The 115,343-nt window shown below is 47.0% G+C and carries 109 protein-coding genes, 10 tRNA genes and 1 pseudogene (2 of these 120 running past the window's edge); 38 read left to right on the top strand and 82 right to left on the bottom strand.

What is annotated here, in order from left to right; translation table 11 throughout:
• From JAO78_RS02310 to rpsB, 6 genes are all read right to left on the bottom strand, one after another.
• Window positions 1–138, bottom strand: partial view of a phosphatidate cytidylyltransferase gene (locus JAO78_RS02310; protein ID WP_226749733.1) — the start only. It extends 723 nt beyond the left edge of the window; only the first 138 of its 861 coding nucleotides appear in the window; its start codon is at window positions 136–138; the stop codon falls past the left edge of the window.
• A 5-nt stretch (window positions 139–143) separates the two neighbouring features.
• Complete coding sequence (gene uppS, locus JAO78_RS02305) at window positions 144–908, bottom strand: polyprenyl diphosphate synthase (protein WP_226749732.1); 765 nt, start codon at window positions 906–908, stop codon at window positions 144–146.
• Between the two features lie 155 nt (window positions 909–1,063).
• A complete protein-coding gene (gene frr / locus JAO78_RS02300) occupies window positions 1,064–1,621 on the bottom strand; it encodes a ribosome recycling factor (protein WP_226749731.1) in 558 nt (185 codons plus the stop codon).
• 48 nt (window positions 1,622–1,669) lie between these two features.
• A complete protein-coding gene (gene pyrH / locus JAO78_RS02295) occupies window positions 1,670–2,410 on the bottom strand; it encodes a UMP kinase (RefSeq protein ID WP_226749730.1) in 741 nt (246 codons plus the stop codon).
• 99 nt (window positions 2,411–2,509) lie between these two features.
• Complete coding sequence (gene tsf / locus JAO78_RS02290; protein ID WP_226749729.1) at window positions 2,510–3,382, bottom strand: translation elongation factor Ts; 873 nt, start codon at window positions 3,380–3,382, stop codon at window positions 2,510–2,512.
• 108 nt (window positions 3,383–3,490) lie between these two features.
• On the bottom strand, window positions 3,491–4,219 hold the full coding sequence (rpsB, locus tag JAO78_RS02285) for a 30S ribosomal protein S2 (RefSeq protein ID WP_226749728.1): 729 nt from the start codon (window positions 4,217–4,219) through the stop codon (window positions 3,491–3,493).
• Between the two features lie 311 nt (window positions 4,220–4,530).
• Between rpsB and map the strand changes: the two genes are divergently transcribed.
• The 3 genes from map to dapD are packed head-to-tail and all read left to right on the top strand — an operon-like array spanning window position 4,531 to window position 8,799.
• Window positions 4,531–5,319, top strand: coding sequence for a type I methionyl aminopeptidase (map, locus tag JAO78_RS02280; RefSeq protein ID WP_226749727.1), 789 nt, complete (start codon window positions 4,531–4,533; stop codon window positions 5,317–5,319).
• 20 nt (window positions 5,320–5,339) lie between these two features.
• Window positions 5,340–7,964 carry a [protein-PII] uridylyltransferase gene (glnD, locus tag JAO78_RS02275; protein ID WP_226749726.1) on the top strand — a complete coding sequence of 875 codons (2,625 nt, stop codon included), beginning with the start codon at window positions 5,340–5,342 and terminating at the stop codon, window positions 7,962–7,964.
• Window positions 7,965–7,971: 7 nt separating this feature from the next.
• Entirely contained in the window at window positions 7,972–8,799 is an 828-nt protein-coding gene (gene dapD, locus JAO78_RS02270; protein WP_226749725.1) for a 2,3,4,5-tetrahydropyridine-2,6-dicarboxylate N-succinyltransferase, read from the top strand.
• 59 nt (window positions 8,800–8,858) lie between these two features.
• Here dapD and JAO78_RS02265 read toward each other — a convergent pair whose 3' ends face one another.
• Window positions 8,859–9,068 (bottom strand): hypothetical protein, encoded by a 210-nt coding sequence (locus JAO78_RS02265; RefSeq protein WP_226749724.1) that lies wholly within the window; start codon window positions 9,066–9,068, stop codon window positions 8,859–8,861.
• 199 nt (window positions 9,069–9,267) lie between these two features.
• Between JAO78_RS02265 and cysZ the strand changes: the two genes are divergently transcribed.
• Window positions 9,268–10,032, top strand: a complete 765-nt coding sequence (gene cysZ / locus JAO78_RS02260) for a sulfate transporter CysZ (protein WP_255654345.1) — start codon at window positions 9,268–9,270, stop codon at window positions 10,030–10,032.
• Here the strand turns inward: cysZ and JAO78_RS02255 are convergent.
• From JAO78_RS02255 to JAO78_RS02245, 3 genes are read right to left on the bottom strand one after another with little or no spacing between them, the layout of a single operon-like run.
• Entirely contained in the window at window positions 10,029–10,466 is a 438-nt protein-coding gene (locus tag JAO78_RS02255; protein ID WP_226749722.1) for a flavodoxin, read from the bottom strand. The two genes, cysZ and JAO78_RS02255, sit on opposite strands and share 4 nt — an antisense overlap.
• The gene (truC, locus tag JAO78_RS02250; protein ID WP_226749721.1) at window positions 10,448–11,281 is read right to left on the bottom strand and encodes a tRNA pseudouridine(65) synthase TruC; all 834 of its coding nucleotides are present in this window, start codon (window positions 11,279–11,281) and stop codon (window positions 10,448–10,450) included. The genes JAO78_RS02255 and truC overlap by 19 nt, the downstream gene beginning before the upstream one ends.
• Complete coding sequence (locus JAO78_RS02245) at window positions 11,263–11,580, bottom strand: YqcC family protein (protein WP_226749720.1); 318 nt, start codon at window positions 11,578–11,580, stop codon at window positions 11,263–11,265. Before JAO78_RS02245 ends, truC begins: the two co-directional genes overlap by 19 nt.
• Before the next feature lie 108 nt (window positions 11,581–11,688).
• On the opposite strand from JAO78_RS02245, the gene JAO78_RS02240 reads away from it, so the two are divergent.
• Window positions 11,689–11,985, top strand: a complete 297-nt coding sequence (locus JAO78_RS02240; RefSeq protein ID WP_226749719.1) for a DUF3301 domain-containing protein — start codon at window positions 11,689–11,691, stop codon at window positions 11,983–11,985.
• On the opposite strand, the gene JAO78_RS02235 is transcribed toward JAO78_RS02240, so the two are convergent.
• Window positions 11,982–12,320, bottom strand: coding sequence for an Mpo1-like protein (locus JAO78_RS02235; protein ID WP_226749718.1), 339 nt, complete (start codon window positions 12,318–12,320; stop codon window positions 11,982–11,984). The two genes, JAO78_RS02240 and JAO78_RS02235, sit on opposite strands and share 4 nt — an antisense overlap.
• Window positions 12,321–12,325: 5 nt before the next feature.
• Window positions 12,326–12,976, bottom strand: coding sequence for a GNAT family N-acetyltransferase (locus JAO78_RS02230; protein ID WP_226749717.1), 651 nt, complete (start codon window positions 12,974–12,976; stop codon window positions 12,326–12,328).
• A gap of 157 nt (window positions 12,977–13,133) precedes the next feature.
• On the opposite strand from JAO78_RS02230, the gene JAO78_RS02225 reads away from it, so the two are divergent.
• Window positions 13,134–13,376 carry a DUF2789 domain-containing protein gene (locus JAO78_RS02225; protein ID WP_226749716.1) on the top strand — a complete coding sequence of 81 codons (243 nt, stop codon included), beginning with the start codon at window positions 13,134–13,136 and terminating at the stop codon, window positions 13,374–13,376.
• Window positions 13,377–13,383: 7 nt separating this feature from the next.
• Here the strand turns inward: JAO78_RS02225 and JAO78_RS02220 are convergent, their stop codons facing one another.
• Window positions 13,384–13,761 carry a DUF3192 domain-containing protein gene (locus tag JAO78_RS02220; RefSeq protein ID WP_226749715.1) on the bottom strand — a complete coding sequence of 126 codons (378 nt, stop codon included), beginning with the start codon at window positions 13,759–13,761 and terminating at the stop codon, window positions 13,384–13,386.
• Between the two features lie 183 nt (window positions 13,762–13,944).
• Between JAO78_RS02220 and JAO78_RS02215 the strand changes: the two genes are divergently transcribed.
• Both JAO78_RS02215 and JAO78_RS02210 read left to right on the top strand, forming a co-directional pair.
• The gene (locus JAO78_RS02215; RefSeq protein WP_226749714.1) at window positions 13,945–14,247 is read left to right on the top strand and encodes a hypothetical protein; all 303 of its coding nucleotides are present in this window, start codon (window positions 13,945–13,947) and stop codon (window positions 14,245–14,247) included.
• On the top strand, window positions 14,234–15,016 hold the full coding sequence (locus JAO78_RS02210; protein ID WP_226749713.1) for a DUF2310 family Zn-ribbon-containing protein: 783 nt from the start codon (window positions 14,234–14,236) through the stop codon (window positions 15,014–15,016). Before JAO78_RS02215 ends, JAO78_RS02210 begins: the two co-directional genes overlap by 14 nt.
• Here the strand turns inward: JAO78_RS02210 and syd are convergent.
• Window positions 14,995–15,552 (bottom strand): SecY-interacting protein, encoded by a 558-nt coding sequence (gene syd / locus JAO78_RS02205; RefSeq protein ID WP_226749712.1) that lies wholly within the window; start codon window positions 15,550–15,552, stop codon window positions 14,995–14,997. The genes JAO78_RS02210 and syd overlap by 22 nt on opposite strands.
• Before the next feature lie 60 nt (window positions 15,553–15,612).
• Between syd and queF the strand changes: the two genes are divergently transcribed.
• The 8 genes from queF (at window position 15,613) to JAO78_RS02165 (ending at window position 24,127) form a co-directional block, all read left to right on the top strand.
• Window positions 15,613–16,455 (top strand): NADPH-dependent 7-cyano-7-deazaguanine reductase QueF, encoded by an 843-nt coding sequence (gene queF / locus JAO78_RS02200; RefSeq protein ID WP_226749711.1) that lies wholly within the window; start codon window positions 15,613–15,615, stop codon window positions 16,453–16,455.
• A 414-nt stretch (window positions 16,456–16,869) separates the two neighbouring features.
• Window positions 16,870–18,426: a GGDEF domain-containing protein gene (locus JAO78_RS02195; RefSeq protein ID WP_255654343.1), complete on the top strand. Its 1,557-nt coding sequence runs from the start codon at window positions 16,870–16,872 to the stop codon at window positions 18,424–18,426.
• A gap of 32 nt (window positions 18,427–18,458) precedes the next feature.
• Window positions 18,459–19,817, top strand: a complete 1,359-nt coding sequence (ppnN, locus tag JAO78_RS02190; protein WP_226749709.1) for a nucleotide 5'-monophosphate nucleosidase PpnN — start codon at window positions 18,459–18,461, stop codon at window positions 19,815–19,817.
• Window positions 19,818–19,819: 2 nt separating this feature from the next.
• Window positions 19,820–20,629 carry a flap endonuclease Xni gene (gene xni / locus JAO78_RS02185; protein WP_226749708.1) on the top strand — a complete coding sequence of 270 codons (810 nt, stop codon included), beginning with the start codon at window positions 19,820–19,822 and terminating at the stop codon, window positions 20,627–20,629.
• Window positions 20,630–20,635: 6 nt separating this feature from the next.
• On the top strand, window positions 20,636–21,040 hold the full coding sequence (locus JAO78_RS02180; protein ID WP_226749707.1) for a DUF3192 domain-containing protein: 405 nt from the start codon (window positions 20,636–20,638) through the stop codon (window positions 21,038–21,040).
• Window positions 21,021–22,682: a hypothetical protein gene (locus tag JAO78_RS02175; RefSeq protein ID WP_226749706.1), complete on the top strand. Its 1,662-nt coding sequence runs from the start codon at window positions 21,021–21,023 to the stop codon at window positions 22,680–22,682. Before JAO78_RS02180 ends, JAO78_RS02175 begins: the two co-directional genes overlap by 20 nt.
• 157 nt (window positions 22,683–22,839) lie before the next feature.
• Window positions 22,840–23,847, top strand: a complete 1,008-nt coding sequence (locus tag JAO78_RS02170; RefSeq protein WP_226749705.1) for an isocitrate dehydrogenase — start codon at window positions 22,840–22,842, stop codon at window positions 23,845–23,847.
• Between the two features lie 52 nt (window positions 23,848–23,899).
• Window positions 23,900–24,127, top strand: a complete 228-nt coding sequence (locus JAO78_RS02165) for a VF530 family protein (RefSeq protein WP_226749704.1) — start codon at window positions 23,900–23,902, stop codon at window positions 24,125–24,127.
• 205 nt (window positions 24,128–24,332) lie between these two features.
• On the opposite strand, the gene JAO78_RS02160 is transcribed toward JAO78_RS02165, so the two are convergent.
• The 8 genes from JAO78_RS02160 to JAO78_RS02125 form a co-directional block, all read right to left on the bottom strand.
• Window positions 24,333–24,899, bottom strand: a complete 567-nt coding sequence (locus JAO78_RS02160) for a nucleoside deaminase (protein WP_226749703.1) — start codon at window positions 24,897–24,899, stop codon at window positions 24,333–24,335.
• Entirely contained in the window at window positions 24,896–25,369 is a 474-nt protein-coding gene (gene gpt / locus JAO78_RS02155) for a xanthine phosphoribosyltransferase (RefSeq protein WP_226749702.1), read from the bottom strand. Before gpt ends, JAO78_RS02160 begins: the two co-directional genes overlap by 4 nt.
• A 20-nt stretch (window positions 25,370–25,389) precedes the next feature.
• Window positions 25,390–26,091 carry a purine-nucleoside phosphorylase gene (gene deoD / locus JAO78_RS02150; RefSeq protein ID WP_226749701.1) on the bottom strand — a complete coding sequence of 234 codons (702 nt, stop codon included), beginning with the start codon at window positions 26,089–26,091 and terminating at the stop codon, window positions 25,390–25,392.
• Between the two features lie 13 nt (window positions 26,092–26,104).
• The gene (locus JAO78_RS02145; RefSeq protein WP_226749700.1) at window positions 26,105–27,316 is read right to left on the bottom strand and encodes a phosphopentomutase; all 1,212 of its coding nucleotides are present in this window, start codon (window positions 27,314–27,316) and stop codon (window positions 26,105–26,107) included.
• Window positions 27,317–27,501: 185 nt separating this feature from the next.
• On the bottom strand, window positions 27,502–29,661 hold the full coding sequence (locus tag JAO78_RS02140) for a prolyl oligopeptidase family serine peptidase (RefSeq protein WP_226749699.1): 2,160 nt from the start codon (window positions 29,659–29,661) through the stop codon (window positions 27,502–27,504).
• Between the two features lie 473 nt (window positions 29,662–30,134).
• Window positions 30,135–30,210, bottom strand: a tRNA-Phe gene (locus JAO78_RS02135).
• A 7-nt stretch (window positions 30,211–30,217) separates the two neighbouring features.
• Window positions 30,218–30,293: transfer RNA gene (locus JAO78_RS02130), tRNA-Thr, on the bottom strand.
• A 40-nt stretch (window positions 30,294–30,333) separates the two neighbouring features.
• Window positions 30,334–30,409, bottom strand: a tRNA-Phe gene (locus tag JAO78_RS02125).
• Between the two features lie 225 nt (window positions 30,410–30,634).
• On the opposite strand from JAO78_RS02125, the gene JAO78_RS02120 reads away from it, so the two are divergent.
• Window positions 30,635–33,382 carry a hybrid sensor histidine kinase/response regulator gene (locus JAO78_RS02120; protein ID WP_226749698.1) on the top strand — a complete coding sequence of 916 codons (2,748 nt, stop codon included), beginning with the start codon at window positions 30,635–30,637 and terminating at the stop codon, window positions 33,380–33,382.
• A gap of 42 nt (window positions 33,383–33,424) precedes the next feature.
• On the opposite strand, the gene kdsA is transcribed toward JAO78_RS02120, so the two are convergent.
• The 6 genes from kdsA to hemA all read right to left on the bottom strand — a co-directional run bounded on the left by kdsA (window position 33,425) and on the right by hemA (window position 39,667).
• The gene (gene kdsA, locus JAO78_RS02115) at window positions 33,425–34,273 is read right to left on the bottom strand and encodes a 3-deoxy-8-phosphooctulonate synthase (RefSeq protein WP_226749697.1); all 849 of its coding nucleotides are present in this window, start codon (window positions 34,271–34,273) and stop codon (window positions 33,425–33,427) included.
• 23 nt (window positions 34,274–34,296) lie between these two features.
• Window positions 34,297–34,674, bottom strand: a complete 378-nt coding sequence (locus JAO78_RS02110; RefSeq protein WP_226749696.1) for a SirB2 family protein — start codon at window positions 34,672–34,674, stop codon at window positions 34,297–34,299.
• A gap of 30 nt (window positions 34,675–34,704) precedes the next feature.
• Window positions 34,705–36,270 carry a DUF3369 domain-containing protein gene (locus tag JAO78_RS02105; protein ID WP_226749695.1) on the bottom strand — a complete coding sequence of 522 codons (1,566 nt, stop codon included), beginning with the start codon at window positions 36,268–36,270 and terminating at the stop codon, window positions 34,705–34,707.
• 212 nt (window positions 36,271–36,482) lie between these two features.
• Window positions 36,483–37,310, bottom strand: coding sequence for a peptide chain release factor N(5)-glutamine methyltransferase (prmC, locus tag JAO78_RS02100; protein ID WP_226749694.1), 828 nt, complete (start codon window positions 37,308–37,310; stop codon window positions 36,483–36,485).
• Window positions 37,310–38,401 carry a peptide chain release factor 1 gene (gene prfA, locus JAO78_RS02095; RefSeq protein ID WP_226749693.1) on the bottom strand — a complete coding sequence of 364 codons (1,092 nt, stop codon included), beginning with the start codon at window positions 38,399–38,401 and terminating at the stop codon, window positions 37,310–37,312. Before prfA ends, prmC begins: the two co-directional genes overlap by 1 nt.
• Before the next feature lie 18 nt (window positions 38,402–38,419).
• Complete coding sequence (hemA, locus tag JAO78_RS02090; protein WP_226749692.1) at window positions 38,420–39,667, bottom strand: glutamyl-tRNA reductase; 1,248 nt, start codon at window positions 39,665–39,667, stop codon at window positions 38,420–38,422.
• An 80-nt stretch (window positions 39,668–39,747) separates the two neighbouring features.
• On the opposite strand from hemA, the gene lolB reads away from it, so the two are divergent.
• From lolB to JAO78_RS02040, 10 genes are all read left to right on the top strand, one after another.
• Window positions 39,748–40,356 carry a lipoprotein insertase outer membrane protein LolB gene (gene lolB, locus JAO78_RS02085; RefSeq protein WP_226749691.1) on the top strand — a complete coding sequence of 203 codons (609 nt, stop codon included), beginning with the start codon at window positions 39,748–39,750 and terminating at the stop codon, window positions 40,354–40,356.
• Window positions 40,353–41,204 carry a 4-(cytidine 5'-diphospho)-2-C-methyl-D-erythritol kinase gene (ispE, locus tag JAO78_RS02080; RefSeq protein ID WP_226749690.1) on the top strand — a complete coding sequence of 284 codons (852 nt, stop codon included), beginning with the start codon at window positions 40,353–40,355 and terminating at the stop codon, window positions 41,202–41,204. The genes lolB and ispE overlap by 4 nt, the downstream gene beginning before the upstream one ends.
• 206 nt (window positions 41,205–41,410) lie before the next feature.
• Window positions 41,411–42,355, top strand: a complete 945-nt coding sequence (locus JAO78_RS02075; RefSeq protein WP_226749689.1) for a ribose-phosphate pyrophosphokinase — start codon at window positions 41,411–41,413, stop codon at window positions 42,353–42,355.
• Between the two features lie 272 nt (window positions 42,356–42,627).
• Complete coding sequence (locus JAO78_RS02070) at window positions 42,628–43,233, top strand: 50S ribosomal protein L25/general stress protein Ctc (RefSeq protein WP_226749688.1); 606 nt, start codon at window positions 42,628–42,630, stop codon at window positions 43,231–43,233.
• Entirely contained in the window at window positions 43,233–43,835 is a 603-nt protein-coding gene (gene pth / locus JAO78_RS02065) for an aminoacyl-tRNA hydrolase (RefSeq protein ID WP_226749687.1), read from the top strand. Before JAO78_RS02070 ends, pth begins: the two co-directional genes overlap by 1 nt.
• Window positions 43,836–43,882: 47 nt before the next feature.
• Window positions 43,883–44,974 carry a redox-regulated ATPase YchF gene (gene ychF, locus JAO78_RS02060; protein WP_226749686.1) on the top strand — a complete coding sequence of 364 codons (1,092 nt, stop codon included), beginning with the start codon at window positions 43,883–43,885 and terminating at the stop codon, window positions 44,972–44,974.
• Between the two features lie 226 nt (window positions 44,975–45,200).
• Window positions 45,201–45,277: transfer RNA gene (locus JAO78_RS02055), tRNA-Met, on the top strand.
• Between the two features lie 21 nt (window positions 45,278–45,298).
• Window positions 45,299–45,383, top strand: a tRNA-Leu gene (locus tag JAO78_RS02050).
• A gap of 32 nt (window positions 45,384–45,415) precedes the next feature.
• Window positions 45,416–45,490 (top strand) — tRNA-Gln (locus tag JAO78_RS02045).
• A 21-nt stretch (window positions 45,491–45,511) separates the two neighbouring features.
• Window positions 45,512–45,586, top strand: a tRNA-Gln gene (locus tag JAO78_RS02040).
• 539 nt (window positions 45,587–46,125) lie between these two features.
• Here the strand turns inward: JAO78_RS02040 and JAO78_RS02035 are convergent.
• Complete coding sequence (locus JAO78_RS02035; protein WP_226749685.1) at window positions 46,126–47,295, bottom strand: FAD-dependent monooxygenase; 1,170 nt, start codon at window positions 47,293–47,295, stop codon at window positions 46,126–46,128.
• 214 nt (window positions 47,296–47,509) lie between these two features.
• Here JAO78_RS02035 and aguB point away from each other — a divergent pair, with 214 nt between their 5' ends.
• The 4 genes from aguB to JAO78_RS02015 all read left to right on the top strand — a co-directional run bounded on the left by aguB (window position 47,510) and on the right by JAO78_RS02015 (window position 50,426).
• Window positions 47,510–48,397, top strand: a complete 888-nt coding sequence (gene aguB / locus JAO78_RS02030) for an N-carbamoylputrescine amidase (RefSeq protein ID WP_226749684.1) — start codon at window positions 47,510–47,512, stop codon at window positions 48,395–48,397.
• Window positions 48,394–49,506, top strand: a complete 1,113-nt coding sequence (aguA, locus tag JAO78_RS02025) for an agmatine deiminase (RefSeq protein WP_226749683.1) — start codon at window positions 48,394–48,396, stop codon at window positions 49,504–49,506. The genes aguB and aguA overlap by 4 nt, the downstream gene beginning before the upstream one ends.
• Window positions 49,507–49,637: 131 nt before the next feature.
• Window positions 49,638–49,916: a peptidylprolyl isomerase PpiC gene (gene ppiC, locus JAO78_RS02020; RefSeq protein ID WP_226749682.1), complete on the top strand. Its 279-nt coding sequence runs from the start codon at window positions 49,638–49,640 to the stop codon at window positions 49,914–49,916.
• Between the two features lie 33 nt (window positions 49,917–49,949).
• The gene (locus JAO78_RS02015) at window positions 49,950–50,426 is read left to right on the top strand and encodes a GNAT family N-acetyltransferase (protein WP_226749681.1); all 477 of its coding nucleotides are present in this window, start codon (window positions 49,950–49,952) and stop codon (window positions 50,424–50,426) included.
• Window positions 50,427–50,446: 20 nt separating this feature from the next.
• Here JAO78_RS02015 and JAO78_RS02010 read toward each other — a convergent pair whose 3' ends face one another.
• Window positions 50,447–51,715 (bottom strand): DEAD/DEAH box helicase, encoded by a 1,269-nt coding sequence (locus JAO78_RS02010; RefSeq protein WP_226749680.1) that lies wholly within the window; start codon window positions 51,713–51,715, stop codon window positions 50,447–50,449.
• Between the two features lie 55 nt (window positions 51,716–51,770).
• On the opposite strand from JAO78_RS02010, the gene JAO78_RS02005 reads away from it, so the two are divergent.
• Genes JAO78_RS02005 through JAO78_RS01995 form a run of 3 tightly spaced genes read left to right on the top strand, consistent with a single transcriptional unit; the run spans window position 51,771 to window position 54,289 of the window.
• A complete protein-coding gene (locus JAO78_RS02005) occupies window positions 51,771–52,055 on the top strand; it encodes a GIY-YIG nuclease family protein (protein WP_226749679.1) in 285 nt (94 codons plus the stop codon).
• On the top strand, window positions 52,055–52,957 hold the full coding sequence (locus JAO78_RS02000; RefSeq protein WP_226749678.1) for an AEC family transporter: 903 nt from the start codon (window positions 52,055–52,057) through the stop codon (window positions 52,955–52,957). The genes JAO78_RS02005 and JAO78_RS02000 overlap by 1 nt, the downstream gene beginning before the upstream one ends.
• A gap of 12 nt (window positions 52,958–52,969) precedes the next feature.
• Window positions 52,970–54,289, top strand: a complete 1,320-nt coding sequence (locus JAO78_RS01995) for a mechanosensitive ion channel family protein (protein ID WP_226749677.1) — start codon at window positions 52,970–52,972, stop codon at window positions 54,287–54,289.
• Here the strand turns inward: JAO78_RS01995 and pbp4b are convergent.
• Window positions 54,284–55,918: a penicillin binding protein PBP4B gene (gene pbp4b, locus JAO78_RS01990; protein WP_226749676.1), complete on the bottom strand. Its 1,635-nt coding sequence runs from the start codon at window positions 55,916–55,918 to the stop codon at window positions 54,284–54,286. The two genes, JAO78_RS01995 and pbp4b, sit on opposite strands and share 6 nt — an antisense overlap.
• Window positions 55,919–55,941: 23 nt before the next feature.
• Window positions 55,942–57,144 (bottom strand): tyrosine--tRNA ligase, encoded by a 1,203-nt coding sequence (gene tyrS / locus JAO78_RS01985; protein ID WP_226749675.1) that lies wholly within the window; start codon window positions 57,142–57,144, stop codon window positions 55,942–55,944.
• A 65-nt stretch (window positions 57,145–57,209) separates the two neighbouring features.
• Here tyrS and JAO78_RS01980 point away from each other — a divergent pair, with 65 nt between their 5' ends.
• Complete coding sequence (locus JAO78_RS01980; protein ID WP_226749674.1) at window positions 57,210–58,658, top strand: peptidoglycan DD-metalloendopeptidase family protein; 1,449 nt, start codon at window positions 57,210–57,212, stop codon at window positions 58,656–58,658.
• 343 nt (window positions 58,659–59,001) lie between these two features.
• Here the strand turns inward: JAO78_RS01980 and JAO78_RS01975 are convergent, their stop codons facing one another.
• The 27 genes and pseudogenes from JAO78_RS01975 to JAO78_RS01845 form a co-directional block, all read right to left on the bottom strand.
• Window positions 59,002–60,456, bottom strand: coding sequence for a mannitol dehydrogenase family protein (locus tag JAO78_RS01975; protein ID WP_226749673.1), 1,455 nt, complete (start codon window positions 60,454–60,456; stop codon window positions 59,002–59,004).
• Between the two features lie 163 nt (window positions 60,457–60,619).
• Window positions 60,620–62,044: pseudogene (gene uxaC, locus JAO78_RS01970) on the bottom strand (glucuronate isomerase).
• Window positions 62,045–62,581: 537 nt separating this feature from the next.
• A complete protein-coding gene (locus JAO78_RS01965; RefSeq protein ID WP_226749672.1) occupies window positions 62,582–63,712 on the bottom strand; it encodes a sodium ion-translocating decarboxylase subunit beta in 1,131 nt (376 codons plus the stop codon).
• A gap of 28 nt (window positions 63,713–63,740) precedes the next feature.
• Window positions 63,741–65,525 carry a sodium-extruding oxaloacetate decarboxylase subunit alpha gene (gene oadA, locus JAO78_RS01960; protein ID WP_226749671.1) on the bottom strand — a complete coding sequence of 595 codons (1,785 nt, stop codon included), beginning with the start codon at window positions 65,523–65,525 and terminating at the stop codon, window positions 63,741–63,743.
• A 21-nt stretch (window positions 65,526–65,546) separates the two neighbouring features.
• Window positions 65,547–65,789 (bottom strand): oxaloacetate decarboxylase subunit gamma, encoded by a 243-nt coding sequence (locus JAO78_RS01955; protein ID WP_226749670.1) that lies wholly within the window; start codon window positions 65,787–65,789, stop codon window positions 65,547–65,549.
• A gap of 219 nt (window positions 65,790–66,008) precedes the next feature.
• Window positions 66,009–66,566, bottom strand: coding sequence for a PqiC family protein (locus JAO78_RS01950; RefSeq protein WP_226749669.1), 558 nt, complete (start codon window positions 66,564–66,566; stop codon window positions 66,009–66,011).
• Entirely contained in the window at window positions 66,563–68,236 is a 1,674-nt protein-coding gene (gene pqiB / locus JAO78_RS01945; protein ID WP_226749668.1) for an intermembrane transport protein PqiB, read from the bottom strand. The genes JAO78_RS01950 and pqiB overlap by 4 nt, the downstream gene beginning before the upstream one ends.
• A complete protein-coding gene (locus JAO78_RS01940; protein WP_226749667.1) occupies window positions 68,233–69,522 on the bottom strand; it encodes a PqiA/YebS family transporter subunit in 1,290 nt (429 codons plus the stop codon). Before JAO78_RS01940 ends, pqiB begins: the two co-directional genes overlap by 4 nt.
• A 751-nt stretch (window positions 69,523–70,273) precedes the next feature.
• Window positions 70,274–70,612, bottom strand: coding sequence for a hypothetical protein (locus tag JAO78_RS01935; RefSeq protein ID WP_226749666.1), 339 nt, complete (start codon window positions 70,610–70,612; stop codon window positions 70,274–70,276).
• An 84-nt stretch (window positions 70,613–70,696) separates the two neighbouring features.
• A complete protein-coding gene (locus JAO78_RS01930) occupies window positions 70,697–71,128 on the bottom strand; it encodes a DUF1801 domain-containing protein (protein WP_226749665.1) in 432 nt (143 codons plus the stop codon).
• A gap of 104 nt (window positions 71,129–71,232) precedes the next feature.
• Complete coding sequence (locus tag JAO78_RS01925; RefSeq protein WP_226749664.1) at window positions 71,233–71,586, bottom strand: VOC family protein; 354 nt, start codon at window positions 71,584–71,586, stop codon at window positions 71,233–71,235.
• Window positions 71,587–71,659: 73 nt separating this feature from the next.
• Window positions 71,660–72,097, bottom strand: a complete 438-nt coding sequence (locus JAO78_RS01920) for a penicillin-binding transpeptidase domain-containing protein (protein WP_226749663.1) — start codon at window positions 72,095–72,097, stop codon at window positions 71,660–71,662.
• A gap of 116 nt (window positions 72,098–72,213) precedes the next feature.
• Window positions 72,214–72,567, bottom strand: a complete 354-nt coding sequence (locus JAO78_RS01915) for a hypothetical protein (protein ID WP_226749662.1) — start codon at window positions 72,565–72,567, stop codon at window positions 72,214–72,216.
• An 85-nt stretch (window positions 72,568–72,652) separates the two neighbouring features.
• Window positions 72,653–72,922, bottom strand: coding sequence for a hypothetical protein (locus tag JAO78_RS01910; RefSeq protein WP_226749661.1), 270 nt, complete (start codon window positions 72,920–72,922; stop codon window positions 72,653–72,655).
• A 104-nt stretch (window positions 72,923–73,026) separates the two neighbouring features.
• A complete protein-coding gene (locus JAO78_RS01905; protein WP_226749660.1) occupies window positions 73,027–73,566 on the bottom strand; it encodes a hypothetical protein in 540 nt (179 codons plus the stop codon).
• 121 nt (window positions 73,567–73,687) lie between these two features.
• Window positions 73,688–74,041 (bottom strand): hypothetical protein, encoded by a 354-nt coding sequence (locus JAO78_RS01900; RefSeq protein ID WP_226749659.1) that lies wholly within the window; start codon window positions 74,039–74,041, stop codon window positions 73,688–73,690.
• Between the two features lie 125 nt (window positions 74,042–74,166).
• Window positions 74,167–74,313 carry a PLDc N-terminal domain-containing protein gene (locus tag JAO78_RS16830; protein WP_226749957.1) on the bottom strand — a complete coding sequence of 49 codons (147 nt, stop codon included), beginning with the start codon at window positions 74,311–74,313 and terminating at the stop codon, window positions 74,167–74,169.
• Window positions 74,314–75,237: 924 nt separating this feature from the next.
• Window positions 75,238–75,314, bottom strand: a tRNA-Arg gene (locus tag JAO78_RS01890).
• A 63-nt stretch (window positions 75,315–75,377) separates the two neighbouring features.
• Window positions 75,378–75,454 (bottom strand) — tRNA-Arg (locus JAO78_RS01885).
• A gap of 10 nt (window positions 75,455–75,464) precedes the next feature.
• Window positions 75,465–75,554 (bottom strand) — tRNA-Ser (locus JAO78_RS01880).
• A gap of 163 nt (window positions 75,555–75,717) precedes the next feature.
• A complete protein-coding gene (gene csrA / locus JAO78_RS01875; protein ID WP_226749658.1) occupies window positions 75,718–75,918 on the bottom strand; it encodes a carbon storage regulator CsrA in 201 nt (66 codons plus the stop codon).
• Window positions 75,919–76,038: 120 nt separating this feature from the next.
• The gene (gene alaS, locus JAO78_RS01870) at window positions 76,039–78,660 is read right to left on the bottom strand and encodes an alanine--tRNA ligase (RefSeq protein ID WP_226749657.1); all 2,622 of its coding nucleotides are present in this window, start codon (window positions 78,658–78,660) and stop codon (window positions 76,039–76,041) included.
• Between the two features lie 24 nt (window positions 78,661–78,684).
• The gene (locus JAO78_RS01865) at window positions 78,685–79,137 is read right to left on the bottom strand and encodes a regulatory protein RecX (protein ID WP_226749656.1); all 453 of its coding nucleotides are present in this window, start codon (window positions 79,135–79,137) and stop codon (window positions 78,685–78,687) included.
• Window positions 79,134–79,877 carry a DUF2189 domain-containing protein gene (locus JAO78_RS01860; protein WP_226749655.1) on the bottom strand — a complete coding sequence of 248 codons (744 nt, stop codon included), beginning with the start codon at window positions 79,875–79,877 and terminating at the stop codon, window positions 79,134–79,136. Before JAO78_RS01860 ends, JAO78_RS01865 begins: the two co-directional genes overlap by 4 nt.
• Window positions 79,878–80,004: 127 nt before the next feature.
• Window positions 80,005–82,626, bottom strand: coding sequence for a methionine synthase (gene metH, locus JAO78_RS01855; RefSeq protein ID WP_255654329.1), 2,622 nt, complete (start codon window positions 82,624–82,626; stop codon window positions 80,005–80,007).
• Window positions 82,626–83,693: a homocysteine S-methyltransferase family protein gene (locus tag JAO78_RS01850; protein WP_226749653.1), complete on the bottom strand. Its 1,068-nt coding sequence runs from the start codon at window positions 83,691–83,693 to the stop codon at window positions 82,626–82,628. The genes metH and JAO78_RS01850 overlap by 1 nt, the downstream gene beginning before the upstream one ends.
• On the bottom strand, window positions 83,694–84,620 hold the full coding sequence (locus JAO78_RS01845) for a homoserine O-succinyltransferase (protein ID WP_226749652.1): 927 nt from the start codon (window positions 84,618–84,620) through the stop codon (window positions 83,694–83,696).
• A 936-nt stretch (window positions 84,621–85,556) separates the two neighbouring features.
• On the opposite strand from JAO78_RS01845, the gene JAO78_RS01840 reads away from it, so the two are divergent.
• Window positions 85,557–86,540, top strand: coding sequence for an FAD:protein FMN transferase (locus tag JAO78_RS01840; RefSeq protein WP_226749651.1), 984 nt, complete (start codon window positions 85,557–85,559; stop codon window positions 86,538–86,540).
• Window positions 86,541–86,604: 64 nt separating this feature from the next.
• Here JAO78_RS01840 and JAO78_RS01835 read toward each other — a convergent pair whose 3' ends face one another.
• From JAO78_RS01835 to JAO78_RS01740, 20 genes are all read right to left on the bottom strand, one after another.
• Window positions 86,605–88,182 carry a general secretion pathway protein GspF gene (locus tag JAO78_RS01835; RefSeq protein ID WP_226749650.1) on the bottom strand — a complete coding sequence of 526 codons (1,578 nt, stop codon included), beginning with the start codon at window positions 88,180–88,182 and terminating at the stop codon, window positions 86,605–86,607.
• A gap of 10 nt (window positions 88,183–88,192) precedes the next feature.
• Entirely contained in the window at window positions 88,193–90,613 is a 2,421-nt protein-coding gene (locus JAO78_RS01830) for a LamG domain-containing protein (protein WP_226749649.1), read from the bottom strand.
• Window positions 90,614–90,615: 2 nt separating this feature from the next.
• A complete protein-coding gene (locus tag JAO78_RS01825) occupies window positions 90,616–91,815 on the bottom strand; it encodes a hypothetical protein (RefSeq protein WP_226749648.1) in 1,200 nt (399 codons plus the stop codon).
• Window positions 91,816–91,832: 17 nt separating this feature from the next.
• On the bottom strand, window positions 91,833–92,777 hold the full coding sequence (locus tag JAO78_RS01820; RefSeq protein WP_226749647.1) for an AgmX/PglI C-terminal domain-containing protein: 945 nt from the start codon (window positions 92,775–92,777) through the stop codon (window positions 91,833–91,835).
• On the bottom strand, window positions 92,774–93,298 hold the full coding sequence (locus JAO78_RS01815; protein WP_226749646.1) for an ExbD/TolR family protein: 525 nt from the start codon (window positions 93,296–93,298) through the stop codon (window positions 92,774–92,776). Before JAO78_RS01815 ends, JAO78_RS01820 begins: the two co-directional genes overlap by 4 nt.
• The gene (locus JAO78_RS01810) at window positions 93,295–93,819 is read right to left on the bottom strand and encodes a biopolymer transporter ExbD (RefSeq protein ID WP_226749645.1); all 525 of its coding nucleotides are present in this window, start codon (window positions 93,817–93,819) and stop codon (window positions 93,295–93,297) included. Before JAO78_RS01810 ends, JAO78_RS01815 begins: the two co-directional genes overlap by 4 nt.
• Complete coding sequence (locus tag JAO78_RS01805; RefSeq protein WP_226749644.1) at window positions 93,803–94,462, bottom strand: MotA/TolQ/ExbB proton channel family protein; 660 nt, start codon at window positions 94,460–94,462, stop codon at window positions 93,803–93,805. Before JAO78_RS01805 ends, JAO78_RS01810 begins: the two co-directional genes overlap by 17 nt.
• Window positions 94,463–94,474: 12 nt before the next feature.
• Window positions 94,475–94,837, bottom strand: coding sequence for a hypothetical protein (locus tag JAO78_RS01800; protein ID WP_226749643.1), 363 nt, complete (start codon window positions 94,835–94,837; stop codon window positions 94,475–94,477).
• A gap of 3 nt (window positions 94,838–94,840) precedes the next feature.
• Window positions 94,841–95,557 carry a tetratricopeptide repeat protein gene (locus tag JAO78_RS01795; protein WP_226749642.1) on the bottom strand — a complete coding sequence of 239 codons (717 nt, stop codon included), beginning with the start codon at window positions 95,555–95,557 and terminating at the stop codon, window positions 94,841–94,843.
• On the bottom strand, window positions 95,544–98,405 hold the full coding sequence (locus tag JAO78_RS01790; protein ID WP_226749641.1) for a tetratricopeptide repeat protein: 2,862 nt from the start codon (window positions 98,403–98,405) through the stop codon (window positions 95,544–95,546). Before JAO78_RS01790 ends, JAO78_RS01795 begins: the two co-directional genes overlap by 14 nt.
• A complete protein-coding gene (locus tag JAO78_RS01785; RefSeq protein WP_226749640.1) occupies window positions 98,405–100,234 on the bottom strand; it encodes a hypothetical protein in 1,830 nt (609 codons plus the stop codon). The genes JAO78_RS01790 and JAO78_RS01785 overlap by 1 nt, the downstream gene beginning before the upstream one ends.
• A gap of 26 nt (window positions 100,235–100,260) precedes the next feature.
• Window positions 100,261–100,791, bottom strand: a complete 531-nt coding sequence (locus JAO78_RS01780) for a hypothetical protein (RefSeq protein WP_226749639.1) — start codon at window positions 100,789–100,791, stop codon at window positions 100,261–100,263.
• Window positions 100,792–100,803: 12 nt separating this feature from the next.
• Window positions 100,804–101,940: a DUF3570 domain-containing protein gene (locus JAO78_RS01775; protein WP_226749638.1), complete on the bottom strand. Its 1,137-nt coding sequence runs from the start codon at window positions 101,938–101,940 to the stop codon at window positions 100,804–100,806.
• Complete coding sequence (locus JAO78_RS01770) at window positions 101,927–102,175, bottom strand: DUF4266 domain-containing protein (RefSeq protein ID WP_226749637.1); 249 nt, start codon at window positions 102,173–102,175, stop codon at window positions 101,927–101,929. The genes JAO78_RS01775 and JAO78_RS01770 overlap by 14 nt, the downstream gene beginning before the upstream one ends.
• Window positions 102,141–102,638, bottom strand: a complete 498-nt coding sequence (locus JAO78_RS01765; protein ID WP_226749636.1) for a TlpA family protein disulfide reductase — start codon at window positions 102,636–102,638, stop codon at window positions 102,141–102,143. Before JAO78_RS01765 ends, JAO78_RS01770 begins: the two co-directional genes overlap by 35 nt.
• A gap of 14 nt (window positions 102,639–102,652) precedes the next feature.
• Window positions 102,653–103,297: an outer membrane beta-barrel domain-containing protein gene (locus tag JAO78_RS01760; RefSeq protein ID WP_226749635.1), complete on the bottom strand. Its 645-nt coding sequence runs from the start codon at window positions 103,295–103,297 to the stop codon at window positions 102,653–102,655.
• Window positions 103,267–103,998: an SH3 domain-containing protein gene (locus JAO78_RS01755; protein ID WP_226749634.1), complete on the bottom strand. Its 732-nt coding sequence runs from the start codon at window positions 103,996–103,998 to the stop codon at window positions 103,267–103,269. The genes JAO78_RS01760 and JAO78_RS01755 overlap by 31 nt, the downstream gene beginning before the upstream one ends.
• Window positions 103,999–106,605 (bottom strand): HzsA-related protein, encoded by a 2,607-nt coding sequence (locus JAO78_RS01750; RefSeq protein ID WP_226749633.1) that lies wholly within the window; start codon window positions 106,603–106,605, stop codon window positions 103,999–104,001.
• Window positions 106,606–106,912: 307 nt separating this feature from the next.
• Window positions 106,913–107,956 (bottom strand): recombinase RecA, encoded by a 1,044-nt coding sequence (recA, locus tag JAO78_RS01745; protein ID WP_226749632.1) that lies wholly within the window; start codon window positions 107,954–107,956, stop codon window positions 106,913–106,915.
• Between the two features lie 61 nt (window positions 107,957–108,017).
• Complete coding sequence (locus tag JAO78_RS01740) at window positions 108,018–108,512, bottom strand: CinA family protein (protein WP_226749631.1); 495 nt, start codon at window positions 108,510–108,512, stop codon at window positions 108,018–108,020.
• 31 nt (window positions 108,513–108,543) lie between these two features.
• On the opposite strand from JAO78_RS01740, the gene mutS reads away from it, so the two are divergent.
• Together mutS and JAO78_RS01730 are read left to right on the top strand one after the other, a co-directional pair.
• The gene (gene mutS / locus JAO78_RS01735; protein ID WP_226749630.1) at window positions 108,544–111,114 is read left to right on the top strand and encodes a DNA mismatch repair protein MutS; all 2,571 of its coding nucleotides are present in this window, start codon (window positions 108,544–108,546) and stop codon (window positions 111,112–111,114) included.
• Window positions 111,115–111,132: 18 nt separating this feature from the next.
• On the top strand, window positions 111,133–112,308 hold the full coding sequence (locus tag JAO78_RS01730) for a benzoate/H(+) symporter BenE family transporter (protein WP_226749629.1): 1,176 nt from the start codon (window positions 111,133–111,135) through the stop codon (window positions 112,306–112,308).
• Between the two features lie 218 nt (window positions 112,309–112,526).
• On the opposite strand, the gene rpoS is transcribed toward JAO78_RS01730, so the two are convergent.
• From rpoS to JAO78_RS01715, 3 genes are all read right to left on the bottom strand, one after another.
• Window positions 112,527–113,519, bottom strand: a complete 993-nt coding sequence (gene rpoS, locus JAO78_RS01725) for an RNA polymerase sigma factor RpoS (RefSeq protein ID WP_226749628.1) — start codon at window positions 113,517–113,519, stop codon at window positions 112,527–112,529.
• Between the two features lie 94 nt (window positions 113,520–113,613).
• Entirely contained in the window at window positions 113,614–114,375 is a 762-nt protein-coding gene (locus tag JAO78_RS01720; RefSeq protein ID WP_439647498.1) for a peptidoglycan DD-metalloendopeptidase family protein, read from the bottom strand.
• Between the two features lie 87 nt (window positions 114,376–114,462).
• Window positions 114,463–115,343, bottom strand: partial view of a DUF368 domain-containing protein gene (locus JAO78_RS01715; protein WP_226749626.1) — the 3' portion only. 40 nt of this gene lie beyond the right edge of the window; the window shows 881 of its 921 coding nt (coding positions 41–921); its start codon lies off the right edge, out of view — the gene reads right to left on this strand; it ends in the stop codon at window positions 114,463–114,465.

Raw genomic sequence — 115,343 nt, 5'->3', positions numbered from 1 at the left:
AAAGCCGCTCCATTCCCATGCGCCCAGTAAAAACGCTGCAGATAACACCGCGGCAAAGCCGACCAAAGGTAAATAAAAAACCGCGACAAGCGCCAAAGGCGCAAGGATTAATGCGGTGATCACGCGTTGCTTAAACAATATGATTATCCTTTATTTTCAGCAGCAAGCTCTCGGATCTGGGCACCCGTACAACCAAAACGTCGCTCTCTGTTAATAAAGGTAGCTATCGCTTCAGAAAATACTTGTTGGTCAAAATCAGGCCAGAGGGTTTCAGTAAACCATAACTCAGCATAGGCAGCTTGCCATAATAAAAAGTTGCTGATGCGTAAATCGCCACCGGTTCTAATTAATAAATCCAACTCTGGCTGATCGGCCATTTGTATTTCGCGAGCCATTAACTGTTCGGTAATCTCAGCGGGGGTTAATTTTCCCTGCTGTACCTGTTCAGCCAGTTGCCGGCTTGCAGCAACGATATCCCAACGACCACCGTAATTTGCTGCGATATTCAGCGTCATCGCAGTATTAGCGGCGGTAAGAGCTTCTGCTTTTTTAATATTTTGTACCAGCTTATCGCTAAATGCAGATAAATCGCCAATAATTTTCAGGCGAATATTATTTTTATGCAGAGATTTTACTTCTTTTTGTAACACCAGCATAAAAAGTTGCATCAGCGTACTGACTTCTTCTTCGGGTCGCCGCCAGTTTTCACTGCTAAAAGCGAACAGCGTTAAAGAAGGAATGCCTAATTCACGACAAAAACTGACACTACGGCGAACCGCTTCAACGCCTTTTTTATGCCCCCAAACGCGGGGCTTGCTCTGACGCTCTGCCCAGCGTCCGTTACCATCCATGATAATTGCCACATGCTGCGGCAACGCTTGTTGTTTAAGCTGTGAAACTGCAGTCATCAGTTAACCTGTTATTGTTGTTCTTATGTGCCAACGCTGCCGTTGCACGCCACATTTTATTGGGTTAAACAAAAAAGCGCCGCGAAGTTAGACTGACACGGCGCTTTCTTCATACTATTTCATACTAAAAACAGCAACAAATGAAAGGTCTGAAATCAGACTTCCATCAGTTCCTTTTCTTTTTCTGCTAACACTTCGTCCACTTTTTTCACGAACAGATCAGTGACTTTTTGGATCTCATCTGCCGCTCTACGCTCATCATCTTCACTGATTTCTTTATCTTTTAATAGCGATTTAAAATCAGAATTCGCATCACGACGAATATTACGAATGGCCACTCGACCGGCTTCAGCTTCACCGCGTACCAGTTTAACTAAGTCGCGACGGCGCTCTTCCGTTAATGCAGGTAACGGCACACGGATCACAGTGCCTGTAGACATTGGGTTTAAACCCAGGTTAGAGGCCATGATGGCTTTTTCTACCGCCGGTGTCAGGCTTTTGTCGAACACGGTAATGGCTAAGGTACGCGAGTCTTCAATAGACACGTTTGCCAGCTGACGTAACGGCGTATCTGCACCGTAATAAGAAACCTGAATGCCGTCTAGCAGACCTGGATGCGCACGGCCTGTACGCACTTTACTTAGTTGAGTTTTCAGAGCATCAACGCTTTTATCCATCCGGACTTGAGCATCAGCAATAATGTCGTTAATCACGATCGTTATCCTTTTTTTATTTATACAGCAGTAACGCAGTCGTTTAGTTTACTGTAAATTTTCCGCGTGGTCGATGATTGTGCCTTCATCGTCACCCATAATCACGCGTTTAAGTGCGCCGGGCTTGTTCATATTGAACACACGAATTTGTAAGTTGTGATCGCGCGCTAGGGTAAAAGCGGCTAAATCCATGACTTTTAATTCTTTGTCGAGAATTTCATTATAGGTTAATTTGCTATACAAGGTAGCAGCCGGATCTTTTACTGGGTCAGCTGAATACACCCCGTCGACTTTCGTGGCTTTTAATACAGCGTCGGCTTCAATTTCAATACCGCGTAAACAGGCCGCAGAATCAGTAGTAAAAAATGGATTACCCGTACCGGCCGAGAAAATCACCACACGGCCTGATTTTAGTAAGCTAATGGCTTCTGCCCAGCTGTAGTTATCACACACCCCGTTTAACGGAATTGCACTCATCATCCGAGCATTAACATAAGCACGGTGTAAAGCATCACGCATAGCTAAGCCATTCATTACCGTGGCTAACATCCCCATGTGATCGCCGACCACCCGGTTCATCCCTGCTTTAGCCAAGCCCTCACCACGGAAGATATTTCCGCCACCAATCACAATACCGACTTGTACACCGAGTTCAACGAGTTCTTTAATTTCTTGCGCCATGCGATCTAGCACTTTGGGATCAATACCAAAGCCTTCGTCTCCCATTAAGGCTTCACCGCTCAGTTTTAAAAGGATGCGACGGTAGGTTGGTTTCGGATTAATGCTCATAATTTCCCCATTATGCTATTAGAATTAGTCAGGCAAAAAAAAACCGCGACTCAGGTCGCGGTTATTTTAGCTGTTTTCAGCAAATTGCTAAAGCGTAAATTACTTTTTAGCAGCAGCAATCTGTGCTGCAACTTCAGCTGCGAAGTCTTCTTCTTTCTTCTCAATACCTTCGCCTACTTCTAAGCGAATGAAAGAGATGGCCTTAGCACCGTTTTGCTTTAAGAATTCGCCAGTAGAGATTGACGGATCTTTAACGAACGGCTGACCTGTTAAACTCACTTCGCCAGTGAATTTAGCCATACGGCCGGCAACCATCTTCTCAGCGATTTCTTGTGGCTTACCAGAGTTAACCGCGATTTCGATTTGAATTTGACGCTCACGCTCAACTTCTTCAGCTGAAACGTCTTCCGGGTTAACATAACCTGGGTTGTTGGCAGCAACATGCATAGCCACGTCTTTAGCGATATCTTCGTTACCGCCTTCTAACACGGCTAATACACCAATACGACCAGAGTGGATGTATTGACCGATTACCGCACCTTCAACTACGGCTACGCGACGTACGTTCATGTTTTCACCGATTTTAGCAACCAGTGTAGCACGCGTATCATCAACAGAAGCACCGTTTAAGTCAGCCGCTAATAATGCTTCAACTGTGTAAAGTTTTTGTGCTTGCGCTAAATCAGCAACGCTGTTTGCGAACGCTAAGAAACTGGCATCACGTGCCACGAAATCAGTTTCACAGTTAAACTCGATAGCAATACCTACACCGTTAGCTACGCGCGTGATGATCACACCTTCAGCAGCAATACGGCCGGCTTTTTTCGCAGCTTTCGCTAAACCACTTTTACGCATCGCGTCGATCGCGGCTTCGATGTCACCACCGGTTTCTTCTAAAGCTTTTTTACAATCCATCATGCCAGCGCCAGTGCGCTCGCGCAGTTCTTTTACTAAAGCGGCAGTTACAGCCATAAAAGCATCCTCGTAATTTAGTTCAGACAAACAGGGGCAAAATGCCCCTGTTGCAAAGTGATTCTGTCAAAGGGCTCGCGGTATTACAGCCAGCCCAAATCAGAAAAATTATTCTGCTTCAACGAAGGCTTCAGCTTCAGCTTGCACTTCGATGTTTTTGTCACGACCTTCCTGAATCGCCTGGCTAACAGCGCCCAGATATAACTGGATTGCGCGGATAGCATCGTCGTTACCAGGGATTACGTAATCAACACCTTTAGGATCTGAGTTAGTATCTACAATAGCTACTACCGGGATACCTAGGTTATTGGCTTCTTTGATCGCGATATGTTCGTGGTCAGCGTCGATAACGAACAGCACGTCTGGCAAGCCGCCCATATCTTTAATACCGCCTAAGCTCTTTTCCAGCTTGTCCATTTCACGAGTACGGTCTAAAGCTTCTTTTTTAGTCAGCTTGTCGAAAGTACCGTCTTGGCTTTGCGATTCAAGATCTTTCAGACGCTTGATAGACTGACGCACTGTTTTCCAGTTTGTTAACATACCACCTAACCAACGGTGATTTACGTAGAACTGGTCAACATTTGCTGCAGATTCTTTGATTGCTTCTGAGGCTGCGCGCTTAGTACCTACGAATAAGATTTTGCCTTTTTTCGCAGAAACTTGCTGGATGAACGCCAAAGCGTCATTCATCATCGGAACAGTTTGTTCTAAGTTGATGATATGAACACGGTTACGAGCACCGAAAATGAATGGCTTCATTTTTGGGTTCCAGTAACGAGTTTGGTGACCGAAGTGAACGCCCGCCTGGAGCATGTCGCGCATAGAAACTTTTGCCATGATATTAATTCCTGTTAAGGGGTTAGGCCTCCATGCATCCCATATGCCGACTCAGCTTTCGCTAAGCACCCCGGAATATGTGTCGATGCATGTGTGTTATTTAATTAAGGTTAGTGCAATCTGCTTAAGCACTGAACTGTCTAACTTATTGCCAGAAATTCTGTAAAGCTACAGCACACGAGCCTTAAGTTAGGGTACAATGCAATTTGCTAAATTGCGGCGCGCTTTATACCATAGGCAGCTTGCAAACACAATGAGATGTGTAAATTAACAGCATTATCCTTTCAACAGATGTATCAGAGAGAGCAGGCATGACAGCACCTATTAAAACCCCAGCAGAAATCGAAAAAATGCGCATTGCAGGCCGACTTGCTGCCGAAGTGCTGGAGATGATTGAGCCGCATGTTGTCGCGGGTATTACTACTGATGAACTGAACACGATTTGTCATAATTATATTGTGAATGAACAACAGGCCATTCCTGCCCCACTGAATTATCACGGTTTTCCTAAATCAATTTGCACCTCGGTCAACCAGGTGATTTGTCACGGCATTCCAAACGATAAAGCGTTAAAAGAAGGCGATATCATTAATATCGATATTACCGTGATTAAAGATGGCTATCACGGTGACACCTCTAAAATGTTCGTTATCGGCAAGCCAAGCATCATGGCTGATCGCCTGATTAAAGTGACACAAGAGGCCATGTACTTAGGTATTAAAAAAGTGAAAGATGGCGTGCGCTTGGGTGATATTGGCCATGCTATTCAACAACATGCCGAAAAATTCAGTTACAGCATTGTCAGAGAATACTGTGGCCATGGCATTGGCGCCGTGTTCCATGAAGATCCGCAAGTCTTGCATTACGGTCGCCCAGGCACAGGTGAAGTGTTGAAAAGTGGCATGTGCTTGACCATTGAACCCATGATCAACGCCGGTGGCCGCCACAGTAAGTTGCTAGCCGATGGCTGGACGGTAGTGACCAAAGATCGCAGTTTATCGGCACAGTTTGAACACACAATTTTAGTGACCGACACCGGCTGTGAAATCCTGACCCTGCGCAAAGATGAAACCTTTGAACGGATCGTCACCGCGGAATAACTGCCTTACAGGAGATTAATGTGACCCAGGCTCTTAGTTTTAACCGCGCGCTGCCCGAGCACTATTCACTAGACGCTTACAAAAAGCACTTTGCAGAATTTCAAGAGTTTCAGGCACGGGCTTTTCATAGTCAGCCCATTAATATCCTGGTAAAAAGCCGTGCGAGTTTTATTGATGAAGTACTACTTGAGCTCTGGCAACATTGCGCTCTGGCTAAAGATAAAGCCATCAGTTTAATCGCCGTGGGGGGGTATGGTCGCGGTGAGTTACACCCCTACTCTGATGTTGACTTATTATTACTGGTTGATAAACGCCCCGATAGCAATCAACAAGAGGCTATCGCCCGTTTTATTACCATGCTGTGGGATTTACGCTTAGAAGTCGGACACAGTGTTCGTACCTACAAAGAAACCTTAAGCCTAGGCAAAGACGATATCACCATTGCCACCAATCTTTTGGAGATGCGCTTACTCACCGGCAATAAAACCCTGTTTCAAGAATTACAAACCGCGGTCAATGCCGATAGTTTTTGGACCAGCCAAGCGTTTTTTCAGGCTAAACGCCACGAGCAGCAGCAGCGCCATGCCCAGTATCACGGCACGGCATACAACCTTGAACCAAATTTAAAAGCCAACCCGGGGGGCTTGCGTGATATTCAAACCATCGGTTGGGTAGCCAAACGCCATTTTAATACCCGCACGATGCGCGAGTTAGTGGCTTATCAATATCTTACTGAAGATGAATATCAAGAACTGATCGAGTGTGAAGCGTATTTATGGCAGATGCGCTTTTCATTACATTTAGAAGCGGGCCGTAACGAAAACCGTATTTTGTTCGACTATCAACCCGCCGCGGCTGAGCGCTTAGGTTTTGGCTCGGATGGCAAAGCCTCAGTAGAACGAATGATGAAGCGGTTTTTTCGGACAGTTCAACGCGTCAGTGAACTAAACGAAATGTTGTTGCAACACTTTGAAGGCAGCATTCTTAATTCGCAACAAAAACTCAAGGTCAGTCAGTTAGATGATTATTTTGAGTTGCAAGGTCATTTAATTAAAGCGCGCGACAGCGCGGTGTTTGCCCGGCGCGATAATTTATTGCGGCTGTTCTGGCATATCGCCAATAACTCCAATATCACTGGCGTGCACTCGACCACTATTCGCTTAATTCGCCAAGTCCGGCGGCGCTTAATGGGTGACTTACAAGATTATGAAGCCTGTCGCCAACTGTTTCTGACCCTACTGCGCCACCCGCGCGGTATGGATTTAGCGGTGACCTTGATGCACCGTTATGGCATTTTAGCGGCCTATTTACCGCAGTGGCGCAATATCGAAGGCCAAATGCAATTTGATTTGTTTCACGCCTATACCGTAGACGAGCATACCCACCGCTTATTAAAAAATTTGTACAAATACAGCCTTGCTGAGCATGAAAGTGAGTTTCCACTGTGCACGGCTATTGTCAAAAAAATGGAAAAGCCAGAGCTGTTATACCTCGCCGGCATTTTCCATGATATTGCCAAAGGCCGTGGCGGTGATCATTCTGAATTAGGCGGTATGGATGCACGGGAATTTGCCAAGTTGCACAAACTGAGTGAATTCGACAGTAAGCTAATTGCTTGGTTAGTGGAAAACCACTTACTCATGTCGGTAACCGCACAACGCCGCGATATTCACGACCCTGAAGTTGTGGCCGAATTTGCCGCCAAGGTGCGTGATGAAACGCGTTTAAACTATTTGTATTGTTTAACGCTGGCCGATATTCGCGCCACCAATGATACCTTGTGGAATGATTGGAAAGGCTCACTGCTGCGTGAATTGTTTTTAGCCACACAAAAAGCGTTTCGTCGTGGTTTAGAAAAACCGATGGATTTACGCGATCTGATCCGGGAAAACCAAAGCGAAGCCCTGCCCATGCTATTACGGCAAACCTTTATTGAAAGTGAAGTGTTGCAGTTATGGAGTCGCATCAAAGCAGATTATTTTGCGCGCTACAGCCCAAAACAAATTGTCTGGCATACCGAACACATTTTAAAGCATAAAACACCGAATGAACCTTTAGTACTGGTGAGTAAAGCACCAATCAAAGGCGGCACCCAAGTGTTTGTTTACACAAAAGATCAACCCGGTTTATTTGCGAAAATGGTCGCCGCGCTAGACAGTAAAAAGGTGAACATTTTCGACGCGCAAATCATGACCAACAAAGACGGTTATGCGATGGATACTTTTGTGATTTTAGAGCAAAACGGTGAAACCGTGAACTCCCCCTCGCGCCAGCAAAGTATCAAGAAAGCGCTAGAGCAATATATTCTTGGCAAGCCTGATTTATCGCGACAAAAACCAAAACTCTCTCGGCAAATGCGCCAATTTACCGTGCCACCGAAAGTGGTATTTTTACCAGGCAATACCCGCCATCGTACCATGCTAGAAATTGCTGCATTGGATACGCCGGGTTTATTGTCTGATCTAGGCCAAGTGTTTCAACAGTGCGGTGTGAATATTCACGCGGCAAAAATCACCACCATCGGCGAGCGCGCCGAAGACTTTTTCTTAATTTCTAACGCAGAGGATGACGCGCTGACAACTGAGCAACAAAGCCAGTTAAGACGGGTGTTAATCTCGCAACTCTCGCAGCAAACAGAAGGCTAAATGACGAATGTCTGACTTAAAAAACCTTATCGAAACGGCGTTTGAACAACGTGCTGACATTACCCCAAAAACCGTGACCGCCGAATTAAAACAGGCTGTCGAGCAAGTGTTAAGCATGCTGGATAACGGTAGCGCCCGTGTCGCAGAAAAAATTGCCGGTGAATGGGTAGTACATCAATGGCTGAAAAAAGCTGTTCTGTTATCGTTTCGGATCAACGATAACGAAGTGATGGATGGCGCCGAAAACCGCTTTTTTGACAAGGTACCAATGAAATATGCTAACTACACTGATGCACAATTCCGTGCCGATGGCGTGCGTATTGTACCGCCTGCTGCCGTGCGTCGCGGTAGCTACATTGGTAAAAACGTGGTGGTGATGCCGTCTTACGTTAATATTGGTGCTTATGTGGGCGAAGGTTCAATGGTTGACACATGGGCCACCGTCGGTAGCTGTGCGCAAATTGGTAAAAACGTGCATTTATCAGGCGGCGTTGGCATTGGTGGTGTGTTAGAGCCGCTGCAAGCAAACCCAACGATTATCGAAGATAATTGCTTTATCGGCGCACGTTCTGAAGTGGTTGAAGGCGTTATCGTTGAAGAAGGCGCAGTGCTCTCAATGGGTGTCTATATTAGCCAAAGCACCCGTATTTATGATCGTGAAACGGGGCAAATTAGCTATGGTCGCGTACCGGCCGGCGCAGTTGTCGTGCCAGGCACCATTCCTTCTAAAGATGGCAGTCACAGCTTATATGCTGCGATCATCGTGAAAAAGGTTGATGCGCAAACTCGTGCTAAGGTTGGCATTAACGCGCTATTGCGTAGTATTGAAGAATAAACCTGAATACTGATAAGTTCACACCTTGCTGCTAAAATAGCAAGGTGTGTTGCTATGCATTAGCGTGGTGCAAACATAAATAATGCCCACAACACCGCAGCGCCAATGGCAAATACCGTATATTCTAAACGTTTCTCAAAGCGTAACTCTGCATCTTTATTGGCTGGCACAACGATAGCCGATACCAGACATACTAGCGCGGTTATCAGTAATAACAATGTTACTGCAAACTCCACTGCTGAACCTAGCTCTACTAACCACACGGACATTTCATACCTCTGCTTATTAGCTTATTGAAATCGGTCACATCTTAACACAATGCGCGCTATGGCTGCAGTGACGCCAGCAAAAGACGGTTAAAAACCTCAACAGCAAATGGCGAGATTTTGTTACGTTTTGTCACAGTCTATGCAGGGTTTTCTGGTACGAAGTCGGTATACTAGTTTAAACAGCCAGTATTCGGAGGACATGATGTTTTACTTTTTTAAAGGGCTGCGCTTGCTGGGGCAAAAAGGCTTAAAACGTTTTGTGTTAATACCCTTACTGATTAATTTAGTGCTGTTCTTTATGGCGTTTTATTGGATGTGGCAACTGCTACAGTCGTTTATTGTGCATATTCAGCAATGGCTTCCGCAATGGCTGCATTGGTTAGAGTATTTATTGATCCCGCTGGGGGTGATGTCATTACTGCTCAGTTTTGCCTATAGCTTTACGATGGTCGCTAATTTTATCGCCGCGCCCTTTAATGGCTTACTCAGTGAAAAAACCGCCTCGCTACTCAGTGGCAAAGCGATCCCCGAAGTGAGTTTGCGACAATTTCTGCATGACGCGCCGCGTTTACTGGCGCGAGAATGGCAAAAACTATGTTATCTATTACCTCGGGCTACCATCCTGTTTATTCTGTGTTTATTGATCCCGGTGGCGGGCCCCTTTCTGTGGTTTTTTATCAGCGCCTGGTTCTTTAGCCTGCAATATCTCGATTACCCGTTTGATAACAACAAGGTGAGTTTTACCGAGCTAAGACGTCAACTAAGACAAGCGCCTGCCCTCAGCTTATCTTTTGGCAGTGCCGTGGCACTCTTTAGCATGGTGCCGTTGCTGAACTTATTAGTAATGCCGGCCGCGGTATGCGGCGCGACAGTTCTGTGGTGTGAGCGTTTTGCCGAACACTATGATCCGGCATTACAGGCACCTGGGGCCCGTAGTTACCAGAAGTTAAACAAGTATTGTTAGAAGTGCTCAGCTAACCAAGGCAATGCAACATCTTCAGCTTGTAAGGTTTCACCGGCATCGATCTCTAACATCGGCGCCACCGCACTGGCTTGTAACTCAACAAGTAGCTCATTAACCTGCTGGCCAGCCGCACAAAAAGTATCATAACTGCTATCACCTAAAGCAATAACAGCATATTTTTTACCGGTTAATAGCGGAAACTGATCTTTGCAAGCCATATAAAAAGGAAACAACGAATCGGGAATATCACCCTGACCAGTCGTTGAAGTGATCACTAACCAACAATCCGCAGCAAAGGCTAACACCTCATTTAATTCTGCTGGTTGAAACCATTGCACCTGATAACCCTTGTTGGTTAATAACGGTAGCGCTTGCTCTGCAACATACTCTGCACCACCGTATACACTACCGACCATTATGGCGATTTTTTGCATGCTTGTGTCTCCAGAAAAAAATTAAACTGCTGGCGATAGTAAGCGGAGTCTACCGGCCAATTAAAGTGAGTAAAAAGTGTTGTTAATTCGTTTAGCCCTGCTTCGAGCAACAACGGCTGTCCGGTAATCGGATGGGGTAAGCGTAACGTGAATGCGCACAATAATAAACGATTGCAAGCAAACTGTTCACGAAACATCGCATTATGTTTACCATCACCATGGCTAGTATCACCGACAATCGGGTGGCGTAAATGGGCCATATGCCGGCGTAATTGATGTTTTCGGCCAGTGATGGGCTGCAGCGCCAGCAAGGTATAACGCGAGGTCGCATAACGACTAACAGGGATCGGCAACTCCACTCGTTGTAATGGTGAATAGCGACTAAACGCAGCTTGTGCGGCTTTATCCGCAGCGGCAAACTTGTCGGCAATCTTATCGAGTTGCTCGGTTAAAGCATAATCTAACTCACCTGAGGCAGTAACATAGCCTCGAACCACCGCTAAGTAACCTTTTTGCCACAGCCCTTGATGATTTTGCTCTGATAATAACCGTGCCACCTCAGATGACAAAGCAAACAACAGTACCCCTGACGTAGGTCGGTCAAGCCGATGCACCGGATAGACATGTTGACCAATTTGATCGCGTACGGCCTGCAGTGCATAACGGCTGATTTCTTTGTCTAAAAAAGAACGATGCACCAACATGCCACTGGGTTTATCGACCGCAACCAGATACTCATCTTGGTATAAAATCGTTAAAGGTTCAGCAAAAGTGGAAGCTTCGGTGAGGTCATACGCTAGGGTTTGTTCAGACACAGATCTAACCTTGTAATCGCCGCTAACAGCGGTTGAATCTTCTCGTCTCGCCCGGCATACACCTGCTCTGCCATCGGTAAAATAGCGACTTTATTCGGTAGCGGTTGACCGGCAGCAAGCATCGTCTGCAGACGAGGAATTAAAACAAATTGCAACCACTGCTCCAGCGGCATGCTATCACAACAAAAAGGCATCGAACTGGCCATCGCCTGCGGCGAAGGTGGCTGCTGACTATACAGACCGGCTTGTTTTAGCGCTTGCATAATATCGGCTAGCAATAGGCTCAGGTGCTGACTCATACGGTTCCTCTCTGCTACAAGGCGGCAATTCTAGCACATTGCCGCTGCAACGCAGCATCTTGTAAAACCGCGAAGCAAACGCCATTATGTGGCTAACAAGGAGAAGCAATGACATCAATTTGGTTACTACTGCTGTTAGTCAGCGTAATTTATGGGTTTTGGATGCAACGTAAACAAGATGAGCGAGCTTTTGTGTTAGCTCGCCAATTATGTCAACAGCATCAATTACAATTTTTAGAGTGTGGCCGCAATCGCCATCATTTTCGCAAATTGCAGCAAGGTTGGCGCTTACTCACCAGCTATCAGGTTGACTTTAGCAGTGATGGTGAGAGCCGCTATCAAGCAGAATTGCTATTAAGCGGCATGCGTGTGGCAAATTTTACTTTACCCGCGCATCGTATTTAAGACGGGGGCGATGTCCGGGCCAGGTGTTGTAATTTGCCGCTTAACTGGCCAGTTAAAAAGTCTTTATACATCACCCAATCGGCTGCCAAACTATAGAAAGGATAGTTAAACGTGGCCGGTTTATTATGCTCAAACAATAAATGGCCCAACCAAGCAAAGCCATAACCGATGACAGGTAAACTGAACAGCCATAGCCACTGTTGTGTTAACACTGCCCAAAACAGCACGACGAGCACTAAACTGCTACCCATATAATGTAAAGTCCGACATAGCGGATTGGCATGCTCGCTTAAATAATAGGGATAAAAATCGGCAAAACAGGTAAAACGTGCCATACCGTTTAACCTTGAACCGACTGACGGGCGCGAAACATTAAAGTGCCACTGACTGAGCCAAAAGCAAGCTCACTGACTTTTTGATATTGCTCATCTGCAAAAAAAGCGTGGTACTTTGCTAATGTGACAAAAACACCAATCCCTGCAGACGACGGATCTTCATCAACTAAGCCATCCACGGCCGCAATTAAATAATGACCCAACCCCGCATGCTGATATTTCGGCGCCACGGCAATAAAAGCCAGCATGTGATAGCGTTTTGCCGGCATTGCCGCATGAATTTTTTCTTCTTTATTTAACAGCTGTTTGGTAGAAACAAAGCCGGCAGTTAACAGCATTTTTAAACGCCAATGCCACAAACGACTGCTGCCAATGCCTGAATCTGGCCCGACTACACAGGCTACACCCAGTAACTGCTCTTGATTAAACAAGCCGATGATTGGCTGCCCGGCTTGCCAAAAAGTATTCAGCTCTTCGCGAATAGCGGAGCGCAAACGAGCTTCATAATCCGTGTCAGCAGCACGAAAAATTTCCATAAAAAGTGGGTCATCATGATAAGACTGATATAACACGGAAGCAGCCAGTTTTAAATCTTCGCCTGCCAGCAAACTGGCCGTTAATTGAGAGGGTTCAAAATTAGTTACCTGAGCTAACATGCGGCACCTGCTATTGTTGTTGTTTTTTTATTCACAATAGCAGTGTCATGCTAGGTTGCCAAGTATGATTTTTACAGCCGATGTATCGTTAATCACGCTAAATCACCGTGCAAAAACGGTAATAAATACTATTCTTAACGTCAAACAGGAGTAAAAAATGGATACCACAGCAACCACGTTAGAAAATTTATTCGCGCAACTCGGTTTAGCCAATAGTACTAAAGCGATTGAAGACTTTATTCAAACGCACCAATTAACCGAAGACACCAACATTGCCAAAGCACCCTACTGGAATGAGGCGCAGGCGAGCTTTATTAATGAGGCACTACGAAATGATGCAGAATGGTGCGAAGTGATTGATCAATTAAATGCGCAACTACATCAAGTTGCTGCGCAATAACCGCTACTTATAAATAATTGTAGGCTTTCTCACCCCAACCACTGAGTTGATCGCCATGAAATACAATAGGCGTACATTCATCTTTCGTGGTTTTATTATCTCGGCGATTAAGTTGTGTGCGATAAAACAGCACTTGAACTTGCTCGCCGTTTTTTTGAAAGGCCTCGGTGAAATCAGGTGCACCGAGTAAAGTTTTTACTTCTGCTACGGAAAAGCCTAACTGTAACTGGTTAATTTTTTTCAAATTTTCATGTTGTGCTTTATCTGAAGCCAATTGATTTTTTGGCTCATCCGTATTGCCAATAGCCACGACACAACCACTTAACCCCAACACCAGAAACGCCACTACACCGGCTTTAATCATTTTAGTGCACATACCCGACATAAATCTTCTCCTTCTAAGTAATGCCAGTAATCAATAAAGTATGATACTTAACACGCCAAACCAAGCAAAATTGACACCAATTTTAAAATATTATTAATTTCAGCAACTTAAAAACATAGGGCTTTTGCTAAGGCCAAGGGAGTGGTAAATTAAACTACTTTTTGGTGAACCAGACGATCCGCTATGACCACAGCTATCCGTTTATTACAACACGCTGCAGCCCAATTGCGTCAAGAAGGCAAAAAGCCCAGCTTAGCGCTATTTAAAGCGAAACTAACTGGGCAACTTAATGCACCAGAACTGTTTACAGCATACCAGCAATGGCGCCAGCAGCCGATCGCCGAAGAAGATCCTGCATTGGTCGCCGATCTGGCATTTAGTCGGCCCATCAATGCCGAGCAAGATATGAGCAGCCAGCTTAACCGCATTGAACAGAAACTCGATTTATTAATCAGCCTGTTAGAAAACAATAATGTATCTCGCTGAGTTACGGTTTCGGGTCATCGCTGATACCGATTTAACGCAGGCAGAACAAGCTATCCGTGCTTATATTGAAGCCTTGATCTTTAATGGCCAAGTATTAGGCAGAGAGTTTCCTACCGCATGGCAACAAGATACGTTTAGCAGCCGGGTTGTACTGGCCAGCCAAGATGCGCTTACCAGCAAATGGCACAGTAATAGAGTACGATATGCTGAGCAACAATTAACCGAGGCGGGCCTTGGCTATGCCCAACACACCTTACTTGGCGCTGATTTGATGTCACAGCAAACCTGTGAAACCCTTCCCAAGAGCCTGATATTATTTACTAGCTTCGCCGATACCTGCTCACCTTTACGTTGTGCTGAAACCTTGCGACCCGTGCCACTCTTTTGGTTAACCGCAGCAGAAGACGATTTTGAAGCATTGATCCGCTGGCAGATCCAATATCAGGCCTTAGATGAAATACAGTTACAAGAAGATCGGGTACTACCGAAGATCGCCGAAAACAGTCTGCAGCAATTACATAGCAAATTAAATCGACGCGGCCGCCAATTGGCACAGCAGATCAGTCGACTTAATCAGCTGCCGATCTGGTATGCCCTTTACAGTGGCAGCAGTTCGGATTGTCAGCAAGACGCTAATAAATGTTGTCCCGGCTGTGGAGCTGATTGGCGTCTGGCGACGCCACGACTCGAGATGTTTGATTTTCAATGCGATAACTGCCAATTGCTCAGTAATATCGCGTGGGAGTGTCAGTCAAAACAAGCGTCGTAAACTTGAGGAGTTAAACTGGCTAGAAACGACGGCAGATCATCGGCAACTTTTTCCGAGACTTCTTTTCCAACATGCTCTAAGAATACCTCGCCGGTGCTATTTAACACCGACAACATAATATTGGCGTCATCAGTTACGGCAAAAAATACCGTAGCTCGCTGTTTTAAGCGTTGCTTCATTAAAATGTGACCAATAATGTTTTCTTGCAAACGGCTAATATCATCTTGATTCCAAGGCAATAGTAAAGCTAACTTGCCACGTGGATGCCCTGCGGCCATATTCGCTGCATAAAAACAGCTGTAAAAAGCTTTAATGGAGGGATGCAGCATTAACTCTAATGCTTGCTCAATATTGCTAAAATCCGCGGCGGGTTGCTGGGCAACAGGTAGCCAACTGACCTGATCCTCGGCTAACCATTGCTGTTGGCAAGGAGAAGGGCTAGCTGGATCGGCCCATGCCGTTAATGGCTGCGCCGTGGCCTGATGCCAAGTGACACTGTGTTCGATAAATTTTGCCAACGCTTGTTCAGTAGACACCTCTACTCCTCGGGACAGTTATGATAATATGCGCGGTATTGTAGCTAAAAAGACAGAGAAATGACAAAAAGCCATACCGACATTCTGGCCGACTTAAGTCTAGGCAAGATTACCGATTATGTTGATCACTACACTCCTACGCTGTTACAAGCGGTTCCTCGTAGCTTAGGCCGCCAAACACTTGGCATAAGCGATGCTGACCTGCCCTTTGTTGGTCAAGATATCTGGCACGGTTACGAACTATCTTGGTTAAACGCCAAAGGCAAACCCATGGTGGCGCTGGCGACTTTTGTGGTCCCGGTAGACTCGGCCAACTTAATTGAATCTAAATCCTTTAAATTATATTTAAACAGCTTTAATCAAAGCCGCTTTGCTGATTTAGGTCAAGTTTATCAAGCATTACAACAAGACTTATCGGCGTGTGCTGGTAAGCCAGTGCAAGTTAGCCTGCATAATGTAAGTGAAATTATGGCGTTTCAAGCAACCTGGATCCCAGGTATCTGTTTAGATGAATTAGATATTAGCGTTGACCAGTATCAGTACGATGCCAGCCTATTGGCATTAGATCCGAACCGAGATCGCGTTGATGAAAAGCTGCATTCGCATTTGTTAAAATCAAATTGCTTAATTACCTCGCAACCCGATTGGGCCAGTATTTATATTCATTATCGCGGCCCAGCACTATCGCATGAAGCCTTATTAAAATATTTAATCAGCTTCCGCAGCCATAACGAATTTCATGAACAATGTGTAGAACGCATTTACACGGATTTATGGCGCTTTGCCAAGCCCGAATTTTTAGCAGTATATGCGCGCTATACACGCCGTGGTGGCTTAGATATTAATCCATTACGCAGCAGTGAGCCTTATCAGGCACCCAATATTCGTTTAAGCCGCCAATAATGTAACCCATCACGTACCCCAACACACAAAAAGACAGCATATCGCTGTCTTTTAGCTTCTTTACGGCTTTGATTCAGTAAAATGATGCTAAAACATGAAAGCCAATAAGAAATATTACACGTGCACTTTCATTTCAGAGGTGATTCTGTTTTAATAGTCACACCTGTTGATGCTGACAACAGGCAATAGCAAAATGGAACCTGATAATGTTACATCTTACCCCTACAGAAGAAACTAGCTGGCTGCCTTACTACCTAACAAAGTAAGCCAAGCTAAAATAATAAGAAATATCGAAAAGCGAGCTTAAGCTCGCTTTTTACTTTAAGTTTTTTAGCATTACGCTACCTTCTTAGCCCACTCTGGGGATATACTTGATCCATCAAGACTCTTGGAACCCTTAGTAAGGTGGCTGCATTGCAACAAGACCTGAAGCAACAACTTAGCCAAGCCGTTTCTGCTCGAAAAACCTTAGAGCAAACTTACCAAAAGCAGTTTTCACTGCTTTCGCAGCTTGTATTACGCTTATCCTTACTAACAAAAGGCATTGATTTAGAACTGGATAATCGACTAGCAAAGTTACGCAGTGCGCTAAGTAAAAGTGCAGATCTGGAAAATGTCTTACCTTTAATTAATGATATAAGCAGCAGCTTGCAAGCGCTTGAAAAGCAACAAGAGCTTGAGATTGTTAAGATCCAACAAGAACTGACCCAAGCAGGCAAAATGCTGCAACAACAGCGGGGTTTACCTGATCAGTTACGCCGCGATTTACGCCAACTGTTAAGTAAAGTTGAGCAGCCCACCGCAACTTTACAAGCTTTTTTGCCGCAACTGACGCACCTTACGCAACTTTACCAAACCGCATTAAGTGCGCATCAGGATGCCAAAAACAGCAACGTTTTAAGTGATGGTCATGATGAGCATGAGCGCTATGCACATGTTTGTCGGCAATTGACTTTAGAACTGAGTAATTTACTGAGCGAGCTCACCTTTACCGAAAAACACGCTCCTGCTGCCGAACAAATCAAGGCCAGTTTACTCGGTTCATTGACTATTGAAGACCTCTTTAATGCCTGTTTAACCACCATCAACATTATCGCCAATGGCTTGCAAGAAGAGCGGCAATCCTCTGAAAACTTTTTATTAAAGTTGAATGCAGCCCTTGCCAGTGTGCAACAAGCTGTTGAAGCAACCTTACTAGATTCAGGGCATTTTCAACAAAAACTCGCCACGCTAAATCAAAAAATCGAAAATCAAATCGATGACCTAGGCAAACAAACTAAAAAAGCACAGTCTTTAGAACAACTTAAAAGCTTGGTTATCGTGCGAATGAATGATTTAACCGAGTCATTAAATGAAAAAGAACGGCTAGAACAACAAGAGAGAAAGAAGCTGCTGGGCAGCTTGGTTGTGATGGAGAGCCGCGTCAAAGAATTAGAGCGCGATGCTAAAAGTTTTAAAGAACGTCTCGCCGAGCAAAGTATTCGCAGTGCTCGTGATACTTTAACGGGGATCCCAAATCGTGCTGCATACGAAGCTCGCCTAGATCTAGAATTTAAACGCTGGCTACGCCAAGGCACGCCGCTATGTATTATTTTAGGTGATGTAGACTTTTTCAAGAAAATTAATGACAGTTACGGCCACAGTGCCGGTGATAAAACCCTTCGGGTTATTGCCAAAATACTACAACAATCGATACGGCAAACAGATTTTTTAGCCCGTTACGGTGGCGAAGAATTTGTGATCATCATGCCCGATACTAAACTGAGTCAAACCAGTGAGCCGCTTAATTTAATAAGAGAAAAAATCAAAAAAATTCCGTTTAAATTTAAAAATGAACATGTGCGTATTACCATTTCTTTCGGAGCCACAGAGTTTTTAGCCGGTGAACAACCGCGCCAAGCATTCGACCGCGCCGATGAAGCCTTATACCTCGCCAAAAAGGGCGGACGGGACCAAATAGCATTAAAGTAACAACGCTGTTGCCCGCAATCAGGAGATTGCCGATGCAAGTACACCTTAACCCATTGGGTGCTATGGATTTATTATCCCAATTAGAAGTTGAACGTTTACAACAAAATACCGAAAACGACACTTATCAACTGTTTCGCAATTGCGCCCTTGCGGTGCTGAATGTCGGCAGCCATACCGACAGTTCAGCGGAAATCTACGAACAATATCAAGATTTTTCGATTAAGTTACTCAGCCGCGAGCGCGGCATCAAAATTGAATTAAACAATCCTCCGCAAAGCGCCTTTGTCGATGGCAAAATTATCAAAGGGATCCATGAACACTTGTTTGCGGTGTTACGCGATATTTTGTTTTATCACACCCGTCATAGCGGCGAAACTCACCCTTTAGATTTTAATAATGGCGTGCATCTGACGCACAGTGTGTTTGATATTTTGCGGAATGCTCGTGTCATCGATGCCACCAGTGAACCGGATATGATTGTTTGCTGGGGAGGCCACTCTATCCGCGAAGCAGAATATCACTACACGAAAGAGGTGGGTTATCAACTCGGTTTACGCGGTTTAAACATTTGTACTGGCTGTGGCCCGGGCGCGATGAAAGGTCCAATGAAAGGGGCCACAATTGGCCATAGTAAACAACGTATTCGCACTGGACGCTATTTAGGTTTAACCGAGCCCAGTATTATTGCTGCCGAGCCACCCAATCCGATTGTAAATGAATTAGTGATCTTGCCAGATATCGAAAAACGCTTAGAAGCTTTTGTGCGCGTGGCACACGGTATTATTATTTTCCCAGGGGGGGCCGGTACAGCGGAAGAATTACTGTATCTGGTGGGCATCATGCTAGATAAACGTAACGCTGAGCAACGCCTTCCAATCGTTTTAACCGGCCCTGCCAGTAGTGCAGCTTACTTTAATGAAATTGCCGATTTTATTCAGCAAACACTTGGCGCTGAGGCATTAGCCTTGCTGGAAATCATTATTGATGATCCGGAAGCTGTGGCAAAACGCTTAAAACAAGGTTGTCAGGATGTGCGTGCCTATCGTAAATCCGTAGGTGACGCTTACCACTTTAATTGGACCTTGGATATCGCGCCTGATTTTCAACAACCTTTTATCCCAAATCATCAGAATATGGCCGCACTCGACTTGCACCTCGATCAGGACAAAGCGAAACTAGCGGCTAATTTACGCCGCGCATTTTCGGGTATCGTGGCCGGTAATGTTAAAGACGAGGGCATAAAAGCCATTCGTCAGCATGGCCCCTTTATTCTCAGTGGCGAGCCAGTTTTAATGCGTTTGATGGATAAATTATTGGCGGCTTTTGTTGAGCAAGGTCGCATGAAATTGCCTGGCAGCAAATACGAACCCTGTTATCGGATCTCACAATAATTATGGCTAGAGTAATACTATTAGATGCGCTAAACCTGATCCGTCGCTTGTATGCGGTACAAGAACGCCCCTACCTGCCTTTAGCGGAAGAAGTCGCAGAGGGTACGCGTCAGCAAATCATTAGTAATACTCAACAAATGCTACTGCAAACGTTAAGCCGCCTGCGCCAAGAGCTGCAGGCCACTCATGCGTTAATGGTATTTGACGGTGACAATAGCAGCCAGTGGCGACAAAAATTATGCGCCCTGTACAAAGCCAATCGTAAGCCCATGCCCAGTATTTTAGCCGCTGCCCTGCCCGACTTATTAACCGCTACCGAGCTAAGCGGCGTGAAATGCTTTCATCAGGCTGAATATGAAGCAGACGATGTGATTGCCACTATTGCCACCAAGATACGCCAGCACCAACAAGACGTGGTTATTGTGTCAACCGATAAAGGCTATTTACCGCTACTAGGCCAAGGTGTTGAGATTTATGATCCTTTCGCCCGACACTATGTCAGCCGCGAACAGGTAAAAGAAAAGTTTGGTGTGCAGCCAGAGCAACTCGTCAGTTGGTGGAGCTTAGTGGGTGATAGTACCAATAATATCCCGGGAGTAAACGGTGTGGGCCCCAAAGGTGCTGAAGAATTTATGGCACTAGGCCGCAGCTTAAATGATGCCTTGCAACACCCTGATTGCCCGAAAAAATTGAAACTAAAAATCACTGAGCAAAAACAAGATATTATTCTTTATACTCAAATTTTGACATTGCAAACTCAATTAGAGCTGGGTTTAAACTTACAAGATATACGCTTAACGGAGTCATCGTAGTCACTTATGAAATTTAAAACCCTGCTATGGTTTGCTGCTGGTGTTGTACTCTATTTTGTGAGTACTTTCGCTATTTTGCGTTTTTATCCCGATGACCCGACTCAAATGAATTGGCAAGACCGCGAATCTTTTAATGCTAAAGTGATACAACGCCTTGATCTGAAGCAACCCCTCGCGCAGGATGCGCTGATCAATCGTTTAGGCAGCCCCGATATTACCGAAGCCTTTGTGCTTAATAATCAAGTTTATCAACTATTGTACTATCGTACTCATCGTAAAGCTGCAGACGGTATTACCACTGCAGACGAATGTACCGCCTTATTATTTATTAATCGCCAACTGACCGCCATAGGTGACGACGCCACGAAACACTATCTGGAGCAGCAACCGCATGCCGGATCAATCGATTAATTGGCTACGTAGTTACCAACAACTGCCCTTGTTAAGCCAAGCGCTAGCGCAAGCCGATACACCTGAAACCTTGCAAAGGGTTATTCAACAAGCGCGAGAACTGCATATCCAACTGCAACAAAGTAGTGAAATTAATTTAGCCGCAGCAATGGCGCAATTATCCTATATTCCCTCGGAAGAACCGGCTACGGTAAATCGCACCATCAAAAGTTGGGTGCTGTTGATGCTATGGACTCGCCTGAAACATTGGCCTAAAGCACGACGCGATCTATTAGGGGTAGCCGTGTTATTGGCCGGTTGTAGAACAGTACACAATAAGATACCAGCGGCATTACAATTAGCCAAAAAACTGAAAGAACATAAAATCGGCGGCATTATTACCACGGTACTCGCTGGCACTTTTCATCGCTTACAAAAACGCCTACCTTGGCAGGTGCATCACGACAGCCCACTATTAACCTTAGCCATTGAGCTGGGTTATCAATTACAACCTGAAAAGGGCAGCGCACCGGCTTTAGAAGTACTGTTAGCGCGCTGGATTATCGGTTCTAATGATGAGTTAGTGTTAACCGAAATCAGTCAGTTAATACACTATGCACCTGCATTGTTCTTGTGTGGTCGAGTTGCCAGCGATGAGCAAGACAACTTTTGGCTACTTTGCCATGCGGATAATCACAGCGAAGGCTATCAGGCGTTGCAATACTGGCCAGAACACCAACGTTTAGCGGAGCATCCGACTAAACGTAATTTGGATGAATTGAATATTTTGCCACCGGCTAAGCTGATACAGCAACACTGGTTAGCTAAAGTCAGTATGCCAAAGCGACCCGAAGTGCCCATACTCAACCCAAATGACCTAATGCAGCAGTCTATTTTAGGCAGTTTAAGTCACAGCGATTTAAATGCTCAGGTTAGCTTACTAGAAAAGCATCCGGCTATTGCTCAATTGTTACTCGAGAATGCCACTGCCAGTAATCGGCAGAAAGTTGCAGTGAACAATTTACGTCATGCGCTTGCCAGTTTCGGTCAAGCACAGTTGCCGCTTGCGGTAGCACGCGCCGAACTGCAGTTTTACCTGCAATGCCAGCGCAGTAATCAGCATGCTTGGTTATGGCAATTACAACAGGCGCTGTATCATAGCTTATTCCTATTAGGCCAACACTTAGCACAACCCTTATCACAGCAACAAGCAGGCTTAATCGCCTGTTGTGCCAGTACGCCACTGTGGCATCACCCTAGCCTGCAAGCCGTACCGGCCAGTCGTCTCGTCCAACATCAACATTTACTGAGCCAACTCGTACAAAAATACCTGCTGGAACCGGTTAAAAGTCAGCGTTTGACGGCAGCACTATTGCATCATTATCAGTTAGAAAGTTGGGCTGAAGGCGCCATGTGTCAATATACACAACATATCGAAGGGATGCCTTGGACCTTGGCCGAGCAACAAGGCTTGCTGTTACGGTTGGCCTGGCAGCTGACATTTAGCGTATTTTGTTATCCGATGGCGCAGCAGAGCACCCAACATCTGCTTCAACAAGCCACAACTACGCTATCATTACCGCTTAAATCATTAAAAGAATGGCAGCAACTGCTGCTGCAGTACGACGGGCTGTTTTATCCGCTAAATAGTGAATTTGCCTAACACAATTTACATTCACCAAACTTATAGCACCTATCAAAGTCGTGACTAGCTATCCTGCGCGGTAAACTGGCTTAAAACCCGCTGCAGCGCTATAATGAGAACGCTTTCAGGCCGACGCCTGACTATAAATATCAAAAATATACAGCTAAGGATTTCCATGAGCAAGCAAACGATTACCGTGATTAAAGGCGATGGCATTGGCCCAAGTATTGTTGAAGCCGCGATTCAAGTACTGGAAAAAGCCGGTTGTGATTTTGACTACGAATACGTGGATGCCGGTTTGACCGCGCTGGAAAAAACCGGTGAATTGCTACCACAAGCCACCTTAGACGCTATTCTTAAAAACAAGATCACACTCAAAGGCCCTTTAACCACGCCAGTAGGTGAAGGCTTTACTTCAATTAACGTAACCTTACGTAAAAAGTTTAACCTGTACGCTAACGTTCGCCCGGTGATCTCATTTAAAGGCACCAAAGCCCGTTACGAAAATATCGATATTATTACCATTCGTGAAAATACCGAAGGTATGTATTCAGGCCATGGCCAAACCGTGTCTGAAGATGGACAAACTGCGCAAGCGTCTAGCATTGTCACTAAAGAAGGCGCGCGCCGTATTGCCGAGTTTGCTTTTGAAACCGCACGCCGCGAAAGCCGCAAAAAAGTCACCATCGTGCACAAAGCCAATATCTTAAAATCGACTTCAGGTTTATTCCTGAAAACGGCGCGCGAGGTTGCTCAGTCGTATCCGGATATCGAAGTTCAAGAAATGATCGTTGATAACACTTGTATGCAACTGGTCATGAACCCACAGCAGTTTGACGTAATTGTCACCACTAACTTATTTGGTGATATTTTATCGGATCTCTGTGCAGGCCTTGTGGGTGGTTTAGGCATGGCGCCAGGTGCGAATATCGGTAAAGATTGTGCCATCTTTGAAGCGGTGCACGGTAGCGCGCCAGATATTGCGGGTAAAAACCTAGCAAACCCAAGTTCAGTGATCTTAGCGTCGATTCAGATGCTAGAATACTTAGGTATGAAAGATAAAGCCGATAAGATTTTAGCGGCATTAACTGACGTGATCGCCAGCGGTGATCGCACCACGCGTGATTTAGGAGGTAGCTTCGGCACAACCGACTTCACTGCAGCCCTGATCGAACGTTTATAACATCTGATAGCCAGCGCCAGCAGCGATTGCCGCTGGCGTAATGGGAAACCACATGACACAAACAAATAACCCCTTGCATGGCGTTACGCTAGAACAAATTGTTACTGCGTTAGTGGTGCATTATGGTTGGCCCAAGCTGGCAGAGCAGATTGACATTAACTGCTTTAAAAAAGATCCGTCGGTAAAAAGTAGCCTAAAGTTTTTACGGCGTACCCCATGGGCACGCGAAAAAGTCGAAGCGCTTTTTATCAGCAATAAACTGTATAGCAAGGTTAATTGAATGGAAAAAGCCAGCTAACGCTTAATTAAAGTCAGTTAAGCATGACCTGTTTGCTCTAAATCAACCGTTGAAGGCCATGGATGGCCGGAATCGAGCCTCAGGGATGATTCATGGCGTGTTGATGTGAGCAAACTGCGTCATGCTAAACACTAAATGATCGGTATTATGCTAAAGCTGGCTTTTTTATTAATGCTATTGTGATAGCTTAACCATTATAAATGGTGCCACCCTCTTGCAAATAATGCTGTAGCACTGCAGCTGCGGCATCACGCTCAACTAACCGCACCACTTCAATACCCACATCGGTTAGATATTGATAGCTTTGCTCATATACAGGGCCTTCATCAAAGCCAATCGCTCGCGCATCATCGGCGGTTGCCGCACAGACCAAACGCTTCACCCCACTCCACAAGGTACCGCCTAAGCACATAGCGCAAGGCTCACAGGAGGTAAACAACTCGCGCTTAACACCATCTGCAGACAAGCTAAAGCTTTGCAGTGATTGCTCAGCCAGCATAATCGCCATCATCTCGCCATGGGCAGTGGAGTTACTTAACGGCATGACCCGGTTAACCCCTACACTGAGTAACTTTCCGCTTTCGATATCAAAAATCGCACTACCAAAAGGGCCACCCGTGCCACGCAATACGTTTTGCCGAGATAACTCTATGGCTAGCGCCATTTTTTGCTGATCGTTTTGATACGTCTGCTGCCAATCAACTACCTCGTTGATCCAGTCAGGCAGCGTTAAAGTCAGTTGAGTAAGGCTCATACTTCCTCGGCCAGTGGTTTACTGTAGGCTAACTCCATATCCCAAGGTAACTGGATCCAAGTATCTTGCTCGATATCCGTGACGTAGTTATCCACTAACGGCTTACCCTGTGGTTTGGCATATACCGTAACAAAACGCGCCAGCGGAAAACGCTCGCGCAGTGCCTTTGCCGTTTCACCGGTATCGACCAAATCGTCGACCACTAACAGTTTGGCCGAATCGGCTAACTGCGCGTCTTTTAAGATCGTTAAACTACCTTGCTTATCATGATCGTAACTGGCCACACAGATACTATCGACGGTACGAATATTCAGCTCACGCGCCAAGATGGCTGCTGGTACTAAACCGCCGCGGCTTACCGCGACGATGGCATCAAAGTCTTCGGCTAACAGCTGACGTGCCAGCTCTTTCGTGGCGCGATGAAACGCTTCCCAAGACACATAAAACATTTTATTGGTGGTTAATGACATAATCAGCAATCCCTCGTTGTTTACAGACAGCCTAAGGCGACTTCAACCATTTCATTAAAACTGGTTTGACGTAACTCGGCACTTAAGGCTTCACCGGTTCGGATATGATCACTCACGGTAAAAATGGCTAATGCATTAATGCCATACTCTGCTGCCACACCGTACAAACCGGCGGCTTCCATTTCCACGGCCAACACACCGTATTTTTCGAGGGTATCGAATAACGTTTCACTGGGGTTATAGAATAAATCTGAAGTGAACACGTTACCCACTTTGACATCAATTGACTTAGCACGGGCTGCTGCAACGGCTTTTTCTAACAAACCAAAACTGGCCATTGCGGCAAAATCTAAACCGCCAACACGATTACGGTTAACCATAGAATCGGTGCTCGCGCCCATACCAATTACCACATCACGCACTTTAACCGATAACGGTAAAGCACCACATGAACCGATACGGATGATGTTTTTTACATCGTAAAATTTGACTAATTCAGTGGCATAAATAGACATAGACGGCACGCCCATACCTGAACCTAATACACTGACTTTTTTACCTTTATAAGTACCGGTATAGCCAAACATATTGCGTACCGTGTTAACGCAAACGGCATCCTCTAAAAACGTTTCAGCAATATGTTTTGCCCGCAGTGGATCGCCAGGCATTAACACGGTTTCAGCAAAAGCGCCCGCAGGGGCATTAATATGTGGAGTTGCCATAATTTCTCTTTAATTAATTCAAATCAGCTAAGAAAGATGCACCGTATGCCATGGCATCCAGCGCGAAATAGTCGGCCAAGGTTTGGCCCATATCAGCAAAACTCATGCGTTCGCCAAGATCAACACCGTTTAACCCTTGTTTGTAAACCAGCACTGGCACATATTCGCGTGTGTGCTCAGTACCCGGCCAAGTGGGATCGCAACCATGGTCAGCGGTAAGTAATAACAAGGTATCTTCATCACAGGCATTAATCAGCTCTGGCAAGCGGCTATCGAAATACTCTAATGCCTCGCCATAACCAATAGGATCGCGGCGATGGCCAAAGTTTTGGTCAAAATCGACCAAGTTGGTAAAAATTAAACTGTTATCCGGCTGTTTGGCCATTTGCGCTAAAGTGGTATCGACCAAATGCGCTAAACCATTGGCTTTTAACGATTGCGAAATACCCTGATGCGCGAAAATATCGGCAATTTTACCAATACTGATCACCTGACCACCTTGCTGCACCAATTTATCGAGTACAGTCGGCGCAGGTGGTAATACTGAATAATCACGACGATTACCCGTTCTGGCATAGTTCTCTGGCGCAGTACCCGTAAAAGGCCGAGCAATGACGCGGCCAATATTATATTTGTCGAGCAGTTCGCGGGCTACTTCACAAAAGCGCAGTAAACGCGCTAAACCAAAATGCTCTTCATGCGCAGCCACTTGAAACACGCTATCAGCTGAGGTGTAACAAATCGGCTGGCCTGTTTTAATATGCTCATCGCCCAGTTTTACTAAAATATCGGTGCCCGAGGCATGACAATTACCTAAGATACCGCTGATGCCTGTGCGCTGGCATAATTCTGAGATTAATTCTGGCGGGAAGCTGTCTGTTTTAGCGCTAAAATAGCCCCAATCAAATAACACCGGAACACCGGCCATTTCCCAATGACCACTGGGTGTATCTTTACCACTACTCAGCTCACGGGCATAGCCATAAGCACCATGCAGCGAACTGGCATCGGCGACTGTCGGTGCTTGGCCCTGACTGGCGGCGGTACAGGCTTTTACCAAGCCTAAACGCGCGAGATGAGGTAATTGCAAGGCTCGTTGTTTCTGCTCGGTAAAGGTTCGGGCAATGCTGGCAAAGGTATTAGCGCCTTCGTCACCAAACTTTGCGGCATCCGGCGCACTGCCGATCCCAAAACTATCGAGGACTAAAATTACTGCTTTTGCCATCACATACTCCTGTGCAGAACAGCCATTGTTGGCGATGTTATTTTGCCAGATAGCGCTAAGCTAACAAAATAAAAAGGGCACGCAGCTTAATACGCCACGGCCGTTTTAGCAACACCTTGGCAACTTATCGCTACTGAAAACGAAAATGGCGTCCGAAGACGCCATAACCCTTCGCCATGAAGCGCTTATTTCGGTAACTGACTATAGCCCATATTAAACAGCGTAAAGCTGTAAATATCTGCGGCTTGATCAATCACCATCGCCACCGGCATACCCGCACCATGCCCTGCATTAACGTCAATGCGAATAAGCTGAGGCGTTGCTTTGCTGGCTTTGGCCTGTAGCTCTGCAGCAAACTTAAACGAATGCGCAGGCACCACGCGATCATCGTGATCGGCTGTCGTAATCATGGTAGCAGGATAAGTGATACCTGCTTTCACGTTGTGTACTGGCGAGTAACCTTGCAGATAGTTAAACATCTCGGCTGATTGCTCTGACGTACCGTAATCATAGGCCCATCCCGCACCGGCGGTAAAGGTATGATAACGTAACATATCAAGTACACCCACTTGCGGGATCGCCACTTTGAACAGCTCTGGCCGTTGTGTCATGACTGCACCCACCAATAAACCGCCATTTGAACCACCGCGAACAGCGGTTTTCTCTTTGGAAGTGTATTTTTCTGTTTGCAGATATTCAGCCGCAGCAATAAAGTCATCAAACACATTTTGCTTTTGTAATTGTGTACCGGCGTTATGCCAGGCTTTACCGTACTCACCCCCACCACGAATATTGGCCACCGCATAAATACCTCCCATTTCCATCCATACCGCGTTCGCCACGCTAAAAGATGGGGTTAGGCTGATATTAAAACCGCCATAACCGTACAAGATGGTGGGGTTGCTGCCATCGCGTTTTAAATCTTTACGATAGCTGATGATCATCGGCACCTTAGTACCGTCTTTAGAGGTGTAAAAGACCTGCTCAGACACGTAGTTGCTTGGATCAAAATTCACTTTCGGCTGGTTATACAGCGAAGTTTCACCCGCTTTTGGCTCAAACGCATAAATAGAACCCGGTGTAATGTAGTTAGCAAAGCTAAAATACAGCGTATCCGCCTCTTTTTTGCCACCAAAGCCGCCCACGCTGCCTAAACCAGGTAATTCGATATCGCGAACCAACTGACCGTTCATATCATATTGTTTTACCTTGGCAATCGCATCGACTATGTAATTAGCGAATAAAAAGCCTGCTCCGCTACTAATACGCAGCACATGTTCAGTTTCCGGGATCAGCACTTGCCAATTTTCTGGCTGCGGTGCTTTTGCCGACACTTTCACCACTTTACGATTAGGCGCATCACGGTTAGTTGCTAAGATGAGCATATCACCGTCACTGTCCACGAGATCCACATCTGAATCGGTATCGGTAACAATCGCAACAAACTCACTATTGGGTTGGGTGAGATCTTTCACGAAAAGCTTATTACCCGACGTCGACACCGCAGCGGACACTAACAAATAACGATTATCTTCTGTGACTTCAGCGCCTACATAACGATGTTTCTGGCCATCTAGGGCACCGAATACGACCGGATCCGCTGATTGAGGCGTGCCAAGCTTGTGGTAGTACAACTTGTGCTGATCAGTCATGGCAGAGAGTTCACTGCCATCGGGTTTGTCATAACTAGAATAAAAGAAACCGTCGTTCCCCTGCCAAGCAATACCGCTAAACTTAATATCAATCAGCGTATCGCCAATTTGTTGCTTAGTCTCAGTGTCGATGACAATCACTTTACGCCAATCGCTGCCGCCTTCTGAAATGGCATAAGCGGCCAGTTTACCGTCTGAAGAGAATTGAATATCGGCCATGGACGTTGTGCCGTCAGCGCTAAAAGTATTGGGATCTAAAAACACTTCGGCAGCGCCATCGCCTTTTTGGCGATACAACACAAACTGATTTTGTAAACCGTCATTCTTGTAAAAATAGGTGTAATCACCTTCTTTAAACGGTGCGCTAATCCGCTCATAGTTCCACGATTGCTGTAATTTATCGCGGATCTGATCCCGAAATGGGATCTGTTTTAAATATGCGAAAGTACTCTCGTTTTGCGCTTTTACCCAGCTTTCAGTCTCACTGCTACGATCGTCTTCTAACCAACGATAAGGATCGGCGACTTGCGTACCAAAATAGTTATCAACCACATCACCTTGGCGGCTCTGGGGGTAGTTAATTGTGCTTTGTTGCTGAGTGACAGTCACATTTTGCTCCGGGACGACATCTTGCTTAGCACCGCCGCAAGCGGTTAAGACCGCGGCAGCCAATAAGGTTAAGGCAAACTTCATACAGGTGGACTCCAGTTTTATTGTGATTATAGGAATTAACACCTGAGAGCTTAACAAAGACAATGCTGTTTGCCTATTTCACTGAACGGAATTTTCTGTGGATTGATAGGAGGCTCAATTCGATTTTTAAAAGCAAAACGCCAGCTCGAGGCTGGCGTTTTAACTATAATGGTGCCCAGAGGCGGACCACATCGTCGGGAACGATGTGGAACAGCTTTGCTGGCCCGCAGGGCGAGGCGCAGGATGCGCCGAGTAATCGAAGATGACGCCGTGGGCGATAAAAAGCAAAACGCCAGCACAAGGCTGGCGTTTTAACTATAGTGGTGCCCAGAGGCGGACCACATCGTCGGGAACGATGTGGAACAGCTTTGCTGGCCCGCAGGGCGAGGCGCAGGATGCGCCGAGTAATCGAAGATGACGCCGAGGGCGATAAAAAGCAAAACGCCAGCACAAGGCTGGCGTTTTAACTATAGTGGTGCCCAGAGGCGGAATCGAACCACCGACACGCGGATTTTCAATCCGCTGCTCTACCGACTGAGCTATCTGGGCAAAAGGATGGTGCCGCTTATCCGAGTCGAACGGATGACCTACTGATTACAAGTCAGTTGCTCTACCAACTGAGCTAAAGCGGCAGCGACACTGTAAAATGTTAAACAATGGCACCAAAATTCATGGTGCCCAGAGGCGGAATCGAACCACCGACACGCGGATTTTCAATCCGCTGCTCTACCGACTGAGCTATCTGGGCAATGCGGCGTATTAAACGGATTTTGCCGAGTTAAGTCAATAAATATTTTTGAAAAGCATACTGACAGCTTATAACTTGAACAAAAAGACCGTTTTCGAGTACTAAATATACTGCGAGAAGCTAAAAACAAACTGCTAAAATTACTGCTTTTGCTGGCAGAAACTTGTTAAGCTAGAAAATTGCAGTTTCGGTTAATTTTGTTTCATTTAACGCTATGGAAGGTCAATGGAAAACACCCATTTTACTAAACCAATATTTTTTCGGTTGGCGATAATTTTACTTATTTGTCTTGCCATTCAAACATGGTTATTTGGCTGGTTTACCGCTTCTGCGCAGCGCAGTTCTGAACAACTGCAACGACTCACTGCAGAAAGTATGGTATTGGCACAAAGCCTTAGTCTGGTGCCCACTGATGATAAAGTCTTACAACAGCAGTTATTTTTACAAGCGCGCAATAATGATCCCAGCCGAGCGTTCTATCTTTACAGCGTGACGGCCAAAGGTATAGAGCTTGAATTCAATACGGAAAATTTACCAAATGTGGTGCCCTCACCGACCCTCTCAAATATGGCCATTCGCCAAGACGATTTACTAATTGTGCACCGCATTTTACCAGGACAAACAAATAAAGTTTTAGTGTCATTACAATTACTGCCCCCGCCCAATTATCAACCCGCTCTATTTGCGTTATTTATCGGGCTAGTCACGGGGTTATTGTTACTCGCAGGCATCAGTTATCACTTATCGCAATATTTTAGGGAGCGGTTACTGCCTTTGGTCTTAGGCACACGCAACGCCTTAGAGAAAGAACAGTTTGTACCCGGTTTTGACAGCCATGAAAAAGATGTCTTTGGGCTGTTAGCTGAGCAAATCAATACCGTGTTTTATCGGCTACAACAAAGCACACAAGCCTTGAAAGCCTCAGAAGATAACATCAGCCAATTAAAGCAAGAGGTTGAGCATCGCATTAAAGAACGTACCGATGCCTTAGAAACTGCAAAATTAACGGCTGAAAAAGCCAATGAAGCCAAGTCGACTTTTTTAGCCACCATGAGCCACGAAATTCGTACCCCTATGAACGGTATTATCGGCACGATCGACTTGTTACGTAAAACGGAATTAAGTAATCCGCAATATCGCATGACTGATACGATCCGAGAATCATCGTTTTCGTTATTACGGATCCTCGATGATATTTTGGATTTCTCTAAAATCGAAGCCGGCAAGCTTGAGCTTGAAAATATCCCCGTGTCGCTGGTCGATATCATTGAAGCAGTGGGCCGCATCTTAGTCTCAGTGGCCTATCAGCGACAAATTGATTTAAAAATTTATATCGATCCGCGCATTCCCGATGGCTTAATGGGCGATCCTGTCCGCTTACGGCAAATTCTGTATAACTTGGCGGGTAACGCCATTAAATTTACAGAAACCACAGCAGAGAAAACCGGTGTGGTATTGGTCAGCGCTCGGTTATTAGAAGAGAACATGGATTTTAGCCAAATCCAATTGACAGTGTCCGATAACGGCCGCGGCATGACCCAGCGGCAAATTAGTTATGTTTTTCAGCCCTTTAACCAAGCAGAAGGTTCCATCACCCGGCGTTTTGGCGGTACAGGGTTAGGTTTATCTATTTGCCAATACCTCACCTCTTTAATGTATGGCGAGATAGATGCGAAGAGTGAACCGGGCAAAGGCTCTGAATTTCGAGTACGGCTGCCGATGCACCGCATTGAAAACGCTCGTTATCTGTCACAAAGCTTACTCAAAGACTTATCTATTTGCCTGTTTAGCCAAGATAGCGATAATCAACATCACTTATCAGACTACCTGCTATTTTGCGGAGCCAACTTAGATATCGTGCTGAGTGTAGAGGCTCTGCATCTTCGTGCCGAAAATCAACGAGAAGATGCGAAAACCCAGACGATTTGGTTGCTGGATGCGACCTATGAACAAATATCGGCAAGCGAAATAACACATTTGGTCACTCACCCCAAATTATCAAGTGTAAAGTTTGTGATTATCACTAACCAAACTGAATTAGCCGACTTGCTATTTGATAATGTTATTTATGTGCATGGTAGCCCGATTTGCCGCACACAAATCCTCGATGCCGTACAAATTATCTGCGGCCTAAAAGCGCGTCCAAAACAAATTATCCAACCCACTAACCAAGCTTCATTGCAAGCTCCCAGTATTGAAACCGCACGAAAAAATCGTGAACTGGTTTTGTTAGCTGAAGATAATCAAATGAACCAGCGCGTCATCGTAGAACAGTTAAGTGCTTTAGGCTATGCCGTCGAAGTAGCCGATGATGGCGCTATCGCTCTTGAAAAATGGCGTGAGTATCATTACCCACTGGTATTAACCGATTTGCATATGCCTAATCTCAGTGGTTATGATTTAACCAAAGCTATTCGCTTAGAAGATTTACATCGACAAGAGGATAGCCAATTTACTCGTATTATCGCCATTACCGCAAATGCGATGAAAGGCGAAGAGCAAAAATGTCTAAGCGTGGGTATGGACGCTTATATCACCAAACCGATTGAACTGGTCACGCTACAAAATGTCATGCAAAAATGGTTACCGCTAAAACAGAGTGCTAAAGAATCAGCACAAGATACTGTTGAGCAAAATAATCTCTCACCGATTTGTTTTACCACTTTAGCCAATTGCCTGGGTAATGACCCAGTAAAGCACGAAGAATATTTAAATTATTTTATTAGCGAAGCGACCCCCGTCATTAGGAAATTATCGCAATTAAACACGAGTCAGCAGCGTCAGGGCATTCGAAGTGAAGCTCATCAATTAAAAGCCATGGCAAAGAGTGTCGGGGCTTTACAAGTGGCCAACAAAGCGTTGAGTTTAGAGAAGATTGCGGAAACAGCAGATTTAAGTACGGTAGCGGAAACGATTGAACAATTAACCGATCAGTTTCATAACGTGATCCATTATGTGAAACAGCGCTATTGATGCTGACAGGCGTCAGCATCAATAGCGCTTTGCTAACAACACTTAATTGGCTGAAGTATCCAGCACAGGAAAGCTTTTAACCAACTGATCTAACGCCTGCATTTGCGCCAGATAAGGCTCGAGCTTAGCCAATGGCAAAGCACAAGGGCCATCGCATTTAGCCAAATTAGGCTCAGGGTGTGCTTCAATAAACAACCCTGCTAAGCCTAAAGCCATACCCGAGCGAGCCAGTTGTGCCGCTTGGGCACGACGGCCATCCGCAGAGTCTTCACGGCCACCCGGTTTTTGTAAGGCATGGGTTGCATCAAAAATGACAGGCGCATACTGTTTCATTTCATCCATGCCCAGCATGTCGACAACCAGGTTATTGTAACCGAAGCTTGAGCCACGCTCGCAGAGGATCACTTGCTCATTTCCAGCTTCGGCAAACTTCTTCAGAATATGGCGCATTTCATGCGGCGCTAAAAACTGCGGTTTTTTCACATTAATGACCGCGCCCGTTTTCGCCATCGCCACCACTAAATCGGTTTGGCGGGCTAAAAAAGCAGGCAATTGGATCACGTCGACAACTTCTGCAACCGGCGCTGCTTGATGCGGCTCATGCACATCAGTAATCAGCGGCACATTAAACGTACGTTTAATCTCTTCGAAAATACGTAACCCTTCTTCTAACCCTGGACCACGGTAAGAGTGCACAGAAGAACGGTTCGCTTTATCAAACGACGCTTTAAACACATAAGGAATGCCCAATTTTGCACACACTTGCACGTAGTGCTCGGCAATACGCATGGCGAGATCGCGAGACTCTAATACATTCATGCCACCAAACAGCACAAAAGGTTTATCGTTGGCGACATCGATACCGGCAACATTAATCAGGTGGTTTTGCATAACAGATCCGTCAGGTTAGCTTATTAAAATGGAAGAAATATCGGCTGCTTGCTCAGGGCAACCCGGATCATTAAACCAAGCCAGCCCAATGCACCTAAAAACGATAACCAACGAATGGCGACAGTGCGGCCTTTTAAAGCAGAAAAACCTAAAGCGATGTAAGCAAACAGCGCGATAACTTTTTCGGTCAACCACGGATTAACAAAGGGATACTGGGCAATGGTGATCATTAACGCCGCCGCCGATAACAATAAAAAGGTATCAACCACATGGGGCGCTATTTTAAAGAATTTACGCTGCAACAGCGGCGAGTCTTTTAAACGCAAAGCAAAGCGAATAAATAGCAGTGATACACTTAACGCCACCATTAACAAATGAATATGCTTAAACGCCATATACATAAAAAACAACCTCTTGTGAATATCAATCAATTAAAGTGGCGCTACGTTACCACTATCTGGATATTTTTGCAGTACAGCTTCAAGCTTCGTTACAATCTGGTTAAAGGCCGCCACCATTTTAGGTTCAAACTGCCGATTAGCTTGCGCATTAATCTCTGCGATGACTTGCTGCAAATTCCAAGCGTCTTTGTAACAGCGACGATGCCTTAACGCATCATAAACATCGGCCAATGCCGCGATACGCGCAAACACATGGATCTCTTCTGCCTTTTTACCATCCGGGTAGCCCGAACCATCCCAACGCTCATGATGTTCACGTGCGATGATTGCGCCCGCCTGAATAATAGAGCGCTTCGAATCTTTGAGTATGTTAAAACCGATGTTGGTGTGTTGCTTCATAACGGACCATTGCTCAGGGGTGAGTTTGTCCGGTTTATTTAAAATTTCATCAGGGATCCCCGCTTTACCGACATCATGCAACGGCGCAGCATACATCAGTAATTCAGCATCCTCTTTGGCTAAACCATAGGCAATGGCTAATTCATAACAAATAAAGGCAATACGCCGCACGTGATTGCCGGTTTCCACCGAGCGCTGCTCAACAGCCTCACTTAACCGATAAACAATTTCACGCTGTGTATCTTCAACTTCGTGCTGTAATTGCACGTTTTCATAAGCAATTTGTACATTTTGAGCGAACAACTGCACCAGCTTTTGTTGGCTTTCGCTCATCGGGCCGGGTAAACCAGATACATATAATAAAGACCCGTGGGTAAATTTACTGCTGCAATACGCAACCAGATAATTATCTCGGTAAACAATAGCTTTAGAATTTAACGCTTGCTCGAAGGCATCAAGTAGGGGTTTATCTAGTACCTCTTGAATAGGTTGCCCTTCTTTTTGCTCAAATTCGCCTTGCCCAGCAAACACCACCAGCTCATGTGGGTCGCTCGCTTGTACATTACCTGCAACTAAAGAAGAACTGACCAATAAAGCGTCTTGATCACAGCCGAGCACTGAGGTTAGTTGTTGCAACACACCATCAATAAATTGTTCCATCGAGTGTGCAGAAAACAAATCGACGGAGGCATCCATGATTTTTTCTAAGCCTTGTCGACTCTGTTCGATGGAAATAATATCGCGGTAAGAGCGTAAGCTTGACATCATAACGGTAAATAACTTTTGTGCCGTCAACTCAGTTTTTGATTTGTAATCGTTGATATCATAATCCACTATTACCTGCCGCTCAGGGGCTTGTCCTGGCTGACCGGTACGTAAAATAATTCTTACAAATTGATTATTTAACTGCTCCCGAATATAGCGCGCGACTTGTAAGCCGGCATCATCGGTTTCCATTACAACATCAAGCAATACGATGGCAATATCCTGTTGTTCAGACATGATTTGTTGTGCTTCTGCGCCAGAGTAGGCACTGATAAACAATAATTTTTTTTGTTGAAAACTGAAGTCACTCAGTGCAAGACGCGTTACTACATGCACTTCAGACTCATCATCCACGATCAATACCTTCCAAGTACCATTGGATACTGTGGTTTCTAACTCTGGTTCATCTGCAAACAGAAATTGCTCAGACATCACTGAGGCTCCCTCCCAAAAAAACTTACCATGGTTATAGGCTGCTTTTCGTTGCAGGTCAAAATAATTGTATCCGATCGGCTTGAGTGTTGGGCATGATGATGGGAGCGCGCGCATACAAAAAAGCTAAACCACCAAATCGTGAAGAAAGCGGATAGTGAGCATTAAGTTTCTTTTGAAAGGAGTAGGGAGAATGCTCTGCTTACCGGTAGCTAATTAAGTTGACCGCCACTAATGCGCCAATGACCACCGTAGTCTTTCACCGAACTCACTTCCTCAAAACCCGCAGCAACTAACATCTGTCTTACCAGCGGCGCTTGTTCAAAGCCATGCTCAAGCCACAACCAACCGCCCGGGGTCAGATGCTGGGGAGCATTAGTGATGATATGTTGCAAATCGGCATAGCCCTGCTCGGCGGCCACCAACGCGCTTAAAGGTTCATAACGTAAGGCACAAAGATGCGGGTCCTCAGCTTCAATATAAGGGGGGTTACTGACAATTAATTGATATTGCTCTGCAGCAAGCTGGCTAAACCAACGGCTTTGTTGCACTTGCACGTGAGGTAACGTTAAAGCAGCCGCATTACGCTGTGCTAAGGCGACAGCCTCTGGCTGTAGGTCAACCGCCGTGATCTGCCAAGTCGGGCGCTCGCTTGCTAACGCTAAGGCAATAGCGCCCGTGCCGGTGCCTAAATCGAGCACCCGTGCATTAGCAGTTAAGGGTAATGTTAAAACATGCTCTACCAACACTTCGGTATCAGGTCGAGGGATCAGCGTACTAGGCGCTACGGCCAACTCTAAACCAAAAAAATGCCAGTAACCAAAAATATAGGCTAAGGGCTCACCCGCTAAACGCCGCTTTAACATACGCTCGAGCTCTTGCAGTTCAGTGGCACTTAACAGACGCTCTGGATAGGTATATAAAAAACTGCTGCTGCAGTGTAATACCCGACGGAGCAACAGCCGAGCTTCGTGTAGCGGGTTCTCAGAACAGCTTTGCAGCAACGCGGCGCTATGCTGCAACCAAGGCTGCAGCTGCATTAACGGTTTTCATCCGCTAACGCGGCTAATAAGTCAGCTTGGTGCTCTTGCTTCAATGGCTCAATCACCAAGCCTAATTCACCTTCCATCACTTCGTTTAAACGATAAATGGTTAAGTTAATTCGGTGGTCGGTTAAGCGGCCTTGTGGAAAGTTGTATGTGCGAATGCGCTCTGAACGATCACCACTGCCCACTAAAGAACGGCGAGTGTCTTGTTCTGCTAAACGGCGCTTTTCATCTTCGGCCGCTTGAATACGAGATTGCAACACGCTCATTGCTCGGGCACGGTTTTTATGCTGCGAACGCTCATCCTGACACTCCACCACGATACCCGTTGGTAAGTGAGTGATCCGAATAGCGGAGTCAGTTCGGTTAACGTGCTGTCCACCGGCACCAGAAGCGCGGTAAGTATCCACCTTTAAATCAGCCGGATTGATTTCAATGGCTTCACTTTCTGGGATCTCCGGCATAATGGCTACAGTACAAGCGGAAGTATGCACCCGACCTTGCGATTCGGTTGCGGGTACGCGCTGCACACGATGACCACCCGATTCAAATTTCAAGGTACCAAAGGCACCCTCACCTTGAATATGGGCGATAACTTCTTTAAAACCACCGTGCTCACCATCACTGGCACTGACCACTTCTAAGCGCCAGCGTTGTTTTTCAGCAAAACGGCTATACATTCGAAACACATCACCGGCAAAAATGGCGGCTTCATCGCCACCGGCACCGGCGCGAATTTCTAAAAAGCAGCTATTGCTGTCGTTCGGATCTTTAGGTAGTAACAAAATTTGCAGTTCAGTATCAAGCGCTTCAATGCTGGCACGAGCAGATTTATACTCTTCTTGCGCCATTTCCCGCATCTCAGGATCGGGATCTTTTTGCATTTCTTCAGCCATTTGCAAATCGTCTTGCGCCTGACAATAGCTACGAAACGCTTTATTAAGATCTTCTAACTGACTAAATTCTTTTGATAATTCACGAAAACGTTTTTGATCGCTAATAACGCCTGCGTCACTTAGCAACGCTTGCACTTCTTCGTAGCGTTCTACTAAGGCTTCGAGCTTACGATATACCGACTCTTTCATTTTAACCTGTTAACCTGATTATAAATCGACTAAGACCTTAACCAACTCGGACGCGTCCGGTTGCTCGGATTGTAATAAATGACGAATGGCTTGCGTTGGGCTGTGCATTAAACGATTACTCAGTTTATTGGCCATTTCTTGCAGCACTTTTTCGGGATCTTGCCCTGCGGCCAACTGGTTTTGCGCTCGGACAAGCAATTCTTGTTTCACGTGTTCACAACGCTGCCGATAATCACGCAGCCAATCGGCTTTATCCTGTAAAAGTAACCATTGCTGAAATTCGTTGGCGCCCGATTCGATCATCACCTCCGCTTGTGCAGCGGCATGTTGTCGATGGTTTAAATTTTGCGCCACAATGCTTTGTAAATCATCTACGGTGTAAAGGTAAGCATCTTCTAACTCAGACACCTGCTGCTCAATATCTCGCGGTACAGCTAAATCAACCAAGAACATCGGTTTGTGCTTACGCTGCCTTAACGCCTGCTCAACCATACCCTTGCCCACAATAGGTAAGGTACTGGCCGTTGAGGAAATCACAATATCCGCTTCAGCTAAACGAGATGGCACCTGCGCTAAGGTTAACACTTGGGCATTAAACTGCTTAGCCAAGTTTTCGGCTCGCTCATAGGTGCGATTCGCCACGCTTAATTTAGTTGCGCCCTGCTCAGACAAATGCCGCGCAACCAGTTCAATGGTTTCACCTGCGCCAATCAAAAGTACCCGCACATTATCTAACTTGCCAAAAATCTGTTTGGCCAGCGTAACGGCAGCAAAAGCAACCGATACCGCATTTGCGCCAATCTCTGTTTCGGTGCGTACGTCTTTAGCAACAGCAAAAGTCTTTTGAAATAGCCGCTCGAATAAGGGCTGGATCGTACCCGCTTGGCGCGATTGATTATAAGACTGCTTCACCTGCCCAAAAATTTGCGGCTCACCCAACACCAAAGAATCTAACCCTGCCGCCACGCGCATTAAATGCTGCACCGCTTGCTGATCTTGAAATAAGTAGAGATGTTGTTGTAAATCCGGTAACGACAATTGATGAAACTGTGCTAACCACTGCACCACTTGCTCGGCTTGTTCAGCACCACCGCTAAAATACAGCTCGGTACGATTACAGGTAGACAAAATCACTGCATCGACCAACTGCAGTTTCGCTGCCAATTGTTGCAAGGCCTCAGGCACCTGTTCGGGTGCAAAAGCAAGCTTTTCGCGCAGCGCAACTGGAGCTGTTTTGTGATTTATGCCTAGTGCAAAAATAGCCATCACCTGTATCATGGTTTCTGTAGGGGGCGAATTGTACGAAAAAGCCCAGGTTAATAAAAGCAAAAGCAAAGGACTTTAGTGTGTCATTACCGAATAGCCGATGGAGTATGTTAGTTTTTGTGGCTTTATTAAGCGCTTGTGGCCTAAAACCCAAGGTTCCACCCGCCGAGCCCGTGATGAACGCCGCGGCACGACAACAACAATTAAACGCCATGCAAAGTTTTACCGTACAAGCATCGATGGGCATTAAAGCGCCGAATGAATCGATCAGCGGTAATTTGCGATGGCAGCAAATGAATGCCAACGATTTTCAAGCTCGGCTGGCCAATATGCTCGGTATCAGTTTATTTGAACTGACCCAGCAAACAAACTTTTCAGAACTACTGGTTAAAGGCGAACGTTATCAGGCGGCAGATGCCAGCAGTTTGTTGTGGCAATTAGCCGGTTGGTCAATTCCGCTGCATGATATGCCGTTATGGCTGCGCGGCTTACCTGGCGCCAGTGCCACCGAGTTGCAATATGACGCTGCTGGACGCTTAACCCGCTTTACGTTACAAGATAGCACCGGTATTCGCTGGCAATTAACATATCGCAGCTTTTTTGCCGATGCGCTGTCGTTACCCAAGCAACTAGAATTAAGCAGCGACGATACACACATTCGCTTAGTGATCCGGAGCTGGCAACCATGAGTTTTTCGTTACCGGCAGTGGCCAAACTGAATTTATTTTTGCATATCACAGGCCGTCGCGCTGACGGTTACCATAATCTGCAAACGCTGTTTCAGATGCTTGATTTTGGTGACCGCTTACATTTCAAAGCAGACAACAGCGGTGAAATAACGCTAAGTTGTAGCGATCCTTCACTTAACGGTAGCGATAACTTAATTTATCGTGCGGCTCAACTGCTGAAACCTTTTGCGCCCGCTGCAGCGGGCTGTCAGCTTTATTTAGAAAAAAACTTACCCATGGGTGGCGGCTTAGGCGGCGGCTCATCTGATGCAGCAACGACCCTGCATGGTTTAAATAAGTTATGGCAATTAGGCCTGTCTACCCAGCAACTTGCCGAACTGGGTTTACGCTTAGGCGCAGATGTCCCTGTTTTTGTGCATGGCACAACTGCCTTTGCTGAGGGGGTTGGCGAGCGCTTACAAGCTGTCAAATTACCCGAAAAAATTTATCTCGTGGTGACACCTCATTGTCATATTAGTACGGCGGCTATTTTCAGCCACCCGCAATTAAAACGTGATACGCCTACCATGGTTTTGGCTGATTTAATGCAACGCAATTGGCAAAATGATTGCCAGCCTTTGGTCGAACAGCTGTATCCGATTGTTGCAATGACCTTACAGTGGTTGTTAGAATACTCCCCGTGTCGAATGACGGGTACTGGTGCAAGTGTGTTCGCCGAATTCCCGGACGCGGCCAGTGCTCAACATGCCCTAGCGAGTTTGCCTGCATCATGCAATGGCTTTATCGCAAGAGGGGTCAACCAGTCGCCATTATGGGCTGCGCTGACAGATACCGACTCTAACAGCTGATGTCACTAAACGTTAGTGTATTACTGAATAAGTTGCTAACACGATCATTACGTTATACGTTGCAGGCAACGCAGCCTGATGACAGTGTGCATGGACGTTACACGCCAACGTAATAAAAGGTCGGTTTGACAATAATCTGGGTATACTTAACTTTTATGACGTTATAATGATTAAACCGGACTCACCACTGCCCTGAGGATCCTACCGTGCCCGACATGAAGGTTTTCGCTGGTAACGCCATACCAGATCTTGCCAACAAAATCGCCAGCCGTCTTTACATCAAACTGGGAGACGCCTCTGTTGGTCGCTTCAGTGATGGCGAAGTCAGTGTGCAAATCAACGAAAATGTACGCGGTTCAGACGTCTTTATTATCCAATCTACTTGTGCCCCCACTAACGATAACTTGATGGAACTGATCGTGATGGTTGATGCATTACGTCGTGCCTCTGCCGGACGGATCACCGCCGTGATGCCTTACTTCGGTTATGCGCGTCAAGATCGCCGTGTACGTTCAGCTCGTGTTCCTATCACCGCGAAAGTGGTTGCCGATTTTCTGTCTAGCGTCGGTGTTGACCGTGTGCTGACGGTTGACTTACACGCTGAACAAATTCAAGGTTTCTTTGATGTGCCGGTGGATAACGTTTTTGCCAGTCCGGTTTTACTGGATGACATGCGCAAGAAAAATCTGCAATCACCCATTGTGGTATCGCCAGATATCGGTGGTGTAGTCAGAGCGCGTGCCGTGGCTAAACTGTTAAATGACACTGATTTAGCGATTATCGACAAGCGCCGTCCGCGCGCGAACGTGTCGCAAGTGATGCATATTATTGGTGATGTACGAGATCGTGACTGTATTATCGTTGACGATATGATTGATACGGGCGGTACACTGTGTAAAGCAGCCGAAGCCTTAAAAGAGCAAGGTGCTAAACGTGTCTTTGCTTACGCGACGCATGCGGTATTTTCAGGTAATGCGCCTGAGATCATTACCAACTCGGTTATTGATGAACTCATTATTACCGATACCGTGCCGTTATCGGCTGCGATGAAAGCCATTCCCAAAGTACGTCAGCTAACCTTAAGTGATTTATTAGCCGAATGTATTCGTCGTATTAGCAACGAAGAGTCGATTTCATCGATGTTCGATTAAACAGACGATTTCGATCATAAAGGCGCTTTAGGGCGCCTTTTGGTTTTTTTAAGCCTAATACGCCATGCTAAAAAGCCACTGAGCGTTTTATCCTTAGACGCTGAAAAATGATAAACAGCATATCAGATAGCGACACAGCCACAATGCTGCCAATTTGCATTTGCAGCTAACGGGGGCTGGTGGTAATATGTCGCGCCTTTTGTCATGCTACAAAAGGCAACAGGTTTCGGCTGGTCGCAAGCCGGGACAAATACTAATTATTGGAGTACATCATGTCTGATGCAATTTTTACATTAACCGCAGAAGTCCGTTCTGACCTGGGGAAAGGTGCGAGCCGCCGCCTACGTCACGAAGACAAAGTTCCAGCTATCATTTACGGTGGCAGCGTAGCCGCTCAATCAATCACTTTAGAGCACTCTAAACTGTTGAAAGCGCAAAGCGTTGAAGCCTTCTACTCTCACATCCTGACTATCAACGTCGCGGGTGAAGAAGTAAAAGCCATCGTCAAAGCCATGCAACGTCACCCGTTCAAGCCAAAAATCTTACACGTTGACTTCCAACGCGTAGAAGCTGGCCACGAGTTACACACTATTGTTCCTATCCACTTCATCAATGAAGAAGCCGGTGCGAAGAAAGGTGGTGTAGTTGTTCATGGTATGAACGAAGTTGAAATTGCCTGTTTACCACAGGATCTGCCAGAGTTCATCGAAGTAGATTTAAGCGATGTTGCAGTAGGCGTAACCTTACACTTAACTGATATCAAAGCACCTAAAGGTGTTACTTTTGTTCAGTTAACTAAAGGCGAAGGTCATGACCTGCCTGTAGTATCTGTAAACAAACCAGCTGGTAAAGCTGAAGAAGAAACACCTGCTGAGTAATGTCTGACGCTGTTCAGCCAAAGCTTCAGCTAATCGTGGGCCTGGGTAATCCAGGCCCCGAATATCAATATACCCGTCATAATGCGGGCGTGTGGTTTGTTGAGCAACTGGCTCGGACCTATCATGCGACCTTAAAACCCGAAGCTAAATTTTTCGGGCACACTGGCAAATTCATGCTTGCCGGCCAAGAATTCAAATTACTTATTCCATCGACCTATATGAACTTAAGCGGCAAAGCCGTTTTGGCCATGGCACAGTTTTATAAACTGTTACCAGAGCACATTCTGGTAGTACATGATGAGCTGGCGTTACCGCCCGGCACAGCCAAATTTAAGTTTGCCGGTGGACATGCGGGCCACAATGGACTGCGCGATATCACAAGTAAGTTGGGTAATAACCCCAATTTTTATCGCTTGCGGCTTGGCATCGGCCATCCGGGGCACAAAGATCAGGTAACTGGTTTTGTTCTGGGTAAAGCGCCAAGCAGTGAACAATCACTGATTAATAGCTGCATCGATGAATCGGTTGCCTGTTTCGACCTGTTAGCTCGCGATGGCTTGGTAAAAGCTCAGCACCGTTTACACAGCTTTCAGGCAAGCTAAAATTTCGGAACACTCCCGTCGCTAATAGCACATTAAAGGATACACTCATGGGTTTCAAATGTGGCATCGTCGGTTTACCTAATGTTGGTAAATCCACCTTATTTAATGCTTTAACCAAAGCAGGCATCGAAGCCGCCAACTTTCCGTTCTGTACTATCGAACCGAATACCGGCGTGGTGCCAGTACCCGATTTACGCTTAGATAAACTGGCTGAAATCGTTAAACCGCAACGCGTATTACCCACGACCATGGAGTTTGTGGATATCGCAGGTTTAGTCAAGGGCGCTTCCCGTGGTGAAGGTTTAGGTAATAAATTTTTAGCAAACATCCGCGAAACTGACGCTATTGGTCATGTTGTGCGGTGTTTCGACGATGAAAACATTATTCACGTTGCCGGTAAAATTGATCCGGCCGATGACATTGAAACCATTAACATGGAATTAGTGCTATCTGATATGGACAGCGCTGATCGCGCCATTTTTCGTGTTCAAAAGAAAGCAAAAGGCGGCGATAAAGACGCTAAAGCAGAAATCCAGGTTTTAGAAAAAGTGAAGGCGCATTTAGAACAGGGTCATACCCTGCGCCAGCTTGAGTTAGAAAAAGAAGAAAAGGCGCTGATTGCCTACATGAACTTTTTAACGATCAAGCCCACCATGTATATTGCTAACGTGATGGAAGATGGTTTCGAGAATAACCCTTACTTAGATATCGTTACTGCGATCGCTGAGAAAGAAGGTGCCATCGTGGTACCGGTATGCGCCGCTATCGAATCGGAAATTGCGGAGTTAGACGAAGAAGAGCGCAATGAGTTTATGGCCGACATGGGTTTAGAAGAGCCTGGCTTAAACCGGGTGATCCGTGGTGGTTACTCTTTGCTAAGCTTACATACTTATTTTACTGCCGGTGTTAAAGAAGTACGTGCTTGGACTGTCGCAATTGGTGCCACTGCGCCACAAGCTGCTGGCGTGATCCACACTGACTTTGAAAAAGGCTTTATCCGCGCTGAAGTGGTCGCTTATGACGACTTCGTACAATACCACGGTGAAGCGGGCGCGAAAGAAGCCGGTAAATGGCGTCTTGAAGGTAAAGATTACATTGTAAAAGATGGCGATGTTATGCATTTCCGTTTTAACGTTTAAGCCTCGCGGTTAAACGCTCGATACCAAGCCGGACCACGTGTCCGGCTTTTTGCTGTTGATCATTCTCGGGGACTATCCCATACTTAATTTTACTGTTTAGTTTTTACTCGCTCTGAACATAAATTCGGCAAATACACTGCAACTGGTATAATATCGAAAAAAAACGGTTGACGCTCATAAGTGAGATCAGCATAATACGCGCCACTTGCTTAGGACAAGTTATAGTGGCTACATAGCTCAGCTGGTTAGAGCACAGCACTCATAATGCTGGGGTCGCAGGTTCGATTCCCGCTGTAGCCACCACTTCCTACTCTACTGTTGTATGCGGGAATGGCGGAATTGGTAGACGCACTGGATTTAGGTTCCAGCGCCGCGAGGCGTGAGAGTTCGAGTCTCTCTTTCCGCACCATAATAGGGTGCAAGTAAGTAAAAAGTTGTTGTAGGGGCGTAGCCAAGCGGTAAGGCAGTGGGTTTTGATCCCGCCATGCGTTGGTTCGAATCCAGCCGCCCCTGCCATTAACTCTTTACCATCCCAGTAGGGGCGTAGCCAAGCGGTAAGGCAGCGGGTTTTGATCCCGCCATGCGTTGGTTCGAATCCAGCCGCCCCTGCCATCATTCAGAAAACCCGACCTCGTGTCGGGTTTCCGCTTTTCTAATCATTAATCAAATACAACGCTTTAGCTACAGCACGTCTCATCCAGCGGCCTACGCTGCGTCTTACTTCCTTTGATCTTCAGCAAACTTGATCGCCAAGCGATACGACTAAAACCCTGAGTTGCGGTAGCATTTTCGAAACAGCAGCACGAATGCTGCTTGCAACCTGGCTACATAGATTTAGTAAAATGATCGCCTGTAAGCAGCAGAAACAGGACGAGGTGGTAAACGCATAGTACACTTTGAAAGAGGGCGTGTTTTTCATGGATGAAAAACAGGAGCCCCCATGGATGGGTTTACGGCGTCCCTCGTTAAAGTTGTACGACGCGTTTAGCCACTGGATGCATTAATATCGAACCTGCTCACACTCAATTCTAAAAACAGTTTAAAAATAAGCAACATGCCGTAAATTGGTCGGCATATTAAGCCGCAGAATGTACCAATCTAAAACCTACAGAAAATAGTCATAGCAGAAGCAGATAAGACTTAAGGATTACTCAAAACACCCCATTACCCACAGCGTACTTTGTTAGTAGGCGTTTAGCGGGCCCCGCGTTAGCGGCCAACCTAAGCCCCTGCTGGCGAATAAAGCTCAGCGTATCCGAATCACGGCTAAAAGTTTGATAAATCGCATCCATCGCACTCATCATCAAAGTATTTTGCAGCTTACGCTGCCGCTGATACTGCTTTAAACTGGCATTATCGGCCAGATCGCGACCGGCTTGTTGATTCTCAATTAACGTATCAGCCAATAACATCGCATCGGCAAAACCGAGGTTTACCCCCTGCCCCGCCAACGGATTAATAGTATGGGCCGCATCACCGGCTAACACGCAGCGCCCTTTAACGTAATGCTGCGCATGCATTCGTGCCAACGGAAACCACGCGGAAGCTTTCAGCTTTACCGCGCCCAACTCTGCCGGAAAGGCGGTTATAAACGCGTGCTCTAGCGCCGCTGGCGCAAGCTGTGCTAGCTGTTTTACCTTGGCCGCTTCGTCATACCAAACCAAAGACGCGCGTGCACCGGGTAAAGGTAAAAATGCCCGTGGGCCACTGGGGTAAAACTGCTGCCACGTTATATCCTGTTGCGGATAAGGCGTATCAACATAGGCCACTAAACAAGCTTGTTGATATTGCCAACCCTGAGTACCAATGCCGGCAAATTGCCGCACCACAGAATTTGCGCCGTCGGCGCCAATGAGTAATGCACCCGATAGCTGCTGCCCATCTGCCAATGTGACCTGCACCGCTGTATCGTTTTCTTGTACCGCGCTGATCTGCGTATCGGTGATCACCGTCACGTGGCGGTTAAATTGTTGCCATAACGCCAGCTGTACCAGATTATTCTCAACAATATGCCCTAAATGGTCCTCAGCAATGTCTGCAGCATCAAAACGCACCGAGGCTTTCGCTTCGCCTGCTTGTAAATACTGATAAGGACACAGCCGCATAGCGGCTAACGCTTGCCAAGCCCCTAATTGCTGCAACCAACGCTCTGAGCGTAAATTTAATGACGACACGCGCAAATCGATCTCGCTTTGTGCGGCGAATGGCGCTGGGGCATGCTTTTCAATTAAACTGACCGTCAGCCCGGCCTGACTTAAAGCCAACGCCAGCGCGGCACCGACCATGCCACCACCACTAATAATGATATCTGTATTCTGCATCTGTGTTGCCTTGTACCGCTGCCTAAAAACGACAGGTAATTTAGTGCGAATTTTGCTAAGGTTAACAACAAATTTCCGGTAGGTAACCTGCGCTTAGAAAATAACCGGAAAAAACATTGACGAGTGCCGAAAAATGCGGCATTTTGCGCGCCCCTTTGTACGGTGGCTCGAACTTGTTGGCTTAGTTTGGTAACGATTGAATTGGAGATGGCCCATGCGAAATGTAACTGTTGCTGCAACCCAAATGCAGGGTGGCTGGAATGTGGAAGAAAATATTGCTCGAGCAGATAAGCTGGTGCGTGAAGCGGCAGCCCAAGGCGCGCAAATAATTCTGATCCAAGAGCTGTTTGAACGTAACTATTTTTGCCAGAAGCAAAAGCCTGACTACTTAGCATTTGCAGTCCCCGTCGCTGAAAATGCCGCGGTAAAACACTTTGCCAAGGTGGCTAAAGAGCTGGCGGTCGTGTTACCGATCAGCATTTATGAACGTGCCGGTAACTGCTTATACAACACCGTGGTGATGTTAGACGCGGATGGCAGCAATATGGGCATTTATCGTAAAAGTCATATTCCCGATGGTCCAGGCTACAGCGAAAAGTACTATTTCACGCCAGGCGATACCGGTTTTAAAGTGTGGGATACTCAATATGCTAAAGTCGGCGTGGGTATTTGTTGGGATCAATGGTTCCCAGAATGCGCGCGTAGCATGGCATTAATGGGCGCAGAACTGATTTTCTACCCCACCGCTATCGGTAGCGAACCGCATGATGCCACTATCAGCTCACGTGATCACTGGCAGCGTACGCAACAAGGCCATGCCGCTGCTAACTTAACACCGGTTATCGTATCTAACCGTATCGGTACTGAAACCGAAGGCGATTTTTCTATTACATTCTATGGCAGCTCCTTTATTGCTGACCATACCGGTGCCAAGGTAAAAGAAGCTAATGAAACCGAAGAAACGGTACTAGTACATACCTTTGATTTAGACGAAGTGGCAGCAACGCGTCGCGCTTGGGGTGTATTCCGTGATCGCCGCATTGATATCTACGATGCGTTACTGACCAAAGATGGCAAAATCAATCCGGAGAACAGCAAGTGAGCCGGACTTTAACCAGCACACCACAGCAAGATGGCTTTAGTATGCCGCCTGAATGGGCACCGCATAAACAAACCTGGATGGTCTGGCCCGAGCGTACCGACAGCTGGCGTTTAGGCGCTAAACCGGCGCAGGCTGCTTTTGTTACTGTAATCAAAGCCATTGCCGGGTTTGAACCGGTCAGCGTTGGCGTGTCTGCTGCCCAGTATGCCAATGCCTATGCGCAATTAAGCCAAGCAGAAACTAAATACCCGATCCGTGTGTTGGAAATTTCTAATAATGACGCTTGGTGTCGTGATACCGGCCCCACCTTTGTCACCAATGGCAAAGGTGAAGTGCGTGGCGTCGATTGGACCTTCAACGCCTGGGGTGGCTTAAATGGCGGTTTGTACTTCCCTTGGGATCGCGATGATCAAGTCGCCAGTAAGATCTTAGGTATCGAGCAACTGCCCCGCTATCGCACCGAAGGCTTTGTGTTAGAAGGCGGTGCGATCCATGTTGATGGTGAAGGCACGCTGCTGACTACCGCAGAGTGCTTACTGAATGCTAACCGTAACGCACATTTAAGCCGTGAGCAGATTGAACAGCAATTAGCAGAACATCTGAATATTAGTAAGGTGTTATGGCTTGAAGACGGCATCTTTAATGATGAAACCGATGGCCATGTTGATAATATGGCCTGTTTTGTTAAGCCGGGTGAAGTGCTGTTAGCTTGGACAGATGATCAGTCTGATCCACAGTATGCTCGTAGCAAAGCCGCACTAGACTATCTAGAAGCCAGTACCGATGCCAAAGGCCGCAAAATCAAGGTGCATAAACTGCCCGTGCCAGCGCCTATCATGGCCAAAGCCGAGGAATATGCGTCAGTCGATCAGTCGATGGCCGCCATTCCACGTGAAGCCAACGCCCGTTTAGCAGGCTCTTACATCAATTTTTATTTATGTAATGGCGGTTTGATCCTGCCAACCTTTGATGATCCCAATGATCAGGTTGCCGCAGCAATATTGCAGACACTTTTCCCTCTGCACAAAGTGGTGACGGTACCCGGCAGAGAAATTCTGCTCGGTGGCGGTAATATCCACTGTATTACTCAGCAGCAACCGGCCGGTTAATGTTCGCGTTGGCGAAAAGGTGTTGCCGTTGAGCCAAGCAAAGGGGTGGTAATCATCACCCCTTCGTTTTTACAGCAAAGCGCTGTACTCATTACTAAACGCTTTAGCTTATTTTGCAAGGAACCTCTGCCATGGCCAAAGCCTGTGCCTTACATATTTTAGTGAAAACCCGCGAGCAAGCTGAAAAGCTTAAAATGCAACTGCAAAAAGGGGCTGATTTTGGCAAATTAGCCAAACAACACTCGCTTTGTCCATCAGGTAAAAAAGGGGGAGATTTAGGTGAGTTTCGTAAAGGGCAAATGGTCAAACCCTTTGACGATGCCGTTTTTAAAGGGCCGGTACTCGCCGTGTTAGGGCCAGTAAAAACCCAATTTGGTTTTCATTTAATTAAAACCCTGTATCGCGATTAAACGCAAAGGTTCAGGCTTTGCTAAGGAGTAACCATGCAATTAATACCGGCCACTAGCACACATCTGCCAGAGTTAATGAGCTGGTTTAATAGCGAAGCCGAATTAATCAGCTGGGCGGGCCCGGGTTTTCGTTTTCCTTTTAATGCTGAGAGCTTTGCACAAGATCTTAAATTACAAAGCCTGTCGTCTTGCCTGTTACAAGCTGACGATGGCCAAATATTGGGGTTTGGCCAATATTCCTTGCAACACGGTCATGCGCATCTGAGTCGGTTGGTGATTCATCCACGGTTTCGTGGCTATGGTTTTATTCAGATTTTACTTGGGAAATTACAACGGCAAGCCGGCTTAACACTCAGCACAGCAAGCGCGTCGCTGTTTGTATTTCGCAGCAACGCTGCTGCGATCCGAGCTTACCAACAGGCCTGTTTTGTAGAGCAGTTACATCCGCAAGGCGAGTTACATCAGCTTTGTAGTTATATGGTTCGCCCTGCTAACGCCGTAGCGTCTTAAACCCAGTTTTGTGGCTCAGTTTAAGCTTTACCCAACGCTTTGGCTCTTAATTTCGCTTTAACCTTACCTGCCGATGGCCGTTTAGCGCCATCTTGACGCCCTTGGCGCTGACCAGGCTTACCCGGTAAATGATCAGCCGGCGGCACAAAACTGGGGTCATGTTCATAGCCTGGCAACACTTTCGCTGGCAGTACTTGTTGTGTCAGTTTTTCAATTTCTTGCAAAGCCCCACGCTCTTCTGGGCCAATCAAAGTAATGGCTTCGCCACTTAAACCGGCTCGGCCAGTACGACCAATGCGATGCACATAATCTTCCGCAATTTGTGGTAAATCATAATTCACCACATAAGGTAGCTCGCTAATATCTAAACCGCGCGCAGCAATATCGGTCGCCACCAAAACACGCACCTTACCTTGCTTAAAATCATCTAAGGCTCGCTGTCTGGCTCCTTGCGCTTTATCACCGTGGATAGCCGCAGTGTTTAAACCGTCTTTTTGTAACTGCTTTGCCAGTCGGTCTGCACCATGTTTCGTGCGCACAAAAATCAAAACTTGCTGCCAATTACGCGCACCAATCAGGTGTGAAATCATTTCGCGCTTGCGATGCCGATCAACTAAATACACTTGTTGCGCCACCCGATCAGCGGTGGCATTGGCCGTAGCTACTTCAATTTGGATGGGATTGTTTAACAGCTCATCTGCCAGCTGTTTAATGTCTTTAGAATAGGTTGCAGAAAATAGCAGGGTTTGTCGTTTAGCCGGTAGCTTGGCCATAATGCGTTTGATGTCGACCACAAAGCCCATATCCAACATGCGATCAGCTTCGTCCAATACCAGCACTTCTAGCTCGCTCAGATCAACTGTTTCTTGATGTAAATGATCAATCAAACGCCCTGGCGTTGCGACCAGAATATCCAGGCCAAGTTCAGCTTCATCATATTGCGGCCGAATCGACACCCCGCCATAGAACACGGCACTGCGAAAGCTTAAATACCGACTGTAGGTTTGCACACTTTCGAACACTTGCTGCGCCAATTCACGGGTGGGGGTTAATACCAACACGCGCACTTGCGCGGGGCGTAAGACCTTAGGTGCATTGAGAAGCTGTTGCAGCAGTGGTAAGGTAAATGCCGCTGTTTTCCCGGTGCCGGTTTGGGCGCCCGCGAGCACATCTTTACCTTGTAAAATCGGTGGAATACTTTCTTGCTGTACCGGTGTTGGGCTAGCATAGCCCTGTTCAGCTAAAGCGCGTAAAATAGGCTCAGCCAGAGCCAGAGATTGAAACACCATGTGTAATTCCAGAAATCAAAACAGCTAACATCTAAATGATGTGTGAGTATAGCAGATGAGCGCTTTACAAGATATTGCCACACCTAGCCCTGCTTGGGTGCTGTATATGGTACGCACTGCGGCTGGACAGCTGTATACGGGTATCACCGTTGATCCGCAGCGACGCATGCGCCAACACGCTGGTGAAATTAAAGGGGGCGCCAAAGCGCTGCGCGGTAAAGGCCCCCTAACACTGGTTTATCAACGTCGCTATTCGGATCGCGCCAGTGCCAGTCAGGCAGAATACCAGTTAAAACAACTGAGCAAAGCTGAAAAAGAGCAGTTAATTAGCGAGCAATAATGGATAATTTTTATTTAGTTTTAGCCTATCTAGTCATCGGCTTTTTATTACGGCGCCAGCCCGCCATGCCGCAAAATAGCGGCATCGTTCTGAATATTTACGTGCTTTACGTGGCGTTGCCTGCGTTGATCCTGAAAAATATTAAGTTATTAGAATTCTCGTTTTCACTGCTCATCCCAGCCATCACGCCCTGGTTGCTTTTGCTTGTTGTGGTGGCATTGGTGTTACTGCTCAGTAAATTTTTTAACTGGTCGCGTGAAGTGACAGGCGCATTGTTAATCATTCTTCCGCTGGGTAATACTTCGTTCTTAGGCTTTCCGATGACCGAAGCCTTATTCGGCAACGTCGCCATGCCCTATGCGGTGGTCTATGATCAAATTGGCTCTTTTATTGCGCTAGCAACCTATGTCACCATCGTTGCGGCGATCTACAGCCCAACAATGAACAAGCCTAGCGCGAAAGCCATTATCTGGAAAATCATCAGTTTTCCCTCGTTTATAGCTCTGATGGTAGGGTTACTGATTCGTGATATAACGCTGCCACCACTGGCTATTACTTTAGTCGATAATTTGGCCGCGACGCTGGTGCCGGTAGTGATGATAGCGGTAGGTTTTCAGCTAAGCTTTCGTTTTAACAAAGATGAGATCGTGCCGTTACTCAGTGCCTTAGTGATAAAGTTAGCGGTGATGCCACTGAGCGCATGGTTAATTTGGCGGGCGCTGGGGCAAGAGGGGTTGGCGGTGACCATCAGTATTTTTCAAGCGGCAATGCCGCCGATGATCTCGGCCGGTGCTATTGCCATTATGGCCGGTTTAGCACCTAGGTTAGTAAGTGGCGTTATCGGTTTTGGTATTCTCTCTGGTCTGGTAAGCTTACCTATAGTCTTTTGGCTATTACAATAATTCGAGGAAGACATGGACTGGGAAACGTTATACACAGAGGTGCTGACCATCATTCAGCAAAAAGAAAATTGGTATCAACTCGTTGCACTTAGCCTAGCGTTACTTATTGCCTCTTTCAGTAATCAACGCCTACAACGGGCGCTAGAAAAACATCAATTACAAGGTGCTAAGTTGCGGCATCTGGCCATTCGCAGTTTACAGCGTTTACTGTGGCCGTTAATCGCCTTACTGGTGTTAATTCCCATTAAAGCCGCCTTTGTACAACAAGAACTGCCGATGACATTGTTAGGGTTCGCTACGCCTATCCTACTGGCATTGGCCATGATCCGCTTTTGTATTTATCTGCTACGTAAAGCGTTCTCGGTAAGCCCTTTACTTAAGTCATCCGAAAACGTGTTATCGGTGCTGATCTGGTTAGCCGTTGTATTACATTTAGTCGGCTGGTTACCTGCCGTCATTGCGATGCTGGATAGTTTTGCAATCACTGTCGGTGAAAGCCGTATCTCTGTGCTATCGGTAATGAAACTGCTGTTTATGATTGCCTTAGCCTTTACCTTAGCGCTTTGGCTCTCCACACTAATTACCAATAAATTGGAACGTACACATTCTATTAGCCCGAGTATGCGGGTTGGATTTGCTAAGTTCACCAAGTTTTTCTTAATTACGGTGGCGTTTTTAGTCGCGTTAAATGCCGTAGGCATTAACCTTAGCTCACTGGCAGTATTTGGTGGTGCTCTGGGTGTTGGTTTAGGTTTTGGTTTACAGCGGATTGCCTCTAACTTTATCAGCGGCTTTATTCTGGTACTCGACCGCTCGATTAAACCCGGCGATATTATCTCGGTAGGCGACAAATTTGGTTGGGTAGAACAACTTAATGCTCGCTATTTGGTAGTGCGTAACCGTGAAGGTGTCGATACCTTAATCCCGAACGAAAACATGATCACCAACGAGGTGATAAACTGGAGCTATGCTGATCCATTCGTGCGCGTAGTCATTAAAGTGCAAATTAGTTACGACGACGATCCAGAGCAAGCCATGGCCCTTATGCTCGAATGCGCCCAAGCCTCCGCTCGGGTATTAACGGAACCCGCCCCAACTGTCCGTTTAATGGAGTTTGCCGACAGCGGCATTGAACTGCAATTACGCGTGTGGATTGCTGATATGGAAAATGGCACGGCTGCGGTGAAATCGGATATTAACGTGGCCATTTGGCGCATCTTTAAAGCCAATAATATTACTATTCCGTATCCACAGCGTGATTTACACATTAAAAGCTGGCCGAGTAAACCGCGCTCAGACCATCTGCCCAGTGATATCAGCGATGAGCTATAACTGCAAGGCCTGATAAATCATCGTCATAATACTGCCGTAGCGGCCGGTTTCAAACCGGTCGCCACTAAAGTAATAACCCTCACCGTCGGCCACTATCGGGCTGTGTTTTTTATTGGTCAGTAGCACCACCATGAGATTATGCGCTGGATCGATCACCGTTGCGGTTCCGGTCCAGCCGGTATGGCCGTAAGCATATTGACTGGCATAAGCACCGAAGTGCCATGCTAAATCACCTTGTACTGCGGTACGCCAACCCAGCGCATATTGATGATCATAAGGAGAGGCTGCTACAAACTGTTGTATCGTCGCTTGATCAAAGAAGCGTTGCCAACCATAGCCACCACCTTGTAATGCCACAGACATCAACACCGATAAATCGGCCGCGGTGCTAAACAAACCGGCATGCCCAGCGACACCTTGGAAAGAATAAAAAGCTTTTTCGTCATGCACTTCGCCCCGCAGCACCCCTTGGCGATTGGCAGGAAAACTGACACGACCACCGCGGCTATTGCCTTGTAATTCGGTTGCGGCAATCTGTGATACTGCCACACCGTGCTGCAACGGATTAAACAACGTATCAGCCAAACCTAATGGCTGATACAATTGCTGCCGGACAAACACATCTAAAGGCTGTGCGCTTATTTTCTCAATCAGCATACCAAGCAACATATAATCGACATCGCTGTACACCGACTGCACGCCGCGCTCAGTCGCAAAGGGAACTTGCGTTAAAATTAAGTGCTCGGTATGCGCTTTGTTTAGCGAATAAAACGCAGGGCCGTGTCGGTTGTCAGGGCGAAAAAAATGCACCTCAGGCGGATAACCGGCAATATGATACAGCAAATCGCTGACCAGACGCTGCTCACGGCCACCGCCCTTATAATCTGGTAAATAATGCTGAATGGGTTTTGTCACATCTAACTTGCCTTGGCTAACCAGCTGCATCAAGGCATAGTTAGTGGCATACATTTTAGTATTCGAGGCGATATCAAACAGCGTGAAGCGCTGCATGGGCTCGGGCTTTGAGACACCACGGCCATCATCGGTATAACGCTGGCTATAACCATAGGCACTGTGTTTAATCACCACGCCATCTTTAACCACCAACAAGACGGCTCCCGGAAACCCCTCGGCAACCTCCGTCTCGATTAACTGATCTATCGGCTGAAACGCCAAGGCATATTGCTGTAAATCGGTGCGTAACGTAGGAAATGGCAGGCTCAGTTTGACTTCAGCTGAAGCAGGAACGCTGCTGAGATAACGCAGACGGTTTTCACCATTGCGAGTATAACGTGATACATCAATCTTTACCGGTCGACCATCAGCCGGGCGTTGCACCCGAATAAGTTGTTGATTAACTTGCAACAGCAACTCAGTGGCTTGCTGCAAATCAATCAGTATTTCACCCTGCCCAGCATAAGCTAAAAAACTGCGGGTGTTATTAAGCTTACTGCGCTCACTGCGCTGCTCTGGCCAGGTAAGTTGTAACTGGCCATGCCCTTCAGCTAAGGCCAGTTGCTCCGCCGGGGTTAACGGCAAAGGTGCGGCGAAACGTGACCAACCAAACAGACTGCATCCTGCCAGCAGGCACAAACTTAAACTTAATAGCAAGGTGCGCAGTGACAGCATCGGTTCAGCCCTTTTCGTTTTACTTACGCTAAGGTGACCTTAGCAAATTTACGTTTACCTACCTGATAAATTTGGCAAGTGCCTTTGGCAATATCTAACTTAGCATCAGTAACCTTGGTTTCACCGTCTAACTTCACCGCGCCTTGTTTGATCATGCGTAGCGCTTCAGAGGTACTCTCCACCAAGCCAGCCGCCTTTAACAGGTTAGCAATGGGCATGCTGGGCTCATCACAGCTTAAGGTGATTTCGGCAATGTCATCTGGCAAGGCATTTTTACTAAAACGCTGAATAAAGTCTTGATGAGCCGCTTCAGCCGCCGCATCATCGTGAAAACGACTGATTAATTCTTTCGCTAAAGCAATTTTCACATCACGCGGATTCAACCCTGCTGCCATATCGTGTTTCAACTGTGCAATCTCAGTCAGCGGGCGGAAACTCAATAAGTCGTAATAACGCCACATTAACACGTCAGAGATAGACATGACTTTACCAAACATTTCGTTCGGTGCATCGGTAATACCAATGTAATTACCTAAAGATTTAGACATTTTCTGCACACCGTCTAAACCTTCCAGTAAGGGCACCATCATGACCGTTTGTGGCCGCATGCCTTCATCTTTTTGCAGCTCACGCCCCATCAACAAGTTAAAGCGTTGATCGGTGCCCCCCATCTCAACATCGGCTTCTAAGGCAACAGAATCCCAACCCTGTACTAACGGATACAGAAATTCGTGAATAGCGATGGATTGATTGTTAGCAAAACGCTTTTTAAAATCATCACGCTCTAGCATACGCGCGACGGTTTGGCGTGATCCCAGTTTGATCATGCCGGCAGCGCCTAATTTCTCCATCCACTCAGAATTAAAGGCGACCCGCGTTTTGGCCGGATCTAGAATTTTAAATACTTGTTCTTTGTAGGTTTCAGCGTTAGCCAACACCTCTTCGCGGCTTAAAGGCTTTCGCGTAACGTTTTTACCACTCGGATCGCCAATCATGCCGGTAAAGTCACCAATTAAGAATATGACTTCATGGCCTAACTGCTGAAAAGTACGCAATTTATTAATCAGCACCGTGTGGCCTAAATGTAAATCAGGCGCCGTCGGATCGAAGCCCGCCTTGATCTTAAGAGGTTTGCCTTCCTTTAATTTGGCAATTAGCTCTTCTTCAAGCAGAATTTCCTCGCAACCGCGTTTTAGCTCTGCTAATGCCTGTGCCCAATCGGCCATTTTTAACTCCTAAGAATAAATATTTTTGCTCAGATAACGGCCATTCTATCGCATGTGCCGCCGAGGTGAAACGCACAAAAGTCTGGTATCTTCGAAAAAAAACAGATATGCTCGCTTTTTGTGCATTCTCAGATATTGTGGTTATTATGCAGCAATTAGTCGCTCAAATTCCTTCTCGCCATCGCCTGCTAATTCTGCTGGTTTCTGTTTTTATTGCTATTTTGCTACTTTTACCGTCCGAGCAAGCCTCTGCCTCTCGCGGTTCCGAACACAGCAGCTTAGCCATCAGCAACACCTACAGTGTTGAACTGAACCTTCCCGCTGAAACCCCCTTAGCGGCTTTACCTGAAGTAAGCGATGAAGTGCCGGAATTACCCGATGTGGTTATCGAACAACGGGGTTTACAGTGGACCACGCTCGAAGTGCAAAGTGGCGATATCTTATCTAGCCTGTTTCGCAAAGCCAATGTTAGCCAGCAAACCATGCTGAGCATTTTAGATTTAGGCAAAACAACACGCACGTTAACTCGGCTTTATCCCGGTGAAAAACTGGAATTTGGCTTGGATGAGCAAGGCGAATTACAACAACTGCGTTATGCCATTGATCGCCTGACTACCTTACAAATCAACCGCAACCTTGAGGGCAACTTCACGGTAGAAGAATTACGCAAGCCCGTAGAACAACGCCAACAATTCACCAGTGCCGAAATTCGCAGTAATTTTTGGAGTGCCGGTTTAGCCGCAGGCTTAACCGATGCGCAGATTATGCAACTGGCTGGGATTTTTGGTTGGGACATCGATTTTGCTTTGGACATTCGCGCGGGCGATTATTTCTCTGTGCTCTATAATGCCGACTACGTTGAAGGTGAATTCTTGGGTAATGGCACCATTTTAGCGGCGCAATTCAGCAATCAGGGCCAGGTGTATCAGGCTATTCGCCATAGCGATGGTAACTACTACAAACCTGATGGTAAAAGCATGCGCCAGGCTTTTTTACGCGCGCCGGTTAGTTTTCAATACGTTAGCTCTAACTTTAATCCACGCCGCTTACATCCGGTGTTAGGCACTGTACGGGCACATAATGGTACTGATTATGTAGCGCCAGTCGGCACTCCCATTATGGCGGCAGGGGATGGCAAGGTCACAAAATCAGCCTACAATAGCTTAAATGGTCACTATGTGTTTATTCAACACGCCAATAATATTGTTACCAAATATCTGCATTTATCGAAACGCTTAGTGAAAACCGGTGAACGTGTGCGCCAAGGTCAAAGCATTGGTAAATTAGGCTCTACCGGCCGTGTAACGGGCGCGCATTTACATTATGAATTTATGCTCGATGGTGTGCATCGCAATCCACGTACCGTGAAATTACCCGAAGCACTGCCACTACAGGGTAAAGACAAGCAACAGTTTATGCTAACCGCCAGTACCGTATTGGCCGAGCTGCAACAACAACATCAGCAATACCTAGCGAGCCAAGAGCAACCTGCTGCTCCTCTGGTAGCTAACTAATACCAGTAATTGAACCTTGCTCTATTAGTAATGCTAAAGCATTTATGATTACATAAAATATCGGCTTCTTAAGCCTATACAATCCAATAAAAGATTGAAAATATTATAGTGCTTTATTAATCAATCACTTAACTTACCTTAAAGTCAGATTAAATACTCAGTTGTTAAAGCAGTTACTATACAGTACACCACCTCTGCAGAGTAAATATCGCTTTAATACTTAGCTTTGACGATAGCGACTGCTTCATTTGGTATTTTGCCAAAATAATAGGAAGTAGAGCAAAACGTTGCAGCATTTTAGGCTATGTTTATATTAATGTGCTCGAATGTTCTCGTTTCAGTTTTAGCCTGATAAGCGCCGTGCAACATATATAGTTAAGTCTTGATAAGCTGCTTTCACTGCCGCTGAAAATGCTTCGTTCAGGCTAAGCTCTGTCGGGAATACCCTATCTAGTGCTAAAAATAGTGGTACATCATGGTTGGCTATGCCTGTGCACTGCGAAACGACCTCGAGCAGATTATCGACTAAGGGATCAATCAGCTTTTCGCCCTCGCTAACGCGACGACGGATAAACAAGAACCAAGCAGCCAAACAGCTACTCAGCAGTTGAATATCACGCCCTGCCGCAAGGTTGTCTTTGATAACAGGTAAAATACGCATCGGTATTTTTTGCGAACCATCCCAGGCAATTTGGGCCAATAAATGCCGAATGGCTGGGTTACAAAAACGGGCAAAAATAGCGGTACTGTATTGGTTAACATCCAGCTCGCTGGGTGCAATAAACGATGGGATAATTTCTACGGTGACCATCTGCTTAAGTTGCGCCACCAGTTGCTGATCCTGCATCGCATCGTAAACTGTCTCATATCCAAGCAAATAGCCGGTGTAAGCCAAAGTGGAATGCGGCGCATTTAATAATCGCAACTTGGCTTTTTCAAAGGCGCTAACATCGGCGGCATAAATAACACCGGCTTGCTGCCAGGCTGGCCTCTCACTGGGTAGAATATCTTCAATCACCCATTGTACAAAAGCTTCACGTTTAATAGGCCAGTTATCTTGTAAGCCTATCTCTTTGGTAACATTGATGCGCAGTGTTTCGTCGGTCGCTGGGGTAATGCTATCGACCATAGTGCAGGGACAAATCAACTGTTGCTCTAGCCAGTTCGCCAGCGCCGGATTTTTTTGTAAAGTATAGCTAATTAATGCCCGACGCAGTTTACGGCCGTTGTCGGTCAGGTTGTCGCAGCTAATCACACAAAAGGGTGCCACATTGGCCTGATAGCGAGCAGCTAAAGCACTTGCTAATAAGCCGATGGCGGTAACAGCCTGGCTATTACCGTTTAAGTCCTGCTGAATTTGCGGGTGTTGTAAGTCCAGCTCTCCAGCGGCATTCAAGCAATAGCCTTTTTCGGTAATGGTCATGGTGACATATCGAGTGCTGGGGGCGGTTAAACGGGCAAACACCGCAGCATATTGCTCGCTGGCAATTAATACTTCCTGCACGCTACCAATAATTTGATAACTGGTTTTGCTATCGAGCACGGCAAGTGTATATAAACCATCTTGCGGCATCAGCGCCTGACTGACATCGGCTGAGCGCATCGATACGGCACTGATAGCCCAATCGCCGCCATGTTGCAGGGCTTGTTCGGTATAAAATGCCTGATGGCCACGAAAAAAAGCACCAGGGCCTAAATGTACAATGCCAATTTGTGGTTTAACCTCAGCCAGGCGATAAGCCGGAAGTGGTAATTTGCCGTCGAGGCTGGCGAGTGTACGATTGCTTAAATGTTCCATAATTTGCCTGCTGTTCACGTTTAGCTATGTGGCTTCACTCAGTAGAGGCACACAATGACTCCTTCCCTGGGGGCTCCTGTCCAGCATCCATGGTGGACACGCTTTGTTTAGCCCTTACTGAGCTTCGCTGCCGAGTATCGTGGTATACCCTGTCAACTTTTTACTATTTCAACTGATACGCTTTTTTCACCAAACCGTAAGTCAGCTCATAAGCTAACTCGCCTGCTTCGACTTCGGTTAGCCGGTGCTCTGCGACTAAACCGGCCAAAAAGCGGCAGTCAATACGACGAGCCACATCATGTCTTGCTGGAATAGATAAAAAAGCGCGGGTATCGTCGTTAAAGCCAACGGTATTATAAAAACCCGCGGTTTCGGTGACTTGATGCCGGAAGCGCAGCATACCTTCAGGGCTATCGTGGAACCACCAAGCCGGGCCGAGTTTTAAAGCCGGATAATGACCTGCTAATGGCGCCAGTTCACGGGCATAGGTGGTTTCATCCAGCGTAAACAAAATAATGTTTAAACCGGCTTCGTTACCGTATTTTTGTAATAGTGGCTTTAAGTTGCTAACAAACTCGGTTGGGCTTGGAATGTCTGCACCTTTATCCGGGCCAAAGCGCTCAAAAATCATCTGGTTATGGTTACGGTGCGCACCGGGGTGAATTTGCATAGTCATGCCATCTTGCAGACTCATACCCGCCATTTCAGTCAGCATTTGGCCTCTGAATAACTCGGTTTCTGCCATGCTAGCAGTGCCTGCTAAACAACGTTGAAAAAGCGCGGCAGCTTCCGCTTCTGGTAAATCGGCAGTAATGGCAGACGGGTGGCCATGATCGGTCGCTGTTGCACCATGTTCACGGAAAAAAGCCCGGCGAATACGTAAAGCTTGCAGGTAACCCTGCCAATGACTGGTATCTTCGCCAGTAAGTTCGCCCAATTTCGCCACATTAACCGCAAAATCGGCGTGGTCCGCATCTACAACGTCATCAGGCCGAAAGGTCGTAATAACGTTTTGTTCAAAGCCCGTCCCTTTTAATTTAGCATGGTGCCGTAAATCGTTTAACGCCCCTTCAGTAGTAGCAATTAACTCGATGTTAAAGCGCCCTAATAAAGCGCGAGGTTTAAACTCAGGCTTAGCCAACTGCTCGTTGATGGTGTCGTAATACAGATCAGCGGTGTCTTCGGTCAGCGTTACCTTTAAACCAAAGACATCATGGAATACGGTGTCTAACCAAATACGCGAAGGAGTGCCGCGGAACAAATAATAGTACTTAGCAAAAATATGAAAAATTTTGCGATAATCACTTTCTACCACTGCCCCATCTTTACGGCGAATCCCCAGCGCTTCCAGTTTAATGCCCTAGCTGTAGAGCATGCGAAAAACATAATGATCGGGTAACAACAGTAAGGCAGTGGCATTTTCAAAATTGGCATCATCGGCAAACCAACGTGGATCAGTGTGACCATGCGGGCTAACAATGGGTAAGTCTTTAATTTGCGCGTACAGTCGCTGCGCGATAGCACGAACCACCGGATCGGCTGGAAATAATCGGTCTGGGTGAAGTTCTAAAGGAAGTGTTTGAATCATGATATTTGTCCTGTTTCGTATTCAGTCAGCTGTTCCACTTAAGCTCGCCCTATCGATGCGTTGCGTAGGTTTTAATGTTATAGCGTAACGCCGCTTGCCGTATTGTAATTTCACGCTAATCAGTGAACTCTTTGTGCTTACGTTGTGTAAACAGCACAACCACCTGCAAACAGAAATTCATGGGACGCGTCGATGGCATCATGCACTGAGCGCAGCGGTAACATCATCGCCAATTCACTATGGCTTGCGCCCTTTGCCAGACTAGCTGAATATGCCTAAGCCGCCGCGCAAATTGCAACTCCAGAGCAAGCGGCTTTTTTGTCTTTCAGCAACAAAGTAAGGACTGTCGAATAACAAAGGCCGACGAGCAGCCAACCTTATTTCATTGAAATAACTAACTATCTGCATGCAAAATGTTTTAGCAAGAAAATAGATAACTTTCTATAAAAAAACCACTTCCATAAGAAGTGGTTTACTAAGACTAGTAGAATTAAATAACGACGTTCTAATAGCGCTTTATTTCATAGTATTGTTAGTTTAACCCACTAAAGCCAACAGAATACCGGCAGCCACAGCTGAGCCGATAACACCTGCTACGTTCGGTCCCATCGCATGCATTAACAAGAAGTTATGCGGATCAGCTTCTAAACCCAATTTGTTCGATACCCTTGCGGCCATCGGTACCGCAGAAACCCCAGCAGAGCCAATCAACGGGTTGATGCTTTGCTTTGATACCTTATTCATGAACTTCGCCATCAACACACCGGCAGCGGTACCGATAGCAAACGCCACCATACCCAGCATCAGGATGCCCAAGGTTTGGGTCGTTAAGAATTTATCGGCACTTAAGCGTGAACCGACCGCGAGGCCTAAAAAAATGGTAACGATGTTAATTAACTCGTTTTGTGCGGTTTTGCTTAAACGATCAACTACACCACACTCTTTCATTAGGTTACCTAAACAGAACATACCAATTAACGGCGTGGCGGTAGGTAATAACAAAATAGTGAGCACTAACAACAGTAAAGGAAAGACGATCTTCTCGCGCTTAGACACCACACGCAGTTGTGTCATTTGGATCTTCCGCTCTGCTGGTGTAGTTAATGCTCGCATAATAGGAGGCTGGATCAGCGGCACCAGCGCCATATATGAGTATGCGGCTACCGCAATAGCGCCAAGCAAATCAGGCGCTAAGCGCGATGCTAAAAAGATCGCCGTTGGACCATCAGCGCCGCCAATAATGGCAATCGCTGAAGCCTCTTTCATGGTAAAACTTAAACCGGGTACCCAGTTCAGTGCGATAGCACCAAGTAGCGTAGCAAAAATACCAAACTGTGCGGCGGCCCCTAAAAACAACATCCGCGGATTAGCAATTAAAGCGCTAAAGTCGGTTAAGGCACCCACCCCAAGGAAAATGAGCAACGGGAATAAACCCGAGGTAATACCCATATCATAAAACAGATAGAGTACCCCGCCAGGCTCACCCATACCGGCTAAGGGTACGTTAGTTAAGATTGCGCCAAAGCCAATCGGTACTAACAACAGGGGTTCAAAACCTTTGGCGATAGCCAAAAACAGTAGCAGTACCCCAACCAACATCATAATGATTTGGCCAAGGCTAAAGTGCACTAACCCCGTTGAATCAATCAGTGTTTGAATAGCTTCCATCAGAAATCCTTGTTATCTCAACACTGCATTAATCGAAACTGATTAGCACATCACCGGTCGTGACAGAGTCACCGGCCGCAACATGAATTTTTGAGACAGTACCATTGGCCACCGCCCGCACTTCAGTTTCCATCTTCATCGCTTCCATAATGATCACCACATCACCCCGCTGCACGCTGGCACCCGGCTTGGTCACGATTTTCCAGATATTACCGGCTAAGGGGGCATTTAACGTTGCACTACCGGTAACCGAGGCGCTACCAGGAATATTTTCAGATACCACCGGTTTAACGCTGCTTAATTCACCTGTTGGCGCAACATCAACCTCATACACTTTCCCGTCTACCCGCACGCTATAGCTCGCTGGGCCATTGTTAGTCTGTGGTTGACGCTCTGCCACGGCTGGTTTTGCAGAAGAAGAAGGCATAACCGGTGCAGGCTCAAACGCCGCCGGATTGTTACGATTTTTCAGGAACTTCAAGCCCACTTGTGGGAATAAAGCATAAGTTAATACGTCATCAATAGTATCAGTAGCTAAATCGATGTTTTCGGTTTTCGCGAGTTCGGTGAGTTCTGCGGTAAGCTTCTCTAACTCTGGCGTTAATACATCCGCTGGGCGGCAAGTAATGGCTTTGCCACCGGCCAAAACCTTTTCCTGTAATTCCGCATTAACCGGCGCCGGTGTGGCACCGTATTCGCCTTTTAACACACCCGCTGTTTCTTTGGTGATGGTTTTGTAGCGCTCGCCCGTTAAGACGTTTAATACCGCCTGAGTACCCACAATTTGCGATGTCGGTGTGACTAACGGTAAGAAACCTAGATCTTCGCGCACGCGAGGGATTTCTTTTAGTACGTCATCCAGTTTCTCGATGGCGCCTTGTTCTTTTAACTGACTTTCCATATTGGTTAGCATGCCACCTGGCACTTGCGCTAACAAAATTCGGGCGTCAACGCCTTTTAATGAGCCTTCAAACTGGGCATATTTCGCCCGCACATCACGGAAATAAGCTGCGATTTCTGCCATCAGCTCCATATTCAGCCCGGTATCACGTTCTGTGCCTTCAGTGATTGCAACCATTGTTTCCGTTGCAGTGTGACCATAGGTCATACTCATAGAAGAAATGGCGGTATCAAGCATATCAATACCCGCATCAATGGCTTTCTGATACGTAGCGGTGCTTAAACCGGTGGTGGCATGACATTGCATAGCAATGGGTATTTTTACTTCTTCTTTTAAACGGGTAATTAACTCTTCACAAGTATAAGGTTTAAGTAAACCGGCCATGTCTTTAATACAAATGGAGTCACAACCCATATCTTCTAACTGCCGCGCCATATTCAACCACATATCAATGGTATGCACTGGGCTGACGGTATAAGAAATGGTGCCTTGAGCATGCGCGCCCACCTTGATGGCCGCTTGTACTGCGGTTTGCAAATTACGAATATCGTTCATGGCATCAAAGATGCGGAATACATCTACACCGTTGTCGTGGGCGCGTTCAACAAAGCGCGTGACAACATCATCGGCATAATGGCGATAGCCCAGTAAATTTTGACCGCGTAACAACATTTGCTGCTTGGTGTTTGGCATAGCTTTTTTTAATTCGCGAATGCGATGCCAAGGATCTTCACCTAAATAACGTATACAAGAATCGAAGGTGGCCCCACCCCAAGACTCCATTGACCAGTAACCGACTTTATCTAACTTGCTGGCGATTGGCAGCATATCTTCTAAACGTAAGCGGGTAGCCAACAACGATTGGTGTGCATCGCGCAACACCAGCTCGGTTAATAACAAAGGCTTCGTCATGCCAGTATCCTCTTGGTCTGTTTATTGTTTTTGACGGTACTGATGCACTGCAGCACTGATAGCAGCAATGATAGTAGGGGAAACACCGCCGGCAGCCGTTGTGCTGACGTGAGATGATTTTTCGGTTTGTTTAACAGGGAAATAACGCTGGATCGTTTTGCTCATGAGTTGCAGTAACACCACTAGCAAAAATAGAAAAGTAAACACCGAGACCATGCCTATCAGCATCAACCCCGCCGCTTCAAATAGTAAATCAGCAACCATCGTTAAATTCCTCAACGTGTTTACACAGTGGCGCTTGCTTAGAAAGCTTAGCAAGCGTTAGACAATAGTTAACAAAGTATGGTCTAAACTGTTGTGATAATAAAATAAATTAGCGTGATACTTACTATAGGTCTTGTAGCCGATTGCCAGCTTAGCGTCAAGAGTTAAGACATTTAAATTTCTAGACATCCAAACAGCTAAATATGCCCCACACTCACGTTAATGCTGCTGCACGGCTAAGGTGATGTCCTGTAATAACTGCTGCCAGCCTTGACTCAAGGCGTTTACCATGGCTGGATAACCGGCATCGGCCAGCGGTACCTGGTACAAAAAGGCTTGTGTTTGCACTCGTTTCTCGTCGCTAATACTGTAACGGCCACTGACCACAGCCTGACCATCCGCATCGGCATAAAAACGGTCTATATCTAAGCGTAATAGCGCAACTTGTGCGGTCGGCTGTGGCAATAACGCCAGCTTTGGCACACTGGTCAATAAATACTCAGCAAGCTGACGTTGCAGCTGTTGCTCTAAGGAGTCTGTCCACAGATGCTGTCGCGCGATACTAAACTCGACCGTTGATTGTTGCACCACTAAACCACTGCCATTTAAATAACTCGCCACTCTCACTGGCGCAATGGCTAACGCGGCTATCGCTGCTGGCTCGACTGGCTTGGCACTTGGTGCTGCAACCTGATAATAACGTGTACCATTAACAGTGTTGCTGCATGCACTTAAGGTGATCAGCAAGACCAGTATGACAAGTAAATGTAGTTTCATTGTTGAGCTTTCCTTGGCTGCGGATCGGCATTATCACTGGCATTGATCAGTAAGGCATTACTTTGCTGATTCAACATTTTCAACACCGGTTGTAACTCTCTTAGTACCTGATCCATCATTTGCAAATTCATTCCCGCTCGTTCATAAGCGGTTGACCCTGGGCTTACCCCGGCTAACGCTTGGCGTAAGTCATTTAAGCTTTGCTGTAATTCACTCGGTAACTGCTGTAACTCAGGTTTGCTAACAAACTGCTGTAAGGTCGCTAATAATTGCTCACTGCTGGCTAGCATTTGCTCTGTTGCTGCCAAGGTTTGTTGGCCCTGCGTTAAGAATTCTTCTAATTGCAGATTATTGACTTTATCCAATGCCATCAGCACTTTTTGCTCAATGTTACTAAAACCGCTGCGCGCTGAAGGTAAGCTGGGATAGCCCGCTTGGCGACTTAACAACAACTGCTCGTTATATAACGCTTGCTGCCGACTGTCGGCTAATAGCTCGCTGTTGATATCCAAATCGACATAGAGTGCTCCCGTTAATAAATTACCGGTTTTTAATACGGCATGCAGGCCACGACTTACCGCCTGGCTAAGTTCATTACCCAATTGCGCTAAGGTGAGGTTTTCATAAAGCCGGCCGGCTTCAATTCTTAACAGAACAGGCACCCCTTGATTCAACGAAACTTCAAACGGTTTTTTCATCGCGAAAAAGAACGGTACACTGGTAACGGTACCCACTCGCACCCCTCTAAACTCAACCGGCGCACCGGCCTTTAAGCCGCGTACCGATTCATCAAAAAAGACCAGATACTCTACAAACTGATAATACATACCATCTTGGATGCTTTGTTTATCCGGAAACAACTGAAACTCGGTACCATTTTCGGCCGCGGCACCAACAGGCCAACCATCTAGCACATCAAAACTGACACCACCGCTCAGTAAGGTAGCGGCAGAGCCCACATCCACTGACAAACCTTCTGCCGATAAGTCGATAGACAAGCCACTACTCAGCCAAAACCGCACATTTTCAGTAACCAACACGTCAAAAGGTTGTTTGATATATAACTGATAATGCGTGCTGCGCGTGCTTAGTTCAAATTCGCTGCTTTCCACGGTGCCCACTTCATAGCCTCGGTATAACACCGGATCACCAATGGTTAAGCCGCCCGCATCAGAGGTTTGTAATTTTACACGCACGCCAGGTGCATCAGCTGAAGCAACGGGTGGGGTATTTAATAACGGATGGGTGAGCACCACCCGAGTCGCATCACCGGGTTGTAATTCAATATAAGAACCCGACATCAGGGTATTTAAGCCGGTTACACCACCTCGACCAATCTGAGGTTTTACCACCCAAAACTGTGACGCTTCGTTTAACAATGGCGTCACATTCGGTTTCATACGCGCTTTGATCATCACTTGACTAAGATCTTCACTCAATTCAACCGAGACCACCTGCCCAACATCGACATTACGATTCTTAATTTGGGTTTTACCGGCAACAATACCTTCCGCGTTTTCTGCCACGAGCAACAACATCGCGCCTTGTTGCTGAAAATGGTTATATAACATCCACAAACCAATGAGGATAGCGACGATAGGCACTACCCAAATCGGTGACCACTGCTTGATCGGACTTACCTCGGCCTGCACTAACTCTGCCTCTGTCACACATCTCTCCTTGTCTCAGCTTGCTGATCCCACAGCAAACGCGGATCAAAACTTATTGCCGCCAACATGGTAATCACCACCACTGCAGCAAATACTAACGCCCCCACTCCGGGATAGACGCTCATCAGCAAACCGAACCGTACCAAAGCTGCCAAAATGGCCACCACTAACACATCGACCATAGACCAGCGACCTACCCAATCCACCAATAAGTAAATTTGCGTGCTCATCTTACCTTGTCTGGCTGTGGGGTACTTTGTCAAATAGCATAACCAGAACATCACAATGATTTTCACTATGGGCACCACCACACTGGCTAACAATATCACAATCGCCACCGGATATTCGCCGTCTTGCCACATTAACAATAAACCACTAATGATGGTTGAATCGGTAACACTTCCAAAAGAGACCGTACGCATTATAGGTAACAAATTTGCCGGTATATACAAAATACAAGCCGCCAGCAAAAGTGCGAGTGTACGCTGCAAGCTCGCAGGATTGCGGGCATGCACTCTACTATGGCAGCGCGGACAATGCGTATGCTGCTCACGCATAATCGCGGTGCAACACTGGCATAATTTTAGCTGTTGGCTTAAACCACTTTGCCCGACTTTCGCCGCTACTGCCGGTTGCGGGCTCGGCGCAATCTTCGACCAGAGTTGATGGCGGTCGATCACCTGAAAAGTACGTAAATGAAATAAACAAAATAAACAAAAAGCCCAAAAGCTTGGACCCAGAGAAATATCGGCATCGGCAACCAACTTAACAAAGCTGATTAACAACCCCATCAAAAAGATGTCCACCATACTCCACGGCTTCAACATAAACAGCACGCGAGCCACCCAAATACGCGCTGGCAAACGGTAAACCATACCCAACTTTAAATAAATCACTGCCACCATACAAAATGCTGGAACCGCTTGAATAAATAACCAAACTAAGATTGCTAAGCTTTGGTGATACTCATTAAACAATACCGAAGACGCATCAAAAAAATGCATTTCGCTATGGTTACCGGCTAAGCCCATACTGACGAAAGGAAATAAATTCGCCATTAACAACATAAACAGCGCTGAAGCCGCATAAGAGACTGGACGTAAGATGGGCTGTGGCTGTCGTGCATCCAGCTGAGAATGACATCGGCGACAATGCGCTTCTTGTCCGGCTTGCAAACTGGGTAATTGTTGTAATAAATCACAATGCCGGCACAGCACCAATTCGTCGTTTGGCGCTGAAGCAGCAGAAAGAGATGGTGGAAGCGTTTGACCGTTAGCGATGGACACGAATGAATTTGCCCTCGAGGAACTATGTTGCTGTTATAGCATATTTTCGAAAATCAAACGACTAAATATCATGGTCACGGGTAGCGGCATTATTGCAAAACTATGGCGTTTCGCTTGACACCTTTATCTCTTAATATAAATGACTCAAAGTAACCGCAAATTTCATTTGCATCAGCCTGTAATTATTAACATTTTCGCCGTTGGCGAGATACTTTCTTTTGCGTCGCTAAAAGAAAGCATCCAAAGAAAATGCGCCCCCACTTCTGCTCGAAAGCCCGACTGCTCATGCGCTGTCCAAGGCGAAAACGTAACTCGCACGGCACTACCGTCGCCGCACTCAAACACCCGTTTTCTTAAAACCTTGGCCAACAATGATCAGTCGGCTCGCTCTAAGGGGACTAAAATCCGGAGCACGCTTTTTTCACAAGCTTCGGGGGCAGATACCAAGATTTTATTCCACAAGAAAAAACCTGTAATAAGATGATAGTATTTAACTTTTTCGCCGTTGGCGAGATACTTTCTTTTGCGTCGCCAAAAGAAAGTACCCAAAGAAAATGCGACCCCACTTCCGCTCGAAAGCCCGACTGCTCATGCGCTGTCCAAGGCGAAAACGTAACTCGCGCGGCGCTACCGTCGCCGCACTCAAACACCCGTTTTCTTAAAACCTTGGCCAACGATGATCAGTCGGCTCGCTCTAAGGGGGAGTTGCAGCAAGCTTCTGGGTCAGAGACAAGCATCTTGTTAAGTGCCGCTATCTTGGGTAAAAGTGAGCTAATGGGCTTACCAGTAAAACGGTTAACAGTACAAGGCCAAACAATAATGTGAAAGCTGAAACCTTTGATAATAACAACGCGATCCTGTCATCTGATTTTTTGTAAATAGCCGCTAAAGCAACTAATAAACAAATTGATACCACATAAGTAATCAGCGCCATTGAGCTTCCAATTGAAATCCCTTCCCCATTGCTTCCATAAAACTTATAAAGGCTCCAAAGTGCACTGGTTACACGCTCTGTTACTGCATATAGCTGGTAAAAACTGATCAGTAAGATCAGCAGAGCTAAAGAACGAAAGAGTAGTTTCATGGCCATATGTACATTATTTTGCAGGAGAAACCTGTAATAAGATGAAAGTAGTTAACTTTTTTGCTGTTGCCGTTTAGCTTGAGTAAGGGGTTAGGTATTGTTGTTTTCGTTGTACCGGGCGTTTATCTTCTCGATGGAGTTGATAACTAGCTGCTCCAGCACAGTTGTATCTAGATCGGAAAGGCGCTTAAAGTATAAACAGGATTTGGTCATACGGTGCTGGCCAAGCTTACAGAGCAGCGAGGCATGGGATGTATCTTCGCAGCTTAAATAGACAACAAGTTCTCGTCCTCTGATAGCGAAGCCGGTTAAACACATTTCTCCCGTTCTGCCACTCTCGTATTTGTACTTGTATGAGCCATAGCCGACGATGCTCGGGCCCCACATCTTCGGTGGCTGCCCTGTAATTTTCTTAAACATCGCCATTAGGGTTTCACAATCTGTCTTTTGGCTGTCGTTAGCACGTGTGGATATGTAGTCTGCAACACTGGCGTGAGTTGCCTTTGTCTTAAGTTCAGCCATTTTTATCGTTCCTCAGAGAATTTTTTGTAGCGCCTCACGCTCAAAATTAACGCGCTGCGGGTTGGTGTTCGACAGCCAGTGGCAGCAAGTGATGCGTATTGTTATCAGCTGAACTCACGTATTTGAATATGATTACCATCTGAGTCTGCTATGTTACATACCTTAAATATTGGATTAGACCATACACCTGCAAATGACTGACCGCCTAGCTGCTCGGCTTTCAATTTAGCGGCATTGAGATCATCGACTGCCATAAACAGCTTAATTGAATTGAAATCTGGTGTAGGCATTGTAGTTAGTGGAACATGGATAACGATATTAAAGCCGTCTTTAACCAGACTTACGAACTCTGACGTTTCCCGCGTCACGTTCATCAAAAACAACTCAGTATAAAATTTAGCAAGCGAATGAATATTATTAGAATATATTAAAGCGCCGTTTTTTGCCGGTCCCATCATTTCTATTCCTTATTACGCAAATGATGCAATACATTATAACGCTTAAATCAGCCGCCGTTTTGGGTGGCTGCATTCACTGATTAGGCGGTAAATAGCGCCTTGCATTTTTCTCACCCAGCGCCTTCGCAAAACGCTCATACACCCAAAGTGCAGAATGCCGCATAGCAGAACGCAAATTCTGATCCTGATTATGAGGTTCGTAGTCTCTTTTAACGCCATCCCACGGAAACACCTGAAATGCGTCCTTAACTATTCCGGCATCTAACGCAAAAAGGGTATGAGGGATTTTATAGGTGGATGCGGGTGAGTAGCGCTGATTCGCTCGTACTCTATCATAAACACTGACTTTTTCGGTTGAACCACGACCGTCAACGATAAGAATAGTGCCGGTTGCTTGATGCTTATCGAAGAATGCTTGCCATTCAGGGTTGTCAGAAATTTTCTCCTGAGTGAAGACGTCAGGACTAAAAATTACGAAAGTTAACAAAAAAATAAAAAATTTAATATTCACTATGCATCCAAGTGAGCCTAACGCCTTAATTAGCAAAAACATGTTGGCTAAATTGCAGCGGCGCAAAACCAAGCCAACGTAAATTTGCGCAATTCAAACCGCGAGTTAGAAATACCCTAAGACCAAACCGGAGGCCAGCCAAATAGCAATATACTTGCAAAAAACAAAGGGACTGAAATAGCCGTTAAAAAGTAACCATATATCATCGGTGAGCGATAAAGGTCACAAAATTTAATACCGGAGCTTGAATTGGATTCTTTATATAGTTTCTGTATTAAATACTTAGTGGTTGGCCAAGCTTTTACAAGATCACCGTTGCTCATAATGGTCGGGCTACCAGCGTGCTGCCATTGTTCCGGATGGTGCTTTTTCAACTTGATTAAAAACGTCCACTGTATAGCACTACCGATAACCAGCATTCCTAAAAAGTAAATTAGTGCTATAGCGGTTGGGTGTGTTATCGATTCCATTTTGTCCTCCTCAGCGCCAAATTCAGCGCAGAAAACTTAGCCGCGCTTTAACATCGCAGCTAGCTATAAAGTTGGCTTGTTATAACTAATCTTGTTGCAACTTACTGACTTCACGCTTTATAAAAAACCACATGAATAATCCCCAAAATAACCCACCAATTGGAAACAACACAAGCGCGAGAAATATACTTTCGTTAAAAGGTATGCTGTCGATAAAATGCATGATCGCTGACCACAGAATGGCTGTTGGCACTCCCCAGCCAAGCACACCGTGCTTTAAAACGTAAGACCATTTACCTTTTCTAACCAAAGCCTTTAGCTTTTCTGATTGGTGTGGGTGCATAAACTTAACCATTTAAAGTTTTAACGCACGTAGCACAAGCCGAAACCCGCGCAGCGTTTGAGGACCAGGCCACGCTTTTTGTTGCTGGAACAAAAATTAAGCAATTTTTTATAAACTTAGACACTGTACCATGTGGGTTTTGGCTCTTTTGAATTCCACCCCCAATCTTGTAATGTTTCAATGACGTGCTCACGGTCATATTTATCATAGTAACTTGGATTGAGCCCCGTTCCTTGAAAACCTTTAAGCTTAGAGGCTTCAAAACAAGCTTCTTCAGAGTCCTTGCGAGATGTAATGAGGGTACCGTTAGGTCCACCAAACTGAGGCAATAAGCCCGTAATTTGATATTCTTGACCATCAGAGCCGATAAATATGTATGGTGATATAAACAGTATCTCAAGGTCTTCAGCTGCATCCAACCAAGATTGTTGTGGACGATTAATAAGCGAACTCAACAACTTCACATTCTCATTGTCTGGTGCGTCAATATCTCTGTAGACCAAAAAGTCTACGAACCCACCTTCGTCAAAAGACACAACCCAACGCTCTGAAAAAGCGTCCACCTCAACATCAATGCATCCCATATGTTCGCGATATTCTATGCGAATTGGATATTTCTCTTCACTCATCAGAGCCAGAAAATCGAAAAGTTTCATCTTACCCCTATTGGCTTTTAACACCTGCCTAAGCGGCAATTACTAATCGGCTAAAATATTGAGCGCAGCGACAATAGCCCATTATTAATTGTCCGAGCTTGTGAGCGAATTGAGGCACTTGTTATGTGCCATTAATCCACTGTAATTCACAGTTGCTATAAATAACTGCAACTAGAGCTTTTTTGTTAGCTTCATTATTGTATTGCAACTCAATGAAACCCAAACTACTGTCACTATCTATTTCACGAGATAATTCATGGGAATATCGTAGGTTTACCAATTTATGTTCAAACATAAAACCATCGCTTGAAGCTTGGTGTTGTTTCGCGATGAAAACTCTGCTGATCATATCAACGGCTTCAGACTCAGGGATATTTAAACAATCCCTATTAGATTGCTGGACATAAAATGAAACAGCAAAAATAGATGTAAAGCATAGTAATATCACAAGTAAAATTTTAATCACACGCTTCAATATACGACTCCAAACTAGCTAAGGTACATAACGCAGCCAGCAGCGGCCGAAAAACCGCACAGCGGGTTTGAGGTCCAGCGACCAAAGGAAGCGTTGCTGACTGGCCTTGTTAAATTCAATTAGCTCTACAGCACTTTCTTTGCAGGCTGAGTAACTATCAAGTAAATGATATACCCAAGTATCGGAAAAAATACGACTGCTAAAGACCAACCAAACTTTGCACCACCGTGTGAACGGCTTGAGAGAATTACATGAATCAATGGCAAAACCATTATGAGTAACAAATGCCAAATACTTATCCCACCCATCATAAATTTAATCCTTTAATTAATTTGAACATTAAAATCTTTCTCAAGACCACTTTGAATTTAACAGCTTATTCGACGAAAAATTCCATATTTAAAAACGGACTTTTCAGCCTTTGTAAATTTCATGTTGATAACATTACATCGGTTTTGACCTGTTCACAATGAGTTATGGGTACAGAAGTTTTATTATTAGTGATAGATGCTGAAAAATCCGCCTATCGAGCACGATGCTCTCTCAATATGGCCTTTCTGTAATTTCAGTAAATAATATTTAGTAATATGCCTTTAAAAAGACCGCTTTGACACAATCTGCTTTTCAGTAAGCAAACACCACTCTAGATCTTATCCCCCTTAGAGCGAGCCGACTGATCATCGTTGGCCAAGGTTTTAAGAAAACGGGTGTTTGAGTGCGGCGACGAAGCATAGCGCGAGTTACGTTTTCGCCTTGGGCAACGCATGAGCAGTCGGGCTTTCGAGCGGAAGTGGGGTCGCATTTTCTTTGGATACTTTCTTTTGGCGACGCAAAAGAAAGTATCTCGCCAACGGCGAAAATGTTTAGCTAAGTAACAATATATGCTTTAAATTAAAAAAACCCGCTAAGGCATAAGCCGTAGCGGGTTCTTCGTATAGGGTGGACGCAGGAGGATAACAGGCGGCTATCCTGCCGCCTGCCCTACGGGTCGCACTAAAGTGCGCGCCAAGTTGTCAGGGGCTTTACTGCCCCTGATCCAAGGGCCTGCTTTGCAGTCCAAAATTGTTCCTGACAATTTTGTGCTTCCAGGCAAGTTTGTCGAACCTAACGGAGCTTCTCACCCGCCTGCGTCAGTTGGCATCACGTCAGAATAAAAAAACCCGCTAAGGCATAAGCCGTAGCGGGTTCTTTGTATATGGTGGACGCAGGAGGATTCGAACCTCCGACCGCTCGGTTCGTAGCCGAGTACTCTATCCAGCTGAGCTATGCGTCCAGGGTCAAGCAAGTTGTCTACACAATGATTAAAGTACTGTGTAAGGTACTGCCCAATTTAAGATGGTGGACGCAGGAGGATTCGAACCTCCGACCGCTCGGTTCGTAGCCGAGTACTCTATCCAGCTGAGCTATGCGTCCATCTTAAAAATGGCGGAGAAAGAGGGATTCGAACCCTCGATAGAGTTTCCCCTATACACCCTTAGCAGGGGTGCGCCTTCAGCCACTCGGCCATTTCTCCACTCTGTGTTGCGGCGTGTATATTAATGTCTCAGGAAAATATGTCAAACAATTTTTAGAGCAGATCAGTGTGTTTGCCGACCTTTTAAACAATTTGCTGGTTATTTAAGTCATCTTACAAGATAGAGTAAATAACCGGCTCTCGTTTAGGGTGTTTTGAACAATTACTCAGTCTCGCTAAAATTGCCACCGTTGGTGTCTTTTTCAGCTTGAATACGCATATAAATTTCTTCACGGTGTACAGAAATGTCTTTTGGTGCATTAACACCAATTCGTACTTGATTACCTTTAACGCCTAATACAGTTACAGTAACTTCATCACCGATCATTAGGGTCTCACCTACACGACGTGTCAGTATTAGCATTCTTTTGCTCCTTTGCCTGTCTATGGCAGTATTTGTTATTACTGCTTAATTTGCCGGTATGATAACCCAGCATTGTTCCTTTTAAAACGCTTCAATCAGCTTCATTATCGCTAAGCGGCATTAAAGCCGCTCTTTTATATACGAAAAAGCTAATTCTAAAACTTTTGGTAAGTTTTCAACGTCAGTTGCGCCCGCTTGTGCCATATCTGGCCGGCCACCCCCTTTGCCACCTAATTGGTTAGCAGCCCATGCGACTAACTGCCCAGCATGCACTTTGGCGGTTAAATCCGCACTGACCCCAGCAATTAAACTCACTTTACCCTCTTGCGAACTTGCTAATAAAATCACGGTCGAGCCGAGTTTATTTTTTAATTCGTCTAACAAAGTACGCAACGCTTTGCCATCTGTATCAGGTAATTGTTGAATAAGTACTTGTACACCGTTTAATTGCTGCACGTTATCGGTTAACGATGCGCCAGCATAACTGGCCAGTTTACCCTTTAACTGCTCAATTTCTTTCTCAAGCGACTTAGCGCGGTCTAAGCTTTGCTGCACCCGCTCGGTTAAACTAAAAGTATCACCTTTTAATAAAGCCGCCGCTTGCTGTGCTTGCGCTTCTAATTGCTGAATGTAGCTAATGGCCGCTGCGGCGCAAACCGCTTCAATACGTCGAACTCCCGAAGCAATACCGCCTTCACTGACAATTTTGAAAACACCAATATCACCCGTTCTGTTGACATGGGTACCACCACAAAGTTCGATAGAAAAATCACCCATGCTTAACACACGGACTTCTTCATCATACTTTTCACCGAATAACGCCATAGCGCCGGCGGTTTTCGCATCATCAATCGACATAATGCGCGTTTGTAAGGCTAAGTTTAATTGGATCTGCTGATTGACCAGCTGTTCAATCTGCTGCAACTCGGCGGCTTTCACCCCTTCAAAGTGTGAGAAGTCAAAGCGTAAGCGCTCTGGCCCCACTAAAGAGCCTTTTTGCGTGACATGCTCACCGAGCACTTGACGTAACGCGGCATGTAATAAGTGCGTTGCTGAGTGATTTTTGCGGATCGCATCACGCCGCGCTGTATCAATCTTGGCATCTAAACGCATACCCACTTGCAGTGGCTGTTCGGCTTTACCTTGGTGGGCAAAAGCTTTACCGATTTTAACGGTATCTTGTACCGAAAAAAGTACACCTGTACTGTTATCTAACGTACCGGTATCACCCACTTGGCCGCCCGACTCCGCATAAAAAGGGCTGCTATCTAAAATCACTAAACCGCTATCACCCGCGTCTAATTGCGATACGCTTTGGCCATCTTTTAGTATTTCAACGACAAGTGCACTGCCCGCTTCTGCGGTATAACCGGTAAATTCAGTCTGTTGGTTGGAGCTCACTTGTTGATTGTAATCCACACCGAAGTTGCTGGCTTGCTGTGCACGTTTACGTTGCTCGGCCATCGCGCTATCAAAGCCCGCTTGGTCAATCGTTAAGTTACGCTCACGTGCTACATCGTTGGTTAAATCGACAGGGAAACCATAGGTATCATATAACTTAAACACCAGCGAACCGGGAATTTCGCTGCTGGTTAACGCCGCCAATTCGTCGTCTAGGATCTGTAAACCACGCTCTAGGGTTTTACCAAACTGCTCTTCTTCCAAGCGTAACGCTTTTTCGATGATGGCTTGTTTTGTTAGCAACTCGGGGTAGGCTTCACCCATCTGCGCCGCTAATGCGGCCACTAATTTGTAGAAAAACGCGCCTTTCGCACCTAATTTATTACCATGGCGCACCGCACGACGAATAATCCGGCGTAGCACATAACCGCGGCCTTCGTTCGATGGCATCACGCCATCAATAATTAAGAAAGCACAACTACGAATGTGGTCGGCAATCACCCGCAACGACTTATCCGATAAATCGCTCGCGCCAGTAACCGCTGCAGCCGCGTTAATTAACGAGACAAAGGTATCCGTTTCATAGTTGCTGTGAACGTGTTGCAAAATAGCGGAGATACGTTCTAAGCCCATACCGGTGTCCACACTGGGTTTTGGCAGTGGCTGCATTTCACCGCTGGCTAAGCGGTTAAACTGCATAAAAACGATATTCCAAATTTCAATAAAACGATCGCCATCTTCTTCTGGTGAGCCTGGTGGGCCACCCCAAATATCTTCGCCGTGATCGTAGAAAATTTCAGTACAAGGACCGCATGGGCCAGTATCACCCATTGCCCAGAAGTTATCTGAAGCGTATGGCGCGCCTTTGTTATCACCAATGCGGATAATCCGTTCAGCTGGCACACCAATATCGTTAAGCCACAGATCATAGGCTTCATCATCGGTAGCATAAATGGTGACTAATAATTTGCTCTTCGGCAGTTGCACCACTTCGGTTAAAAACTCCCAAGCATAACGAATGGCGTCTTGCTTAAAGTAATCACCAAAACTGAAATTACCGAGCATTTCAAAAAAGGTATGATGACGTGCGGTATAACCGACGTTTTCTAAATCGTTGTGCTTACCCCCCGCCCTGACACAGCGCTGAGACGAAACCGCGCGCGTGTAGTTGCGTTGGTCTTGGCCTAAGAACACATCTTTAAACTGAACCATACCCGCATTGGTAAATAACAAGGTGGCATCGTTACCTGGGATCAAGGAACTGCTCGACACAATGCTGTGGCCTTTGCTGGCGAAGAAATCTAAAAAGGCTTGCCGTACTGCGGCAGATGTCATACTCATGAAAAATCCTGTTCAGTTGTTCGGTTATTCATTCTGGTCAAAGACCGCCCGGATTTGCTCGCTACTAAAGCCGCGACGCTGCAAAAAAGCCATACGTTTTGCTTTGTCTTTGTAATCAACAATGGCTTTTTCACCAAATTTCTTGTGATAGGCTTGGCGGGCGAGATCCCACCAGTCTATTTCTTCTGCGGCAATCGCCGTAGCGAGTTGCTGCTCGGTCAATTTGTGTTGACGACACTCTTGCAAAATATAGCGGTAACCATAGCCTTGGCGGCAGCGGTTACGCAATATCATTAATAAAAAACGATCTTCATTCAGGTAGTTTTCACTACTGCACCACTCGAGCACTACCGCTAATTCTTCGGCTGTGGCGCCCTTTTGCTGTAATTTAACAGAAAGCGCAGCCCGACTGTAATCTCGCCGACTTAAATAATTCAGTGCGGCTTGGCGTAATTCCCGCTGTCTATCTGCCGTCACACTTCTAATACGCCATCTTGTTGTGATTTAACTTGCAGCGCAAACAGCTCATTAAATGACAAGAAAAACGCAATATGTAACACCGGCATCACCACGATTAAGCCCAGGAAAAAGGTCGGAACTGTTAAGATAATCAGTAGCAAACTTAATAAACCAAAACTTACTAGGGCCGGAATGTTACGCCAGCAAGCGATAAAACTGGCTTGCAATATGGTAAAAATGCGCTGTTCTTTTAAAAAATAAGCAATCGCCACGGCATAAGCAAACAGCATAGCGGTGATCAGGGTGGCAATTAATAACAAGAGTAAAGACCAGCTATAGCCTGCAGCCACATCAGGGGATTCTTGTGCTAATTGCATGGTGGCAAATACATCAACACGAAATTGCGCTAACGGAATAGAAATTAAAAAGTTAAGCGCGGCAATCACTAATAAAATGCGCCGAGTGGCGGGTTCTTTAAACGGTTGGAATAACCAGTCGATACTGATTTTTTGTTGTTGCTGCACACCTAATACCGCACGGTAAAAACCGGCCGTAATAAAGGGGCTGGCTAACACCGCAATAATTAGGGTGATCTCGTGCAAACTTGCCAATACGCTTAACGCGAGGGTCAGTAAAATCATCTGCACAAAAACGATGGGATATTGCTTAAAAATGCCCCAGGCGTTTTTTAACCACGCTATCGAGGCAGCTGCGCTGACTCTGCGGATAATTAACTTTATTTGAAACGGCTTTTCCACAGGCTCTCCAAAACAACACCGCTACACCAACACTGGTGTAGCGGAAGTATGATACTGCAAAAGCCGATTAATTAAGAGACTGAATACCGGAAAAACTTCAGCTTTACTTGCCAGATTAACTTAAAGTTTAACGGATATTCGGGCCTAACCACATTTCTGCCGTTGCAAGGTCCCAGTCTTTGCGCTGCGCATAATCCGCTACCTGTTCGGCATCAATTTTACTCACCGCAAAATATTTACTATCCGGATGCGCAAAGTACCAACCACTGACTGCGGCACCAGGCCACATGGCATAGCTTTCCGTTAATTTCATGCCAATTTGCGCTTCCACATCCAGCAACTGAAACAGCGTGCCTTTTTCGGTGTGCTCTGGGCAGGCCGGATAACCTGGTGCGGGTCGGATCCCTTGATATAATTCACGAATTAACTTTTCATTATCCAAAGTTTCATCGGCGGCATAGCCCCAATACTGGCGGCGTACCTGCATATGTAAAAACTCGGCTAAGGCTTCTGCCAGTCGATCGGCCAAGGCTTTGGCCATGATGCTGTTATAATCGTCATGCACTTTGACAAATTCAGCAGCAAACTCATCTGCACCAAAACCTGAGGTAACCGCAAAAGCGCCAACATAATCGGCAATACCAGAGCCGACGGGGGCAATAAAGTCACTTAAACAGCAGTTTGGCGCATTATTACGCAGGGCTAATTGCTGTCGCAAACCGTGTAAACGGCAGCGCTCAGTTTGCCGACTGTCGTCGGTATAAATAATAATGTCGTCACCGTCACTATTAGCCGGAAAAAAACCAAAGGCGGCTTTGCCAGCAATGCGTTTTTGCTGGATCATCTTATCCATCAAGGCATTGGCGTCTTGATACACTTTTCGTGCTTCTAAGCCCACTTCGGGGTGATTTAAAATTGCCGGAAACTTGCCCGATAATTGCCACGTAAGAAAAAACGGTGTCCAATCAATATAGTCGCGTAATTGTTGTAAATCGACATCTTGCCAATAATGCACGCCCGGCTGCACCGGTGCTGGCGCCACCTTGGCTAAATCAAGTTTAAACTTATTCTCGCGTGCCGCGCTTAAACTGAGCATTTTCTCGCCTGGGCGACTACGCAGATGTTGCTCCACCGCGATACGATATTCTTCGGTTACACGCGCTAAATAAGGCGGTTTGGCGTCTGCACTGATTAACGATTGCACCACCGATACGCTACGAGAAGCATTCGGTACATACACCACGCCATGCTGGTAATGTGGTGCAATCTTCACTGCGGTATGCGCTTTAGAGGTAGTAGCGCCACCAATTAATAACGGAATAGTAAAACCTAAGCGCGTCATTTCTTTAGCCACATACACCATTTCATCAAGCGAGGGGGTGATCAGGCCCGACAAACCAATCACATCGACATTACGTTCTTTGGCAACCCGTAAAATCTCTGCGCACGAGACCATAACGCCTAAATCAATCACTTCAAAGTTATTACATTGCAGCACCACGCCCACAATGTTTTTGCCAATGTCGTGCACATCGCCTTTTACCGTGGCTAACAAGATTTTACCTTGCGCTTGGCCACCCGCTTTGTCTTGTTCAATATAAGGCTGCAAGTAGGCCACGGCTTTTTTCATCACCCGCGCCGATTTAACCACTTGAGGTAAAAACATCTTACCTTCACCGAACAAGTCACCCACCACGTTCATGCCGTCCATTAACGGCCCTTCAATCACGTGTAAGGGCTTTTCTGCTTGTTGCCGTGCTTCTTCAGTATCTAATTCAATAAAATCGGTAATGCCTTTAACTAACGCGTGTTCTAAGCGTTTACCTACTGGCAAACTGCGCCAAGCATCATCGACTTTTTCAGCCACACTGCCATCGCCTTTAAACTGGGCCGCCACATCCAATAAGCGCTCAGTCGCATCATCACGCCGATTTAAAATGACATCTTCTACCCGTTCGCGCAGCAGTAGCGGAATATCATCGTAAACGGTTAACTGACCCGCATTGACGATACCCATATCCATACCTGCGGCAACCGCATGGTATAAAAATACCGAGTGAATGGCTTCGCGCACGGCGTCATTGCCACGAAACGAGAACGACACATTCGACACACCACCAGAGATTTTGGCGTAAGGGCATAACCGTTTAATTTCACGCGTGGCTTCAATAAAGTCGACCGCGTAATTATTGTGCTCTTCAATACCGGTGGCGACCGCAAAAATATTCGGGTCAAAAATAATGTCTTCGGGTGGGAAGCCAACCTGCTCGGTCAAAATGTTATAAGCCCGTTGACATATTTCAACTTTGCGCTGCTGCGTGTCCGCTTGGCCTTTTTCATCAAACGCCATCACTACCACGGCTGCACCGTAGCGTCGCAATAAGCGTGCTTGCTTTAAGAACGGCGACTCACCTTCTTTTAATGAAATAGAGTTAACCACGGCTTTGCCTTGAATGCACTTTAAGGCCGCTTCGATCACTTCCCATTTAGACGAGTCAACCATAATCGGCACCCGAGAAATATCGGGTTCAGAAGCGAGCAAGGTTAAATAACGCACCATGGCGGCTTTGCTATCGAGCATCGCCTCGTCCATATTGATATCGATAATTTGCGCGCCATTTTCAACTTGCTGCCGTGCCACATCGAGCGCGGCTTCGTAATCGCCTTTTAAGATCAGTTTTTTAAAGCGTGCCGAACCGGTTACGTTGGTGCGCTCGCCAATATTGATAAATCGTGCTTGCTGTCGCATTACCACTCCACCGAAAAAGCTTCTAACCCAGCCAAATGAAAACTATGGTCGGGTGTTTTAGGTTGACGGGCAGGCAAACCCTTTACCGCTTGGCTGATTGCAGCGATATGTTCTGGCGTGGTGCCACAGCAACCGCCAACAATATTTAAGAAACCTTGCTGCGCCCAATCGGCAATTTCTGCCGCCATCTCGGTTGCGCCTAAATCATATTCGCCAAATTCATTGGGTAAACCGGCATTCGGGTGTACTGAGACAAAAGCCGAGGAAATACCAGACAGGGTTTCGACATAGGGCCGCAATAAATCTGGGCCTAAGGCACAGTTCAAACCAAAGCTTACGGGTTCAACGTGGGCTAACGAATGATAAAACGCTTCTGTAGTTTGCCCTGACAAGGTGCGACCAGAAGCGTCGGTAATAGTGCCCGAGATCATCACTGGTAAACTATAACCAAGCTCGTCGAACACCTGTAATACGGCAAAAGCTGCGGCCTTAGCATTTAACGTATCAAAAATCGTTTCCAGCATAATGATATCCGCCCCACCGTCAACTAATGCCAGCGTGGCTTCCATATAGGCGGTGACTAACTCATCAAAGCTAACGTTACGATAGCCGGGATCGTTCACATCAGGTGAAATAGATGCTGTACGGTTAGTGGGCCCTAACACACCAGCGACATAACGGGGTTTATGCGGTTCGGTTACTAAAAATTCGTCGCACACTTGTCGTGCTAAGGCTGCCGCTTCACGATTAATCCGCGCCGCCAGATGCGACATTTGGTAATCTGCCATCGCAATCGTCGTCGCATTAAAGGTATTGGTTTCTATAATGTCGGCGCCTGCTTGCAAATACTGACGATGAATATCGGCAATTAACGCCGGCTGTGTTAGCACGAGTAAGTCATTATTGCCTTTTAAATCCGATGGCCAATCGGCAAACTCGCTGCCGCGATAACCGGCTTCATCCAACGTTTGCTGCTGGATCATGGTGCCCATGGCGCCATCCAGAATAAAAATGCGTTGCTGTAGCTGCGCTCGTAGGGCAGCGGGTGTCAATTTGCTTCGATTCATTTAACTGTTCTGCCCAATTTGGTTAATATCAAAAGGCGTGGCTTGGTAAACATAGTAGTTTAACCAGTTACTGAATAATAAAAAGGCATGCGCCTGCCATAGCTTCTGCGGCCCTTGTAACGGGTCGTTATTACGATAGTAGTTTTCGGGTAACAAGGCACTAATGCCCGCAGCTAGGTCGCGTTTATACTCTTCATCGAGGGTAGTAAGATCATATTCTGGATGGCCAGTAACAAAGATCCGGTTACCCCGACTGTTCTGTAGCAAGTAAGCCCCTGTGGCATCGGCTTCAGCCAAAATATGTAAGTCGGCATGCTGCTGATATTTTTGGATTGGCACTTGCGCATAACGTGAATGCGGCACTAAAAATTGATCGTCAAAGCCACGCACTAAGGGGCTTAAAGGCTGCTTCACGTCTTGCCAATACACCCCTGATAACTTCTCACCGCGGATCTCACGTTGTAAGCCATAATAATGATACAAGGCCGCATGCGCTGCCCAACACAAAAATAAGGTGGAGGTCACATGGGTATCGGCCCAACGTAAAATCTCGCCAAACTGCTGCCAATAGGTAACATCTTCATAGTTAACAAGGCCTAAAGGCGCCCCGGTAATAATTAAACCATCGTAGTTTTGATCTTGCACATCAGAGAAATAACGATAAAAACAATTGAGATGGCTTTCTGAGGTATGCTTACTAACATGATCATCAATGCGCAATAACTCGATATCTAATTGTAGCGGGCTATTGGCCAATAAACGCAATAATTGGATTTCGGTAACGATTTTATTCGGCATCAAATTCAGGATGGCGATCCGTAATGGCCGAATGTCCTGCGAAGCAGCGCGGCTTTCTGTCATCACAAAGACGTTTTCTGCTGATAAAGCCTCTACCGCTGGCAACTGATCAATGACTTTTACTGGCATAAGCTACTCCGCTCACAGATTAATGGCTTACTGTGCTGAAAAAGCAGCTCAATGTCAACTTCTATACGTTTAGATGGCTAAATATGCGGCAATTCTTTGCTGTGCGTGCTGCGGTTGGGTTATTAGTCTATTTCGGCATTGGCCGTATGACCCTCTAATCAAGCTGTCACCTTGTGGAGAGATAATTTCTTTTGCATCGTTAAAAAATTACTCCAAGAAAATTCGATACCATTTTTGTGCATCCTCCAGCTCCAGCTGAAGCTTTAGGCAGCGTTTAACGTTTTCGCCCTTGGCGAGATACTTTCTTTTGCGTCGCCAAAAAAAAGTACCCAAAGAAAATGCGACCCCACTTCCGCTCGAAAGCCCGGCTGCTCATGCGTTGTCCAAGGCGAAAACGTAACTCGCGCGGCGCTACCGTCGCCGCACTCAAACACCCGTTTTCTTAAAACCTTGGCCAACGATGATCAGTCGGCTCGCTTCAAAGGGGGAGTTAATATTCTTAGCGGTATTCGCTTGACTGAACAGCTTGCTGACGATGACGGTTTTTAATGTTTAGTTTCTGACCGTCAAGGATCGGATTGAAGCTTGGCAAGTTAACAGCGAAGTAAACTTTGGCTGGAGACGTGTTTTTCAGGGATGAAAAAGAGGAGCGTACAGGGAGGTATTTACAGCGTGCTCCAGCCAAAGCTTTATGCAGCGCTAAACGTTTTCGGCCTTGGCGAAAATGTTTTTTAAAGTTGTGACATACCGACATGACAACCCAAGATCTATTTAAAACGAAATATGCGGTAATCTAAGGTGTTGCTTTACAATCAGACCACTGTTGATTGCAGCCCCGTCACTATTCTAGCACTGTTGAACAACAAACATTGAGTCCACGCCTGTGCTCTGCAACAATGTACCCTCTATTCAATAGCGAATAATGGGATCCTCGCCATGCGCGTTATACCTACTCACCTCCGCGCTTTGTTTTATCTTTGGCTTCTTAGCGGGCTATGGCCAACGTTTGCCGAAGCAGAGTGGCAGCGCCAGCCGTTTCAAACCATGGGCACGCAAGCCTATGTCGAGTTTTGGACTGACGATAACAGCCAAGGCCCCTTGCTGATCAGTGCCGTGCAAAACGAATTTGAACGCATTAATCAACTGATGAGCCCCTACCTTGAAAGCAGTGAGCTGAGCTTACTTAACCGCGATGCTAGCCAGCAAGCGGTCACCATCAGTGAAGAGTTTTACCAGTTGTTACAGCAAGCCGAACAGCTCGCCGAATTAAGCGCCGGGGCCTTTGACATTAGCTTTGCTTCGGTCGGGTTTAGCTATGATTATCGCCAGCATGTCAAACCCAGTATCGAGGATTTAGCCGCGCAGCGCAGTTTAATTAATTACCAGCATATTCAGCTGCTGGCCAATAACCAAGTACGCTTTGCTAAAGCCGGTGTCAAAATAGATTTAGGCGGTATCGCCAAAGGCTATGCGGTGGAAAGGTCTATTGCGTTACTGGCGCAAGCGGGCATTCAACATGCATTAGTTACCGCCGGCGGTGACACGCGCTTATTGGGTGATAAACGCGGTCGTCCTTGGTTAGTCGCCATTAAACACCCACGTAAATCTGACGATATCGTGGCGCAATTACCGCTTATTAATAGCGCCATTAGCACCTCAGGGGATTATGAGCGGTTCTTTATCGAAGATGGCGTGCGTTATCATCATATTTTAGATCCGAAAAGCGGTACAAGCCCTTCGGGTTTAATGAGTGTAACCGTGTTAGGCCCCGACACCACACGCACCGATGCACTGTCGACTACCTTATTTGTGCTAGGGCTTGAACGAGGTATGGCACTGATTGAGCAACAGGCAGACTATGAAGCCATTTTTATCAGCAGTGAGCATCAATTGTATTTTTCATCGGGTTTAGCGCGCTAGCCCCTAAGGTTAAACAACCCACCCCAGCGCCAGCGCAACGTGCTATATCAATTGCTCTGCGCCATTAAACGATAGGCGCAAACGCCGTTAAGCGATCTTGGCTGGCGGCATTACCTAAACCATGGAAAGGCGCGACCTCACTGAGTCGCCCTTGCTCACCATGCAAGGCTAAATAATTGAGCATCACCGTTTGCACTAATAAATTGACATTATTGGCCGCCATCGATGAGCCCGTTTCAACCGACGCATCAGGGCGCATAAAACCAATTTGCTGATGACGCGCTTGCTCGAGCGCCGTGCCCCCCAATAAACTGGGGCGACCATTCGGGTTATACACCAGCATAGCTGAGGCGGCGGTTGATGAGTTATCACCGGTCCACTCGCCTTTGCCACGGCCATTTACGCTGTCATCAATACGGCCATTACTAGCCACCGAACCATCAGAATACAGATAAATCATTAAAGGCTGATTACGTCTGGCGGCATATTCTAAACAAGCGCCAATACAGCGGCCTGCGCGCAAATCACGTAGCTCGCCAGTACCCCGCTCGCCGGTGTGATAATCATAGCCACCAATGGTTACGGTGCCAGCTCCAGCAAAACCATTGACCACCAGCTTCATCACCGACGCGGTTTTACGAAATTCGGCATCGCCGTTAAATTCAGCGCTGGTAAAAATACCGCTATTACCCACAATATCTGGATCGGCTGCGGGATCCAGGGTCGCAGGATTACCGAAACGGTCGGCCAAATCAGCGCTTTTCACATAACCACAACGCACCAACTCTTTAATGACCTGATCCCGACTTACCGCCGAGTTCACCCGCGCTAATTTGTTATCACTTAAACGCTGGATCGATTCCATAACGGCAACGGCATCGTTTTGATCAAGCAGGCCAAACAAGTCGCCAACATCGACTAAACCGGTAACATCACTAGGTCTGTCAATCTTGGTTGGCCGCCACTCTGGATTATAAAACTCAGCGGGTGCCATCGAGTTAGCGCCAGAATCCGAATTACGCGAGCCAATCAAAGGCATCAGCGAGCCGTTAGCACCGGCTTTGGCAATAGCATACATCGGATTATGGGGGTTATTACCCGTATCATTTTCTGAGCGAGAGGGGATCACCGCGCCATTGGTCATGGCTTGCGTAGCCATGGTGGTTCGCTCTAATATGCCGGCTAACAATTGTGAATCACTATGAAAAGCTAAGCCCAACTGCGTATTGACAAAACCACCGGCCGGATTGGCGGCATTCACTGCGCTGGGCACCATATCGGCGGGCAAACCTAATTTGCTATAGCCTTGGGTTGACAGAAAATCTAACTGCCCCCCCGCGCCCCCGACCAAAATATTAGAGCCTGCGATGTTGGCGCCACCGGCCAGATCAAAACAAATAAAGGGGATCTTCCCTGCACCTTCGACGTTGATACCGCATTGGTTTTTCAACATTTCCAGATCAGGCGACAAACTGGCGTAAGCTTTAGTGGGATTGGCAAATAAGCTAAATACCGAGCCCGTGGTTAAAATACCGGCGCCAATACTCATGCCGCAGGCAATAAAGTCGCGCCGGGTGACGGGCTTGCTATGACAGGCATGTAACAGCGGCGCATCCGGGTGTAAGGCTTTTTTCGATTTCATCAAGAGCTCCTTAATACACGAGCATTTGTGCGCTCGCCAGCACCGCAGTGCAGGCGGCTTTAGCAATGGTTTGAGTGCGCTGGCTATCACAACTGCCATGACATTGGCTTAACCTGTCAACTAGGTTATTTAGCTCTACTCGCGCATCGCTGTTAGCGATATCTGTGGCCGCTTGCAAAGGCATAAAACGCTGCAGTAGCGGCTCAATCAAGCTATCCCGATTTGCGGGGCTCAACGCTTCAGCAGGACTGGCATTAAAATCAATGGCCGGAAACCACGCACTGCGCAACGTCGAATTACTGATTGCCGCATTACAGTAAGCGATCCCTAACTGAGTAATAGCCATTTGCTGCGCTGAAATAAAGGTTTCGATATTCGGCGTTGCCGGTAACTGCCGCGCTATGGTTTGATAGGTATTGGCTACCGCAGGGTTCGCTTGTGACACCCCGGTAAGCTGACTCATGCTGGCATGGATTGCCGCAAACGGCCGGATGCCAATATCGCTGCTACTGGAACTTGCCATACTGACGTCTTGTTGCGGAAAGCTTGCCTTGCTGCGTACATTGCTAAAGGCGCCAATCTCGGCGAACGATAAGAAAAACTCATCGCTATTCGCGCCCGACTCAGCCGCAATAATCGTGCCTAAGGCCGATAAGGTGTGAGGCTCGGTCAACACCGTACCTGTCGGCACGTTAAAGCGTTGCTTGATCCACGCTTGACCACCACTGCTCTCTTTACCGTTAATCGCTAACGCCATGCCGCTGATCGTTACATCGGCAGGTAAAGCGGCACCGTCTAAATTAATCAGATAAGGCTGACTAAACAGGTAAGAGTAATTATCAAACTGCGCCACCTCAAACACGATGTAGCTTTGCGGCAAATCAATTAAGTGGCCTATGGCAAACGGCAAATAGAACTTCTGGCCAACGCCAATACTGAAGTTTTGAGTGATTTGTGCTGCACTAAGCGCACGGTTATGAATGGCCAGTAAACGCACACTGCCCTGCCACTGCCGACTGCCATCCGCCTCACTGCCCAGCATTAAGGCAAAACTGTCATCCCAGTTACTGATACTCGCCGCCTCGCGTCGCACACCACTGTCTTGGCCATTGATATAAATACGCTGGCCGTTAACCGGATCTTGCGTGAGCACCACATGCTGTAAACTGGCTTGCAGCAACTCATCGGCATCGGCGGTGCTCAGTGCCGGCTGCCCAGCAAAATTGCTTGCACTGCTGCGTAGTAAAAAATCATAGTTGTATTGGGTTTGCCCTAAGGTCAGGTTTCGGCTAATGGCACTGCCGGCATAACTAACTATGGCCGCAGGCCCTGCTTGCACCACGTTGGCGGGGATCAGCCAGGCTTCAATGCTGAGCTCTCCGGTTGCGCCAATCAACCGCGCCAATTTGGCACTGCTCTGGGTACTGGCTTGCGCCCGACCACTGTTAATTTGCAAGCCCCAGCCAGTTAACCAGTTAAAATCGCCCTGTAAGGTTAAATTGGCCGCAGGCTCAACGCCAGAAGTATCAAACGCTTGGCTACCTTGACCTTCTTTAAATTGATAAAACGCAATTTGGTTACTTTCATAACGCCCACCGCTAGAAGCCACAACGCCATCTTCAAGTCGCAAGGCTTTAGAGGGCACTAAGGTAGGATCCAGTTCCGCTAAGGGGACAGCTTCGGCAATTTTGGTAATGGCAGCTAGCATTTGCGCCGCATCATTCGCACAATCGGACCAGCAGTTATGAAACTCTCCTCCTAGCCTGGCCACTAGGCGGGATAATGCGGGCCGATCTAAATTAATTAAACTACGGCTTGCCTGATAAGCCGCACTGAGATCATTGGCAGCAAAAAAAGGCGCTTGCGCTACCGTCGCAGAAGGCGCGTGGCAATTGAGACAATACTGCCGCACCAAAGGATAAACTTCAGCGGCAAATAAGCCCGGGCTCTCGGGCAAGGCTTTACTGGCACCGGCATCTCGGATCACCGGGGCAACTAATCGAACCGCAACTTGCTCTGCTCCGCTGGTATTGCCCCAGTTGCGTAACCACTGCGTAATGGTGTCAGCACAGGCAGTATTACTGCTTAGCCAGCAATTATGGCCACCCGCAACTTTTTGCACCAGCAAGGATTGCGCCGGATCGGCTAAATTAACCAAGGGTAAGGCGGCAGTGTAAGCCAGGTTAATATCATCACGGCGCACAAAAAAGGGTGCGGTATTACCCGGTTGATGGCAACTGCCACAGCGGTTGTCTGCCACCAAGTTATCCCACAAATTGAGTTTAAACTGCTGAATATCGGTAGTTTGAGGTGCAGGGCCGTTATAGTTGTTGGTGTTATTTGGTAACGCTGGCGGCGGATTTTGCTCAACTTCTGCGCCACCACAACCGAGCAACAGCATGATGGCTAGTACTAGTAAGAAAATTCGCATGTTCACTCCCCCATACAATAGGTGGCGGTGTCGGCGAACACCTGCTTTAAGTTATAACCGCTTTGACTAAACCGGTCGCGGGTTTGTTGGATCAAGCTGACATCGGCCAGGCTTTCTGGTGGCCGCAAACAGGTGGTTTCGAACACTTTTTTCACCTGACACTGCGCAAACGCCACCGAATTGGCTAATTCTTGGCCTAAGCTTTTCGCGCCATAACCTTCACCCGGTAAGCTGTTATCCCAACCCAGTGCTTGATTGCGCCCTTCCCGCCAATAGTTTTGCCAAAAATCATCTTCGGTTTTGTAACCCAGCGGGAAATTCCCCGAGTTAATATGGTATTTCGGCTGCACGCGACTGCCGGTTTGATTATGACTACTGCCTGTAGGCTGATAAAACAAGCGACCATTTTCCCCCGTTTCATCGGTAAATTGATAATCGTAATAAGCAAAAGCTTGCGCCAGCGGATCCATCCCGGCATGGCAGGCAACACAGCGATTATGAAAAATTCGGCTATCGCCACCGGGGCTGCGACTGACATCTTGGCGGATCCGATCGGTAGGCGTACTGCCATCTTTCAATGGCTCTAAATCGGTGCACAGCTGGCTCATTAACGTAAAACGCAGCATGGCACGATTGGTCCCTAAATAGAAAAACGCTTTTGCGCCAGCGCGACTGGTCATCACACCGGCACTGGCCTCAGCGGGAATGCCCAGCAAACTGCTTTGCGAGCGCGGTTCCAAATACTGTTGTAAATCGACCCCTTGCTGATCTAACGCAGCGTAATGCGCATTGTTATTGGCGGCGTAAGGCGGTAAGCCTAAGCTGTCCGCGGCCACATACAGCACGTCGGTTTGCAAAATCTGCCGAAAATCGACGTTATCACGCACCAAACCAATAATGGTGGCACTGTAATCATTCAGCGGTTCAAAAATATCCAAATCACGGTTGGTGGCCGGCGAGGCAAACAACTTTAGTGTGGTGCGATAAAAGTCTGGATGCTGCATTGCCACATTCGCGGCAGCCTGGGCGTTACCCTGCTCCAGTAACGTGGTCATTTGCTGCAAGGTTGCCGCATCAGCTGGCACGCCAGCTAAGCGATCATGTAAGCGTTTGGCTTGCTCTAAAGCACCAGCCGAGGCGGTAGAACTGCAGAACAGCGCTAACAGTAAGCCGAGTAAAAACCGCTTAGTATAGCTTTGCATAGTTATCTCCTGCCCGCTTAATCGGGTAAAAATGCGATAGTCCACTGCGATCGGGTCGGCGCCACATCCGCTGCGCCAAAATTCACCGCTTGCAAGCGCAGTTGTAACTGCCGCTCCAATCGCTCGTCATTTAATTCACTTTCGATAATCGACACCTGCGCCAAACTGCCATCGGGGTTGATAATCAGCTCAAACACCACCTTGCCTTTTAACAAGGGGTTGGCGCGCAACGCACGGTTGTACAAGGTGTATAAGCTACTTTTATTCGCTTCTAGTATTTGGCGAATACTGGCTTCGCTACGCCCACCCTGCGCCGCTGCATCCGCATTACCTGCACTACGACTGGTGGTGCTTGATGCGGGTGCTGAGCTGGCTAAACCACGTAGCTCGGCATCAGCTACACGCACATTTTCGGCTTGCGCTAACTCAGCACGCGCAATATCCGAGCTCACTGCAACAGCCGCTTTCGCCGCTGTCTTCGCTAACACGGGGTTGGCGATGGTATCGGGCTCAGTTACCGCAGCACTTTGCTGTCCCTCGCGTTGTAATTGCGGTGCTTGGCGGTTAACCGTAAAGGTTTGCCTTAAGGCCGCTAACTCATCTTGCATGGCTAATAACCCCGCTTGCTGTGCGGTAGCGCGGGCTTGCTCTGGCGTAACCGGGCTGGCTTCAACGACTTTCGCTTCAGGCTTGGCTATCGGCTCAGGTTCGGGCTCGGGAAGCGGCTCGGGCTCAGGCAGTACAATCGGCTCAGGGGGGATAATTTCCCGCTGCTCCAGTACCACTCGTGCTAACTGTGGCGGTAACTGTTCTAACTGCGTACGACTGCGCTCAGGCACTTGATACAGCGGTATGGCAATCGACAACACCAGTAACAGCAGCAAGCCGGCAATCACCACCCGAGTAAAAACGGTATCTTCATCTTGCCAGCTCGCGTGCTGTTGCCAAGTCAGTGTGCTCATGGCGTTGCCTCCAACACCTTACTGCGCTGCTCAACGGCTAATGAAATATCGCGATACTCAGTGCCGGCACACATTGCCATTAAACGCCGCAGCACGGCATAGGGGGTGCTGGCATCAGCTAAAATGGTCAGCGGTCGCCCCAGTGCTTGCTGCTCTTCTGTGAGCGCAGCGGTGCGACCGGCTAAATAGTTCAGCTCTTGCTGCACCGCCTCGCTTAATTCCTTTTGCCATAATTCCGGCGCTTGTAGCCAATCACCGCGCCAGATAGCTTTGCCTTGAATTAACACGCCATTTGCCGTCACAGTGAGTAACACCTGCTCACGCGGTAACTGTTCTGACACCGATTGCGGCAAACTCATGTCTTTATTACTGGGTAATACCACCACATCGGACTGATTCACCATCAAGAAAAACACCAAGATGGTAAAAATATCCATCAACGCCACCAGGTTTAATTTTGAGCTTTGCGCCAGTCGTTTGTGTTGCTTGAGCATGCGTTTTGCACGAAATGATTGCTTCATTCTGTGACCTCGCTGGCGCCAGCGGGCAACTGCCCCAAGGAAATAACCGGAAACAACTCCGCATCAACCACCGAGGCGGCAACTACGGTTTTAAACGAGCGCACCGTGTCCATGGCACTGACTAGCGTTTGGTAATCTAAGTCTTCTGGTGCCAGTAAACGGATTTCACGTTTATCAATTTGTTGCTGCTGCCAAGTCAGTTTCAGATCTTGTAAAAATGCGGAGAGCGCCGCGAAGTCAGGTTCTGCGTCTGGCGTGTGGCTAAATTCCCGCAGTAACTGACCGGCCGGATAATTTAAGCGCAGCCGATCGCTTCGCAGCTCCAATTCCAGCACTTGCGGATCCTCTCGCTCTTGCTGCATTAACTGCTCAACTTGGGGCGGCAGTTGAATGCTCAGCACGCGGATCTGAGTAAACACTAAGCTCAGCAACAACACGGGCACCAACACAATCATCAGATTCATAAAGGAGGTGATGTCGAGCTCAGCGTCGTTTTGCTTAATTTTATGCTTTCTGATCATCCCGGCCACCCGTAAAACGTTGTCCGATACTGTTCATCAATTTGATGCCGGCCATCTCCATGGTGTCGACAATGCTAGCCGTTTTACTTTGTAATAATGCATGCACAAAGACCAACGGGATCGCGGTCATCAAACCGAAGGCGGTGGTGTTCATCGCCACCGAAATACTGGATGACAATAAGCTGGCTTTTTCAGAAGGATCGGCATTTGCTACCGCCGAAAAGGCAGCGATTAAACCCACAATGGTACCGAGTAAACCGAGTAAGGTGGCGACATTGGCTAGGGTGGCTAAAAACGGCGTGCGTTTTTGCAAACGCAGGCTGTATTCCAGTACCACTTCTTCCATGGCGTACTCCATATCTTCACGCCGATGTGATGACGATAAGCGATTGACACCGCTGGCGAGCATTAAACCTATGGCGGTTTGGCTCGATTCCGCTTGTGTTAAGATCGCTTGGGTATCGGCCGCGGCAATGGCCGGTTGTAACTGGCGATAAGCTTTTTGGTTATTGGCATACACGCCGCGTAAAAACCACCAACGCTCAATCGTAATGGCTATACCTAAAATCAAAATAAAGGCGATAGGGTAAATAAAATAGCCGCCTTCCTGCAAAAACCGCACTATGCTGTTAACGAAATCCATGCTGTAACCCTCTTAATTATTTTTAGTAGATACGGTATTGGCTGGTTGCTGTTGTAGCGACTGAGCCTCAATAAAACGCAGAAATTGCTGGCGATCCAGCGGCTGTATGGGTGCCGGTGGCACATCAAGCCCCGGCGCCGGAATACGAATTTGGGCAATACTGTCTTGCCATGGCAAGACATACAAGGTGCGCGGTTGCTCTTGGTTACCACTGATAGTGGTGCTGACATCAACCCGTACGCTCGCTGCCGCTTTGTTGGTTGCAGCAGCCGAGGGTTTAGGCTCTGGCAAGGCGCGGTTTTGTTGCTGCGCCAGTGTCGCACTCGACAGCAGCAATACACTTAGATAGGTGGCGGACATGAGATAATTCTTCATGTGTTACTCCTGTTGTGGCAGCAAACTCAGCCAAGCTTCAGCCAGCGGATCGCCGGTAAGTTGCTGATATTGCGTGTAGTGATAACGAGCCTGCTCGGGTTGCTGTAAATACAGCTCATACAAAAACCCCAGGTTTTTATGCGCATCTGCATAATCGGCCTGCTGGTTTAACGCCGCCAACCAATGCCGCTCGGCTTGTCGAAAATGCCCCGCCTGGCGCGCTATCACGCCAAGTAAATTGCTGGCTGCCACATAATCTGGCCGCAGTTCAAGCAGCTGGGTAAGCTGTAAACGTGCGGCTTCAGTCTGTGCTAATTGCCAATAGCACAGCGCCAAGTTGTAACGGATCCCTGCAGCGGCAGGGACGGCTTCAGCCAAAGGCTGCAATAATTGACTCGCGCCAGCGTAATCTTGTTGACGCATGAGTGTTTTTGCTTGCTGATAGCGCTCGGCTAAATCGGCAGTCAACGCTGGCCAAACCGTGGGGCTAGTTACCGCAGTTGCCGTGGCGTTGTGGGCCACAGCATTGGGTTCAGCTTGTACCTCTGTGGGGGCGCTAACACTGGGCTCGGTCACCGGCAGTAATGTTGAAATTGCAGCGCAATGGCTTAGCAATAACAACATGCCAAGCGCAGCACTGACACGGCGCAGCACTCGCCAAGGCTGAGCGAGGCTTTGTGCAACTAGGATGTTGCTACTGTGGTGTTTAATAAGCGTCATCGGCCAGCTCCAAGTACACTTCGGGTTTGCGATAACGCGCCGGCGATAATTCGGCTAACTTAGCAAAACTGGCGGCAACCCACTTATCGTATAGCGGCTGCGTCACCAAGGCGGCATTTTGCTGGTGAATTTCAATCGCCAACTCTTCAAACGGATAGGCTTGCTCTTCTAACAATAAATCATATTGCTCTAGCGCTAGCGCATCTAACCCCTTGGGCCGCTGCGAAGTTAACAAGGCACCGGCCATCTGTTGATACAAACTGGCCACCTGATATTGCGCTTGGCTGTAAAAGTCGGCGACTTGCCAGTCCATGCTCGTTTGCAGCTGCTCAATGGCCGTGGTCATGTGAGCTTGTTTTTTGCGTAAGTTATCGCGCAGCGGTTGTTGCAGCAGCACGGCTTCAAACAACCGGCTGTGATATAACCCTAGCTGTAATGCTGCATCGGCGGCCAAATAACGACTGCGCTCAGTGCCCTGAGCTTGTTGCTGCTCGGCACTGACGAGTTGCTGATACCAAAAATTACGCCGAGTCAGATCATTATCCGCTTGATACAATTGCACTAACACCGCCCGCGCTTCTTGCGCAGCTAAATGCGGCTCAGGATAGCGATTGGCATAATTGCGATAAGCTGACCGCGCGGCATCGCGGTTGCCAGCGCGTAAATAATAATCGGCGGCTTTAGCCAATATACGTTGTTGTTCAGATCCCTCAGCCAAGCGTTCAATTTGTGCACTGAGTAAATCGGCCGCTTGCTGCCAATCTTGTAACTGCTCATAGCTATTTAACAATGCCAAGCTAATCGCCGTTTGCTCGGTGCTATTTGGGTACTGCTGCTGATAAGCGAGCATTAACTCAATCGCCTCAGCCCAAGCTTGTTGCTCTAGCTGCAAACTGATTTGCTGATATGCCGCGCTTTGATGATATTCCGAAGTGGGTAACGCTAATAAGCGTTGCAAATGGGCTAACTGTGCGCCAACCGATAAATAGCCTAGCTGTGCTTGCTGATAAATCGCTGAGGCGCGCTGCGCCGTTAATAACTGCGTACGGTTGCGACCTAACTCGCTAGCATCGTTTTGATACAACGCCAGCAACGGTTCAATGCTTTGCTCTGCTGCGGCAAAGTCGTCTTGCGCTAATAGCGTTTGACTGACAATAAAACGCGCTTCATTTACTAAAGCTGGCTGGCTTAACTCTGGATGGGGCCATTCTGTTACGCGACGGGCGAAACTGGCGACTTCAGCAAAGGCTTTACGCTGATACTGATCGGTCAGTTGGTTTAAGGCAATTTGCTGTGCCGCAGGATGCCGGCTGTGCCAACGGACAAATTGGTTTTGCTCATGCCACCAAGCAGCCGACAGCTCGGATAAATCCTCACTGTTATTCATCTTGGCCGTGGTATAAATGCGCTCACTCAGTAATAAAGCGCGGTATGCCGCCTGCTCGGCACTGACATTGCGTGCGTTCAAATCAACCACGCCGTACCCCAGCTGCTGATAGAGTGCGAGCGCAGGTTTAGGCTGACCGCTTGCCGCTAACGATTCGGCCAATAAATAGCGCACATCATCGGGCCACAATAAACTGTCATCGACTTGTTCAGCAGCAACAAACGGCTGTATTACTAGCAATTGCTGCCAAAACGGCACCGCTTCTGCAAATAAACTCGCTTGCTCGGGCACTGCGGCTTGCTGGGCTAACTGATAACGTTGCCGGGCAAAATAATCGAGGTATTGCGCCAAGATGGGCGCTAAGTCTGCTTGCTCATGCGGTAGCGCTTTTTGCCAAAAGGCACTGGCGGGGCCAAATAAACTGACAAAGCTCAACTGTGCCTGCTCGGCAGCCGCAGCATCGGCCTGTGCTAAATGGTATTGCACAATCTTCAATTGCATCTGTGCTGCTTCTAATGCGAACGGCTGATAAGTAATAAATTGCCGATAGCTGTCAAGCGCCGCTTGCTGCAGATCTTTTTCAAATAAAAAGTCGGCCAAGCCCTGAAATAACTGCGCCTGAAACGCCAAGGGCCGACGTTCTGCCGCTTTATCTTGATAAGGCGTACGCTGCAACAAGGCTAATAAACTGCTCGCCTGCTCTTGATAACTCAGCGAAATACTTAAAATGCGTTGTAACTCTTGCTGCAGGCTTTGTTGTTCATCCAAGCTGTTTGGCTGCACAGTCATATCCAGCGCCAACAAGAAAGCTTCATCCGCTTGCGCATACTGCTGTAACTGAAAATGGCTCCAGCCACGCATATACAACGCATGCAGCTTTAGTTCCGTTTTAGCGACCCCCAATACTTGGTTAAAGGCTTTTAAGGCGGCGCTATAGTTAGCCTGACTGTAATCAATATCACCTATTCGAAACCATAACTCGGCAGCAAATTCGCTACGCGGGAACTGCTGTAATAAGCGTTGCATTTGCTGCTGTGCCGCCGCGTTGTCGCCACTTAAATCTAAGGCCCGAGCTAACTGATAGCGGATCAGTTCGTTATTCAGATCATCCGGATACGCTTGTAAAAGCTGTTGATACTGGGCAATTAAACTGGCCAAGGCTTGTTGCTCAGCGGCAGGAGGCAAAGCCATCCGCTCTAATTGTTGGGTATTCAGCTGCGACAGCCGATACAACACTTTTTGCCGTACATCGGCCGCCGGTGCGAGGGCTAATAACGATTGATAAACCTGTTGTAATTTATCGGCATTAACCGTTTCGGGTGGCTCAGTACTGAGTGGGGTATAAGGCATAAACTCACCCAGAGTGGGCCGACGCACCACTTTTTCAGTTGGCGTGCTGCAGGCTGTTAAGAGTGTCGTGGCGAGTACAGACAGTAGCAACCATGGCATTGGGTGACGCATCAGTTGGCCTCCTCGGTGCTCAGCAACACTTGCTCCATTAACCGCGCAATGGCTTGGGTGTTCAGTCGTTGTAAGGCCATCAGCTGCTCGCGCTCTGCTAAACGTTGTTGTTGTAACGCCTGATTCAAGGACCTCAATAATTGTTGTTGTTGTTCTGCCAGCAACACGCTAAAGCCTTGCTCATTAGCCATGCTTTGGGTTAATTGTTGCTGCTGCGCCAATAGCCGAGTGGTTTTACCCTCTAACGCGGCTAAGCGCTGAATACCGCTATCAATCTGCTGTAACTCAGCGGTTAGCTGTTGCTGCAACTGGGCTAACTGATAACTGCGCTCGGCACTATTTTGTTGATAGTGCCAGGTTAATAAGCCTTTAAGCCGCTGTAAGCGGGCATTTTCTGCGGTCATGTCGCGCCCATCTGCCGCTAACTGCTGAAGCCGGCTGCTGGCCCGCGTGAGCATGTGTTGGTGTTGGCTAAAAGCCTGCTCAGCATCGTTAAGCCACAACAATTGTGCCATCGGCTCGGTTTGCGCTTGGCGTATCGTCTCGGCTAAGGCAGCACTTTGTGCCTGCAAGCCTTGCTGTTTAGCCGTTAAACGGGGCAAAGCTTGAGTCAGTAATTGCTGTTGCTGTAACAGCTTGCTTTGCACCGCGTCAGTTAAATGCGCTAAACGCGCTAACCGTTGCTGCTGCTGTTGCTGCAACTGCGCCACGGCGTCTAATTGCCGGTTTAATTGATATAACGCGGACTGTTGGCGTAATTGATAAAACTGCCACGGCGTTAACGTATCTGGATTAGCCAATTGCTCCGCACTGACAGGCACCCGATAACCGGCATTAGCCGTTAATTGGCGTTGATAATATTGCTCAGCCCAGCGGTAAGCCGCTAGCGCCTGTTGCTGCTCAAAGGTGAGTTCCAGTTGCATACCGATTTGATGTGCTGCCAGCCAACTCGCTGGCGCCAAAGGGTAACGCGTAATTAATTGCTGCAATACGGCTAATAACACCGGGATCTGTCGGTTTTCGATCAACACATCACGGTATAGCGTCATAGCGGGTAAGGTGAGCACGCTATTGCTGGCAAAGCCGCGCAGCACTTGTTGCGCTTCGGCCCAGCGTTTTTCATCCACTAACAAACCGGCTTTTAGCAGCAATAAGTAATCGGCCAAGGCATCGCGTTCGACCCGATCATCACTGCCCATGGCGGTGCTTGGCTCGCGAAAGAGTTGCTGCCAAAAACTCATGGTGGTTGGCTTAGATAACGCGTTATTTAACCTCGCTAACAATTGTAATGCCTGTGCGCTTTTTTGCTGTTGGCGCAGCGCCAAGATATGGTTAATGACCACATAAGGTAATTCAGCTTGACCCGCCAATTGCTGAAACACTTTGTCATCAAAGGGGGTTATATTGGGCCAAGTTAACATCTGCTGCAATAAGGTCGCTTGCCCGGTTAACTGCAACAGCGGTGCAGAGAGCTTGGCAAAGTAAAAGCGCGCCTGCTCCGGTTGCTGTTGCTCAAATTGATATTGGCTAAATTGCAACAACGCCACGTTGCGTAACTCTTGAGGTAAAGCCCCACTGACCGTTTGCTCGGCTAGCAGTTGCTCTAATAATGCTGCCGTGGCCGCAGGCATGTCTAATTGCAAAAATAAGCCGGCTTGCAACAAACGAGCTTTGGCCGCGGGCTCGGGTGCCAAACTTAAATGCAACAGCGCTTGATAATCATCGTCGCGAAAAAAATGCCACGCTGCCAGCCGATACTGCTTTTCTGTTTGCAGTAAAGACTCGGTAGCCTGTGCACTCGGTGCGCTTAGCAGCAGCGTCAACAGCACACTGCAGCAGCTGAACAGGCGATAATTCAATTGCCAGACCATGCTTCAACACTAAAAGCAGGTTGGTAATTAGCCGAACTATCGCTAATTTTCAGCTCAAGTAGCACCGCATCATCTGCCTTAGTAAAGGTGTGGCTGATGGCTCGGCGATAATCACGCTTATCAGGGCCTTTACCCACAAACACCGCAGTTAAAGTATGTTCACCGGCGCGAATATTGCCTTTAAATAATGGCTGAATGGCGCCGCGCAATAACCCGGCGATTTCTTTTTCGGTATACAGATACGCCGTGACCGACTCATCGTTGAGTTTAAGCTGGACACTGTCTAACTGAAAAAACTGCCCCGCATCCACCGACAAAAATACCGCCAATTGTGTTTGTGCTGGAAACAATAATTCTTCTTCCAAAATGAACAATTCGCGATTCAAAGCAATCGCTTGTTGTTTTAATTGCTCAAGCTGTTGCTCTGCAGACTCTTGCGCCAGCAAAGGCATGGCAACCAACAGGCTTAGCAATAGGCTGGCAAACAGGAAAAAGCGCGGTCGGTGCAAGCTCATAAAACACCCTCGTTAAAAATAGACACTGAAAAACACCCGATAAACATTGGCGCTTAATTGATACAACGGCTCAGCACCGACGGCAGTATCGATTAGCGTAACATTTCGAAAGTTATTGTAATTAAAGCGGATATAATCCCACTCGATATTTAATTCGGGTTTAGCCGCCGGCCACCAAGCCCAACTCTCAAAGCGATAGCTGGCGCCCAATCCAAGGCTGAGATTATTAAAATCACTGAGCTCTTTGTCTCGCGCCATAAAGTTTTGCTGATTAGCAAACTCAAATAAATCCGCATAAAACGAGGCTTCGCCTTGCTGATACCAGCGAATATGGCTGTCGAGCACCCAGCGCTCACCCAGCGGATGCACGTACTCTAATTCCGCATCAAAGCCTGTAATATCCCAACTGTCGTTGTAATGACGCAGCGAAAAGGTCACGGCTGCGCGATACGGTAAGTAAAATTTATTGACTAAACCCACGGCAAAACTATTGCGCGTGTCGGGGTAAACTTCAAATTGATAACCATAGCCAAGTTCAGCCAAGGGATCGCGATAACGCACACTGCGATAGGGATTATTTAAAAAGCCTTGCTCCATATCGACGTCAACATTTAAGGCACTGATCCAGCGTTTACTGAGTACTTGGGTGATCCCCAAGCTATAACTGTAGCGGCGTAACTGCTCACTGAAGCTTGCATCGCCATTGCGACCAATGTCATCGTTGCCAATGCCGGCATTTAAACTCAGGGTTGTCATACCGCCAAAAGTATCGTGCGACACGCCAAAAGACAGTGATTTGGCGTTGTAATCATTCTCGTCACTTTGTGCGTAATTTATCGATAAAATACTGTTGCCGGTTAGGTAATCCATCCCTACTCGACTCTCAATGCGTGTCTCGCTGTAAGCTGAGGCCGTGGCCACCACATCTATCGAGGCTCCTGACACAGTATCGACATAATAAAAACCCGATACCGACACCTGGGTACCAATTTTGGTTCGTAACATCAATGCCGGACCATCAATGGAAACACCGCCGCCTTGGTAACTGTGCTGCATCAAATCAACGCGGTTATCAGGCAATACAGCACCGAAGCCAGCGGTGCTTAGCAACAATAACAAACCGCATAGCGCAGCCTTAATTACAGCCACAGCCGCCTCCACCACTGCCATCGGCACCTTTGGCTGCTTCACGTGAGTCACGCACATGCACACTGTGCTGCAAGGCAATAGGATGACGACTAAAAGCCATAATCGGGTCGGCTAATTCAGCGCGCTCATAGGGTTTAACCCATGGCTCAACACTGGCACAGCCCACCATACCCGCTAACGCCACAGCGACGAGCAACAGTTTAGTTGCGCAATAAGGTTTTAATATCGTTTTCATATTTTTGCTCATAGCCCGGTTTATAACCACGATGCACACTAAACACATCGCCATGTTGATTGATGATCACCGTAGTGGGCATCGCTTGTACTTGATAACGCTCTGATACGCTATTCTCGGTATCAAACAAGATGGGAAACTGTACTTGAGTTTTACTTAAATATTTTTGTGCCGCACGGCTATCCGCTTCAACATTCACGCCCCACACTTGCACCCCCAAAGGCCGATACTTGTTGGCAAGCTGATCTAATGCGGGCATTTCTTGTAGGCACGGGCTACACCAGCTGGCCCAAAAATTTAACACAATAATCTCGCCGCGTTGTTCAGCTAAACGTAGATTCACCCCCGTTAACGACTTAAGCGTAAAATCAGGTGCTTGTGCCGAATCGGTTGCATGCACCTTTGCGCTAACAGCGCAGTATGACAACACAGTTAACAACAGGCTTAATAACAGTGTGCGCATAGTCTTTCCTTATATTAAAAATACAGCGCAAGCCCCAGGCCTAACTGTAAGTTATGGGTGGTTTTGCTCTCGGCTAAGATCGTGGTTTCAAACACATAGTCGGTTACCTGTAAATCCAGCGCCAGCCAATCGGTCATATAGAGACGAAACTGACTCCCCAGCTTTACTGCAAAAACCTTGTCGCCCGCGAAATCAACATTACCGCCACCCGCAAAAATTGACCAACCCGTATTAAAGGCCCAGTTCCGACCTAAAAAAACTTGGCCTGGCAGCACCACGTAACCGAGCTCAGCACCGTAATAACGCCACTCGCGTTCGCTGTCAGTTAATAAGGGCGCCGCAGCGCCACTTAAGCGCTCGTAAGACGTTAACCCTGCTTTGGCTTGAGCAAACTCAGCATTAACATAAAAATCTTCATTGATATGGTAACCCAGTTGCAGCGCCACCAAACCGCTACTGCCAAAGTCTTCGATGGCGATAACACCCCCGCGCAGCGCTAGCACAACATTCTCGCTATCTAGCTTAGCGGGCGTCACCTGCGATTGCTCGATTTCTGGCTCAATCCGTGCCGTGCTGCTGTTTGCTTGCTGCGCGCAAACGAATGGACTTAGCCATAATAAACTGCTGACTAAAAGGCCAGCTTTAATCCGATTAACCATGTATTTGTCTCTTCGTTAATATCACGTTCGGTGCTAATTAAGCCACGCCGATAACGTAAATTGGCTTGTAAACGACGGGTTAGCGCATAATCAAGCCCTAATTCCATATTGGCCATGGGGCTATTACGCTCAGGCGTTTGTACCAAGATAGTTCGTGGTTGAGTTAACAACACACCACCACCTAAAGCAAAATAGGGCGACCAACGCCAGTGCGGCCAAGGGCTAACGCCCAATTGCACTAAAAACTGTTGACTGCTGGCCTGTTGACCACTGCCCTGCCCAGCACTGAGTTCAATAAAAATCACATCGGAGAAGTCATAACTGGCACTGAGTTGGTAGTAACTCGTACCGGCAAAATCACCTGCAGCCAGTCCTAACTGCCATGCACTCGGCGGCTGATCAACTTGCCATAGACTGGCCAAACTTTGCTCGCCCTCGGGCAAATACAGGTGCGCTAGAGCGGCACTGGCTAGCCATAATGTTTGTTGCCGATATTGCACGCGGATCCAGCCCCCGCGCTGTTTAAGTAATGTTAGCGCGTCACCTTTTAACACCACCTGCACTATCGGATACCCTCTACCAGGGCCGGTATGTAGCTCAACAAAATCTTGTTGCACCACCACTTGCTGCGCCTGCAACGGTAATAAAGCGAGCAGTAGGCTACAAAATAGCCCACAACCCATGTGCGTTAAAAAGCGCATCTAGGGTAGCTCCACTGCAAAAGGGGAATTGTAATATTGCGCGCCCATATCGAGCCACTGGCTAATCAATCTTAATTCGACTGGCGACAAATACCCCTGATGACGCCCGCCTGGGGCAAAGGTTTGGAAGAAACGGCTACTGCCCAGGGCATTTCCTGCCCGCAATAAGGGCGGGACATTGACCGTGATCATGACCGGGATCGGTTGCTCATTTTCATCCAAAATCAACTCGCCATTGGCATCTCGTAAAAATACTAAATTACCGTTGCCATCGACCGCTTGCACTAAACGGTCAACGAGCACCCCACCCAGCAATTCTTGCTCGTTATCATTACTCAGCAACTCTCGGTAACTGGTTAAATGAGCCGCTTGAATGTCCGAGGCTTGAGCCGTTAGCTCTAACTGCGCCGCAGGCAACCTAGCATTGCCTGCGGCATCGCTACGGCTATGACAGCTAACACAGCTGTTGTCTTGCAGCAGTTCGTTACTTACAGGGTCAAATTGGCGACGGTCACGTTGCCACAGGGGTTGTATGTGTGTGGGATAATCAATGCGCAAACGACAGGCCGCTTGCCAGCGTTCAAAGCAATCTAAGCCTACCGGTAAGGTAGTGGCGAGCTCACTAAAGTGATTTTGCTCTGGCGGATCCGGCTGACGGCGCGCGGGATCGGTCCATAGATCAGTATAGGCCAAGCCGGCACTTAACATAGGCTCGCCTAGCAAACGTGCCAGGGTTTGCGCCATGGTCTCACCGGCATTCGGCGGTAATTGCGGATTGGCATTGCTAAAAGCGCTACTGGCATTTTCTGGCCCCGGATTAATCGTCGGCCATTCGCCTGTTAAACGCCCGTGTGGCCGAGTATTGGTCGCACTATGGCAACCATTACAACGGAGTGTCTCGCCCGGCGCTAAGGTGATCCATTGCTGATGTTGCGCAGAGACGACCTGCCCTTCAGCATTCAGTAAGCTAAGCGCTAACGGCACATTGGCTGGTACTTTTACTCGTACCGAACCATCAGGTTGAACCGGTGTAATACCGACCAATTCACGCATCAACTGCCTGCGGTTTACCCCATAAGCAAAATTAGGCACCTCTCGCACCTCTTCTGGTGGAATGGGCACACCACGTATCAAGCTCACATAACGGATGGGGCGTTGTGCGGCACTGGTTTGCATTGGATCCGCCAATTGGCTAATGGGCAACACCGCTTCACCACCAATATCATAAACACTACGAATATCTAAAATCGCTTCGCCACGCTCTATCAGAGTAAGATCCGCGTCTGGGTTACTGGCTAAAAATGCGGGCCGCGGATACTGCTGCATCACCACCGCTTCAGTGAGCAACTGCTGCTCCGACCCTAATTTCACCGGCACTTGGGTTTGCTTCGCTAAATCGAATAACCATAATCCAAATAAAGGATCAGCCGCGGGGTAAGCACTAGCATCATCAACCTGCGCACAAGGCACGATTTGCTCATTCACTCTGACCCGACAAGGTGACCAACTGAGCAGATAACGCGATGAGCCATCTTGTAACGCAAAGACATTTTGCACTAAGCCGGCAGGCTCAGCGCGTAAGATATTATCAAAAGGCCAAGGGAGCAAGGCGGTCTGTGCCGGTAAGTTTAACTGTTGTTGATATAACGGCTGCGTGTTATCGCTGGCCAGTGTTAAGGCTATTTGCACGGGTAAGGCATTTAAGTGCGTTTGTTGGCGGTTTTTTAATAAGGTTGCGATCTCACCATCGGCCAGTAACAAGGGTTTGGCAAATTCCACCACTGTGTCATTCGGCCCGCTGCGATGCGAATGCCAACCATATAATAGCTGATTACTGGAGCCATCAGGGCGCATTTGATACCAATTAAACATATTACGGTCGCTTTGATTATCCCAGCGACTGTAAAGAATATGCCCATCGGCTTGCACCAATGGATACAAATCGTGACTTAAGTTAAAACTAATTTGGGTTATTTCGCTGCCGTCGGCATTCATCACATGCAGATTAAACGCCGGCCCCTGCAGATCTTCATGTAAAGCACTGTACTGGGGTTTAAATTCATCTAATAAAATTTGCCGGGCTTTTTGCTGACGAGTAGAGCTAAAGACGATGCGACCATCGGCTAACAGTGCAGGATTGATATCGTGTCCTTGCTCCGCAATAAGGGAATTACTGATGATCGGTGCTGCACTCTGTTCAGTCAGGCTATAACGCCACAGACTCCAAGTGGGTTGTAACTCCTCGGGCACATTTGGTAAGGCCGGCGGTCGTAATGCAAACAACAGGCTATTGCCGTCAGGCGATACCAGCAGATCTTTAACGTCATAGCCGCCATCAGGGAAATACTGAGCTAATATCGCTTGCTCTGCCGACTGCGCAAAAGCATTTTGTTTTAATATCAGCTGTGCACCAGGGCTAAATTGCTCTGGCGCAGTCAAATCGGTTTGGTAAGGATTGCCCGCATCGTCAAATAACGCGCGTTGCACAAAAATGAGGGGGAATTCTTGCACTACCGGATCGGCTGGCTCGTCTTGCACGCTAATATCGGCCTTACAGCTCATTAAGCCGAAAATACTCAGAAGCAGCAAAAGGGTGTGTTTAGTCATTATTGTTATTACCCGCCACCAACTGCGATGACTCTAGTGTATTGCAAAAAAACTGAACCAAAATAACGTTATTAGAGTAGCCTTGGCCCGTTAACAGAGCAATAGCTAATTTCAACGCCAAACGGCGGGCTTGGGTATTATTCCCGATAGTAGAAAAAGCGGTTTTGGTCGTGATTGCAACATCCTGCATTAGCTCAATAGTTTAGTGCGCTTACGCAAACCCGTCTTTTGCCCCTTGGCGGCAATTTAACTACGCATAAAAACAAAAAAACCAGCATCACTGCTGGTTTTTTCTAACTATAAAGTATTATAGGTCTGCTTCGAAATCAGCAGGTATTGATTCATCAATCACTTTTTCGCCCGGCTTTAACAACAAGCGCTCGCGCAGAATTTTCTCGATTTCATCCGCAATGGCTTTGTTTTCTTGCAAGTATTTCATGGCATTGGCCTTACCTTGGCCAATTTTGTTACCTTGATAAGCATACCAAGCACCGGCTTTATCGACGAGGTTTTGCTGCACACCTAAATCAATAAGCTCGCCTAGTTTGTTGATACCCGCACCATATTGAATAATAAATTCAGCTTGTTTAAACGGCGGCGCAACTTTGTTTTTTACCACTTTAACACGGGTTTCGTTACCAGTAATTTCATCACCGTCTTTTACTGAACCAATACGGCGAATATCCAAACGCACTGACGCGTAGAATTTTAAAGCATTACCACCGGTGGTGGTTTCTGGGTTACCGAACATCACACCAATCTTCATACGAATTTGGTTAATGAAGATACATAGGGTATTTGAACGTTTAATGTTACCGGTTAATTTACGTAAGGCTTGTGACATTAAACGGGCTTGTAAACCCATGTGGCTATCACCCATGTCGCCTTCAATTTCAGCTTTTGGCGTTAAGGCGGCTACCGAGTCGACAATAACAACGTCAACCGCAGCCGAGCGCACCAACATGTCACAAATTTCTAGTGCTTGTTCACCGGTGTCAGGTTGCGATACTAATAATTTATCGACATCAACACCCAGCTTTTTAGCGTAAATCGGATCTAAAGCATGCTCGGCATCGATAAAGGCACAGGTTTTGCCGTCTTTTTGTGCTTCAGCAATAACTTGTAAGGTTAACGTCGTTTTACCTGACGATTCAGGACCGTAGATCTCAACAATACGGCCATAAGGTAAACCGCCAATGCCAAGGGCAATATCTAGGCCTAAAGAGCCTGTTGATACTGCCGCAATATCCAGAGCGGTACTGTCACCTAGGCGCATAATAGAACCTTTACCAAACTGGCGTTCAATTTGAGTTAATGCGGCACTCAGGGCTTTTTGTTTGTTATCGTCCATCTCTTACTCCGGTAAAATCGGTCAGTTAGTAAACACTGTATGAGCATACAGTAGTAGAGTTTCAACTAGCTGTCAACAACAAGATGCTTTGCCGTAAGGCATGTTCAATGGCTTGCTGACGAACCTGCTGCCGATCGCCTTTAAAAACATGCTGTTGCGTGGTTATCGTGCCTTGTAAATAAAATCCAAAACACACTAATCCAACCGGCTTGCTGGCCGAGCCACCCCCCGGCCCCGCAATACCTGAAATGGCAATCGCCAATTCAGCGCCAGCAGCTTTGGCAGCACCGCTGGCCATTTCAGCTACGGTTTCAACACTCACTGCGCCATATTGTAGCAAGGTGGCACTGCGTACCGCTAACAATTGCTGCTTAGCTTTATTACTGTAAGTGACAAAACTACGATCAATATAAGCTGAACTTCCGGCGACAGCGGTTAGCCAATAAGCAACTCCGCCACCTGTACACGATTCTGCAGTGGTGATACTGTAGTTTTTCCGCAATAATAGCTGACCTAACTCACTGGCAAGGTCAAAACTTACTGATGCCTCTGTCATATATAATCCAACGGGACTCAATAACACCATTATGCCGTCAGACCAGAAACCGGAGCAAGCCTTAAGCGCTCATACGCCGATGATGCAACAATATCTGGCGTTGAAAAGTCAGCACCCTAGCATTTTATTGTTTTATCGGATGGGTGACTTCTACGAGCTATTTTTTGATGATGCGAAAAAGGCCTCAACCTTATTGGATATCTCGCTGACCAAAAGAGGCCAAAGCGCCGGTGAGCCAATCCCCATGGCCGGTGTACCCTATCACGCCGTAGAAGGCTATTTAGCGCGCTTAGTTCAGCTAGGTGAGTCGGTGGCAATTTGTGAGCAAGTTGGCGATCCCGCCACCAGCAAAGGGCCGGTCGATCGTAAAGTGGTACGCATTGTCACCCCTGGTACCGTTACTGATGAAGCCTTACTCAATGCGCAACACGACAATTTATTGTGTGCGATTAGTCACAGCCGGCAACATTTTGGTTTAGCGCAGCTGGATTTAAGCAGCGGCCGTTTTTTATTAAATCAAGTGGATAACCTTGATGATCTCGCCGCGTTATTGCAACGCTTAAACCCCGCAGAGTTGCTTTATCCGGAAGACTTTAACCAGCCACAGCTAATTGAACGCAAAGGCGCTCGGCGGCGGCCGATTTGGGAATTTGATTTGGCAACTGCCGAACGGGCTTTATGCCAACAATTTGGTACCCGCGATTTACGCAGCTTTGGCGTAGAAGACGCCCCAGTGGCGTTGATGGCCGCAGGCTGTTTAATGCAATATGTTAATGATACCCAACGGGCGCAACTGCCACATATCCGCAGTATCGCGTTAGAGCGGGCAGAAGATTATATTGTGCTTGATGCCGCCACTCGGCGAAATTTAGAACTCACCCAAACGCTCTCTGGGCAAACCGACAATACCCTAGCCAGTGTGCTGGATCATTGCCAAACGCCAATGGGCTCGCGTTTATTAAAACGCTGGATCCACGCCCCGCTGCGCGATCAACAGAAAATCAATTTACGGCTAGCGGCGGTAGCCGAGTTAACCGACGATTACGAAAGCCTGCAACCGCAGCTAAAACATATCGGTGACATAGAGCGGGTGATTGCCCGCTTGGCCTTAAAAAGCGCCAGACCACGCGATTTTGCCCGCTTGCGCCAAGCGTTAACGGCCTTGCCTAACTTGCAGCAGCAATTAACGCTCGCCCACAGCGATCTACTGCAGCGCCATGCACAGGCCAGTGCGCCGCTACCAGAATTGCTTGAGTTACTGCAACGAGCCATTGTTGAAACGCCCCCGGTGCTGATCCGCGATGGCGGTGTCATTGCCGATGGATACGATGCCGCCTTAGATGAATGGCGAGCCTTAGCTGAAGGCGCTACAGATTATTTAAGCCAATTAGAACAGCGCGAACGGGAACGCACCGGTATTAGCTCGCTGAAAGTGGGTTACAACCGAGTACACGGCTTTTATATTGAAACGGGTCGCAGTGCTGATAACAAAGTACCGGCTGATTATATTCGTCGCCAAACGCTAAAAAATAATGAGCGTTATATTATTCCAGAGCTAAAAGCCCATGAAGACAAGGTACTGGGTAGTCAAAGCAAAGCGTTAGCGCTGGAAAAACAGCTGTACGAACAACTCTTTGTACTGCTAAGCCCCTATTTAGCCCAATTACAACACCTCGCTGACGCCTTGGCCGAGCTCGATGTATTAGCCAGTTTGGCAGAATGCGCGGTACTGCATCAATATTGTCGGCCAGAGTTGAGTACAGACATCGGCATTCACTTGCAGCAAGCGCGGCATCCGGTTGTCGAACACGTATTAAGTGAACCCTTTATTGCAAACCCCCTACGATTAAATGCAGAACGGCGCATGTTAATGATTACCGGCCCCAATATGGGCGGTAAATCAACCTACATGCGGCAAACCGCACTTATTACGCTGATGGCCGCGATAGGCAGTTTTGTGCCTGCTGCCTCGGCGGTCATCGGCCCCGTTGATCGGATTTTTACCCGAATTGGCGCGTCTGATGATCTGGCTTCCGGGCGTTCAACCTTTATGGTTGAGATGACCGAAACAGCAACCATTTTGCATCATGCTACCGCTCAAAGCTTAGTGCTGATGGATGAAATTGGCCGGGGCACCAGTACCTATGATGGCTTAAGTTTAGCGTGGGCCTGTGCCGATTATTTAGCGAAAAAAATTAAAGCCTTAACGCTTTTTGCCACCCATTACTTTGAATTAACCGATTTAGCCGAACAGCTACCCGCCGTTGCGAATGTCCATTTGGATGCTGTAGAGCATGGTGAGCATATTGTGTTTATGCATAATGTGCAGGACGGTGCCGCCAGTAAGAGTTTTGGTTTGCAAGTGGCACAACTTGCCGGTGTACCCAAGGCCGTGATCCAACAAGCGAAACAAAAACTGCACCAACTGGAACTACAACCCAGTGTCGCCACAAAGCCGGCAACGGGCAGCGAAGCACAATTGCCGTTGTTAGAAGCAGAGCACCCGCTACTGGCGCAATTAAGACAGATCGATCCCGATGAGCTCAGCGCTCGTCAGGCGTTAGATTTACTCTATCAACTTAAAAAACAATTGGACGCCTAACGCGCTTAAGGGATCAAGATGCTATTAAAAGACATGAGTGTGTCTGCTATTGTTGCTGGCTTTGTTGCGGTATTAGTCGGTTTTGCCAGCTCAGTTGCCATCGTGTTTCAAGCCGCCGCTGCGGCCGGTGCCAGTAGCGAGATCATTGCCTCATGGTTGTTAGCCTTAGGTATTGGTATGGCGGCTACCTGTATTGGCCTATCTTGGTACTATAAAGCGCCGATTATTACCGCATGGTCAACACCTGGCGCCGCTTTATTAGCGGGCAGCCTGCAAGGACTGAGTATTGCCGAAGCCACCGGGGTGTTTATTTTTACTGCGGCATTGGGTTTAATCATTGGCTTAAGTGGCATGTTTGAACGCCTGACACGGCTGATCCCACCTTCATTAGCCAGCGCAATGTTGGCGGGGATCTTACTGCAATTTGGCTTTGCGATCTTTCAATCCATGCAAAGTGAAATGCTGCTGGTCACCATTATGTGTATCAGCTATGTGATTGCCAAAGCGACTGTGCCACGGTATGCCATTTTGCTAGTATTAGTGAGCGGCTTGGTTATTGTCATCGCCGGTGGGCAATTAGATTTGTCGCACTTAGAGCTTAGCATCACTCGCCCTGTTTGGGTGAGCCCTGAGTTCTCTCTCAGTGCCATGCTGGGTGTAGGCTTACCATTATTATTGGTAACAATGGCCTCCCAGAACATCCCCGGAGTGGCGGTGATCCGCGCCAGCGGTTATCAAACACCGGTGTCACCAATCATTGTTAGTACCTCACTCAGTACCTTATTACTGGCACCTTGGGGCGCGTTCTCGATTAATCTCGCCGCCATTACGGCTGCGATTTGCACCGGTACAGAAGCACACCCTGATACCAAGAAACGCTACATTGCCGGTATTGCCGCTGGTGTGTCTTATTTAATTGCGGGTTTAGCCGGCGCAACCGTAGTGGCGCTATTTGCCGCATTTCCGCAAACCATGATTGCCGCCTTAGCCGGTTTAGCCTTAATAAGCACTATTGCCAGTAATTTACAAACTACCACCGCCGACCCTGACTATCGCGAAGCGGCCGTGATCACCTTACTGGTAACGGCGTCAGGCATTAGTTTTTTTGATATTGCTGCGGCTTTTTGGGGATTGATAGCCGGTTTAATCACGGTGTTAGTACAAAAAATAGGACAGCGCTTCATCAGCACCTAAGACAACAGATAACAACTCGCGGTTAAATCGTGTTGAATTGGTTAAAACTGTAATGCACAAAGCAAGTTAGCAAGTTAGCAAGTTAGCAAGTTAGCAAGTTAGCAAGTTACGAGATTAAGAGCATGCTAAAAAGCATGTCGTTTTTTAAGATAAATAATCAGCCACAAGTCACTGCAAGACAGCGCTTAGTGAAGGACTAAGCGCAGCTGTTATCACCTTTATTCTTGAAACAGTGTTTCGATATTTAGCCCCTGATGCGTTACAATTTCACGCAACCGACGTAAAGCTTCAACCTGAATTTGCCGCACGCGTTCCCGCGTTAAACCAATTTCACGCCCTACATCTTCCAGCGTAGAAGGTTCATATCCCAGCAAACCAAAGCGTCGTGCTAATACTTCACGTTGTTTTGGGTTTAGCTCTTCCAGCCAAATCACCAGATGTTGTTTGATGTCTTGATCTTGCAATTCTAGCTCGGGGCCTAATTCTTTTTCATCAGCAATAACATCAAGCAGTTGTTTTTCTGAAGCGCCAGCCACTGGTACATCAACTGAAGTGATTTTTTCATTCAGCTTTAGCATTTTACGGACATCTTCAACTGGCTTATCTAACGAGGCAGCAATTTCTTCTGCGGTTGGTTCATGGTCTAGTCTTTGTGATAACTCACGCGCCGCACGTAAATAAATATTAAGCTCTTTCACCACATGAATAGGTAAACGGATCGTGCGCGTTTGATTCATAATGGCACGTTCGATGGTTTGACGGATCCACCAGGTAGCATAAGTTGAAAAGCGAAAACCCCGTTCAGGATCAAACTTCTCTACGGCTCGGATCAGGCCTAAATTGCCTTCTTCAATCAAATCTAGTAGGGCTAAACCACGATTAATATAACGACGGGCTATTTTTACCACTAAACGTAAGTTACTTTCGATCATGCGTTTGCGGGCGGCTTGATCACCTTTTAGCGATAGACGAGAAAAATACACTTCTTCTTCTGCGGATAACAATGGTGAAAAACCAATTTCACCCAAATAAATCTGTGTCGCATCCATGGACTTTTGACTGTCATCCCTGACGAAAATTTCGTCTAGAGTGCCTTCGTCTTGCGATAACTCCTGTAACTCCGCTTCAATATCTTCATCTTCAGCTAAGACATTTTCATCAATTAGTTCGTCATCTTTCGCATCAGTTATTTTGTGATCTTTACTTGTCATATCCACTTACCCCACACTTAATGACACACCATAGGTGCGCAATGCTTCCATGCAAAGGATTAATTATTATTATTTTTATTATTAGTTTTCACGGTTATCTCGGCAAATACCTTAACGGGTCAACCGATTGGCCACGAAATCTAATTTCAAAGTGTAACCGTGTATCTACCGCATCGGTATCACCCATTTCGGCTATTTGTTGCCCCGCTTTAACGTCTTGCCGTTCCTTAACCAAAAGCCGTTTATTGTGGGCATAAGCACTGAGGTAATCATCGTTGTGCTTGATGATAATTAAGTTGCCATAGCCTCGTAGCGCATTACCGGCATACACAACCTGACCATCAGCAGCGGCATTGATACGACTGCCCGCACTACCACCAATATCTACCCCTTTATTGCCCTGCTCAGCGGTTGAAAAACGCGCCAAAATGGGACCTTTTACAGGCCATTGCCAGCTTACTCGCCCAACGGCAGTACTTGCAGATTGAGTAATATTGACAGGTGACCTCTCTTGAACATACCCCTTTTGCGAGCTAGCTGCAACCGATTTTACGGTAGAGCTTTTGCTCGTGGTAGGCGTGACTGAACCTTTAATTTTGGCGGCGGTACCCGCTTGCAGTTGAATAATCTGCCCCGGATAAATGGTGTAAGGCGCTTTGATATTATTGCGTGCAGCGACAGTGCGAAAATCTTGTCCTGCCCGAAAAGCAATAGAATATAAGGTGTCACCACGTTGTACTTGGTAACTGCGGCCACTTAGGGTCTGTTGTTGGCGTAATTGATGTTGCTGTTTACGAATTTCCAGCGTGGTGACTGGCGCCGGAGTCGACGAACCGGCGCAGCCTGTTAACAACAGGACTGCAGCAATAGCTATCCAGCCAAAACCGTTCAGGGTTTCGGGCAGAGATAGTGTGCTAACTGCGCAAGACCTGACAATAATAGTTTACTCCTTGCTTTGGCCTACTACAGCATCGTCCGTTGCGGGTCGCTCAGGTTCAGCGCCCAACCACTTTTCAAGATTCAGTAGTGCCAGCATCACGAACACTGCACTGGTAAAACATAGCAATGCCAATAGCAAATCATTTTGACCAAACGCTATCGCATACCGGCTTGGTGAATACATAAACTCACCCGCTTGCCAAGGCCAAAGCCGATACATGGCGCCAACGACAACGCCCGTTAACAACGCCAGAGTGGCATCATGGTAGCGCTGCAATAACCACTTTAACACATGCGAAAAACTCAATAAGCCCAGAACGCAACCACTAGCAAACAACGCCAGCACCGAAAAATGTAACTCACGAATGGCTAATATCACGGGGGCATACATGCCCGAAATTAACAAAATAAAGCTACCAGAAATGCCGGGTAAAATCATGGCACAGATCGCCACGGCACCGGCGACAAAAAACATCCAACTAGAAGGTTGTAGATCAACTGGCGAGAGCATCCCGACAAAGACCGCTAGTACAATACCTAATGACGCTAACAAAGCACGACTAAGTGACCACTTAACTGAGCGTAACAAAAATGGTAACGCCGTTAAGATTAAGCCATTAAAAAAGGCCCACAAGGGTACTGGCCGATGCTCTAACAACCAACTGATCAGCGAGGCGAGGGAAAAAATACTGAGGAAAATCCCGGCAAACAAACACAACACAAAAGTGCCATCGATATGCCGCCACAATTGCTGAAATCGTCCTTTAAGTAACAACTGAAACGCCTGTACATTTATCGCGCTAATTGCGCCTAATAAACGTTCATAAATACCCAAAATAAACGCGAGTGTGCCGCCCGAAACGCCCGGCACTACATCCGCCGCCC

Origin of the sequence: Alishewanella maricola, from assembly GCF_016343785.1 — a bacterium.
GTDB classification, from domain to species: domain Bacteria; phylum Pseudomonadota; class Gammaproteobacteria; order Enterobacterales; family Alteromonadaceae; genus Alishewanella; species Alishewanella maricola.
The sequence above is the reverse complement of the archived record's forward strand: the minus strand, read 5'-3'. Positions and strand labels throughout refer to the sequence as shown.

Coding starts and splice junctions, on each gene's coding strand:
- uppS (WP_226749732.1), bottom strand. CDS start 908: ATGACTGCAGTTTCACAGCTTAAACAACAAGCGTTGCCGCAGCATGTG.
- pyrH (WP_226749730.1), bottom strand. CDS start 2,410: ATGAGCATTAATCCGAAACCAACCTACCGTCGCATCCTTTTAAAACTG.
- tsf (WP_226749729.1), bottom strand. CDS start 3,382: ATGGCTGTAACTGCCGCTTTAGTAAAAGAACTGCGCGAGCGCACTGGC.
- rpsB (WP_226749728.1), bottom strand. CDS start 4,219: ATGGCAAAAGTTTCTATGCGCGACATGCTCCAGGCGGGCGTTCACTTC.
- map (WP_226749727.1), top strand. CDS start 4,531: ATGACAGCACCTATTAAAACCCCAGCAGAAATCGAAAAAATGCGCATT.
- dapD (WP_226749725.1), top strand. CDS start 7,972: ATGTCTGACTTAAAAAACCTTATCGAAACGGCGTTTGAACAACGTGCT.
- JAO78_RS02265 (WP_226749724.1), bottom strand. CDS start 9,068: ATGTCCGTGTGGTTAGTAGAGCTAGGTTCAGCAGTGGAGTTTGCAGTA.
- cysZ (WP_255654345.1), top strand. CDS start 9,268: ATGATGTTTTACTTTTTTAAAGGGCTGCGCTTGCTGGGGCAAAAAGGC.
- JAO78_RS02255 (WP_226749722.1), bottom strand. CDS start 10,466: ATGCAAAAAATCGCCATAATGGTCGGTAGTGTATACGGTGGTGCAGAG.
- JAO78_RS02245 (WP_226749720.1), bottom strand. CDS start 11,580: ATGAGTCAGCACCTGAGCCTATTGCTAGCCGATATTATGCAAGCGCTA.
- JAO78_RS02240 (WP_226749719.1), top strand. CDS start 11,689: ATGACATCAATTTGGTTACTACTGCTGTTAGTCAGCGTAATTTATGGG.
- JAO78_RS02235 (WP_226749718.1), bottom strand. CDS start 12,320: ATGGCACGTTTTACCTGTTTTGCCGATTTTTATCCCTATTATTTAAGC.
- JAO78_RS02230 (WP_226749717.1), bottom strand. CDS start 12,976: ATGTTAGCTCAGGTAACTAATTTTGAACCCTCTCAATTAACGGCCAGT.
- JAO78_RS02225 (WP_226749716.1), top strand. CDS start 13,134: ATGGATACCACAGCAACCACGTTAGAAAATTTATTCGCGCAACTCGGT.
- JAO78_RS02220 (WP_226749715.1), bottom strand. CDS start 13,761: ATGTCGGGTATGTGCACTAAAATGATTAAAGCCGGTGTAGTGGCGTTT.
- JAO78_RS02215 (WP_226749714.1), top strand. CDS start 13,945: ATGACCACAGCTATCCGTTTATTACAACACGCTGCAGCCCAATTGCGT.
- JAO78_RS02210 (WP_226749713.1), top strand. CDS start 14,234: ATGTATCTCGCTGAGTTACGGTTTCGGGTCATCGCTGATACCGATTTA.
- queF (WP_226749711.1), top strand. CDS start 15,613: ATGACAAAAAGCCATACCGACATTCTGGCCGACTTAAGTCTAGGCAAG.
- ppnN (WP_226749709.1), top strand. CDS start 18,459: ATGCAAGTACACCTTAACCCATTGGGTGCTATGGATTTATTATCCCAA.
- xni (WP_226749708.1), top strand. CDS start 19,820: ATGGCTAGAGTAATACTATTAGATGCGCTAAACCTGATCCGTCGCTTG.
- JAO78_RS02180 (WP_226749707.1), top strand. CDS start 20,636: ATGAAATTTAAAACCCTGCTATGGTTTGCTGCTGGTGTTGTACTCTAT.
- JAO78_RS02175 (WP_226749706.1), top strand. CDS start 21,021: ATGCCGGATCAATCGATTAATTGGCTACGTAGTTACCAACAACTGCCC.
- JAO78_RS02170 (WP_226749705.1), top strand. CDS start 22,840: ATGAGCAAGCAAACGATTACCGTGATTAAAGGCGATGGCATTGGCCCA.
- JAO78_RS02165 (WP_226749704.1), top strand. CDS start 23,900: ATGACACAAACAAATAACCCCTTGCATGGCGTTACGCTAGAACAAATT.
- JAO78_RS02160 (WP_226749703.1), bottom strand. CDS start 24,899: ATGAGCCTTACTCAACTGACTTTAACGCTGCCTGACTGGATCAACGAG.
- gpt (WP_226749702.1), bottom strand. CDS start 25,369: ATGTCATTAACCACCAATAAAATGTTTTATGTGTCTTGGGAAGCGTTT.
- deoD (WP_226749701.1), bottom strand. CDS start 26,091: ATGGCAACTCCACATATTAATGCCCCTGCGGGCGCTTTTGCTGAAACC.
- JAO78_RS02145 (WP_226749700.1), bottom strand. CDS start 27,316: ATGGCAAAAGCAGTAATTTTAGTCCTCGATAGTTTTGGGATCGGCAGT.
- JAO78_RS02140 (WP_226749699.1), bottom strand. CDS start 29,661: ATGAAGTTTGCCTTAACCTTATTGGCTGCCGCGGTCTTAACCGCTTGC.
- JAO78_RS02120 (WP_226749698.1), top strand. CDS start 30,635: ATGGAAAACACCCATTTTACTAAACCAATATTTTTTCGGTTGGCGATA.
- kdsA (WP_226749697.1), bottom strand. CDS start 34,273: ATGCAAAACCACCTGATTAATGTTGCCGGTATCGATGTCGCCAACGAT.
- JAO78_RS02110 (WP_226749696.1), bottom strand. CDS start 34,674: ATGTATATGGCGTTTAAGCATATTCATTTGTTAATGGTGGCGTTAAGT.
- JAO78_RS02105 (WP_226749695.1), bottom strand. CDS start 36,270: ATGTCTGAGCAATTTCTGTTTGCAGATGAACCAGAGTTAGAAACCACA.
- prmC (WP_226749694.1), bottom strand. CDS start 37,310: ATGCAGCTGCAGCCTTGGTTGCAGCATAGCGCCGCGTTGCTGCAAAGC.
- prfA (WP_226749693.1), bottom strand. CDS start 38,401: ATGAAAGAGTCGGTATATCGTAAGCTCGAAGCCTTAGTAGAACGCTAC.
- hemA (WP_226749692.1), bottom strand. CDS start 39,667: ATGGCTATTTTTGCACTAGGCATAAATCACAAAACAGCTCCAGTTGCG.
- ispE (WP_226749690.1), top strand. CDS start 40,353: ATGAGTTTTTCGTTACCGGCAGTGGCCAAACTGAATTTATTTTTGCAT.
- JAO78_RS02070 (WP_226749688.1), top strand. CDS start 42,628: ATGTCTGATGCAATTTTTACATTAACCGCAGAAGTCCGTTCTGACCTG.
- pth (WP_226749687.1), top strand. CDS start 43,233: ATGTCTGACGCTGTTCAGCCAAAGCTTCAGCTAATCGTGGGCCTGGGT.
- ychF (WP_226749686.1), top strand. CDS start 43,883: ATGGGTTTCAAATGTGGCATCGTCGGTTTACCTAATGTTGGTAAATCC.
- JAO78_RS02035 (WP_226749685.1), bottom strand. CDS start 47,295: ATGCAGAATACAGATATCATTATTAGTGGTGGTGGCATGGTCGGTGCC.
- aguB (WP_226749684.1), top strand. CDS start 47,510: ATGCGAAATGTAACTGTTGCTGCAACCCAAATGCAGGGTGGCTGGAAT.
- ppiC (WP_226749682.1), top strand. CDS start 49,638: ATGGCCAAAGCCTGTGCCTTACATATTTTAGTGAAAACCCGCGAGCAA.
- JAO78_RS02015 (WP_226749681.1), top strand. CDS start 49,950: ATGCAATTAATACCGGCCACTAGCACACATCTGCCAGAGTTAATGAGC.
- JAO78_RS02010 (WP_226749680.1), bottom strand. CDS start 51,715: ATGGTGTTTCAATCTCTGGCTCTGGCTGAGCCTATTTTACGCGCTTTA.
- JAO78_RS02005 (WP_226749679.1), top strand. CDS start 51,771: ATGAGCGCTTTACAAGATATTGCCACACCTAGCCCTGCTTGGGTGCTG.
- JAO78_RS02000 (WP_226749678.1), top strand. CDS start 52,055: ATGGATAATTTTTATTTAGTTTTAGCCTATCTAGTCATCGGCTTTTTA.
- JAO78_RS01995 (WP_226749677.1), top strand. CDS start 52,970: ATGGACTGGGAAACGTTATACACAGAGGTGCTGACCATCATTCAGCAA.
- pbp4b (WP_226749676.1), bottom strand. CDS start 55,918: ATGCTGTCACTGCGCACCTTGCTATTAAGTTTAAGTTTGTGCCTGCTG.
- tyrS (WP_226749675.1), bottom strand. CDS start 57,144: ATGGCCGATTGGGCACAGGCATTAGCAGAGCTAAAACGCGGTTGCGAG.
- JAO78_RS01975 (WP_226749673.1), bottom strand. CDS start 60,456: ATGGAACATTTAAGCAATCGTACACTCGCCAGCCTCGACGGCAAATTA.
- JAO78_RS01965 (WP_226749672.1), bottom strand. CDS start 63,712: ATGGAAGCTATTCAAACACTGATTGATTCAACGGGGTTAGTGCACTTT.
- oadA (WP_226749671.1), bottom strand. CDS start 65,525: ATGACGAAGCCTTTGTTATTAACCGAGCTGGTGTTGCGCGATGCACAC.
- JAO78_RS01955 (WP_226749670.1), bottom strand. CDS start 65,789: ATGGTTGCTGATTTACTATTTGAAGCGGCGGGGTTGATGCTGATAGGC.
- JAO78_RS01950 (WP_226749669.1), bottom strand. CDS start 66,566: ATGAAACTACATTTACTTGTCATACTGGTCTTGCTGATCACCTTAAGT.
- JAO78_RS01935 (WP_226749666.1), bottom strand. CDS start 70,612: ATGGCCATGAAACTACTCTTTCGTTCTTTAGCTCTGCTGATCTTACTG.
- JAO78_RS01930 (WP_226749665.1), bottom strand. CDS start 71,128: ATGGCTGAACTTAAGACAAAGGCAACTCACGCCAGTGTTGCAGACTAC.
- JAO78_RS01925 (WP_226749664.1), bottom strand. CDS start 71,586: ATGATGGGACCGGCAAAAAACGGCGCTTTAATATATTCTAATAATATT.
- JAO78_RS01915 (WP_226749662.1), bottom strand. CDS start 72,567: ATGGAATCGATAACACACCCAACCGCTATAGCACTAATTTACTTTTTA.
- JAO78_RS01910 (WP_226749661.1), bottom strand. CDS start 72,922: ATGGTTAAGTTTATGCACCCACACCAATCAGAAAAGCTAAAGGCTTTG.
- JAO78_RS01905 (WP_226749660.1), bottom strand. CDS start 73,566: ATGAAACTTTTCGATTTTCTGGCTCTGATGAGTGAAGAGAAATATCCA.
- JAO78_RS16830 (WP_226749957.1), bottom strand. CDS start 74,313: ATGGTTTTGCCATTGATTCATGTAATTCTCTCAAGCCGTTCACACGGT.
- csrA (WP_226749658.1), bottom strand. CDS start 75,918: ATGCTAATACTGACACGTCGTGTAGGTGAGACCCTAATGATCGGTGAT.
- alaS (WP_226749657.1), bottom strand. CDS start 78,660: ATGAGTATGACATCTGCCGCAGTACGGCAAGCCTTTTTAGATTTCTTC.
- metH (WP_255654329.1), bottom strand. CDS start 82,626: ATGCGACAGCAAGCACGATTTATCAATATTGGCGAGCGCACCAACGTA.
- JAO78_RS01850 (WP_226749653.1), bottom strand. CDS start 83,693: ATGAATCGAAGCAAATTGACACCCGCTGCCCTACGAGCGCAGCTACAG.
- JAO78_RS01845 (WP_226749652.1), bottom strand. CDS start 84,620: ATGCCAGTAAAAGTCATTGATCAGTTGCCAGCGGTAGAGGCTTTATCA.
- JAO78_RS01840 (WP_226749651.1), top strand. CDS start 85,557: ATGCGCGTTATACCTACTCACCTCCGCGCTTTGTTTTATCTTTGGCTT.
- JAO78_RS01835 (WP_226749650.1), bottom strand. CDS start 88,182: ATGAAATCGAAAAAAGCCTTACACCCGGATGCGCCGCTGTTACATGCC.
- JAO78_RS01830 (WP_226749649.1), bottom strand. CDS start 90,613: ATGCGAATTTTCTTACTAGTACTAGCCATCATGCTGTTGCTCGGTTGT.
- JAO78_RS01825 (WP_226749648.1), bottom strand. CDS start 91,815: ATGCAAAGCTATACTAAGCGGTTTTTACTCGGCTTACTGTTAGCGCTG.
- JAO78_RS01820 (WP_226749647.1), bottom strand. CDS start 92,777: ATGAGCACACTGACTTGGCAACAGCACGCGAGCTGGCAAGATGAAGAT.
- JAO78_RS01815 (WP_226749646.1), bottom strand. CDS start 93,298: ATGAAGCAATCATTTCGTGCAAAACGCATGCTCAAGCAACACAAACGA.
- JAO78_RS01810 (WP_226749645.1), bottom strand. CDS start 93,819: ATGATCAGAAAGCATAAAATTAAGCAAAACGACGCTGAGCTCGACATC.
- JAO78_RS01805 (WP_226749644.1), bottom strand. CDS start 94,462: ATGGATTTCGTTAACAGCATAGTGCGGTTTTTGCAGGAAGGCGGCTAT.
- JAO78_RS01800 (WP_226749643.1), bottom strand. CDS start 94,837: ATGAAGAATTATCTCATGTCCGCCACCTATCTAAGTGTATTGCTGCTG.
- JAO78_RS01795 (WP_226749642.1), bottom strand. CDS start 95,557: ATGACGCTTATTAAACACCACAGTAGCAACATCCTAGTTGCACAAAGC.
- JAO78_RS01790 (WP_226749641.1), bottom strand. CDS start 98,405: ATGCGTCACCCAATGCCATGGTTGCTACTGTCTGTACTCGCCACGACA.
- JAO78_RS01780 (WP_226749639.1), bottom strand. CDS start 100,791: ATGAGCTTGCACCGACCGCGCTTTTTCCTGTTTGCCAGCCTATTGCTA.
- JAO78_RS01770 (WP_226749637.1), bottom strand. CDS start 102,175: ATGAAAACGATATTAAAACCTTATTGCGCAACTAAACTGTTGCTCGTC.
- JAO78_RS01765 (WP_226749636.1), bottom strand. CDS start 102,638: ATGCGCACACTGTTATTAAGCCTGTTGTTAACTGTGTTGTCATACTGC.
- JAO78_RS01760 (WP_226749635.1), bottom strand. CDS start 103,297: ATGGTTAATCGGATTAAAGCTGGCCTTTTAGTCAGCAGTTTATTATGG.
- JAO78_RS01755 (WP_226749634.1), bottom strand. CDS start 103,998: ATGCGCTTTTTAACGCACATGGGTTGTGGGCTATTTTGTAGCCTACTG.
- JAO78_RS01750 (WP_226749633.1), bottom strand. CDS start 106,605: ATGACTAAACACACCCTTTTGCTGCTTCTGAGTATTTTCGGCTTAATG.
- recA (WP_226749632.1), bottom strand. CDS start 107,956: ATGGACGATAACAAACAAAAAGCCCTGAGTGCCGCATTAACTCAAATT.
- JAO78_RS01740 (WP_226749631.1), bottom strand. CDS start 108,512: ATGACAGAGGCATCAGTAAGTTTTGACCTTGCCAGTGAGTTAGGTCAG.
- mutS (WP_226749630.1), top strand. CDS start 108,544: ATGCCGTCAGACCAGAAACCGGAGCAAGCCTTAAGCGCTCATACGCCG.
- JAO78_RS01730 (WP_226749629.1), top strand. CDS start 111,133: ATGCTATTAAAAGACATGAGTGTGTCTGCTATTGTTGCTGGCTTTGTT.
- rpoS (WP_226749628.1), bottom strand. CDS start 113,519: ATGACAAGTAAAGATCACAAAATAACTGATGCGAAAGATGACGAACTA.